General features: G+C 67.4%; 86 protein-coding genes (2 of these 86 cut by a window edge). 32 read left to right on the top strand and 54 right to left on the bottom strand.

Going from position 1 to position 115,343, the window contains the following annotated elements:
• A protein-coding gene (locus BMX85_RS27465) for a chemotaxis protein CheW (protein ID WP_090326665.1) crosses the window boundary here: on the top strand, nt 1-941 show its 3' portion. The gene continues 1,663 nt to the left of window position 1, outside the view; the window shows 941 of its 2,604 coding nt (coding positions 1,664-2,604); the start codon falls outside the window, past its left edge; its stop codon occupies nt 939-941.
• A 43-nt stretch (nt 942-984) separates the two neighbouring features.
• On the opposite strand, the gene BMX85_RS27460 is transcribed toward BMX85_RS27465, so the two are convergent.
• A complete protein-coding gene (locus BMX85_RS27460) occupies nt 985-2,298 on the bottom strand; it encodes an MFS transporter (protein WP_090327068.1) in 1,314 nt (437 codons plus the stop codon).
• Nucleotides 2,299-2,529: 231 nt separating this feature from the next.
• Here BMX85_RS27460 and BMX85_RS27455 point away from each other — a divergent pair, with 231 nt between their 5' ends.
• Both BMX85_RS27455 and BMX85_RS27450 read left to right on the top strand, forming a co-directional pair.
• The gene (locus BMX85_RS27455) at nt 2,530-3,186 is read left to right on the top strand and encodes a GIN domain-containing protein (RefSeq protein WP_090326661.1); all 657 of its coding nucleotides are present in this window, start codon (nt 2,530-2,532) and stop codon (nt 3,184-3,186) included.
• A 102-nt stretch (nt 3,187-3,288) separates the two neighbouring features.
• Nucleotides 3,289-5,190, top strand: a complete 1,902-nt coding sequence (locus BMX85_RS27450) for a putative bifunctional diguanylate cyclase/phosphodiesterase (protein ID WP_090326658.1) — start codon at nt 3,289-3,291, stop codon at nt 5,188-5,190.
• On the opposite strand, the gene BMX85_RS27445 is transcribed toward BMX85_RS27450, so the two are convergent.
• A complete protein-coding gene (locus BMX85_RS27445) occupies nt 5,159-6,049 on the bottom strand; it encodes a GIN domain-containing protein (RefSeq protein ID WP_090326655.1) in 891 nt (296 codons plus the stop codon). The genes BMX85_RS27450 and BMX85_RS27445 overlap by 32 nt on opposite strands.
• Before the next feature lie 129 nt (nt 6,050-6,178).
• On the opposite strand from BMX85_RS27445, the gene BMX85_RS27440 reads away from it, so the two are divergent.
• Entirely contained in the window at nt 6,179-6,553 is a 375-nt protein-coding gene (locus BMX85_RS27440) for a nucleotide pyrophosphohydrolase (protein ID WP_090326653.1), read from the top strand.
• On the opposite strand, the gene BMX85_RS27435 is transcribed toward BMX85_RS27440, so the two are convergent.
• From BMX85_RS27435 to BMX85_RS27405, 8 genes are all read right to left on the bottom strand, one after another.
• On the bottom strand, nt 6,550-7,464 hold the full coding sequence (locus BMX85_RS27435) for an alpha/beta hydrolase (protein WP_090326649.1): 915 nt from the start codon (nt 7,462-7,464) through the stop codon (nt 6,550-6,552). The two genes, BMX85_RS27440 and BMX85_RS27435, sit on opposite strands and share 4 nt — an antisense overlap.
• A gap of 87 nt (nt 7,465-7,551) precedes the next feature.
• Entirely contained in the window at nt 7,552-10,017 is a 2,466-nt protein-coding gene (locus BMX85_RS27430; protein WP_090326646.1) for a TonB-dependent receptor plug domain-containing protein, read from the bottom strand.
• Nucleotides 10,018-10,088: 71 nt separating this feature from the next.
• Complete coding sequence (locus BMX85_RS27425; protein WP_373924259.1) at nt 10,089-10,553, bottom strand: RidA family protein; 465 nt, start codon at nt 10,551-10,553, stop codon at nt 10,089-10,091.
• Between the two features lie 126 nt (nt 10,554-10,679).
• Nucleotides 10,680-11,099: a c-type cytochrome gene (locus BMX85_RS27420; protein ID WP_090326640.1), complete on the bottom strand. Its 420-nt coding sequence runs from the start codon at nt 11,097-11,099 to the stop codon at nt 10,680-10,682.
• Entirely contained in the window at nt 11,096-12,703 is a 1,608-nt protein-coding gene (locus BMX85_RS27415) for a flavin monoamine oxidase family protein (RefSeq protein ID WP_090326636.1), read from the bottom strand. Before BMX85_RS27415 ends, BMX85_RS27420 begins: the two co-directional genes overlap by 4 nt.
• A gap of 388 nt (nt 12,704-13,091) precedes the next feature.
• On the bottom strand, nt 13,092-14,960 hold the full coding sequence (locus BMX85_RS27410) for a Mu transposase C-terminal domain-containing protein (protein ID WP_090326633.1): 1,869 nt from the start codon (nt 14,958-14,960) through the stop codon (nt 13,092-13,094).
• Nucleotides 14,960-15,091, bottom strand: coding sequence for a hypothetical protein (locus BMX85_RS31385; RefSeq protein ID WP_255372402.1), 132 nt, complete (start codon nt 15,089-15,091; stop codon nt 14,960-14,962). Before BMX85_RS31385 ends, BMX85_RS27410 begins: the two co-directional genes overlap by 1 nt.
• 326 nt (nt 15,092-15,417) lie before the next feature.
• Nucleotides 15,418-17,664, bottom strand: a complete 2,247-nt coding sequence (locus tag BMX85_RS27405) for a DEAD/DEAH box helicase (protein ID WP_090326630.1) — start codon at nt 17,662-17,664, stop codon at nt 15,418-15,420.
• Between the two features lie 232 nt (nt 17,665-17,896).
• Here BMX85_RS27405 and BMX85_RS27400 point away from each other — a divergent pair, with 232 nt between their 5' ends.
• Nucleotides 17,897-18,904, top strand: coding sequence for an alpha/beta fold hydrolase (locus tag BMX85_RS27400; RefSeq protein WP_090326627.1), 1,008 nt, complete (start codon nt 17,897-17,899; stop codon nt 18,902-18,904).
• A 119-nt stretch (nt 18,905-19,023) separates the two neighbouring features.
• Here BMX85_RS27400 and BMX85_RS27395 read toward each other — a convergent pair whose 3' ends face one another.
• A complete protein-coding gene (locus tag BMX85_RS27395; RefSeq protein ID WP_090327063.1) occupies nt 19,024-19,293 on the bottom strand; it encodes a hypothetical protein in 270 nt (89 codons plus the stop codon).
• Between the two features lie 64 nt (nt 19,294-19,357).
• Nucleotides 19,358-19,636 carry a hypothetical protein gene (locus BMX85_RS27390; protein WP_090326624.1) on the bottom strand — a complete coding sequence of 93 codons (279 nt, stop codon included), beginning with the start codon at nt 19,634-19,636 and terminating at the stop codon, nt 19,358-19,360.
• 186 nt (nt 19,637-19,822) lie between these two features.
• On the opposite strand from BMX85_RS27390, the gene BMX85_RS27385 reads away from it, so the two are divergent.
• The 4 genes from BMX85_RS27385 (at nt 19,823) to BMX85_RS27370 (ending at nt 26,096) form a co-directional block, all read left to right on the top strand.
• Complete coding sequence (locus BMX85_RS27385) at nt 19,823-21,448, top strand: M28 family peptidase (protein ID WP_090326621.1); 1,626 nt, start codon at nt 19,823-19,825, stop codon at nt 21,446-21,448.
• A 105-nt stretch (nt 21,449-21,553) separates the two neighbouring features.
• Nucleotides 21,554-24,868, top strand: coding sequence for a DUF6701 domain-containing protein (locus tag BMX85_RS27380; RefSeq protein ID WP_177196896.1), 3,315 nt, complete (start codon nt 21,554-21,556; stop codon nt 24,866-24,868).
• 73 nt (nt 24,869-24,941) lie between these two features.
• The gene (locus BMX85_RS27375; protein WP_090326613.1) at nt 24,942-25,643 is read left to right on the top strand and encodes a dienelactone hydrolase family protein; all 702 of its coding nucleotides are present in this window, start codon (nt 24,942-24,944) and stop codon (nt 25,641-25,643) included.
• Nucleotides 25,644-25,652: 9 nt separating this feature from the next.
• On the top strand, nt 25,653-26,096 hold the full coding sequence (locus tag BMX85_RS27370) for an acyl-CoA thioesterase (RefSeq protein WP_090326610.1): 444 nt from the start codon (nt 25,653-25,655) through the stop codon (nt 26,094-26,096).
• Between the two features lie 52 nt (nt 26,097-26,148).
• On the opposite strand, the gene BMX85_RS27365 is transcribed toward BMX85_RS27370, so the two are convergent.
• Nucleotides 26,149-26,634 carry a DUF3016 domain-containing protein gene (locus BMX85_RS27365; RefSeq protein WP_307174361.1) on the bottom strand — a complete coding sequence of 162 codons (486 nt, stop codon included), beginning with the start codon at nt 26,632-26,634 and terminating at the stop codon, nt 26,149-26,151.
• A gap of 468 nt (nt 26,635-27,102) precedes the next feature.
• Here BMX85_RS27365 and BMX85_RS27360 point away from each other — a divergent pair, with 468 nt between their 5' ends.
• The 5 genes from BMX85_RS27360 to BMX85_RS27340 all read left to right on the top strand — a co-directional run bounded on the left by BMX85_RS27360 (nt 27,103) and on the right by BMX85_RS27340 (nt 34,345).
• A complete protein-coding gene (locus tag BMX85_RS27360; protein ID WP_090326606.1) occupies nt 27,103-28,608 on the top strand; it encodes a DUF3369 domain-containing protein in 1,506 nt (501 codons plus the stop codon).
• Nucleotides 28,609-28,706: 98 nt separating this feature from the next.
• Nucleotides 28,707-31,184, top strand: a complete 2,478-nt coding sequence (locus tag BMX85_RS27355; RefSeq protein ID WP_090326602.1) for a TonB-dependent receptor plug domain-containing protein — start codon at nt 28,707-28,709, stop codon at nt 31,182-31,184.
• A gap of 24 nt (nt 31,185-31,208) precedes the next feature.
• Entirely contained in the window at nt 31,209-32,144 is a 936-nt protein-coding gene (locus tag BMX85_RS27350) for an SAM hydrolase/SAM-dependent halogenase family protein (protein ID WP_090326598.1), read from the top strand.
• The gene (locus tag BMX85_RS27345) at nt 32,141-32,596 is read left to right on the top strand and encodes a nuclear transport factor 2 family protein (RefSeq protein ID WP_090326595.1); all 456 of its coding nucleotides are present in this window, start codon (nt 32,141-32,143) and stop codon (nt 32,594-32,596) included. The genes BMX85_RS27350 and BMX85_RS27345 overlap by 4 nt, the downstream gene beginning before the upstream one ends.
• Before the next feature lie 279 nt (nt 32,597-32,875).
• The gene (locus BMX85_RS27340) at nt 32,876-34,345 is read left to right on the top strand and encodes a S41 family peptidase (RefSeq protein ID WP_177196895.1); all 1,470 of its coding nucleotides are present in this window, start codon (nt 32,876-32,878) and stop codon (nt 34,343-34,345) included.
• A gap of 94 nt (nt 34,346-34,439) precedes the next feature.
• On the opposite strand, the gene BMX85_RS27335 is transcribed toward BMX85_RS27340, so the two are convergent.
• The 7 genes from BMX85_RS27335 to BMX85_RS27305 form a co-directional block, all read right to left on the bottom strand.
• Entirely contained in the window at nt 34,440-34,802 is a 363-nt protein-coding gene (locus BMX85_RS27335; protein ID WP_090326584.1) for an antibiotic biosynthesis monooxygenase family protein, read from the bottom strand.
• Nucleotides 34,799-35,989: a cytochrome P450 gene (locus BMX85_RS27330; protein WP_090326581.1), complete on the bottom strand. Its 1,191-nt coding sequence runs from the start codon at nt 35,987-35,989 to the stop codon at nt 34,799-34,801. The genes BMX85_RS27335 and BMX85_RS27330 overlap by 4 nt, the downstream gene beginning before the upstream one ends.
• Before the next feature lie 111 nt (nt 35,990-36,100).
• Nucleotides 36,101-36,601, bottom strand: a complete 501-nt coding sequence (locus BMX85_RS27325) for a nuclear transport factor 2 family protein (protein WP_090326578.1) — start codon at nt 36,599-36,601, stop codon at nt 36,101-36,103.
• Nucleotides 36,602-36,620: 19 nt separating this feature from the next.
• A complete protein-coding gene (locus BMX85_RS27320; RefSeq protein ID WP_090326573.1) occupies nt 36,621-38,828 on the bottom strand; it encodes a hybrid sensor histidine kinase/response regulator in 2,208 nt (735 codons plus the stop codon).
• A complete protein-coding gene (locus tag BMX85_RS27315) occupies nt 38,825-39,184 on the bottom strand; it encodes an Hpt domain-containing protein (protein WP_090326570.1) in 360 nt (119 codons plus the stop codon). Before BMX85_RS27315 ends, BMX85_RS27320 begins: the two co-directional genes overlap by 4 nt.
• The gene (locus tag BMX85_RS27310) at nt 39,181-40,842 is read right to left on the bottom strand and encodes a sensor histidine kinase (RefSeq protein ID WP_229210688.1); all 1,662 of its coding nucleotides are present in this window, start codon (nt 40,840-40,842) and stop codon (nt 39,181-39,183) included. The genes BMX85_RS27315 and BMX85_RS27310 overlap by 4 nt, the downstream gene beginning before the upstream one ends.
• An 82-nt stretch (nt 40,843-40,924) precedes the next feature.
• A complete protein-coding gene (locus tag BMX85_RS27305; RefSeq protein WP_090326567.1) occupies nt 40,925-41,548 on the bottom strand; it encodes a response regulator in 624 nt (207 codons plus the stop codon).
• 203 nt (nt 41,549-41,751) lie between these two features.
• Between BMX85_RS27305 and BMX85_RS27300 the strand changes: the two genes are divergently transcribed.
• Nucleotides 41,752-42,810: a response regulator gene (locus tag BMX85_RS27300; RefSeq protein WP_090326563.1), complete on the top strand. Its 1,059-nt coding sequence runs from the start codon at nt 41,752-41,754 to the stop codon at nt 42,808-42,810.
• Nucleotides 42,807-43,091: a helix-turn-helix domain-containing protein gene (locus tag BMX85_RS27295; protein WP_177196894.1), complete on the top strand. Its 285-nt coding sequence runs from the start codon at nt 42,807-42,809 to the stop codon at nt 43,089-43,091. The genes BMX85_RS27300 and BMX85_RS27295 overlap by 4 nt, the downstream gene beginning before the upstream one ends.
• Here the strand turns inward: BMX85_RS27295 and BMX85_RS27290 are convergent.
• Both BMX85_RS27290 and BMX85_RS27285 read right to left on the bottom strand, forming a co-directional pair.
• On the bottom strand, nt 43,055-44,998 hold the full coding sequence (locus BMX85_RS27290) for a GAF domain-containing sensor histidine kinase (RefSeq protein ID WP_090326558.1): 1,944 nt from the start codon (nt 44,996-44,998) through the stop codon (nt 43,055-43,057). The genes BMX85_RS27295 and BMX85_RS27290 overlap by 37 nt on opposite strands.
• A 109-nt stretch (nt 44,999-45,107) precedes the next feature.
• On the bottom strand, nt 45,108-45,608 hold the full coding sequence (locus tag BMX85_RS27285) for a hypothetical protein (RefSeq protein ID WP_090326555.1): 501 nt from the start codon (nt 45,606-45,608) through the stop codon (nt 45,108-45,110).
• 215 nt (nt 45,609-45,823) lie between these two features.
• Between BMX85_RS27285 and BMX85_RS27280 the strand changes: the two genes are divergently transcribed.
• Together BMX85_RS27280 and BMX85_RS27275 are read left to right on the top strand one after the other, a co-directional pair.
• Entirely contained in the window at nt 45,824-48,409 is a 2,586-nt protein-coding gene (locus BMX85_RS27280) for a BACON domain-containing protein (RefSeq protein WP_143068081.1), read from the top strand.
• 510 nt (nt 48,410-48,919) lie between these two features.
• Nucleotides 48,920-49,330, top strand: a complete 411-nt coding sequence (locus tag BMX85_RS27275; protein WP_090326546.1) for a hypothetical protein — start codon at nt 48,920-48,922, stop codon at nt 49,328-49,330.
• A 30-nt stretch (nt 49,331-49,360) separates the two neighbouring features.
• Here the strand turns inward: BMX85_RS27275 and BMX85_RS27270 are convergent, their stop codons facing one another.
• Together BMX85_RS27270 and queC are read right to left on the bottom strand one after the other, a co-directional pair.
• Nucleotides 49,361-52,408, bottom strand: a complete 3,048-nt coding sequence (locus tag BMX85_RS27270) for a CHASE domain-containing protein (protein WP_090326542.1) — start codon at nt 52,406-52,408, stop codon at nt 49,361-49,363.
• Between the two features lie 265 nt (nt 52,409-52,673).
• Nucleotides 52,674-53,381 carry a 7-cyano-7-deazaguanine synthase QueC gene (queC, locus tag BMX85_RS27265; RefSeq protein WP_090326538.1) on the bottom strand — a complete coding sequence of 236 codons (708 nt, stop codon included), beginning with the start codon at nt 53,379-53,381 and terminating at the stop codon, nt 52,674-52,676.
• 220 nt (nt 53,382-53,601) lie between these two features.
• Between queC and BMX85_RS27260 the strand changes: the two genes are divergently transcribed.
• Both BMX85_RS27260 and BMX85_RS27255 read left to right on the top strand, forming a co-directional pair.
• The gene (locus BMX85_RS27260; RefSeq protein WP_090326535.1) at nt 53,602-55,530 is read left to right on the top strand and encodes an autotransporter assembly complex protein TamA; all 1,929 of its coding nucleotides are present in this window, start codon (nt 53,602-53,604) and stop codon (nt 55,528-55,530) included.
• On the top strand, nt 55,530-60,125 hold the full coding sequence (locus BMX85_RS27255) for a translocation/assembly module TamB domain-containing protein (protein ID WP_090326530.1): 4,596 nt from the start codon (nt 55,530-55,532) through the stop codon (nt 60,123-60,125). Before BMX85_RS27260 ends, BMX85_RS27255 begins: the two co-directional genes overlap by 1 nt.
• Nucleotides 60,126-60,129: 4 nt before the next feature.
• On the opposite strand, the gene BMX85_RS31380 is transcribed toward BMX85_RS27255, so the two are convergent.
• Together BMX85_RS31380 and BMX85_RS27250 are read right to left on the bottom strand one after the other, a co-directional pair.
• Nucleotides 60,130-60,258 carry a hypothetical protein gene (locus BMX85_RS31380; protein WP_255372401.1) on the bottom strand — a complete coding sequence of 43 codons (129 nt, stop codon included), beginning with the start codon at nt 60,256-60,258 and terminating at the stop codon, nt 60,130-60,132.
• Between the two features lie 50 nt (nt 60,259-60,308).
• Nucleotides 60,309-62,768, bottom strand: a complete 2,460-nt coding sequence (locus tag BMX85_RS27250; RefSeq protein WP_090326525.1) for an alpha/beta hydrolase family protein — start codon at nt 62,766-62,768, stop codon at nt 60,309-60,311.
• Nucleotides 62,769-63,022: 254 nt separating this feature from the next.
• Here BMX85_RS27250 and BMX85_RS27245 point away from each other — a divergent pair, with 254 nt between their 5' ends.
• A complete protein-coding gene (locus BMX85_RS27245) occupies nt 63,023-63,556 on the top strand; it encodes a CcdC protein domain-containing protein (protein ID WP_090326521.1) in 534 nt (177 codons plus the stop codon).
• On the opposite strand, the gene BMX85_RS27240 is transcribed toward BMX85_RS27245, so the two are convergent.
• Nucleotides 63,549-64,400, bottom strand: a complete 852-nt coding sequence (locus BMX85_RS27240) for an alpha/beta hydrolase (RefSeq protein WP_090326515.1) — start codon at nt 64,398-64,400, stop codon at nt 63,549-63,551. The genes BMX85_RS27245 and BMX85_RS27240 overlap by 8 nt on opposite strands.
• Nucleotides 64,401-64,483: 83 nt before the next feature.
• On the opposite strand from BMX85_RS27240, the gene BMX85_RS27235 reads away from it, so the two are divergent.
• The 3 genes from BMX85_RS27235 to BMX85_RS27225 all read left to right on the top strand — a co-directional run bounded on the left by BMX85_RS27235 (nt 64,484) and on the right by BMX85_RS27225 (nt 65,889).
• On the top strand, nt 64,484-65,005 hold the full coding sequence (locus BMX85_RS27235; protein WP_090326511.1) for a DUF2975 domain-containing protein: 522 nt from the start codon (nt 64,484-64,486) through the stop codon (nt 65,003-65,005).
• The gene (locus BMX85_RS27230; RefSeq protein ID WP_090326508.1) at nt 65,005-65,247 is read left to right on the top strand and encodes a helix-turn-helix domain-containing protein; all 243 of its coding nucleotides are present in this window, start codon (nt 65,005-65,007) and stop codon (nt 65,245-65,247) included. Before BMX85_RS27235 ends, BMX85_RS27230 begins: the two co-directional genes overlap by 1 nt.
• A gap of 117 nt (nt 65,248-65,364) precedes the next feature.
• Complete coding sequence (locus tag BMX85_RS27225) at nt 65,365-65,889, top strand: hypothetical protein (RefSeq protein WP_090326503.1); 525 nt, start codon at nt 65,365-65,367, stop codon at nt 65,887-65,889.
• Here BMX85_RS27225 and BMX85_RS27220 read toward each other — a convergent pair.
• The 5 genes from BMX85_RS27220 to BMX85_RS27200 form a co-directional block, all read right to left on the bottom strand.
• Nucleotides 65,886-68,720, bottom strand: coding sequence for an ATP-binding protein (locus BMX85_RS27220; RefSeq protein WP_090326500.1), 2,835 nt, complete (start codon nt 68,718-68,720; stop codon nt 65,886-65,888). The genes BMX85_RS27225 and BMX85_RS27220 overlap by 4 nt on opposite strands.
• Nucleotides 68,721-68,723: 3 nt before the next feature.
• Nucleotides 68,724-69,545, bottom strand: coding sequence for a hypothetical protein (locus BMX85_RS27215; protein WP_090326497.1), 822 nt, complete (start codon nt 69,543-69,545; stop codon nt 68,724-68,726).
• Nucleotides 69,538-70,914: a hypothetical protein gene (locus BMX85_RS27210; protein ID WP_090326492.1), complete on the bottom strand. Its 1,377-nt coding sequence runs from the start codon at nt 70,912-70,914 to the stop codon at nt 69,538-69,540. The genes BMX85_RS27215 and BMX85_RS27210 overlap by 8 nt, the downstream gene beginning before the upstream one ends.
• A 208-nt stretch (nt 70,915-71,122) precedes the next feature.
• Nucleotides 71,123-71,896 (bottom strand): DUF3108 domain-containing protein, encoded by a 774-nt coding sequence (locus BMX85_RS27205; protein ID WP_090326488.1) that lies wholly within the window; start codon nt 71,894-71,896, stop codon nt 71,123-71,125.
• 1 nt (nt 71,897) lies between these two features.
• Nucleotides 71,898-73,088, bottom strand: a complete 1,191-nt coding sequence (locus BMX85_RS27200; protein ID WP_090326483.1) for a DUF3108 domain-containing protein — start codon at nt 73,086-73,088, stop codon at nt 71,898-71,900.
• Between the two features lie 131 nt (nt 73,089-73,219).
• Between BMX85_RS27200 and BMX85_RS27195 the strand changes: the two genes are divergently transcribed.
• The gene (locus BMX85_RS27195) at nt 73,220-74,023 is read left to right on the top strand and encodes a PhaM family polyhydroxyalkanoate granule multifunctional regulatory protein (protein WP_090326479.1); all 804 of its coding nucleotides are present in this window, start codon (nt 73,220-73,222) and stop codon (nt 74,021-74,023) included.
• A gap of 35 nt (nt 74,024-74,058) precedes the next feature.
• Here BMX85_RS27195 and BMX85_RS27190 read toward each other — a convergent pair whose 3' ends face one another.
• The 5 genes from BMX85_RS27190 to BMX85_RS27170 form a co-directional block, all read right to left on the bottom strand.
• On the bottom strand, nt 74,059-74,274 hold the full coding sequence (locus BMX85_RS27190; protein ID WP_090326473.1) for a hypothetical protein: 216 nt from the start codon (nt 74,272-74,274) through the stop codon (nt 74,059-74,061).
• A gap of 129 nt (nt 74,275-74,403) precedes the next feature.
• A complete protein-coding gene (locus BMX85_RS27185; RefSeq protein WP_090326470.1) occupies nt 74,404-76,101 on the bottom strand; it encodes a tetratricopeptide repeat-containing response regulator in 1,698 nt (565 codons plus the stop codon).
• Nucleotides 76,098-76,868 (bottom strand): sensor histidine kinase, encoded by a 771-nt coding sequence (locus BMX85_RS27180; protein ID WP_090326465.1) that lies wholly within the window; start codon nt 76,866-76,868, stop codon nt 76,098-76,100. Before BMX85_RS27180 ends, BMX85_RS27185 begins: the two co-directional genes overlap by 4 nt.
• 123 nt (nt 76,869-76,991) lie before the next feature.
• Nucleotides 76,992-78,719: an FAD-dependent 5-carboxymethylaminomethyl-2-thiouridine(34) oxidoreductase MnmC1 gene (gene mnmC / locus BMX85_RS27175; RefSeq protein ID WP_229210687.1), complete on the bottom strand. Its 1,728-nt coding sequence runs from the start codon at nt 78,717-78,719 to the stop codon at nt 76,992-76,994.
• Nucleotides 78,692-79,252 (bottom strand): DNA-3-methyladenine glycosylase I, encoded by a 561-nt coding sequence (locus BMX85_RS27170; RefSeq protein ID WP_090326458.1) that lies wholly within the window; start codon nt 79,250-79,252, stop codon nt 78,692-78,694. Before BMX85_RS27170 ends, mnmC begins: the two co-directional genes overlap by 28 nt.
• Nucleotides 79,253-79,394: 142 nt before the next feature.
• Here BMX85_RS27170 and BMX85_RS27165 point away from each other — a divergent pair, with 142 nt between their 5' ends.
• Nucleotides 79,395-79,859, top strand: coding sequence for an OsmC family protein (locus BMX85_RS27165; protein ID WP_090326454.1), 465 nt, complete (start codon nt 79,395-79,397; stop codon nt 79,857-79,859).
• A gap of 10 nt (nt 79,860-79,869) precedes the next feature.
• Here BMX85_RS27165 and BMX85_RS31375 read toward each other — a convergent pair whose 3' ends face one another.
• A complete protein-coding gene (locus BMX85_RS31375) occupies nt 79,870-82,824 on the bottom strand; it encodes a diguanylate cyclase (protein ID WP_090327054.1) in 2,955 nt (984 codons plus the stop codon).
• A gap of 244 nt (nt 82,825-83,068) precedes the next feature.
• Complete coding sequence (locus BMX85_RS27155) at nt 83,069-83,563, bottom strand: winged helix-turn-helix transcriptional regulator (RefSeq protein WP_090326449.1); 495 nt, start codon at nt 83,561-83,563, stop codon at nt 83,069-83,071.
• 379 nt (nt 83,564-83,942) lie between these two features.
• Between BMX85_RS27155 and BMX85_RS27150 the strand changes: the two genes are divergently transcribed.
• Nucleotides 83,943-84,290 carry a hypothetical protein gene (locus BMX85_RS27150; RefSeq protein ID WP_090326444.1) on the top strand — a complete coding sequence of 116 codons (348 nt, stop codon included), beginning with the start codon at nt 83,943-83,945 and terminating at the stop codon, nt 84,288-84,290.
• Between the two features lie 40 nt (nt 84,291-84,330).
• Here the strand turns inward: BMX85_RS27150 and BMX85_RS27145 are convergent, their stop codons facing one another.
• From BMX85_RS27145 to BMX85_RS27130, 4 genes are read right to left on the bottom strand one after another with little or no spacing between them, the layout of a single operon-like run.
• A complete protein-coding gene (locus BMX85_RS27145) occupies nt 84,331-85,341 on the bottom strand; it encodes a Csu type fimbrial protein (RefSeq protein ID WP_090326440.1) in 1,011 nt (336 codons plus the stop codon).
• Entirely contained in the window at nt 85,338-87,632 is a 2,295-nt protein-coding gene (locus BMX85_RS27140) for a fimbria/pilus outer membrane usher protein (RefSeq protein WP_229210686.1), read from the bottom strand. Before BMX85_RS27140 ends, BMX85_RS27145 begins: the two co-directional genes overlap by 4 nt.
• 36 nt (nt 87,633-87,668) lie before the next feature.
• Entirely contained in the window at nt 87,669-88,352 is a 684-nt protein-coding gene (locus tag BMX85_RS27135; protein ID WP_255372400.1) for a fimbrial biogenesis chaperone, read from the bottom strand.
• A 54-nt stretch (nt 88,353-88,406) separates the two neighbouring features.
• Nucleotides 88,407-88,937, bottom strand: coding sequence for a Csu type fimbrial protein (locus BMX85_RS27130; protein ID WP_090326427.1), 531 nt, complete (start codon nt 88,935-88,937; stop codon nt 88,407-88,409).
• A gap of 223 nt (nt 88,938-89,160) precedes the next feature.
• On the opposite strand from BMX85_RS27130, the gene BMX85_RS27125 reads away from it, so the two are divergent.
• Nucleotides 89,161-89,985: a response regulator transcription factor gene (locus tag BMX85_RS27125; RefSeq protein WP_090326424.1), complete on the top strand. Its 825-nt coding sequence runs from the start codon at nt 89,161-89,163 to the stop codon at nt 89,983-89,985.
• 36 nt (nt 89,986-90,021) lie between these two features.
• On the opposite strand, the gene BMX85_RS27120 is transcribed toward BMX85_RS27125, so the two are convergent.
• The 4 genes from BMX85_RS27120 to BMX85_RS27105 form a co-directional block, all read right to left on the bottom strand.
• Nucleotides 90,022-91,569: a methyl-accepting chemotaxis protein gene (locus BMX85_RS27120; protein WP_090327049.1), complete on the bottom strand. Its 1,548-nt coding sequence runs from the start codon at nt 91,567-91,569 to the stop codon at nt 90,022-90,024.
• Nucleotides 91,570-91,647: 78 nt separating this feature from the next.
• A complete protein-coding gene (gene pnuC / locus BMX85_RS27115) occupies nt 91,648-92,238 on the bottom strand; it encodes a nicotinamide riboside transporter PnuC (protein WP_090327045.1) in 591 nt (196 codons plus the stop codon).
• Between the two features lie 83 nt (nt 92,239-92,321).
• Complete coding sequence (locus BMX85_RS27110) at nt 92,322-93,530, bottom strand: M48 family metallopeptidase (protein WP_090326420.1); 1,209 nt, start codon at nt 93,528-93,530, stop codon at nt 92,322-92,324.
• A gap of 68 nt (nt 93,531-93,598) precedes the next feature.
• The gene (locus BMX85_RS27105; protein ID WP_090326417.1) at nt 93,599-95,635 is read right to left on the bottom strand and encodes a hybrid sensor histidine kinase/response regulator; all 2,037 of its coding nucleotides are present in this window, start codon (nt 95,633-95,635) and stop codon (nt 93,599-93,601) included.
• Nucleotides 95,636-95,894: 259 nt separating this feature from the next.
• Between BMX85_RS27105 and BMX85_RS27100 the strand changes: the two genes are divergently transcribed.
• Nucleotides 95,895-98,894: a TonB-dependent receptor gene (locus tag BMX85_RS27100; protein ID WP_090326412.1), complete on the top strand. Its 3,000-nt coding sequence runs from the start codon at nt 95,895-95,897 to the stop codon at nt 98,892-98,894.
• Nucleotides 98,895-99,057: 163 nt separating this feature from the next.
• On the opposite strand, the gene BMX85_RS27095 is transcribed toward BMX85_RS27100, so the two are convergent.
• Nucleotides 99,058-100,164, bottom strand: a complete 1,107-nt coding sequence (locus BMX85_RS27095) for a catalase family protein (protein ID WP_090326408.1) — start codon at nt 100,162-100,164, stop codon at nt 99,058-99,060.
• A 202-nt stretch (nt 100,165-100,366) separates the two neighbouring features.
• On the opposite strand from BMX85_RS27095, the gene BMX85_RS27090 reads away from it, so the two are divergent.
• From BMX85_RS27090 to BMX85_RS27080, 3 genes are all read left to right on the top strand, one after another.
• Nucleotides 100,367-101,731 (top strand): S41 family peptidase, encoded by a 1,365-nt coding sequence (locus BMX85_RS27090; RefSeq protein WP_143068080.1) that lies wholly within the window; start codon nt 100,367-100,369, stop codon nt 101,729-101,731.
• Between the two features lie 206 nt (nt 101,732-101,937).
• The gene (adhP, locus tag BMX85_RS27085) at nt 101,938-102,966 is read left to right on the top strand and encodes an alcohol dehydrogenase AdhP (protein WP_090326398.1); all 1,029 of its coding nucleotides are present in this window, start codon (nt 101,938-101,940) and stop codon (nt 102,964-102,966) included.
• Between the two features lie 207 nt (nt 102,967-103,173).
• Nucleotides 103,174-103,908 (top strand): substrate-binding periplasmic protein, encoded by a 735-nt coding sequence (locus tag BMX85_RS27080; RefSeq protein ID WP_090326394.1) that lies wholly within the window; start codon nt 103,174-103,176, stop codon nt 103,906-103,908.
• 21 nt (nt 103,909-103,929) lie between these two features.
• Here the strand turns inward: BMX85_RS27080 and BMX85_RS27075 are convergent, their stop codons facing one another.
• The 6 genes from BMX85_RS27075 to BMX85_RS27050 form a co-directional block, all read right to left on the bottom strand.
• Nucleotides 103,930-105,132: a zinc-binding metallopeptidase family protein gene (locus BMX85_RS27075; protein ID WP_090326390.1), complete on the bottom strand. Its 1,203-nt coding sequence runs from the start codon at nt 105,130-105,132 to the stop codon at nt 103,930-103,932.
• A gap of 275 nt (nt 105,133-105,407) precedes the next feature.
• Nucleotides 105,408-106,379, bottom strand: a complete 972-nt coding sequence (locus BMX85_RS27070; protein ID WP_090326386.1) for a transglutaminase family protein — start codon at nt 106,377-106,379, stop codon at nt 105,408-105,410.
• Nucleotides 106,376-109,096: a circularly permuted type 2 ATP-grasp protein gene (locus BMX85_RS27065; RefSeq protein ID WP_090326382.1), complete on the bottom strand. Its 2,721-nt coding sequence runs from the start codon at nt 109,094-109,096 to the stop codon at nt 106,376-106,378. The genes BMX85_RS27070 and BMX85_RS27065 overlap by 4 nt, the downstream gene beginning before the upstream one ends.
• Nucleotides 109,097-109,139: 43 nt before the next feature.
• Nucleotides 109,140-112,496, bottom strand: coding sequence for a transglutaminase family protein (locus tag BMX85_RS27060; RefSeq protein ID WP_090326379.1), 3,357 nt, complete (start codon nt 112,494-112,496; stop codon nt 109,140-109,142).
• Between the two features lie 380 nt (nt 112,497-112,876).
• Nucleotides 112,877-114,484, bottom strand: coding sequence for an alkaline phosphatase D family protein (locus BMX85_RS27055; RefSeq protein ID WP_090326375.1), 1,608 nt, complete (start codon nt 114,482-114,484; stop codon nt 112,877-112,879).
• 90 nt (nt 114,485-114,574) lie between these two features.
• Nucleotides 114,575-115,343, bottom strand: the 3' portion of a protein-coding gene (locus BMX85_RS27050) for an enoyl-CoA hydratase (RefSeq protein WP_090326372.1). Its footprint extends 5 nt past the window's final position; the window shows 769 of its 774 coding nt (coding positions 6-774); its start codon lies beyond the right edge, outside the window; its stop codon occupies nt 114,575-114,577.

The following is a 115,343-nucleotide window of genomic DNA, read 5'->3' as shown; positions in this document are numbered from 1 at the left end:
AGCCGTTCGCGCCATCGGCCCTGTACGGCGGCGAGCCGACCTTCATCTATCACGCGGCGATCCGCCATCCGGAGCAGACCTCCACGGTGGTCGGTGGCATCGGCATCGTGTTCGATTCGCGCCCGGAGCTGGTCAACATGCTGCACAGCGGCGTCGCCGGACGCCGCAACATGCATGCCTTCTTCATCACGCCGGAACGCCGCATCCTGTCGTCCACCGACCCGGCCTGCGCGCCCGGGGATACCCTGGCGCTGGACGCCGGCCTGCTGGCGGCGGCCGAAAACGGCGACGGCGCCAGCGTCGCGCGCATCATGCTGCATGGCGGCCAATATGTGATCGCGGCGTGCACGCGCGCCTCGGGATATCGCGAGTTCCGCGCCGGCGCGAATGCGGACATCGAGCAGCCGGTGCTGTCGGTGCTGATCGAGTCGTTCGGCCCCGAACGCGACAAATCGTCGATGCCGGCGCCGTCGGCGCAAATCGAGCGCCGCAGCGACACCGGCCCGGATTTCGCCATCTTCTACGCCGGCCGCACGCTGATGGCGCTGAAAGCGGCGCGCATACAGGAGGCGGTGCCGTACGCCAAAGTGCAAAAGGCGGCCGGCGCCAACCCGGCGCGCCTCGGCATGCTGGACGTGCCGCTGGCCGGGGGTAAAAAGCATTTTGTGTGGGTGTTCGACCTGGCGTTGCTGGCCACCGGCAAGGCCGGTGTCGTGACCGACAACAGCCAGGTGATGCTGGTGCGCCTGGGCGACAGCACCATCGGCCTGCTGGTAGACGATCTGCATTCGGTGCAGCAGTTCGACGCCGCCGACATGACCGAATCGCCCCTGGGGTCTGGCGAGTCGGCGCTGGCGCCACGCCTGATCAAGGCCAACCAGGGCAATCTGCTGATACAGGAGATCGATATCGAGCGCCTGTTCGCGCGCCTGCGCACCTGACGGCGGCAGGCCGCTTCCGCTGGCTTCCGCTGGCTCCCGCTTCCTACGCGGCCATGCCTTCGGCCGGGGTTTCGGCGCCCCGCAGGCGCTGGCGGCGGTACAGCACCAACGTGGCGCACAAGCCGCAGGCGGCGGCGAACGTCATCCACCAACCCGGCGCGCTTTTGTCGCCGGTGTATTCGATCAGGCCCGTGGCGATCGCCGGCGTGAAGCCGCCGAACACCGCCGTCGCCAGGCTGTAGGCCAGCGAGAAGCCGACCGTGCGCACTTCGACCGGCATCACTTCGGTCAGCGCCACCACCATGGCGCCGTTATAGCTGGCGTACAGGAACGACAGCCACAGCTCCACCTCCAGCATGTGGGCGAAGCTGGGGGAATTCACCAGCCAGTGCAGCGCCGGATAGGCGGTCAGTATCGCCAGCGCCGAAAAGCACAGCAACAGCGGACGGCGGCCGACGCGGTCGGACAAGGCGCCCATCACCGGCAGCCAGATGAAGTTGGACACGCCCACGCACAGCGTGACGATCAACGCCGCGCTGGTGGTCAGGTGCAGCACGCTCTTGCCGAAGGTCGGCGTGTAGACGGTGATCAGGTAGAACGACACGGTGGTCATCGCCACCAGCATCATGCCGGAGACCACCAGCGCCCAGTTGTTCAGCATCGAGCGGAAAATCTCCTTGACCTCGGGGCGGTGCTTGCGCGCCATGAACTCCTCGGTTTCCTGCAGCGAGCGGCGGATCACGAACAGCACCGGCACGATCATGCAGCCGACGAAGAACGGAATGCGCCAGCCCCACTCGCCCACCTGCGCAGGCGTGAGCCACTTGTTCAAACCGAAGCCCAGCGCGGCGGCGGCCACCACGGCGACCTGCTGGCTGGCCGACTGCCAGCTGACATAAAAGCCCTTGCGGCCCGGCGTCGCCATCTCGGCCAGATAGACCGACACGCCGCCCAGTTCCACGCCGGCCGAGAAGCCTTGCAGCAGGCGGCCGGTGAGCACCAGCAGCGGCGCCGCATAGCCGATGGTGGCGTAGCCGGGCACGCAGGCGATCAGCAAGGTGCCCATGGCCATCAGCGCCAGGGTGACGATCAATCCCTTGCGGCGGCCGACGCGGTCGACATAGGCGCCGAGGAAGATGGCGCCCAGTGGCCGCATCAGGAAGCCGGCGCCGAAGGTCATGAAGGTCATCATCAGCGACGCCAGCTCGTCGCCGGACGGGAAGAAGGCGCTGGCGATGGCGGTGGCGTAGAAGCCGAACAGGAAGAAGTCGAACATCTCCATGAAATTCCCGCTGACGACGCGGAAGACGGTGCCGGGGCGCGATTGCGCGTTGTTTGGTGAAGCGGTGGATGTCATGGGGTCCTCGATGCGGTGCGGTTTCTTCGGGATCATACGCGCTTTGCGGGTGACTTGCTCGACGCTAGCGAGCCCCGGCGGATGGCGTCGCCCGGCAAAAACGTAGCCGCAACGCAACACTTCGCCGCTTTTTTGCAGTTCGTCGGAAAGTTGTCGGCCCCGGTGGCCAAGTTCAGTAAAATCAACGTTATCAAAATAAGTAACCATTGAATAAACCATCAAGGATTCACCATGCGCCGCACCGCTTCCGCCGTCCTGACCACCACCGTCGCCACCGCCCTGGCCTCCACCCTGTACGCCGCCAGCGCTCCGGCGCTGGCGGCCGAATCGGTGCGCGCGCTGCCGCCGTTCATCGCCGTCAACGCCAAGGGCGCGTTCGCGATGACGGTGGAAGCGGGCAAGGCGCAGTCGGTGGTGGTGCGCGGCGACGACAAATTCGTCGCCGACCTCAAAACCACGGTGATCGACAACGAACTGCAGATCACCATGCCCGATAAAAGCTACGACGGCGCCAAGGGCGATCCGCGCATCGTCATCACCGTGCCGACCTTGAGCCGGGTGAAGGTGGAAGGCGCCGGCGAAACCGTCATCAGCAAGGTCAATACCGACCGCCTCGACATCGGCTACCTGGGCGCCGGCCAGCTGGTCGCCAGCGGCAAGGTCAAGTACCTGCGGCTGAACGCCAAGGGCGTGGGCGAGGTCGATGCCAAGGCGCTGCACGCGGATCGGGTCGACGTCAACTTCGAGGGCGTGGGCCACGTCAGCGTCTACGCCACCGATCTGCTCAACGCCGTGGCCAAGGGCATGGGTTCCCTGAACTATTACGGCAAGCCGAAAACCGTCAACAAATCGGTCTCGGGCATCGGCAGCGTCAACGCCAGGGACTGAGACGGCGCCGCCGGCCCGGTGACAGGCGTGGTGATTGCGCGTACCATCAGCACCACAATACACGGATCACAATAGATCCATCGCACCGGGGGGACGGCAAACGTGGCTGCGCCGAACGACATAGCACACTGGCGCGCGCGGATTTTCGCCAAGCTGCTGCTGATCGTCTTCCTGCTCGGATTGGCCACGGCCGTCCCCAGCATGCTGCTGGCGGCCGGCGAAGGCATGTGGTCCATCATCGTCATCGACGTCATCGCGCTGTCGTGGATCGGCGCCATCCTGCTGCTGCGCCGCGTCGCCTACACCGTCCGCGTGTTCAACTTCCTGGCGGTCGCCTTCGTGGTCGGCGTCGGCCTGCTGCTCAAGATCGGGCCGGTCAGCCAGATCTACCTGATGGCCATCCCGGTGCTCGCCGCGCTGCTGCTCGGGCTACGCCCGGCATTGTGGATGCTGCTGCTGGCCGGTCTGGCGGTGCTGGTGCTCGGGTTCGACGAAAACGCCAAACTGCAGATCGAGGGCATGCCGGACCACGCCTTCCTCAAGTCGGCCATCATCTCGATCAACTTCATGTTCATCACGGCGGTGCTGACGCTGTCGTGCGCGGTGCTGCTGCAGCAGCTGGCGCGCTCGTTCGACGAATTGCGCGCCGGCGCCGATTCGCTCGAGCGGCTGGCGTTCTTCGACGTGCTCACCGGCCTGCCCAACCGCCGCCTGCTGATGGACCGCGTCGACACGCTGCTGGCCAGCTCGGCGCGCAGCGCCACCTTCAGCGCGGTGATGTTCGTCGATCTCGACCGATTCAAAACCATCAACGACGCGCGCGGCCACGCGATCGGCGACGCGCTGCTGTGCAAGGCGGCCGGGCGCCTGAGCCAACTGGTACGCAAGGCCGACACCGTCGCGCGCATCGGCGGCGACGAGTTCGTGGTGGTGCTGGCGCACCTGGCCGACGATCTGGAGAGCGCCACCCACGCCGCGCGCGCGGTCGCCGAAAAGGTCCGCGTCACCATCGGCCAGGAGTTCGAGATCGACGGCCAGCTGTACACCTCGACCGCCAGCATCGGCGTGACGATGCTGCCCAAGCCGCGTGTGGGAGCGCAGCCGGAGCAGACCGCGCACGACCTGTTGCGCGAGGCCGATACGGCGATGTACCGCGCCAAGGCCGAGGGCCGCAACGGCATCGCCTTCTTCGAGATGGCGATGCAGACCGCGGTCGAACAGCGTCTGTCGATGGAGCGCGATTTGGCCTCGGCGCTGGCCGGGGGCGAGCTGCAAATGCACGTGCAGCCGCAGGTCGACCGCGACGGCCGCGCCATCGGCGGCGAGCTGCTGATGCGCTGGCCGCTGGCCGGCGGCGCGATGGTGCCGCCGTCGGTCTTTATTCCGGTGGCCGAGGAGTCGGGACTGATCCTGGCGCTGGGTGCATGGGCGCTGCGCCAGGCCTGCGAGGCGGTGCTGCTGCTGGAGCGCGCGGGGCTGGCGATGCCGCTGTCGGTCAACGTCAGTCCCAGCCAGTTCCGCCAACCCGATTTCGTCGTGCTGGTGCAGCGCACCCTGGCCGACACCGGCGCGCCCGCCGACCGGCTGATACTGGAGGTGACCGAGGGACTGCTGATCGACAAACTGGACGAAACCATCGCGCGCATGCATCAACTGACGGCGCTCGGGCTGCGCTTTTCGATCGACGATTTCGGCACCGGCTATTCGAGCCTGGCGTACCTGAAAAAAATGCCGCTGTATGAGCTCAAGATAGACCGCAGCTTCATCATCGACGCGCCGGACGACAGCAGCAGCGCGGCGCTGGTGCAGTCGATCCTGGCGATGGCCGGCCATCTGGGGCTGCACGTGGTGGCCGAGGGCGTGGAGACGCGCGCGCAGGCCGATTTCCTGATCGGCCATGGCTGCCCGTGTCTGCAGGGCTACCTGTACGGGCGGCCGATGCCGCTGGCGCTGTTGATCGGGCAGCTGGGTTCTACTGCAGCACGCTCACGCGCTTGCCGCTGACGCTGCGCTGCGCCGGGTTGCCATACACGGTGACCCTGCCGGAGCCGTTGGCGTCGGCCACCAGCGATTGGCTGACGGCGGCCGAGATGCTGCCCGAACCATGCGTGCTCAGTTCCGCGCTTTGGCTGGACAGGCCGGCCAGGTCGGCGCTGCCGGAGCCGTACAGCCGCACGATCATGCTGCGCACGCTGCCGCTGGCGTCGACGCCGCCGGAGCCGCGCAAGTCCAGGTTGAGCGTGTCGCCCCGCAGGTTGCCCAGGTTGAGCCGCCCGGAGCCGTTCAAGCTGGCCAGGGTGGAGCCGCTTTGCAGGGCGTTCGCGTCGACACTGCCGGAGCCGTTCAGGCGCGCCTCCAGCTGGCTGACATTGCCGGCCAGTTGCACCGCGCGCGAACCGTTCTGGCTCAGGTTCAGGGTGCCGCCATTGAGTCCGGTGACCGACAGGCGCCCGGAGCCGTTCGATTGGATGCGGCGCAGCTGGGGCGTGGTGTAGACCACCCGCAGCGGGTTGGCGGCGCGCACGCTGCCCTCGACCCAGACCCGCAGCGTGTCGCCGCCGGCGTCGGTGCGCAGCAGCGGCAGCAGATTGCTGTCGCCTTCGACCCGCAGCGAGGCCGCCTCGCCGACGCGCACCTCGACCTGCAAAGGCCCGTTGATATCGATGCCGTCGACATTGGCGGCCACCACGGCGTCGCGCCGCTCGACGGCGCCCTGGCCGTTGCCCTCGACCGCGTTGCCGCCGAAGGACGATTTGTACTGCATGTTGCCGTCTTCCGGGATGACGATGACGGCGCAGCCGGCGATGGTGGCCAGGGTGGAGAAGGCGGCGATGGTGGCGAAGGCGATGGCGGAGCGGCGCATGATCGGTTATCCATGAAGTTGTATAGTGTTGCCACTATAGCCAGCGGCCCCGCGCCGCGCCCGGGCCATGCGACAAACCGTCGAAAACGGGGCATGAAGCGCAAAACGGATGGTGCTACCATTGCGGCCATGGACAACCAACACGCCTCCCCTTGCCCCGATACCCTGACCGAGCTGCGCGAGCGGACCCGCGCCTTCGCCCGCGAGCGCGATTGGGAACAGTTCCACACCCCGAAAAACCTGGCGATGGCGCTGTCGGTCGAGGTGGCGGAACTGGCCGAGCATTTCCAGTGGCTGCGCACCGGCGCCGACGACGAACTCGATGACGCCAAACGCGCCGGCATCCGCCACGAGCTGGCCGACGTGCTGCTGTACCTGGTGCAGCTGGCCGACCGGACCGGCGTCGACCTGCGCGCCGCGGCGCTGGAGAAAATCGCCCTCAACGCCGCCAAGTACCCGGCCGACCGGGTGCGCGGCGACGCCCGCAAGTCGACGCAATACTAGCGCGCCGGCGGCGCGCCGATGCCGAGCGCCTTGCGGATCTGCGCCGAGACGATGGCCCACGACGGCGACGTCGCCGCCACCTCGTCGTAGTGGCTCCCTCCCGGCAGCGGCACCACCTCCGCCGCGTCGCCGGCGGCGCTGGCGCGGCGCGCGTAATCGTGTCCGGCCCGGATCGGCGAGACGGTGTCGAATTCGCCGTGGATCAGCACCGTGCGCACGCCGGACGGCAGCATCTCGGCCGGCGAGGTGTCGGCGAAGACGTCCGGCCGCTCGGCGCTCGGCGTGCCGGCCAGCTGCGCGGTGTCGCGCTCGCAGCTGGCCTTGATCAGGGCCGCCTCGTTGCGCAGGTCGGCCAGGCCGCCCAGGCTGATCACGGTGGGCACCGGCAGCGGATCGGCCACGTACAGGGGGCTGCTGCGCGGCAAGCGCGCGCGCGCGCCGGCCCATTGCGCCAGGTGGCCACCGGCCGAGTGCCCGACCAGCACGATGCGCGACAGGTCGAGCCGGTGCGCCGGCGCCAGCGCGCGCAGGCGGTCCACCGCCGTGGCGACGTCGAGGTACATGCCGGGGTAGCCGCCGCCCTCCTCGTCGAAGCGGCGGTATTCGACGTTCCACACCGCCACGCCCTGGCGCAGCAGGTCGCCGGCGATGTTGCGCATCTGCGTGATGCCGCCGAATTCCCGGGTCCAGCAGCCGCCGTGGATCACCACCGCGACCGGGAACGGGCCGTCGCCGCCGGGCGCGAACAGTTCGGCGAACTGCGACGGCGCGGCGCCGTAGGCCACGTGCAGGCTGGGGGCCGGGCCGGTCAGCGCCAGGTAGTCCTGCAAGGTCATCGGCGCGGCGGCCGCGCCGCCGGCGCCGCCGGCGATGGCGGCCGCCAGCAGGGTCCTGCCCATTGTTTTCAACATGCGAAGCTCCGTGGTGTGAAGCCGACATGCTACACCAAAAAAAAACCGCCCCGGAGGGCGGCCTTGGCCTGATGCGCCGTCAACGTCTTACCACTTGTAGTTGGCCCGCACGTAGTAGTAACCGCCATTGATGCCGAACGGCGAGAACGATGGCAGCACCGTCACCGCCGCGTTGTCCAACGCGGCGCGCTGGTCGGCCAGCAGCGCCGGATTGACGCCGTTCGGGTAGGTGTTGAACAGATTGTTGGCGCCGACGGCCACCGACCACGCCGGGTTGACCTTGTAGCCCACTTCCAGATCGGTGATCGCCTTGGCCTTGATCTCGGTCTTGTGATAGACCGAGCCGTCCTCGCTGCCGTAGTCGTTCGACTTGCCGTAGATCGCCTCGCGCAGGTTGATGGTCCAGTCGCCGATCTTCCACAGCGCGCCCAGGTTCACGCGCATCTTCGGCGAGGCCGTCTCCAGGTTCGAGATCGCGGTCTTGTCGAGCAAGGTTTGCGGCAGCAGCTGCGTCGGCGCCTGGTTGATCTTGGTGACTTCGACCTTGTTGTAGTTGGCCGCGATCGACCAGTCCACGCGGCCGTAGGCGCCGTAGTTCTCGTTCAAGGTGGTGACGAATTCCAGCCCGCGGCTGCGGGTGTTGACCGCGTTCGAGAAGATGTTGATGCCGGTCTGGCTGACGGTGCTATCGAGCACGTTGCCGTTGGCCAGGATCGCCGCCGTGACGGCCGGCGAGTTGACCGCGCCGCCGGAACCGTACAAGGCGCCCGAGCCGACGATGCGGTCGCGGATCTTGATCTGGTAGACGTCGAACGTGATATTCAGATTGCTGGCCGGGTTGAGCACCATGCCCACACTGAGGTTGGTGGACGCCTCCGGTTTGAGGCCGTCGACGCCGACCAGGCGCGCGCCCGGCGAATTGGGCGCCAGCTGCACGAAGGCGCTGGTCGGGCCGACGTTGGTGGCCGAGTAGTACGATTCGGCCAGCGTCGGCGCGCGGAAGCCGTTGCTGAAGGTGCCGCGCACGGCCGCCGTCGGCGTCAGTTCGTAGCGCGAGGTCAGCTTGCCGACGCGGGCCGCGCCGAAGTCGGAGAAGTGCTCGTAGCGCCCCGCCAGATCGACCGTCAGATCCTTGATCGGATTGCCGGCGATGTCGATGTAGGCGGCCTTGTTGGTGCGGCGGTGGCGGCCGGCGTCGGTCAGCGAGAAGCCGGGATACGACTGCGAGCCCTCCTTGTAGCGCGAGGCGGCGTCGCCGGCCTGGATCTCGTATTTGTCGATGCGGTGCTCGACGCCGGCGGCGAAGGTGAGCGGCTTGCTCCAGCCGACGTTGAATTCACGGCTCGACTCGAGCGTGGTGGTGAGCTGGCTGGCGATGAAGGCGCCGGCCTTGAAGGTGGTCGGCGAGTAGCCGGTGTCGGCGAACAGCGAGGCGTTGGCCGAGTCCTCGACGCCGATCTCGGACTTGTCGCGCCCATAGGTGGTGCTCAGGTCCAGGTTCCACTCGGCCAGCTTGCCCTTGACGCCGCCGGTCCAGCCGAAGTCCTTCTGGTTGATCTTTTCCTTCGGCGAGAAGCCCTGCGGGTACATTTTCGGAATGCGGGTCGGCAGGCGGTAGTTTTCGTACGCGCGCGCGACCTTCTCGCCGTAGGTGGCGATGCTGTAGATCTGCACGTCCTTGGTCACGTCCCAGCCGAAGTTGGCGGCCAACACCTGCAGGTGGTACTGGGCGTCGCCCTGGATCTTGTTCAGGTACGGGTAGCCGGGAATCGACGTCATGCCCGGCGCGGCGGCGAGGTTGCCGGCGTCGAGCAGGCGTGGGTCGATGCCGCCACGGTCGCTGAAGTCGTGGTATTTCGATTCGGCCGTCACGCTCAGGAAGGCGTCCTTGAACGGTTCGAAGCCGACGTTGGCCGAGCCGCCGACGGTCTTGCCGCCGCCGTCCCAGTAGCCGCCGCCGGTGGCCGAGGCGGTGCCGCCATGGTCGTTCGATTTGAGGATGATGTTGATCACGCCGGCGATGGCGTCCGAGCCGTATTGGGCGGCTGCGCCGTCCTGCAGCACCTCGATATGGTCGATGGCCGACACCGGAATGAAGTTCAGGTCGGCCGCCGCGCCGCCCTGGTACGGGCCGCCCAGCACGGCCAGGTTGGCGGTGCCGTGGCGGCGTTTGCCGTTGATCAGCACCAGCGTGTTGTTCGGGCTCAGGCCGCGCAGGCGGGCCGACAGCGTCAGGTTGGCGGTGTCGCCGCCGAACGCTTGCGCGGTGAACGACGGCAGGTTCTGCGCCAGCGCCTGGATCAGGTCCGGCTGGCCGGTGCGCATCAGCGAGGCCGAGTCGAGCACCTGGATCGGCGAGGCGCTGTTCTCGGCCTTCATGCCGCTCGAGCGGGTGCCGGTGACGATCACCGAGCCGGCCGACGCGGCGTCGGGGGCGGCGGCCGCTTCGGCCGCCTCGGCTTCGGCCGGGTTGGCCGGACTAGCATACGCGGCGCCAATCGCCAGGGTGGACAACACGGCTGCGACGCCGATCTTCAGTGTGGCCTTATGCATATTTTGAATCCCCAGTTGAATAATAAGAAAAGTAAGACCTGAACCCGAACCTGAATCTGAACCTGAATCGCTTATTTTTTGGCGGCGACCACCTCGATCTCGACCAGCCAGCCAGGGTTGCTCAAGCCGGCCACCTGCACCACGGCGCGCGCCGGCAGGTTGGGCTGGGCGCCGCCGAAGTATTGGGTGTAGGCTTCCATGAAGCCCTTGGTGTCGCCCTTGCCGCCCTTGGCCGGATCGCCGACCAGGAACACCTGCATCTTGACGACGTCGGACATCTCCAGCTTCATGCCCTCGAGGATCTCCTTGATCTTCTTGAGCACCGTCTCGGTCTGCGCCTTGGTGTCGCCGAAGGCGGCCAGCGAGTCCGGCGCGGCGGTCTTGTCGATCACCGCCGGCACCTGGCCGCTGATGAAGTGGATGGTGGCCGTGGGCGGAATCGTCACCGCCAGCGCGATCGGGAAGTCGGAGTTCGGAATCTTGTGGCGCACGATGTCGGCCTTCTCCTCCACCTTCGGCGCCTTGGCGGCGGCCATCGCCGACGATGCCGACAGCAGGCCGACGGCGGTGGAGATCAACAGTGCGGTTACGGATCGGGTCAATGCGTTGGTCAATGCGTTGGTCGATGCTTTGGTCATGGTCTCGTCTTCCTGTGGTTGTAATCAGTGTTTGTTCGACATTTCGGCGCTGCCGAAATGGGCCACGCCCAGCGCATCGCGCAGCTTGAGCACCTCGGCCTCGGTCAGCGCGTCGGCCTTGTTGCCCCAGCTGGCGCGCACGTAGGTCAGGATGGCGGCCATGTCGGCGTCGTTGATGTTCTCGCTGAAGTCGGGCATGCCGCCACGGCCCTTGAGCAGCACGGTGGCCACTTCGGCGTGGTCGCCGGTGACGAATTTGCTGCCGGCCAGCGGCGGGAACGCGCCCGGTATGCCCTTGCCGCTGGCCTGGTGGCAGGCCGCGCAGTTTTTCAGGAACAGCGCCTTGCCGTCCGGCGCCGTGGTCTGCGCCTGCGACGGCGCGCTGGCGGCGGCCGCGAACGCCGCCACGATCACCATCGCGGCCTTCAATAACGTGTCCCTCATGCGCTGGCCCTCGCGTGGATCTTGGCGATCTGCTGCCAGGCCGATTCGATGGCGCCGGCCTGCCAGCCGGTCAGGTAGCTCAGGTGCTCGCCGGCCAGCATGATCCTGCCCTCGCCTTCGAGCAGCGTCGGGTAGGCGGCGGCGCGGGTCTTCTCGGTCCACTCGGCCCAGCCGCCCAGGTTGTACTGCACGCGGTGCCAAGCCACCGAGAACGCGTTCTCGTATTCGTCGCGGTACTGCGGGAAGATCTTCTGGCCGGCGGCGACGGCGAATTCGGCGCGTTCGGCCGGCGTCAGCGCGCTGACCTCGATGGCGGCCGTCTGGTACTGGTAATAGCCGAGCAGCACGCCCTTCTTCTTCTGCCAGCCGTACGACGGCATCGAGATGGTGTTGATGCCTTTGAGGTCGGTGAGCACATGGCCGCCGTAGATGTTGTCGTCCTCCTCCCAGAAGCGGCGCTTCATCTGCAGGCCGATCTTGCCGACCGGCGCATAGGCCACCGTGGCGACGGCCTTCTTGAACGTGTCCGAGAAATCGGTGTCGATCTGGCGCAGCACCGACAGCGGAATGGTGCACAGGCAATAGTCGGCCGTCACGCTGGAAGCCTTGCCGGTGGCGGTGTCCTTGAAGGCGATGGTCACGCCCTGGTCGTTCTGGCGGATGGTCTGCACCTCGGAGCGGTAGCGGATCACCTTGCCGACGCGTTTTTCGAACGCCTTCGGAATCGCATCCATGCCGCCGACCGGCTGGAACATGGTCGCCTGCATCGGGAAGTCCTGCACCGCGCTATAGACGTTGCCCAGCTTGGACGCCAGCAGCTCCTTGAAGCCCAGCGGGTCGGACTGCTTGCCCGGTCCCGGCTCCATGCCGGCGCCCGGATAGACGGCGAAACCGCGCCCGGTGCGGCCCTTGTATTTGAGGTCGGCGCCGGCCAGCTGGCCCTCGTGCGCCAGGTAGTCGAGCAGCAGGCGCTTGTCGTCGGCCGTCAGTTCGGCGTCGAGCTGGTTGTTCTTGATCGACTTGGCCAGCATCTCGTCGACGTGGCCGCGCATGTCGGCCTTGACCTCCTTGATGCGCAGCCGCTTGCCGGCGAACGGGCCGGCGTTTTCGGAGTACACATAGGAGTGGTCGTTCTCGTTGACCATCACCTCCAGCGGCACCTCGAACAGGCGCGTGTAGTGCAAGGTCGACTGGTGGTGCAGCGGGATGCGCCACGGTCCGTGGTTGATGTACTGGCCTTCGTCGAAGGCGCAGGTCTGTTTGTCGCCGCCCAATTCGGTCAGGCTGAAGCCCTTGCGGGCGGTCTGGCAACGGCCGCCGGCGAAGGCGCGCGCCTCGAGGATCTGGCACTGGTAACCGAGCTTGCCCAGTTCGAAGGCGGCGGTCAGCCCGGCCAGGCCAGCGCCAAGGATCACCACCTTCTTGCCCTTGCCGCTGCCGCTCAGCGCGGGCGGCGCGGCGGACGTCGAGCCGATGCCCATGCCCCAGGCGTTCATGGTGTTTAACAGCAGGCCGGTGCCGCCGACGGCGGCGGCCCGGTACAGAAAGTCCCTACGGGTAAATGAACTAAACGGTTTAAACGGTTTTACTGTTTTGCTTTCCATCGGTTTCCTCACCAGTCTGCCTGAAATAACTTGGGTGACTTGCTTACCCATAGTTCCAATCTAGCAAGGCGCGTGCCACGCGGCGCAAGCAAAACAAACATGCTTCACAACCAGGAAAACCCTTATGGCACAAGGCCCGCTTTCATCGAACAATGTATTTACATGGCCTACGTGCGCGCTCGGGATACCCCGCATGCGATGCCGCGGGCGACAAACTTTATTCGCGGAAAACGGACTTTATTCGCGGCGCGGCGCGGCGTGCGCGCGCGGCCTACGAGGACCGCCGGCGGCGCGCGGCGGCGCGGCGCACCAGCAAGTGGCAGGCGCCAAAACAGGGAATGGGAGGATGCACGACGCTGGACCGCGCGCCGGCGGCTTCGCGGGAAGATCAGCCCGCGAAGCTGGCCAGGGCCGGCGCATTGCTGCGCGTCGTGGATACCGGTGCAGACATGGATGCGGCCTCGCGCGGCAGGCGGGCGATTTCCTCGGCCGACAGGTGGCGCTGGGCGGCGCACGCGTCGTCCAGGTGGCAGGCGTGGAACTGCATCGGCGCGGCCGGATCGAGCAGATAGACCATGTCCAGGTTGGACGGATCGTAGGCCACCTTGACGCTCCAGTGTCCGCGCAGGCGCGCGCGGTCGAACCAGCGTTCGTGGATGGCGCGCGCGCAGGTGTAAGTACTTTCGAACAGGCGGATGCCGTCGGCGCCGACCTGCGCCACCGCAACCGGCATCAGGCTGCAGCGGATCAGGTGTTCGGGATAGGTTTTAAGTCCGCCGCCCCGGTGCGCCACGCCCCAGTCCCACAGCTGGCGCGGGGTGGCGTTGCCGGCGTGGCGCAGCGGGTGGCGGTTGTTGTAATAGAGGATGCAGTCGATGACGATGCGGGTGAACTGCTCCAGATCGAGCACGCCGTCGAGCCGGCACGGCGCACCCTCGTCGTCCGGCGCCAGCAGGCGGAAGCGCTTTTCCAGCACCGCCTTCCAGTCGCCCGGGCCGTCGTCGACGGCCACGCAGCGCAGGTTGAAGTTATTCAGCAAGGCCGGGTCCATGCCGCCCTCGCCGCCGTCGCGGGCGGCCGCCAGCGCGGCGTTGGCGAACAGGGTTTCCGGCAGGTGGCGGCACGGCCACTGCGCCGCCTCGATGCGGCGGCCGAACTGCTGGCTGTAGCGCTGCTTGTCGGCGCCGCAGTTGGCCAGCGCCAGCATCGCCTGCGGCCAGCTGGCCGGTCCCAGGCCGATGTAGACGCCGGTGACCAGGCGGCTGAACGAATCGACCGCCAGATAGATGCGCGGTCGGCCGACCGATTGCCGGCGGTCGGCGCGCGAGACCAGCCGCACCTCGGCGCAGACGGCGTCGAGGTAGAAGCCGGCGCCGGGACGGCCCGGCGGCAGCGCCTGCGGCGTCAGCGCGGCCGGCTGGCCGGCCACGGAGGCCGGCGCGGGCGCCCACGGCGCGCCCGCGCCGTCGCCGCGGCGCGCCACCTCGGGCGGACGGTCGTCGTCGTGGTCGAGCCAGTAGTTGAACTGGCCGAAGGTCGGCAGCACGGCGCTGCGGCCGGCCGGCGTGGTCAGCACGCGGCCCGAAGGTTCGTCGATGCGGCGCTCGACGAAGAATTCGTCGAGCATCTGTTCATAGGCGCCCAGGCGCGAGAACTTGGCGTGGCCGGCGGCATAGCGCGCGATGGCGACGCGGAAGGTGCGGCGGATCTCCTCGTCGGCGTTCAGGCCCGGGCCGGCGTCGGCGCCGTTCTTGCGCGGGCGTCCGCGCTTGACGCCGGCCGAGGCCTGGCGCACCTTGCCCTTGCCGCCCGAGTTGCAGTAGTCCGGCAGCAGCGCGTTGGGGGTCTGGCCGCGCTGCCAGTAGCGGCGCAGGTAACGGTAGATGGTGGGATGCGAGACGCCGTGGGCGCCGGTGGCGCGTGCGATCAGCTGGCCGCGCTGGCGGGCCTCGTAGATGCCCGGCTCCAGCGCCACCAGCGGTTCGATGATCTCCCAGGCGCGCGCCCGCAGTTGCAGGTGCTTGGCCGGCAGCAGGTCCTGGCTGACGACCATCAAATAGGGGTCGGCCGGCAGCACGCTGGCGCGGCCGGCCCGGATGTCGGCGTGCAGCACCGACAGTTGGATGAGTTCTACATCGGCCGAGCGGGCCGCCACGTCGAAGACATAGGCGTGGCTCTGCTCGGGAGCGATCCACAAGATGCGGACGGTGCGCGGAGACGGATGCGTATAGTGCAGCAGATCGTTCCGCAGTAGCATTAGCGCCCCTTGACGGTGAATGGCCGGCTATCGACGATGATCGCGTACGGGCCGGCCTGATTGTGCTCGCGCAGTATCTGCGGCTTGAGCGAATCGATAAAGATGTTCCACAGCTTCCTGAATGATGTCATCTCAATGCTCCGATCTAAACGACTTGTCTCCAGGTTGAGGCGCCTCGGCGGGCGCGCCTTTTATGGGGATGTGCTATCACATATGCAATAAGCGGGCCAGCCTTGCCGGACGGCAGCTTCTCCTATGAGAGTGATTCATGCGGGGTTTTTGGACGGCCGTGTTTGCGGCGGATCAAGCTTTGTTTTGGTGCAACGCAACAGATGGGCGCACCTTGTCCGTGCAACAACACGCCGGGGGTGGCAGCGACGAAAAACGGGGCCCTGCGGCCCCGTTGACGATGCGGTGGAAGCGGCGGCGGGCATGGCGCCCGCGCCGTTCGTCTTCCCTAGTACTTCTTGCCGGCCGGCTTTTTCTTCGGCGGCGTCGACTTGCCCGATTCCGGCGGCATACGGTCGGCATGACTGATTTTCAGCTGAGCGCCGCCGACCCAGACCTTGCCCAGGTGCTTGAACAGCTCATCCGGCATGCCGTCAGGCAACTCGACCATGCTGTAGGTGTCGAAGATCTCGATGCGGCCGATGTGCTTGGCCTCCAGTCCCGCTTCGTTGGCGATGGCGCCGACGATGTTGGACGGGGTGGCGGCGTTGTTGCTGCCCACTTCGATGCGGAAGGCGCTCATCGGCAGGGTCACCTTGCCCGGCTTTTCCTTTTTCTTCTTCGGCGCGGCGTCGTCCAGTTCGGCGGCGTCGACGCGGGCGGCGCGCGCCAGCGGCGAGCCGGCCGGCTTGTCGGCGGCCGGCAATGTCGCCGGGGCGGCCGGCGCGGCGGCTTTGGCCGGCGCCGGACGGGCCGGTGCCGACGGCGCCGGTGCGGCGTCGCCGTTATCGCGGCTGATGCGCAGCTGCTGGCCTGCCACCTTGATGCCGGCCAGGTGGTCGAGCACGTCGCCGGTCAGGTTGTCGGGCATATCGAGCACGCTGTAGTCGTCGTAGATCTCGATGCGGCCGATGTGCTTGGAGTCGATGCCGCCCTCGTTGGCGATGGCGCCGACGATGTTGCCCGGCTTGACGCCGTGCTGGTAGCCCACTTCGATGCGGAAGGTCTGCATGCCCGGATCGGCGGCGCGCACCACGCGCTCCTTTTTCGGGAAGCGGTCGCTCCGGTCCGGACGCTCGGCGCGGTCGCCGCGCTCGAAACGATCACCGCGGTCGCCGCGATCGGGGCGGTCGCCGCGGTCATGGCGTTCGAAGCCGACCTGGCGGCCCGGCCGCTCGTCCCAGGTGGCGGCGGCAGTCTGCTGCTTCTTATCGAGCAGCAGCGGCACGTCGCCGCGCGCCATCTTGGCCAGCGCGGCGGCGATCTCGATCGCCGGGATGTTTTGTTCGCGCTCGAAGTCCTCGATCAGCGACTGGAACTGTTCCAGCTCGCCCTGGGCCAGCGTTTCGCTGATCTGCGACTTGAATTTGGCGATGCGCACGTCGTTGACCGCCTGGATGGTCGGCAGTTCGAGCATGCCGATCGGCTGGCGGGTGGCGCGCTCGATCGATTTGAGCAGGTTCTTCTCGCGCGGCGTGATGAACAGGATCGCCTCGCCGCTGCGGCCGGCGCGGCCGGTGCGGCCGATGCGGTGGGTGTAGCTTTCCGGATCGTGCGGCACGTCGTAGTTGACCACGTGGCTGATGCGCTCGACGTCCAGGCCGCGCGCGGCGACGTCGGTGGCGACCAGGATGTCGATCTTGCCGTCCTTGAGCTGCTGGATGGTGCGCTCGCGCTGCTGCTGCTGGACGTCGCCGTTGATGGCGGCGGCCGAGAAGCCGCGCGCCTGCAATTTGCTGGCCAGTTCCTCGGTACCGAGCTTGGTGCGCGAGAAGATGATCATGCCGTCGAAGTTCTCCGCCTCCAGGATGCGGGTCAGCGCGTCGAGCTTGTGCATGCCCGACACCAGCCAGTAGCGCTGGCGGATGTTCTCGGCGGTGCCGGTCTTGGCGGCGACGGTGATTTCCTTCGGGCTGCGCAGGTAGGTGTTGGCGATGCGGCGGATCGCCGACGGCATCGTCGCCGAGAACAGCGCGGTCTGGCGGCTGTCGGGCGTCTCCTGCAGGATGCGCTCGACGTCGTCGATAAAGCCCATGCGCAGCATCTCGTCGGCCTCGTCGAGCACGAGGGTTTTCAGCTTGGACAGGTCGAGCGAACCCTTGTCCAGGTGGTCGATGACGCGGCCCGGGGTGCCGACGACGACGTGCACGCCGCGGCGCAGCGCCGACAGCTGCGGGCCGTAGCTTTGGCCGCCGTAGATCGGCAGCACGTGGAAGCCGGGGATGTGCGCGGCGTAGGTCTGGAAGGCCTCGGCCACCTGGATCGCCAGCTCGCGGGTCGGCGCCAGCACCAGCGCCTGCGGCGTGGTTTGCTTGATGTCGATGCGCGACAGGATCGGCAGCGCGAAGGCGGCGGTTTTGCCGGTGCCGGTCTGCGCCTGGCCCAGCACGTCGAGGTTATCGAGCAGCAGCGGGATGGTCGCGGCCTGGATCGGCGACGGCGACTCGTAGCCGACGTCCTTGAGGGCCTTGATCAGCGGCGCGCTCAGATCCAGATCGGAGAAAAGGGTAATGGGGGAGGTTGGGGTGTCAGACATGGCGTCACTCACAAGTATGTTCGAATCGCCTAATTGCGAAAGAAATTTGGGCGTAGTTTACTCTGTCTCGCCGGATTCAGCCTTTTTTTGCGCGAAACCGGGTTGTTAACGACCCAATTAGCCGCCTATTAGGGGCCAATTAAGGACAAATTAAGGGTGATACCGGCGTTCCCGATTGCCGTCCTATCGTGCGGGCCCTATATTGGCCGCTCCCCCGACCCTGGAGAATGCCATGCCGTCCACCCGCTCCGTCCCCGCCCTGGCCGCGCTGGCCGCCGCCGCCGCCCTCTGCGCCCCCGCCCTCGCCGCCACCTACGGGCCGCAGCTCGAAGGCTTCGCCTATCCGCACAAGCTGCAGTACTACGCTTTCACGTCACAAGGTAAAAGCCTGCAAATGGCTTACATGGACGTGGCGCCCACGGCCAAGGCCAACGGCAAGACGGCGGTGCTCATGCACGGCAAGAACTTCTGCGGCGCGACCTGGGAGCAGACCATCACCGCCCTGGGCGCGGCCGGCTACCGCGTGGTGGCGCCCGACCAGATCGGATTTTGCGCCTCGACCAAGCCGGAACACTATCAATACAGCTTCCAGCAGCTGGCCGCCAACACCGCGGCGCTATTAAAGAGCATCGGCGTCACGCAGGCCGCCATCATCGGCCACTCGACCGGCGGCATGCTGGCCACGCGCTACGCGCTGATGTATCCGGAGGCCGTGTCGCGGCTGGTGATGGTCAATCCGATCGGGCTGGAAGACTGGAAGGCGCTGGGCGTGCCGGCGCGCAGCGTCGACCAGTGGTACCAGCGCGAATTGAAGATGACGGCCGACAGCGTGCGCGCCTACGAAAAATCGACCTATTACGTCGGCCGCTGGAAGCCCGAGTACGAGCGCTGGGTCGATATGCTGGCCGGGATGAACGGGGGGCCGGGCAAGAACATCGTGGCGTGGAATTCGGCGCTGATCTACGACATGATCTACACGCAGCCGGTGGTCTACGAATTCCCGCTGCTGAAGGTGCCGACCTCGCTGATCGTCGGCGACGCCGACACCACCGCCATCGGCAGCGACATCGCAGCGCCGGCCGTCAAGGCCAAAATCGGCAAGTACGAGATATTGGGAAAGCAGGTGATCAAGCAGATCCCGAACGGCCATCTGGTGGAATTCAAGGGCATGGGCCACGCGCCGCAAATGGAGGATCCGGCCGCGTTCCACCGCGCCCTGCTCGACGAGTTGAACCGATAAACGAAGCGGGAATAAAAAAAGAGAGCCGGGGCGTATCCCGTCTCTCTCTTTCTTGCGCCGCCCAGGCCTGAGGTCCGGGGCGGCACGTCGTGCGCCTGCTGGTGATGCCTACGACTTGATTATTTGACCGGGGTTGCCGGTGTCGCCGGGGTTGCCGGCGTTGCCGGCTCCGCGGCTGCCGGCTTGACGGCCTTTTCAGCCTTGACCTTCTTGTGATGCGTTTTCTTCGCGGCGGTGTGCTCATGCGGCGCCGCTGGCACGGCCGGGGTCGCGGCGGTCGCCGTCACCGGAGCAGCCGGGGCGGCCGGGGTGGCCGGCGTGGCGGGAGCCTGGGCGAACGCGGCGCCGGCCAACAGCGTGGCGATCAGGGTAGCGGTAATCTTCTTCATGACATACATCCTTTTAAACGGTATAAATTATTTAAATTATTTTTAGTAAAACTGACCCTTCTTTTTACTTCTTTACTGCCACTTCTTTCGTTTCCACCTTCGTCACCGTCTCGGTGGCGGGGGCTGCGACTTTGGATTCTTTGGTTTCCTTGACGGTCTTGACCTTGTGGGCGCCGTGCTTGTCGGTTTTGACTTCGCTCTTCACTTCGGTCGTGGTCGCGGTCTTCGCTTCGGCGGCGACGGCTGGTTTGGTCTCAGGCGTGGCGGGAGCGGCGGCTGGCGTTTGGGCGAATGCTGCGGTGGCGAACAGGCCGGCGATCAGGGAAGCGATAATTTTGGTCATGATGTGTTTCCTTTTTCTGGTGTGGGCAGCGGGACCATCCCGTGTCGCATGAGCAGAAAACGGCCCGCGCCACCGATGAGTTGACCGCCCTTACAACCTCTTACCGACTCTTACACTCGCTTACAAGCGGTTGAAAATCCAGTAAGATGCCTGGTCCACGTTCCAGCTACCACTTACGGAGTCACCATGCGTCTTCCAATGTTCGCCCTCGCCGCCGGCATCGCCCTGCAGGCCACAGCCCACGCCCAAGCCCAACCTGTCGTCGCCGAGGCGCCGCTGCGCGCCCACCTGTCCTTCCTGGCCGACGACTTGTTCGAAGGCCGCGGCACCGGCCAGCGCGGCGGCGACCTGACGGTGCGCTACCTGGAGACGCAGGCCGCCATCATCGGCCTCAAACCGCTGGCCGGCGGCGGCTATCGCCAGTCCGTCAAGATCGAGGGCACCAAGCTGCTGCCCGGGAGCCTGGTGCGCTTCGACGCCGGCGGCAAGACCATCGCGCCCAAGACCGGCACCGAGATCGTGTTCGGCACCATGAGCGGCAAGCAGGACGTCACCGTCGACGCCCCGCTGGTGTTCGTCGGCTACGGCGCCAGCGCGCCGGAGGAAAACTGGGACGACTACAAGGGCGTCGACATGCAGGGCAAGATCCTGGTCATGATGGTCAACGACCCGCAGCCGACCGCCGACGAACCCAACCGCTTCGCCGGCAAGGCCTACACCTATTACGGCCGCTGGCTGTACAAGTTCGAGGAGGCGGTGCGGCGCGGCGCCGCCGGCGCGCTGCTGATCCACACCACGCCGTCGGCCTCCTACCCGTGGAGCGTGCCGGCCAACGGCTTTAGCCACGAGCGCTTCCACCTGGCCGGCAAGGGCAACCCGGTCGAGGGCTGGCTGCAGGAGGACACCGCGCGCGCGCTGTTCGCCGCCGCCGGCTTCGATCTGGACGCGCTGCGCGCCAAGGCCGAGCGGCGCGACTTCACGCCGGTCGACCTCAACATCAAGGTCCACGCCGAGGTGCGCAGCGCCGTGCGCCAGATCGAGCAGTTCAACGTCGCCGGCATCGTGCCCGGCACCGACGCCAAGCTGAAGGAACAGGCGGTGATCTACTCGGCGCACTGGGACCACATGGGCATGGACGAGGGCGTGCGCCGCGACGACAAGAGCGACCACACCTACAATGGCGCCATCGACAACGCCTCCGGCACCGCCGCGCTGCTGGTGATGGCGGCCGAGGCGGTCAAGCAACCGGCCAAGCGCACCCAGATCTTCCTGTGGCCGGCGGCCGAGGAACAGGGCCTGCTGGGCAGCGCCGCCTACGTGCAAAACCCGGCCTGGCCGCTCGACAAGACCACGGCCGACCTCAACCTCGACAGCATGAACTTCGTCGGCAAGACCAGCGACATCGGCGTCGCCGGCGCCGAGCGCAGCAGCCTGTACGAGGCCGCCGGCGCGGTCGCCAAAAAAATGGGCCTGACGCTGGCGCCGGCCATCCCCGACCTGTCGGGCGCCTTCTTCCGCGCCGACCATTTCAATTTCGCCAAGGCCGGCGTGCCGGCGTTTAACGTCGGCTCGGCCGTGTTCTCCGGCGACGGCCACTTCACCTTCGTCAAGGACCTCGAGCCGTCGCGCGCCAAGCTGGTCGCTTTCAAGAAGGACTACCACCAGGTCACCGACGAGTACCGCCCGGAGTGGGATTTGTCGGGCATGGTGCAGCAGGCGCAATTCACCCTCAACCTCGGCTACGCGGTCGCCAACGCCCCGGCCATGCAGCGCTGGAAGGCCGGCGACGCCTTCGGCAAGGTCAAGCGCTAGCTTAGAGCGCGCGACCGCGCCGGCCAACCTGGCCGGCGTCTGATATATGCCACAGAGCAACACTTGAAACGGCCTATAATGCTGACAGGCATGTTCGGGTGGCGTATGACTTTCAATTTCTTCAGGCTTGTCGTTTTACTCACAACGCCGGCGCGCCGGCGCGCCGGCGGCGCCGCCGCCATGGCGCCGGCGCTGTTGGCGCCGCTACTGGCCATTGTGCTGTTGATGCATGCCGGCGCGGCCCACGCCGCCCAGGACCACTTCAACGGCAACAACGTGACCGGCTGCACGCGCGCGGGCAACCTCTACACCTGCCCCACCTTGTCGCAGGCAAACGACATCACCATCGCCAGCGGCTACACGGTGCAGGTCTCCGGCGCCGTCTCCTTCACGTATTTCCAGGTGCTCAAGATGAGCGGCAGCGCCGTGCTGCGCGCCGACGGCGACCTCGATCTGCGCGGCCTGCAAACCGCCAATACGCAGGTGGCCGGCGGCACCCTGGCGGCGGGCGGCACCTTCCGCCTCGGCGCGAACGACCAGACCGTCACCGCCAACGTCTCCGCCGCCGCCATCGCCACCGGCGGCCCGTCGACCCGCATCAACGGCAACGTCACCGTCAGCGGCCAGGCCGACCTCGGCTCAAGCACCACCATCACCGGCACGCTGACGGCGGCCACGGTGACGGCCGGCTCCAGCCTGCGCATCGACGGCGGCATCGCCGCCAGCGGCACCGTCAGCCTGGGCTCGAGCAGCACCGTCAAGGGCGGCATCGCCGGCATCGCCGGCGTCAACAACGGCCGCAGCGGCGCCGTCACCACCGGCGCCGGCTCCACCATCAGCGGCAATATCGTCGCCTCGGCGTTCACGCTGGCCTCCGGCAGCACCCTGGCCGGCGACATCAACGCCGCCACGGTCGAGCTGAGCGCGGCCAGCGCCGCCGTCACCGGCAACATCACCGCCACCACTTCGCTGGTGGTCGGCAGCGGCGGCAGCGTCACCGGCAAGATCGATTCGCCCAAGGTCGAGCTCAACGCCTCCGGCGTGACCGTCAAGGGCGATATCAACGCCGGCACCTCGCTCACCATCGGCAGCGGCAACACCGTCAACGGCAACATCACCGGCACCACGCTGACGATCGCCGCGGCCAGCGTGGTCGTCAACGGCAACGTCACGATGAAGGGCGACGTCGATATCGGCTCCAACACCACCATCAACGGCGACCTGTCCGCGCGCAACGTCACCACCCGCTCGTCGGGCGACTACCTCAACGGCAACGTCGCCGTCAACGCCATCTTCCTCGACTACGGCGCCACCGTCAGCAAGACCATCACCTGCACCGGCCCCGGCGCCTCCGGCTGCAGCTGCGTCACCAAGGCCGACGCCAACTACCAGCCCAGCTGCGGCGCGCCGCCGGCCAGCCAGGCCCACCACATCCAGATCACCCACGGCGGCAGCGCCCTCACTTGCCAGGCCGAGCCGGTCACGCTGACCGCCTGCGCCAACGCCGCCTGCGCCGCGCCCCATTACAACGGCGCCACCCAAGTCACCTTGCAACCGGGCGGCGGCGTGTTCACCATCAGCGGCGGCACCAACAACGCCGCCTCGGTGCGCCGGACCACGGCCGGCACGGCGATCCTGTCGGCCAGCGGCGGCGCCAACGCCGCCACCTGCGTCAACACCGGCAACCCGGCCGCACCGTGCGACATGGTGTTCAGCGACAACGGCCTGACCCTCTCGGCGCCCGACCATGTCGCCATGACCAACGCCAGCGTCGCCGTGCAGGCGTTCAAATCGGTCAACGGCGGCAAAACCTGCGTGCCGCTGGTGGCCAACCAGACGGTCAGCGTCAACTTCAGCTGCACGTACACCAATCCGTCCGCCGCCAGCGCCGCCAAGGTGCCGCTGTGGCTGCGCGACAAGAACGCCGCCAACGCGGTCGAAGTCGCCTGCGGCGGCGCCACCGCCGGCGTGCCGCTGGCCTTCGACGCCAACGGCGCCGCCGTCGCCAACCTGCAGTACGCCGAGGTCGGCACCGTCACGCTGAAGGCCGCGTACAGCGCCGCCGGCCTGGGCGCGAGCAGCGACAACGTCGCCTTCACCGCCGCCCCGGCCCGGTTCAAGCTGTCCGCCCAGCGCGTCGTCAACGCGCCGGCGCTGGCCGCCGGCGTGTTCGCCCGCGCCAGCGAACGGTTCACCTTGACGGTGGCGGCGGTCAACTCCAAGGGCGACGTCACCACCAACTTCGGCAAGGAGACCAAGGCCGAGAACATCAAGATCGTGCCGTCGGTGATCGAGCCGGCCAACGGCGTCGGCAAGCTGTCCGACCCGGTGCAGCCCATCGTCAACGGCGTGTCCAGCGACACCTATACCTTCGACGAGACCGGCACCGTCAAGCTGGCCGCGCGGCTCGAGCGCGACACCGGCAACTACATGAACAACCCGACCACCGGCTTCCAGACCACCGGCGAGCTGGAAAACAAGCGCTTCATTCCCGACCACTTCGACACCGTGCTGATGACCAAGGCCGAGATCGACGCGCTGCCGGCCAGCCGGGCCGACGCCCGCGTCATGAGCTGCGCCAACCTGGCGCCCGGCAACCGCCCCTGCCCCGACACGACGGGCAGTTTCATCAACTCCCGGCAACCGTTCTTTGTCAAAGTGCTGGCCTACAAAAGTCCCGGCCCGTCGGCCGCGCTCTCGATGAACTACACCGGCGCCTCGGCCCGGCCGATCACGCTGTCGACGGCGACCGCCGCCGGCGGCGCGGCGGCAACCCCCACCGTGGCCTGGAGCGGCGCCACCACCCCGCTGTACAACTTCACCGAGGGCGTCGGCATCCCGGCCAACCCGGCCGCGCAGGGCGCCCAGCCGGCCAATCTACCGGCGGTCGACCTGGGCGCGGCCTACCCCGCCAACGTCGCACCGGCCACCGTCTACCTGCGCGCGGTCGACAGCGAGGAGGCCACCTCCAACCGTGGCACGGCCTCGCTCGAAACGCAGCTCACCGTCGTCAGCGGCCGCCTGGCGCTGGGCAATAGCTACGGGCCGCCCACTGGCGCCCAGCCGGTCGGCGCGACCGCCGAGTATTACATGGGCAACAGCGCCGGCTACGTGTTCAACCCGCAGGTGACGGTGAGCGCCCCGCTGGGCGCCACCTCCGCCACCTTCAGCAAGTGCGAAAAGGGCCTCAATAGCGTCCAATGCGACTCGATGCGCGTGGCCACCCCGCCGGCCCGGCTGGACATCGCCAACGGCAAGGGCTCGTTCAGGGTGACGCCGCCCACGCCCGCGCCGACCGCGATCGGCACGGCCGAGGTGTCGCTGGGCACGCTGATCCCCTACCTGCCCAGCGGCCAGGGCCACCTCACCTTCGGCATCTACCGTTCCGGCCCGGTGATCTACCGGCGCGAGGTGTACTAGGGCGCGGCGCGCGCGCTGCAAGGGCGCGCGAAACAAGGTAGGATGGCCGCTTTCTGCCCCTACAAGGAACGCCATGGAAACCAATTCGAAGTGGATCGACGTCGACACCGCCGACGGCAAGTTTGAAGCCTACCTGTCGCTGCCGCGCTCGGGCAAAGGCCCGGGTATCGTGTTGCTGCAGGAAATTTTCGGCGTCAACCAGCACATCCGCAACGTCGCCGACCAGTACGCCGCCGACGGCTACGTGGTGCTGGCGCCGGACCTGTTCTGGCGCGAGGGCGCCCATATCGAACTGGGCTACGACGGCGACGGCTGGAAGCGCGCCGTCGAACTGATGAACGCCACCAATATCGACAAGGCGCAGGCCGACATCGCCGCCACCGTCAAGGCGCTGCGCGCGCTCGAGGCCGTCGCCGGCCACAAGGTCGCCTCGCTGGGCTTTTGCCTGGGCGGCAAGCTGTCCTACCTCACCGTCGCCAACGGCCTGGTCGACGCCGGCGTGTGCTACTACGGCGGCGGCATCCAGAATTCGCTCGAGCGCGCCGACCAGATCACCGTGCCGGTGCTGATGCACTTCGGCGGCGCCGACAGCCACATCCCGGCCGACGCCGTCAAGAGCATCGCCGAGCGCTTCGACAGCAACGACCAGGTCGAGATCCATGTCTACGAGGGCGCCGAGCACGGCTTCAACTGCAACCACCGCGACAGCTACCAGCAACGCGGCGCCGCCCAGGCGCACGGCCACACGCTGGTGTTCCTCGGCGAACAACTGTAAAGGGGCGCCATGGCACGCCTGACCCTGGACTTCCCCGGCGACCAGTATTATTTCGAGACCCGGATGACGGTGCGCAGCACCGACATCAACGCCGCCAACCATCTGGGCAACGATTCGATGGTCTCGATGCTGTCCGAGGCGCGCGCGCTGTTCCTGGCGCACTTCGGCGCGCCGGAGATCGACGCCGACGGCCTGGGCACGATCGTCACCGACCTGGCGACGATCTTCCGCGCCGAGGCGCACGCGCGCGACCTGCTGCTGTTCGAGGTGGGAGTGATGGACTTCAACCGCTACGGCGGCGACCTGATCTTCCGCGTCACGCGGCCGGCCGACGGCAAGCTGATCGCGCTGGCCAAGTACGGCTTCGTGTTCTTCAACTTCCAGAGCGGCCAGGTCGCGGCCATGCCGCAAGCCTTCCTGGCGCACTTCCCCAAGGCCGCCCAGCCCGGCTGACGGGCCGTGGCTCGGCCGCGGTTCGGCCGTGGTTCGGCCGTGGTTCGGCCGATCAGCGGCTGGCCACCTTCGGCACGATGGTCTTGCCGAACCACTCGTCGATCATCTGCTTCTCGTAGCGCAGCGTGTCGCTGTCCGAATGGCGACCCATGCGCTGCTGGTAATTCATGTTCGAGAGGCGCTCGTCGCCGCTGCGCAGCACCTGGCCGTTTTCCTCCAGCGTGTAGCGCAGATGCATTTGCGGCCAGTCGGCGCCGCCCCGCATGATGCGGATGTCCTCGCCGCCGCTGCGGCGCGGCCACAGCTGCCCCGCCAGGTCGATATCGACCACCTCGATGCTGAGGTTCTGGCCGGGCGGCAATTGCTTATCGAGCGAGGCGAAATACTGCGCGAAATCCTTTTGCAGCCGCTCGCGCTCGATCGGACTGCGCGGCATGTCGGTGAACTCCTCCGGCTTGACGAACGTGACGCTCACGTCCGCCCAGGCGGCGCCACTGGCCAGCAGCGCGAGGGCGGCGGCCACTAAGGGTTTGGTCATCAGGCGCATTGTGCTACTCCTCCACGGGGTACATTCATCCTAAATAATATAGCCCTTTTTGCGCGCCACCGCCCGGCCTGAATCGATTTGTTACCAATGGCCGCGCCGCGACCGCATGCCGGTGGCGTGCCGGCCAGTGGCCGGTCGCCGACATGTCACGCCCCGGTCACAAGCGGCCGACGTCCTCGCCGTCAAGACCACCGACCCGGCCGATGCCGGCCACACCGAAATCCCGTACTGCGGCAAGCGTGCGCCGCCCATCAAAATATTTCACTTCGGGATAGCAATCTTGCCCGAATCAAAGTATTGTTCAGCTTATACGTAGTGTTACGTAAAACTAACACTACGCCAGTCCAGCCCCGCAGTGTTGTGCAAAGCAGCAGGAAATTTTATTGCTTGTTGTTAATGGCGTTGGAGACGATTACAATCAAAAACTAATTCATACGTCATTTAGCGGAACGTTCCCTTATGTCCTTTTTGTCATCTGCTTCGCCCAAGTTAGCACCGTGGAAAGTTCTGTTGGTCGATGACGAACCGGACATCCACGACATCACCAAGCTCACCTTGAGCCGCTTCCGCCTCGACGGCCGCGCCCTGACCTTCGTGCACGCCTACAGCGGCGCCGAGGCCAAGGAAGTGCTGGCGCGCGAGACCGACATCGCGCTGGTGTTCCTCGACGTGGTGATGGAAAAGGAGGACAGCGGCCTGGAGGTGGCGCGCTGGATGCGCCAGGACCTCGACAACCAGTTCACCCGCATCGTGCTGCGCACCGGCCAGCCCGGCCAGGCGCCCGAGGAACGGGTGATCGTCAACTACGACATCAACGACTACAAAGAGAAGACCGAGCTCGACCGCACAAAGCTGTTCACCACCACCTTCGCCGCGCTGCGCGCCTACCGCGACATCATGAAGGTCGAGGAAGCCCGCCGCGCGCAGGCCAATTACCGCGAAGGCCTGGAGCGCGTGATCGCCGCCTCGGCCCACATCTTCCAGCAACGCAACCTCAAGGATTTCGCCAACGGCTTGCTGCAGCAAGTGGTCGCGCTGTTGCGCCTGGAACACAGCATGCTGCTGCGCCTGCGCGGCGCCACCGCCTTCGGCGGCGAGCAGGAGTACGAGGTGCTGGCCCAGATCGGCGACGACGAGGGCACCCTGCTCAACGACGCGGTGCTGGCCCAGCTCGACGCGGCCAAGAGCAACAAGATCTCGCGCGTCGAGGGCGACACCTACATCGGTTACTTCCCCAACAACAGCGGCAAGGCCTCGCTGCTGATCCTCAAGGGCGTCGAGGAAATTTCCGAGATCGACACCAAGCTGCTGGAAGTGTTCTGCTCCGGCGTCGCCATCGCCTTCGACAACATCCTGCTGACCCAGGAAATCACCGACACCCAGGCCGAGCTGATCCTGCGCCTGGGCGACGTCGTCGAGTCGCGCTCCAATGAGGCGGGCAACCACGTGCGCCGCATGGCCGAGGTGTGCCACCTGCTGGCCACCGCCGCCGGCATGCCGGAGGAAGAGACGGCGGTGCTGCGCCACGCCGCTCCGATGCACGACATCGGCAAGATCGCCACGCCGGACGCGGTGCTGCTCAAGCCGGGCAAGCTCGACGCCGCCGAATGGGAAATCATGAAGCAGCACCCGACGGTCGGCCTGTCGATCCTGGACGGCTCGCAGCGGCCTATCCTCAAGGCGGCGGCGGTCATCGCCCACCAGCACCACGAAAAATTCGACGGCAGCGGCTATCCGCAGGGCCTCAAGGGCCACGACATCCACCTGTACGCGCGCATCGTCGCCGTCGCCGACGTCTTCGACGCGCTGATGCACAAGCGCTGCTACAAGGACGCCTGGCCGATCGAAAAAGTGGTGGAACACCTGCGCGAGGTGGCCGGCCAGCACCTCGACCCGGTGTATGTCGACCTGCTGGTGGAAAACATCGACAAGGCCGTCGCCATCAACGAACGCTTCCCGGACTAGGCGGCGGCATCCCGCACATAAGCATATTTGCAATCGGTTGTTGTTGAAACGAATTCCTTGCTCGTAAGATACTGGTCCAGACCAAGCAAGGAATTCCCATGCCGCACCACCCCCTCCCCCTCCCCCGACTTCCCCTGCGCCGCAGCGTCATCGCCTGCGCGCTGTTGCTGTCCTCGTTGCCCGCCGCCCGCGCGCAGGAAGCCAGCGGTGAAACCGCCGCCATCGACCAGGTCACCGTGGTCGGCTCGCGCGCGCGCAACCGCACCGTGTTCGACAGCGCCGTGCCGATCGACCGCTTCGGCCAGCGCGAGGTGGAAAACGCCCTCGCCAGCGGCGACCTCGGCGCCGCGCTGCAGAACCTGTCGCCGTCGATCAACTTCCCGCGCATCGAATCGAGCGGCGCCTCCGACTCCGTGCGCGGCATCCAGCTGCGCGGGCTCGCGCCGGACCAGGTGCTGGTGCTGATCAACGGCAAACGCCGCCACGCCAGCGCCGTACTCGACACCGAAAGCAGCTTCGCCGGCACGGTGCCGGTCGACGTCAACGCCATTCCGCCCGGCGCCATCGACCACATCGAAATCCTGCGCGACGGCGCCGGCGCCCAGTACGGCAGCGACGCCGTCGCCGGCGTCATCAACATCGTGCTGAAAAAAGCGCGCAGCGGCGGCTCGGCCTCGGTCAGCTACGGCGCCAACCACACCGACTTCAAGCCGACCGACGACACCAAGACCGACGGCCAGACGAAAATCGTCAGCGCCGATTACGGCGTGCCGGTCGGCGACGCCGGCTTCGTGCGCTTCGGCGCCGAAACGCGCGACCGCAATCCGACCAACCGCGCCGGCCGCAGCGACGCCGGCTGGACCTCGTGGAATTCGACCCCGCAGGACCTGGCGCTCGACGGCCAGGTGGTGTTCAAATCCGGCGATTCGCAGCAAAAGAACCACTACCTGTTCTACAACGCGCTGGTGCCGCTGGGCGATGGGATCGACGCCTACTCGTTCGCCACCGTCAACAAACGCAAGTCCGACGGCAGCGCCTACTTCCGCTACCCGGGCGACCCGTCCAACGTGCCGGCCCTCTACCCCAACGGCTACCGCCCCAGCACCAACGGCGACATGACCGACACCAGCGTCGTCGCCGGCCTGCGCCTGGCCGGCGGCGCCTGGAACTGGGACCTGAGCGCGCGTCACGGCGGCAACAAGTTCGAGTACGATTTGTCGAACTCGGTCAACGCCTCGCTGGGCGCGGCCAGCCCGACCAGCTTCCACCTGGCCACCTTCGACTTCAAGCAAAACGCCGTCAACGCCGACGTCACGCGCGAACTCGATCTGGGCATCGGCGCCCCGGTCAACCTGGCGCTGGGCGCGGAGTACATGCGCGAGAGCTATCACAGCTCGCCGGGCGATCCGGCCTCGTACGCCGCCGGCAGCGCGCCGTTCGCGCCGCCGGGCGCCCAGGCCGGCCCCGGCCTGCGCCCGCAGGACGCGTTCGACGGCAGCCGCTCGATCCGCTCGGTCTACGCCGACATCGAAAGCGACGTCACCAGCCGCCTGCTGCTGGGCGCGGCCGCCCGCTACTCGGACTACAGCGACTTCGGCAGCGCCAGCACCGGCAAACTCTCGGCGCGCTACAAACTGAGCGACGGCTTCCTGCTGCGCGGCTCGCTGTCGAACAGCTTCCGCGCGCCGGCGCTGGTGCAGACCGGCTTCCGCTTCTCGACCCTGAACTTCAACGAGGACGGCAGCGCGCTGCAAACGGCCTCGCTGTTGCCGGCCGGCGATCCATTGGCGCGCGCCTTCGGCGCCAAGGCGCTCAAGCCGGAGAAATCGACCAACCTGTCGGTCGGCGCCGCCTGGCGTCCGCAGCGCAGCACCAGCGTCACCCTGGACGCCTACCGCATCAAGATCCGCGACCGTATCACCCGCACCAGCGACCTGCAAAGCGACGCCGCCAGCGCCTACCTGGCCGGCATCGGCCGCACCGACATCCAGTCGGTGGCCTACCTGGCCAACCTGCTCGACACCACCACCACCGGCTTGGACGCGGTCGTCAACCACGACCTGCCGTTCGCCGGCGGCAAGCTCGACCTGAACGCCGCGCTCAACCTGAACAAGACCCGCATCGACCAAGCGCGCCAAAGCTCCGCCGCGCTGTCGCAAATCGACCCGGACCTGACCTTGTTGACGGACATGAGCCTGTTCCGCATCCGCAACGCCTCGCCGAAGAACAAGCTGGTGCTCAGCGCCGACTGGCAGGCCGCGCAATGGAGCCTGCAAGCCAAGGCCACGCGTTTCGGCCCGCTCAAGGACTTCTCGTACGACCAGGACGCCGAGGTCATCGACGGCGTCAACGCCCAGCGCTTCGGCGCCGTCTGGACCCTGGACCTGGAGGCGCAATACAAGCTGACCAGACAGCTGACCGTGGCCGTCGGCGGCGACAACATCCTCGACCGCTACCCACAACGCGTGCGCCAGACCAACAACGCCACCTATGGCGGCGCGCTGCCGTACAATTTTATTAATCCGATCGGTCTCAACGGCGCCTATTTCTATGGCCGCCTGCGCTACACTTTCTAAGCTCAAAATTTCATCGGGAAAAACATGAAGCTCTCCAAACTGCTCGCCACCGCCTGCCTCGGCGCCTTACTCACGGCCCAGGCCTATGCAGTAAGTCCACAACCTGCCGACGCCAAAAACGCGCTGGTCCTGATGACCGACTTCGGCACCTCCGACGGCGCCGTGTCGGCGATGCACGGCGTCGCCTTCGGCGTCGACCCGACCCTGCATGTGTCCGACCTGACCCACAACATCCCCGACTACGACATCTGGCTCGGCGCCTACCGCCTGTACCAGACCGCCAACTACTGGCCCAAGGGCAGCGTGTTCGTTTCGGTGATCGATCCCGGCGTCGGCACCGCCCGCAAGTCGGTGGTGTTGAAAACCAGGGAAGGCCGCTACTTCGTCGGCCCCGACAACGGCCTGTTCACCCTCATCGCCGAGCGCGACGGCGTGGCCGAGTTGCGCGAGATCGACGAGAAGGTCAACCGCCTGGCCGGCTCGGCCGAGTCGTACACCTTCCACGGCCGCGACGTCTACGCCTTCGTCGGCGCGCGCCTGGCCTCGGGCGCGATCACCTACGAGCAGGTCGGCCCGGTGCTGCCGAGCGAATCGGTGGTCAAGATCGCGTACCAAAAGGCCGTCCGCAAGGGCAACACCATTCGCGGCATCATCCCGGTGCTCGACGTCAAATACGGCAATGTCTGGACCAACATCCCGAAATCGCTGTTCGACGAACTGAAGGTCGGCGTGCATGAACAGGTGCAAGTGCGCATCCTGCACAAAGGCAAACAGATCGACAAAGTCATCGCGCCGTTCGAACACACCTTCGGCGGCGTCGCCAAGGGCAAGCCGCTGGTCTACCTCAACAGCCTGCTGGACGTCGCCGTCGCCATCAGCCAGGGCAACTACGCCGCCAAGCACAACATCGAATCGGGCGTGGACTGGGAAGTGGAAATCACCAAGGTGCCGTCGAAATGAAACCGCTGTTGGCGGCACTGGGCTGGGCGCTGTCGCTGAGCGCGGCGGCCGCGCCCTGCCTGCCGAGCGCCGACCTGATCGCGCGCGACCGGCAGTACGAGGAAGCGCTGCGCGTCGGCGACGTCGCCTTCCTCGACCGCTGGCTGGCGGACGACTACGTCTGGGTGCACAACCTGGCGTCGCAAACGGAAGGCAAGGCGGCGGTGCTGGAACGGTCGAAGAAGCCCGCCGTGGTGCACAAGTCGCGCACCACCAGCGACGTCCACGCCCACGCCGGCGGCGACACTGTCGTGCTGCGCGGCCTCAGCACGGTCGAGCAATGGAACGCCGACGGCAAGACCTGGCGCAGCAACCGCTACCAGTTCATGCGCACCTACATCAATGTTGGCGGGCAGTGCAAGCTGCTGTCCGTGCAAACGATGAAGGTGTGGTCGAGCCCATCTTCAGGATGATCCCCACGCGAACACCTCAAGCCGCCCGTTGCGCCGTCGGTGGCGTCCCGACAGGCGCGATCTGATCGATCGCCCACCGCATAAGGCGGGGGTCAAGGCGGGGGTCAAGTCTGTCATTCGGACACAAACTCAACTAAGGCGGGGGTCAAGTCTGACATTCGGACACAGGCTCAACAGCCTATTACTTGGGCTCGTGTCCGAATGACAGACTTGACCCCGACGGAAGTGGCTGACCTAAGTTACTATCTTATCAACTCAACTTTGCCGATGCCGTCGTTCATGACCGCCAACAAAAAACCCCACCTCCGCATCCTTCCCCTGTTGGTTGCCGCGCTCGCGGCGCCGTGCTTCGCCGCCAGCGACTGGAGCGCCATCGCCCAGGTCGACATGAAGTTCGCCATCGACAAGGTGCGCGGCAGCCACGCGGGCAGCGTCAGCGGTCAGATCGATGTCACCGCGCCGCTCGAGGCCGGCGCCCGCACCGGCATGCTGGAGGCGGCCGACGCCAAAACCGAACAGGACTACAAGCGCGCGCTGGTGCGCTTCATCAACGGCTTCGGCGATCCGCACACCGGTATCCAGCTCGACCTGACGACCAAGGCCTGGACCGGCGTCGTGCTCGATCACGTCGACGGCCGATTCCGCGTCGTCTGGTCGGAACCGAACTGGCCGCAAACGCTGCCGCCGCGCGGCGCCGTGGTGCAAAGCTGCGACAATGTCTGGATCGGCACTTACCTCAAAAGCAGCGTCGCGCCGTTCAGCAATCACAGCCTCGAGTACGACACCACGCTGAGCGACCTGGCCCGGAAATCGATGTTCGACGTCGGCCTCGGCTGGACGCCGAAGCAATGCGTCTTCCAGCACGCCGACGGCAGCGCCCGCCAATACGACTTGCCGCTGCGCGCAGTGGACGACGGCATCGGCAAGGAGCGCCTCGACGCGGTGCGCAAAGACTACCAGGCCAAGGCGCGGCCGGTCGGCCTGTACCGGCTGGCGGCGGACAAGCAATGGGTCGGCATGCCCGACTTCAACGGCGGCACTTCCGGCGACGCCTACACCAAACTGTATCCGCAACTGTCCGCGCTCAAGAAAGACGGCTGGATCGTCTTCGACCTGCGCGGCAACGGCGGCGGCGATTCCAGCTGGGGCAACCGCGCGCTGCAAGCGTTGTACGGCGAGGCCTACGGCGAGCAGCTGGGCAACACGGCGTCCTACGTCAAATCGGTGATCGCCGACCAGGCCACCATCGACCTGTACCGGCGGTATGCCAGCCTCGAACAGTTCGCCGCCTCCAAGCCGGAGTTTGAACGGGTCGTCACGATACTGGAAGCGGCATTGTCCAGGCGTGAAGGGCTGGCGCGGGTCGAGCACACCAGCAAGGAAGACGCCGCCGCCCTCGCCGCCAAGGTCCGCCGGCGGCCGGGCGGCCCGCGCGTGGCCGCCGTCATCGACCGTGGCTGCTTCAGCTCCTGCATGAACTTCGTGCAGCAAATCTCATCGATGTCCGACACGGTGCTGTTGGGCGAAGCGACGATCGGCTACTCGCCGTACGGCGAAAACGGCCAATACAAGCTGCCCAGCGGCCACGGCGCGATCATCGTGCCGTCGGCGATCTACACCGCCTTCCAGGCCACGCGCGAACCGTTCGTCCCGGCGCTACGCTACGACGGCAACATGGCCGACGACGACAAGCTGATGAAATGGGTGGACGCCACGCTAACCCGCCTGCAACCCGGAAAATCGAACTAAGCAACCCGATCCGGGGAGCGACTGGCAACCTGCGACGCCCCCGCCGTGGCCTGGCGCCACGTAGGCCGGATTATTGCAGCGTGATCGGCCAGGCTCAGATCGGGTCGCCGACATGTCCGTGCGCGGCACGACTATCCTGCGGCGCCTGCGCACGCTGCACCAACCCATAATCGCGTATCACCCCCGCGATACGCAACCGATAATCGGCAAACACCCCGGCCCTGCCCTGCGCCTGCGCGGCGCGATGCTCCTCCGTATTACGCCACAGCCGCACCGCCTCCTCGTCGCGCCAGAACGACAACGACAGGATCTTCTCCGGCTGGCTCAAGCTCTGAAAGCGCTCGATGGACACAAAGCCATCGATCCCGGCCAGTAGCGGCGCCAGCTCCGCCGCCAGCGCCAGATAGCGCTGCCGCGCGTGACCGTGCGGAACCACTTCGAAAATAACGGCAATCACGACCGTCCCTCCGATCCGACGTTGAAAAACTCCGGCAACCGCCCGTTGGCCGACGGCCGATAGGCCCAGCCAAGTTCCGCCCGTCCCAGCGCGACGGGCCGCTCCAGCAAATGGCGGATGGCCGTCGCCGCGATAACAAATGCCAGACCGTGCCCCGGACACGCATGACGTCCGTGGCCAAAGCCAGGCAGTGGACGATCCTCCCGCTCCAACACCAGGCTATCCGGCTGCGCATGGACTCGCTCATCGCGTCCGGCGGCGGCCAACACCAGCAGGACGACGTCTCCAGGCTGTAGCGCCACGCCCGCCACGCTGGTCGCCCGCGCCACAAACCGGCGCGTGTTCTGCACCGGAGGATCGAAGCGCGCCACCTCCCTCACTAGCGCCGTCGCCAGTCCAGGTGCGGCGCGCAGCCGCTGTTGCAATCCCGGCTGGCCGAGCAAGGCCACGATGCAATTGCCGATCAGTCCGGCGGTAGCTTCGTGGGTCTGCGACAGCAGGCCGATCACGTTGGCGACCATCCCCTCCTGACCGGTCCAGCCGGTCTCGGCAGCCTGCCGCGCAACCTCGCCCAGCAGCGTGCCCGGCGCTGCCGAACCCGCCCGCACCAGCTCGGCGAAGCGTCGATTCAGCGACCGCGCGGCCGTATCCGCCTCGGCCAATTGCTGCGGCGTCGACAGCGGCGACAGGCAGCGCACGAATTCCGCCACCCGGCTTGCCACCCGCGGCAGGTCGGCATCGCCAACGCCGAGCAGATCGGCCACGACCCAAGTGGGCAAGTCGAACAGCCAGCGCGTGAGGGCGGCGCCATCGGCCAGGGAGTTGCGCCGCTCCAGCATGGTCGCCAGCCGGCCGGTTTTAGCGGCGACAGCGGCCAGCTCCAGACCGGCCAGCGCCTGCCCGATGGCGCGCCTGGGCCCGGCATGCGCGGCGCCCTCGTTCATACGAATCAGCCTGGCGAAGACGGCCCCGGCGTCGCCCCCGGCGATCGCCTTGGGAACCGGCTCGGCGACGGGCCGCACCAGGCAGTGCGGATTGTCGAATACTTGCCGGATGATTTCCGCACGGCTGGCGATCCAAAGCCGCAGCCCGGCGTCGAAATACAGCGCGGGACCGGCCAGCAACTGGCGGTAATAAGGATAGGGATCGGGATGACTGGCGGCGGCAACGGCGTTGGAGGGATGCATGGGCGTTTTCTAAAGACGAAGGCAGCGCGAGTGCCGCCCGGGAACGCCCATCTTAGGGATTGCCGGCGGCGGACACTTCGCCGCGCACCGAATCGTCGCCGCCGTGCCGCGCTACTTCGCGTCCGCGTCCGCGTGCTCGTAGCTGAAGATGCGCGAGAGTTTCCACTCCTTGCCCTGCAAGACCCACAGCTGCGTGAACAGCGCGCGCCCGGCCGGGAACTCAGGTTTATCCTTGGGCAGCACGATGAACTGGTGTTCGCCGGTCGACAAGTAGCCGTACAAAACATCGTCCTTGCGCATCGGGAAAAACTTCACGGTGCCGGGGATCGCTTCGCGCCGCAACGTGTGGTCGCCGGTGCCCATTTCGCTGTTGACGGCGGCCAGCGCCTTCTTGCCGATCAACGTGCCGCCACGGTCATGATAGAACTCGACATCGTCGGCCAGGAAGGCGTTCATGGCCACCGGGTCGGCGCGGTTGTAGGCGGCCCAATAGGCGTCGTCGGCCTGCCGGACGGCAGCCTCGCCGGCGGCGGGCAGTGGCGCGGCCGCGAGCGCGTGCGCCGGCGCCGCCAGCACCACCGCGGCCACCCAAATAAAACGCCAACCGATCATCGCTATCCTCGCCGTTGTGTCACAGATCGCTGGACGCGGCCGCCGGGGCGGGGCCGTCCGACCAACGCCGTATCATCGCGCGAAAATGCTCGGCGGTAAAGGGCTTGCTCAGATAATCGTCCATGCCGGCGTCCAGGCAGCGTTGGCGGTCGCCATCGACCGCGCTGGCCGTGAGCGCCACCACCGGCACCCGGGCCCAACCGTTTTCCGCTTCCACGCGCCGCAGCAGGCCGCACGCTTCGTAGCCATTCATCACCGGCATCATGCAGTCCATCAGCACCAGGTCGTGGCGCCGCCGCGCGAAGGCGTCGACCGCCCGCCGTCCGTCCTCGACCAGCTCGGCGTCCCACCCCATTTTGGCCAACAGCACGCACGCCAGCTGCCGGTTCATTTCGTTGTCGTCGGCCACCAGCGCGGTGCGCACGACGCCCGCCGGCGCCGCCGCCGGTTCGGCCGGCTTGGCCGCTTCGGCCGGTTCGGCCGGCGGCGCGGCCAGCGGCGCCGGCAACTCGACGGTGAAGCGGGTGCCGGCGCCGGGCGCGCTCACGCAGCCGATGCCGCCGCCCATCAGCCCGACCAGCTGTTTGCAGATGGCCAGCCCGAGACCGGTGCCGCCGTAACGGCCGCTGATCGTCTCGTCGGCTTGCGAAAACGGTTCGAACAAGCGCCTCTGCGCGGCCTCGTCCATGCCGATGCCCTCGTCGCTGACCGCGTAGCGCAGGCGCCACCGGCCCAGCACGCGGGGATCGACCTCGACCGAATAGTCGAGCGTGATCACGCCGGCGTCGGCGAACTTGATCGCGTTGCTGAGCAGATTGCCCAGGATCTGGCGCAGCCGCGCGGCGTCGCCGCACACCAGGCGCGGCCCCTCCGCGGCGCGCAGCGCGATGCGCAGGCCCTTGCGCGCCGCCGCGCTCTGGTGCAGCGCCGCCACTTGCGCCCACTGCGCCGCCGGATCGAACGGCAGGCGCTCGAGCGTCATATGGCCCGATTCGATCTTGGAAAAGTCCAGCACGTCGTTGATGATGTGCGTCAACTCCAGCACCGCGCCGTGGACACCGCGCGCGTAGCCCCGCTGCACCGGGTCGAGGCCGCTCTCGAGCAGCAGCTCGGCCATGCCGGCGATGCCGCCCATCGGCGTGCGGATCTCGTGGCTCATCATCGCCAGGAAGCGCGACTTGGCCTGGTTGGCCGTGTCCGCCTGCAGCTGCAGCCGCTGCGCCAGCGCGGCGTCGCGCTCGCGCCGGCCCACCAGCCGTCCCACCATCCAGAACGCGCTCAGCAGCCCGAGCAGGCCCACCAGCGCCACCGCGCCCAGCAGGCGCAGGCTGCGCCACCAGCCGGCCAGCCAGACGTCCTCGGTGATGGTGGCGTTGATGACGAGCGGATAGTCGCGCACCCGCCGCACCGCGCCCATGCGCGTCACCGGCCGCATGTCGTCGGCGGCGCGCGGGCCGCGCGTGATCCGCACGCCATGCTCGAGGCCGGCCGAGATGATGGCGCGGGTGTTGCCGCCAAGGACCTGCCTGCCCATCAGGTCGTCGACCTGCGGCCAGCGCGCCAGCAACGTGAAGTCGCTGCGGTAGAGCGCGATCGCGGCGTCCTCGCCCAGGCTGACGTTCTTGAAGTAGCGGGTCAGGAAGTCGGCCGACATGCCCACCAGCGCCACGCCGGCGAAGCTGCCGTCGGCGTGGTGCAGGCGGCGGCTCAGATAGAAGGTCCAGTTGCCGTTGCCCTTGTTGCGCACCGGCTTGCTCACGAAGGGGGCGTCGCCGGGGTGGTCGCGGTGGTGGATGAAGTAGTCGCGCTCGGCCAGGTTGATCGGCGGCGCCGGGTAGCGGCGCGTGAAGTTGAGCACCGTGCCGTCGGCGCCGACCACGCTGACCACGTCGATGTGCGGCAGCGCGCTGATCTGGTCCTTGAGCGACTGGAACAGCGCCGGGCCGCGCAACGCCGGCGTGCCGCCGGCGGCGGCCGCCTGCGCCGCCTCGGCCGCGCCGTCGAGCGCCTGGTAGCCCGAGGCGAAGCTTTGCGCGGTGCTCTCGGCCAGCACCAGCGACAGGCTGTCGAGCTGGCCGCGCCAATCGTCGACCTCGTGCTGGCGCAGCACCCAGCCGGCGCCGGCCGTCGTCAGCGCCAGCAACAGCGCCAGCGCCGCGGCGATGGCCGCCAGCGCGCGTCCGCGCCACAGCCGCGCCAGCGCCGCGCGCCACGCCGGCGCGCTCACGGCGCCGCCCCGGCGTAATGGACCAGGCTGTGCGCCACCTCGTCCATCACCAGCGCGAACTGCGCCGTCAACGGCGCCGCCGCCGGCAGCGCCGCGCCGTCGGCGGCGGCGCGCTCGCAGCGCTGCAGCGCCGCGCTCAGCGCGGCCGCGCCGACCAGCTGCGTCATGCCCTTGAGCGCGTGGCTGGCGGCGCCCGCCTCGTGCGCCCGGCCTTGCTCGAGCGCCCGCAGCAGCCGCTCGAGCAACGGCGGCGCGCTGGCCAGGAAGATGCGCGACAAGGCCTGGAAGGCGTCGCGGTCGGCGCCGCACGCGCACCACAGCACGTCCGGGTCGATGCCGCCGTAGCGCGCGCTCATGGCGCCGCCCGCGGCCGGCGCGGCGCCGGCAACTCCAGCACGAACACGGCGCCGCCGCCCGCATGGTCGTCCACGCGCAGGCGCGCTTGCATCGCCTCGGCCAGCTGGGCCGCGATGGCCAGCCCCAGGCCCGCGCCCTGCTTGCCGCGCGAGGCCGACTCGTCGGCCTGGGAGAATTTCTCGAAGATGCGGCGCCGCTGCGCCGCCGGTACGCCCGGACCGCCGTCGCTGACGGCGCAGCGCAGCCCGCCGCCGGGCGCCGGCGCCATGCTCAAGCGCACCACGCCGGCCGGCGTCGCCTCGACGGCGTTGCGCACCAGGATCTCCAGCACCCGCGCCAGCTTGGCGCGGTCGCACTCCCAGCTGGCCGGCGTGCCCGCCTCGCGCACCGCCTCCAGGGTCAGCCCCTTGGCCGCCGCCGCCGCGCGCTGCCCGCCCAGCGCCTGCGCGCACAGCTCGTCGGTCGGCGCGGCCGCGATCACCAGCGGCGCGCCCCCCGACTCGAGCGCGCTCAGTTCGAGCACGGCCTCCACCTGCGCCAGCAGACGCACGCCGCAGCCGTGGACGGCGCGCGCGAAGCCGCCGGCGCGCCCTTCGCCGAGCTCGTTTTGCAACAGTTCCGAATAGCCGAGGATGCCGTTGAGCGGCGTGCGCAGCTCGTGCGACATATTGGCCAGGAAGCGCGACTTGGCCTGGTTGGCCGCCACCGCGCGCGCGCGGCTGTCGATCAGGCGCCCGGCCAGCACCCACAGGCCGGCGCCGAACGCCAGCACCACCGCGGTGGCCGCCGCCGCCAGCGCCAGCGCGCGCGCGCGGTTGGCCGCGTGGCGCGCCATGCGCTCGCCGAGCTCGATGCCCACCAGCGCGTACAGCGGAAAGCGGTCGAGTTTTTGGAACGCGTACACGCGCGCCCGGCCGTCGACCGGGCCGGCGCGGGTGACCACGCCGGTGCCGCCGGCGCGCATGGCCGCGAACACGGCGCTGCCGCCGATGTCCTGGCCCAGGCTCTGGTCGTCGCCCACGCGGCGCGCGCGCATCACGCCGTCGGCGCCCACCAGCGCCACCGATCCGTGGCGGCCGACGTCGACGTCGTGGTACAGCCGGGTGAAGTATTGCGGGTCCATCGACGCCACCACCGCGCCGCCGAAGCGGCCGTCGGCCAGGCTGATGCGGCGCGTCAGTTGCAGCGACCACTTGCCCGAGACGCGCCCCAGCACCGGCTTGCTGATGTACAGCGGCGCGGCGTCGCCCTGCAGGTGGACCCGGATATGTTCGCGGTCGAGCAGGTTGACCGGCTTGAACGGCAGCGACGACAGCAACAGGTCGCCGCCGGCGCCGACGATGCTGAACTGGTGGAAGATGTCGGACGGGCCGAGCCCTTCGCGCAGCTCGCGCACGATGTCGAGGCCGGCGCCCTCGGCGTGGTAGCGGTGGCGCAGGAAGATGACGGCCTGGTCGGCGGACTCGAGCGTGCGGATGGCGTGCTCGCTGAACAGGCGCACCAGGCTGCGGGCGTCGCGCCGGGCGTCCTCCTCCAGCAGCCGCCTGCCCTCGCTCAGCTGGAGCAGGGTCAGCGTCCAGGTGCCGGCGATCAGCAGCAGCGCGAAACTGGCCAGCAGCCAGCGCACATCGAAACCCGAACCCGTCCAGCGCCGCATCGCCCCTCCCGTGGTGTTGCCGGTCCGCAAAATTCCAGCCCACGTCCATGCTGCATCAGCCACGGATATCTGTCAAATTTAATTAATTCAATGCGTCCTCGCTGCGCACCAATTGCGCGCAGCACGCCCGCATGTAGCCGCGCAGCTCGTCGTAGTTGACCGGCTTGGCGAAAAACACCACGCCCGGCGGCACCCCGCCGCGCCGCGCCAGGTCCTCCGGCGACAAGCCCGACAACATGGCGATGTGCATGCGCGCCAGTTGCGGATCGGCCAGGATGGTCTTGACCACCTCGTAGCCGTCGATGCCGTCCATGACGATGTCGGCCAGCAGGATGTGGGGCTGGCGGCGGGCGATCTCCATCAGCGCCTGGTAGCCGTTCTCGCAGAAGATCAAACTGAGCGGCAGTCCCCAGGCGGCGAACTGCCGCTCGTACAGCCCGCGCTGCATGGGGTTGTCCTCCACCACCAGCACCGTGGCCACGCCGCCGCGCGCGGCCGCGGCGGCCGGCGCCGGCGTCGGCGGCGCCGCCTTGTAGCGCAGCACCGCCTGCAGCGGGATGCGGCGGTGGCCGCCCTTGGTCTTCCACGCCTCCATCACGCCGGCCTCCACCAGCTGTTGCACCGAAGATACAGAAATACCCAGGATCTCGGCCGCCCGCTGGGTGGTGCACACCTCGTCCGCCGTGGCGTCGCCGCTTTTCGTCATGCCGCCCTCACGATAAACAAATAAATCGAATAAAACATATTTACCAAATTTAATAAAAATACGTATAATCAGCCCATACCCGGCGCAGATCGCCGCCATTATGCCCGCGATCCGGGTGGTGTGGCGCTAAAAACGCGATATTCGCGATTTCAATTCAACGCGGGCCACACGAACCGCCGGCCGCGCCGGCCACTGGAGACCATATGAACATCCTGATCATCGACGACAACGAGGCCAACCTGGCGCTGTTCGGCCACATGCTGGAAATGCTGGGCGACACCGCCCCGCACGCCGTGACGCACCCGCGCGAGGCGCTGGCGTGGTGCGCCGACCACGACCCCGACGTGGTGGTGGTCGACTACATGATGCCGGACATGGACGGCCTGGAATTTCTGCGCCAGTTCCGCATGCTGCCCGGCAAGGAGCAGACGCCGGTGGTGATGGTCACCGCCGACACCCATTGCAAGGTGCGGCACGAGGCGCTGCGCCTGGGCGCCAACGATTTCCTGACCAAGCCGGTCAACTTCGCCGAGCTCAACGCCCGGGTCGGCAACCTGATGGCGCTGCGGCGCGCGCAATTGCAGCTGGCCGGCCACGCCGCCCATCTGGCCGACGAGGTGCGCAAGGCCACCGCCGTCATCGCCGCGCGCGAGCGCGAGGCGATTTTCCGCCTGTCGCGCGCCGCCGAGTTCCGCAGTCCGGAAACCGGCGCCCACCTGCTGCGCATGGCGGCCTACGCCGAACTGGTGGCGCGCAACCTCGGCCTGGACGCCGAGCAGTGCGAGGTGATCCGCACCGCCGCGCCGCTGCACGACATCGGCAAGCTCGGCGTGCCCGACGCGATCCTGCAAAAGCCCGGCCCGCTCGACGCGCGCGAACGGGCCGTGATGCGCGAGCACGCCGGCATCGGCGCCGACATCCTGGCCGGCAGCGACTCGCCGCTGCTGCGCGCCGGCGCCGTCATCGCCCGCAGCCACCACGAGCGCTGGGACGGCGGCGGCTATCCGCTCGGCCTGGCCGGCGCGGCCATTCCCTTGCACGGGCGCATCGTCGCGGTGGCCGACGTGTTCGACGCGCTGACGTCGCGGCGGGCCTACAAGGAAGCCTGGGACGCCGGCGCGGCGCGCGCCGCCATGGAGGCCGAATCCGGCGGCCATTTCGACCCCGACTGCCTCGACGCGCTGTTCCGCGACACCGCCGCGCTGGCGGCGATCCACCAGCGCTACGCCACCGTCCTGCCCGACCAGCTGGAGGCCGCGTGAACGCCGCCGCGCGCTGCCCGCACCCGCTGCTCGACACGGTGCTGCGCCGCATGGGGCTGCGCAACGACGCCAGCCTGGCGCGGGTGCTGGAGGTGTCGGCGCCATGCCTGAGCAAGGTGCGCCGCGGCCGGGCGGCCGTCAGCGCCGAGCTGGTGTTGCGCATCCACGAGATCGGCGGACTGCCGCTGGCCGAGCTGCGCGCGCTGCTGGCGGCCGCCGACGCGCCGGCGCCGGCGCCGCGCCGCTACTTGCGCTTGACCTTGGGGAAGCGCAGCTTGTAGTGCAGCCCCATGCCCGGCGCGCTGGCGACCTTGACGGTGCCGCCCAGCGCGCCCGTGACCAGGTTGAACAGGATGTGCGCGCCCAGGCCGCTGCCGCCCGAGCCGCGCTTGGTGGTGAAGAACGGGTCGAACAACTGCGCCAGCGTTCCCGTGTCCATGCCGATGCCGTCGTCGCTGTACTCGAAGACGACGACATCGCCATCGAGCTTGCCGGTGATCTTGATCTTGCCCGACTGCCCCTCCTCGTAGCCATGCACCAGCGAGTTCATCACCATGTTGGTGACGATCTGCGACACCGCGCCGGGGAAGCTGGCCATCTCGATGCGCTCCTCGCAGTCGATCTCGATGGCGATCGGCTTGCCCTTGAGCTTGGGCTGCAGCGACAGCAGCACCTCGTCGAGATACTTGCGCAGATTAAAACTGCGGATATCGTCGGACGACTGGTCCACCGCCACCTGCTTGAAGCTGCGCACCAGCGCCGCCGCGCGCTGCGTGTTGGTGGTCATGATGCGCAGCGACTGGTCGATGATGTCGAAGAACTGGTTCAGGCCATCCTCGTCGAGCACGCCGGCGGCCATGTCCTCGCGCGTGAGCTTGAGCTCCTCCACCAGATGGCTGGTGGCCGTCACGCAAATGCCCAGCGGCGTGTTGATTTCGTGCGCCACGCCGGCCACCAGGCGGCCCAGCGAGGCCAGCTTCTCCTGGCGCACCAGCTCGCCCTGCGCGTCCTTGAGCGACGTCAGCGCGTTTTCCAGCGCCGCGTTCTGTTCCTCGAGCGCGTCCTTGGCGCGGCGGATCTCGCGCTCGGCCTGCATGCGCGCGATCGCCACGGCGACGTGGCTGGCCATGAAGGCCAGGATGTCGAGGTCGCCCTGGCTGTAGAGGACGGCCGCGTCGTAGCTCTGCACGATGATCACGCCATAGGCCTGGTCGCCCAGCAGCATCGGCGCGCCCATCCAGCTGGCGATATCGACATTGCCCAGCGGCTGGGCGATCTCGCCGGCGGCCACCAGCGCGTTCAAGCCGGCCTTGTCGAGCAGCGCCGCCTGCTTGCGCCCCAAGATATACGACGACATGCCGATGCCGAAATCGAAGCGCTTGACCGGCGCCTGGTCGTCCTTCTGGTCGACGAAGTACGGAATGCTCACTTCCTCGGTGTCCGGGTGGTAGATCGCGATCAGGAAGTTCTGCGCCGGCACCAGCTCGCTGATGATTTCATGCAGCCGCGTGTTGAGCACATTGCCGCCGGTGGTCGTCGCCGACAGGTTGGCCAGCTCGTACAGCGCGCGCTGGATGGTCTCGGCGCGGCGCCGCTCGGCCACCTCGTGCGCCAGCAGCGCGGTGCGCTCCTGCACCGCGCGTTCGAGCCGGTCCATGCTTTGCAGCCCGCGCAGCGCGCTCGAGACGTGGTTGGCGATCAGCGCGAACAGCGCCTGGTCCTCGTGGCTGAAGGTGTGCTGCTTGTCGTAGCTCTGGATGACGATCGCGCCCAGCACCTGGTTGTTCTGGTCCAGCAGCGGGCAGCCCATCCAGTGCTCGGCGATGGTGCCGATGCCGAAGCCGGCGTTGTCCTCGCGCTTGGAGACGTGTTCGGCCGCCGTCATGACCATCGGCTTGCCGCTGGTGATGACCGCCGCCGTCGGCGACTCGCCGGCCACCAGCTCGCACAATTCGCCCGGATCGGGCGGCTCGTCGACCTCGTCGACGAAGTAGACGAAGCGCACCTGGTTGGCCGGGCCTTCGTGGTCGCTCAGCGCGACGAAGAAGTTGGCCGCGTACATGATGCGGCCCAGCGCCGCGTGCACCGACTGCAAGAACTCGCTGATATCGGTGCAGGTGCTCGATTTCTGTCCGATTTCGAGCAACATTGTCTGAACGGCTTCAAGACGGGTAAGACGGCTTTCCATCGAATTTCCTAAGTGGGATTGATGCACATAGGAAATACTATCAGGTCAATGCGCCAACAGGCCAGCGCTTGTCGCAGAAAGCAACGTTCCGGCCGTCGTTTCGGTCCGTTCAGGGCTTTTTGTAGCCTTTTTCGATCCAGGCGGACGCGCTCGTCACGCTGAGCTTGAAAGTCGGCGGCACGCGCACTTGGGCGATCTGCTCGCCGTAGGGGTCGAACGCGGTCAGGGTGGCGTAGGCGTCGTCCTCGTCGGGCACGATGTCGAGCGCGACCTTGACCTGGCCGTCGTCGGTGCTGACGAACACGTTCTTGTGCAGCTGGGCGTGCAATTGCTGCTCGTGGCGGCGGATCACCTCGTTGGCGGTCTTGACCAGCGTGTTGAAGGCGTTGACGTCGAGCGGCTTGGGATTTTTCTTGTCGCGGCCCATGGTCCAGGGCCCGACCAGCGCCGGTTCCGGCTCGCCGTCCTTGATCATCGCCACGGCCCAGCCCTCGTCGTCGTCGTTCTTGATCACACGGGCGGTCCAGCCATTGCCCTGCCACACGCGCGCCTCCTGGATCGGGGCGTCGTCGTCGGGCTGTTCGTCTACGTCGGAGTAATCGTTGCTCATGCTTGGGGCTCGTGTTGGGGATGGGGGGGCAATGATAAGCGCCGGCGGGACGAACAACAATAGCAACCGGGCGCGCGCCCCATCTCCGTCACGCCGGAGCGACCGGCATGCCGCTGCCACTCGGCAACTTAGATAGACATTAAAACAACGGCATGGGATAATTGTTGATTTTATAAAATAAACTCGCCATCGAGCGAGGTCCACTAGGGGTTATCGTGAAAAATATTTTGTGCGTTTTGGCGCTCGCGGCGAGCTTGGCCGCGTGCGGCGGTGGTGGTGGCGGCGGCGGCGGCAGCGGCGGCACGCCGCCCCAGCAGACCGGCGGCGCCGCGCTGAGCTTCGCGCCGGCCACCGTGACCGCCTCGCTGAAAGCGGGCGAATCGAGCACCATCGCGGTCAACGCGACCGTCAACCGCCCGGCGGACTTCACCAGTCCGACGGTCTTCGCGTTTGTGACGGACAACCAGGGCGTGTTGCTGCCGCAACTGGAATTTACCGCGACGTCGCCGACCGCCTACACCGCCGTGCTGCACACCTCGCCGTCGCTCGCGGCCGGCGACTACAAGGGTAACTTCAACGTCAGCGTCTGCCGCGACGCCGGCTGCGCCAGCCACTATCCCGGCTCGCCGATGCAACTGCCGTACGCCATCACGGTCGGCGCGGCCGCCTTGCCGGCGTTTGCCGCCACCACGTGGCAATCGCTGGACAAGATCGTCAACCTGGGCGCGCCCGCCGCGGCCGAGGTGCAAATCTCGGTGCAAGGCGCGGGCCGCCAGTGGAGCGCCGCCAGCAGCACCCCGTGGATCAAGCTGAGCAACACAAGCGGCAGCGGCAACGGCGTGGTCAACGTCGGCTACGACCTGGCGTCGCTGACGCCGGGCACCTATGCCGGCGCCGTCACCATCACGACCACCGACGGCCAGAGCGCCACCCTGCCGGTGGCGCTGACCGTCATGGCGAGCGCGTTCTCGGTCACCCAGTCGGGGGTCGAGTTCAACGCCGTCAACGGCGCGCCGATCGCGCCGCAGGCGATCTCGTTCAATATCGACGGCCTTCCCGCCGGCAGCGCCTGGAGCGCCAGCGCCGCCAATACCTGGCTCGGCGTCACCCCGGCGGCCGGCACCACGCCGGGCGTGGCCACGTTGTCGGTGGACGCCTCCAAGGGCGCGCTGGCCAGCGGCACATACACCAGCAGCGTGCGTTTGACGTCGCCGTCGGCCGATCCGCGCCAGGTCTCCGTCACGCTCAACCTGACCGCGCCGACGCTGTCGCTGTCGGCCGCCACCGTCACGCTGGGCGGCCCGCAAGGGCGCGACTGGAGCGCCGGCCAACCGGTGAACCTGCGCCTGAACACCGGCGCCAACAACTGGCCGTGGACCATCGCCGGCATGCCGGCGTGGGCGCGCGCGAGCAGCCTGGCCGGAAAAACCGGCGACAGCGGCGCCCTCGTCACGCTCAACGCCGTGCAGGCGTCGGCGCCGACCGGCTCCACCAGCGTGCTGCTGACGGCCGAGGCCAAGGTCAACGGCGACACGGTGCGCCAGCCGCTGACGCTGACGATCAACAAGGACAAGCACCGCCTGCTTCCTTCGGCGACCGCCGTCGCGCTGGTCGCCACGCCGGACTGGTCGCGCCTGACGCGCACGCTCACCGTCGCCGACAACATGGCCCTGGCCGCGCCGTGGAGCGCCAGCTCGAACCAATCCTGGCTGAGCGTGGCCAAGTCGGGCAATACGCTCACGCTGCGCGCCGATCCGGCCGCGCTGGCCAAGGACGCGCTGCACGTCGCCACCGTGACGCTGGCGTCGACCGACACCACCGTGGCCCCGCCGGAGCCGATCCGCGTGGCGCTGTGGAACGGCGCGGCGACACCGGCGGCGGCGGTCAAGACCAGCGTCGACTACCGCAACCTGGTGGCCGACCCGATCCGCCCGTACGCCTATGTGCACAACGGCGGCAGCGGCATCGACGTCTACAACGTCTACACGGCGCAGCGCAGCGCCGTCATCACCGGCGTCGGCGCCGCGCTCGGCGAGATGGCGGTCGGCCCGAACGGCGACCGCCTGTACGTCTACGACACCGCCAACGCCACCATGGTGGTGGTCGACCTGGCCACGCAGCGCAAGGCGTCGAGCTGGGCGCTGGCAAGCGCGGTCGGCGCCGGCGCGCATCTGCAGGTGATCCGTCCGAACGGGGTCGAAGTGGTGCTGGCGGCCGACGGCACCGCCTACCTGAGCAGCGGCAAGGCGATCGGCGCCAGCCCGCTGGGCGGCGGCGCGGCGGCGGCGTCGGCCGATGGCAAGCGGTTGTACGTGCAGAACGAAGGCGTCAGCCCGGCGAGCGTCGACAGCTACGCCATCGACTACTCGGAAGTGGGCGGCGGTTCGCTGTCGTCGGCCCAAACCGCTTCCGGCTGGTCGATCGGCGGCGCCTCGAACGGCGCCGACATCGCCGTCGCCGCCAATGCCGAGCGGGTGTACGCGGCCAGCGGCGCGCCGTACGCGTGCCGCACCATCGGCGCGGTCAAGCTGGACTTCATCGGCTTCCTGCCGGGCGGCGACGCCTACCCCAACAACGTCGAAGTCGGCAGCGACGGCCGCATCTACTGCGGCATCTCGGGCTGGTATTCGACGGCCGACGTCTGGGTGTACGCGGCCGACGGCAGCCTGCTGCGCACCGCCAAGTTCGCCGGTTACGCGCGCGCGCTCAAACAGCGCCAGATGGCCGTGTCGGGCGACGGCATGATGCTGCTGGCCCTGACCGACGACCCGTTGCTGGTGTTCGTCCCGGTCGGCCCCTGAGTGCGCGCTAGCACGTCATGCCGGGGCGGCGCTGGATGATCGGCGGCTTTAGCGGGGTGACGCGCGGATCGATCGCCGGATCAGGCTTGTGATAGCTGAACGGCGTGATGATGATAGGCGGTATGGTCGGCGGCGCCGATGGCGGACCTTTCGGGCCTCCGCCGGAGCGTTGCCGTGCGCTGCGTTGGCGCGTGGTCCGTTTCAGTACCGAGGGTAGCGATTGACCCTCGCTTATTGCTAGCCATGCCATGGTAAAGCCCTCCCTGCGCAAGTCAGGTTATCAGTATAGGCAGGGATATCTTTAAATCAAGGAACAATCGGCATTTTGTTTCCTGATACGCCACGGTTTTCCCACTCCCCGCGCACCCCGCTCGTCGCCGTCCGGCGTCATTCCATCCCGCAAATCCGCCGGTCTGTCGCAATCCGGTGGCCGCCGGCGGCGCGCGCCGCTACAGTTCAACCATGCCAAGGCACAACGGCAAACGAACAACAACCACCAAGGGATCGATCATGGACAGCAAACTCGGCAAAACCAGCAACACCAAAAAAATCGTACTCGGCGTCTTCGTCCTGCTGCTGGCGGTGTCGGTGTGCCAGGCGGTGTTCGGCGACGGCATGACCGTCAACCTCGACGGCGACGAGCTGGGCGGGCCGTTCGGCGCCCTGCTCGGCATCGTGCTGGGCGCCGGCGGCCTGCTGCTCGCGGCGCTGGCGATGACCTGCGCGGCGGTGTTCGCCGGCCTGGTGTTCGCCGGCGTCGGCATCGTGCTGGTCAGCGCGCTGGTGCTGGCGGCGGTGCTGCTGGCGGCGGCGATCTCGCCCCTGCTGCTGCCGCTGCTGATCCCGATCTGCCTGTACTGGTACTTCAGCCGCCGCTCCAGCAAGCAGCGCCTGCGCGCCACGATGGAACACGCGGTTTGAACAACGAATAAACGCGCCGCCGCCCCCCTTTCAACCGGAAGCGGCCGGGACCTGAGCTCCCGGCCGATCCGCCTCGACATCGATCAGCACCACCCGGTTACGCCCGCCGCGCTTGGCCGTGTACAGCGCCTGGTCGGCCCGCACCAGCGCGGCGTCGCCGCCCGGCTGCTTGCCGCCCATCACCGCGATGCCGATGCTAACGGTCACCGTCAACCGCATGCCATCGTCCAGCACCATCGGCGTGTCGGCGATGCGCTGGCGCAGCCGGTCCGCGAACACCGCCGCCTTGCCCAACGTGGCGCCCGGCAGCAAGATCGCGAACTCCTCGCCGCCGATGCGCCCGCGCATATCGATCTTGCGCTGATCCTGCCGCATCAACTCGCTCAACTGGCGCAGCACGGCGTCGCCGGCCGCGTGGCCGTATTCATCGTTGATGCGCTTGAAATGGTCCAGGTCGAGCAGCAGCACCGCCGTGCAGGCGCCGATGTCGCGCTGCAGCCGCTCCTGTTCCTCGGCCAGCCGGTTCATGAACTCGCGCCGGTTCGGCAGCCCGGTCAGGAAATCGGTGGTCGCCAGCACCCGCAGCTCGTCGTGCATGCGGCGCTTTTCGGTGGTGTCGAGGGTCGAGACGATGACGAAGTCCAGGCTGTCGGTGTGGCCCGGCATCACCAGCAACGTCAGCTCGTTGAGGCGGCTGACGCCGTCGAGCCGCTCGAAGCTGCCCTCGCAGGAGTAGAAACGCTCGCCACGCACCAGCGCCGTGACCGCGCTGGCGAAACTGGACATGGCCTCGGCGTTGAAATTTTGCGCCAGGCCGATCACCGACAGGTCTTTGCCGCCGGGCTCGGCGCCGATCTGGCGCAGCGCCGCCGCGTTGACGTCGAGGATGCGCACCAGCGACGCCAGCCGCCGCACCTGGCTGGGATTGGCGCTCAGGTAGCGCTCCATGTCGTCGACGCCGGACTGCGCCAGCTCGGCCAGCGCGGCGCGCACCGCCGACCAGTCCTGCTCCCACAGCGCCACCGGCGCGTGGTCGTACAGGCTGCGGAAGCGCGCCTCGCCGGCGCGCACCGCCTCGGCCGCCTGCGCCTGCTCGACGGCGATGCCGGCCAGCCGCGCGGCCTGCTCGATCAGCGCGATGTTGGCGATGCTGGGCAGGCGCGCCTGCGCATGGAACACGGCGAAGCTGCCCAGCACGTTGCCGCCGGCGCCGAAGATCGGATCGGACCAGCACGATCCAAGGCGCGCCTGCACGGCCAGGTCGCGGTGCGCCATCCACGCCGGCGCGTTGCGGATGTCCTCGACGATCACGCGCGCGCGCGTGCGCACCGCCTCGCCGCAGGCGCTGTGCGGCGCGTGCACCGACATGCCGTGCACGGCGGCGCTGAAGAAGGCCGGCAGGCTGGGCGCGGCCGTCACCAGCAGGTGCTCGCCCGGCTCGTCGAGCAGCAGCACGCAGCACAGCAAATCCTCGTTGTCGGCCTCGACGCCCTTGACCACGCTCTCGAGGATGGCGTGCAGCGGCGCCCCGGTGGCCAGCAGTTCGAGCACGTGGCGCCGGGTCTGTTCGCGCCGCTCGGTGTGGGTGCGCTCGGTGATGTCGCGGAACGACCAGATGCGCGCCGGTTCGCTGCCCAGCCGCAGGCCGCGCGTGTGCTGTTCGATCACGCGGCCGTCCTTCAGCCGCAGCAGCTCCTGCTGGGTCGCGACCGGCATGCCGCGCTGCACGCCCGGCAACAGCATCTGCTGCGCGTCGTCGAGCCGCACGCCGCTGTCGGACTGGTACAGCTGCTCGCGCATGTGCCGCATCAGCACGGCGCCGTCGCTTTGCCAGTCGAGGCACTCGGGCACGTTCCACAGTTCGCGGAAGCGCCGGTTCGAATTGAGCACCGCGCCTTTCAGGTTGTCGACCAGGATGCCGTCGATGGTCGAATCGAGAATGCTGCGCAACATCGCCTGGCTGCTCTGGGCGCTGTCGGCCAGCACCATCAGCACCGCCTGGCCTTCCTTGAGCTCCCCGGCCAGGATGCGGCTGCGGGCCAGCGCCCGGTGCGCGCGCACCCGCGCCCGCGTCAGCATCCACGCCACCCACGCGGCCAGGGCGCTGAGCGGCACGCCGAAGCCGGCGATCATCAGCGCGCGGTCGGCGCGCGCCGACTGCCCCTGCAGCAGCGCGATGCGCAAGGTCCAGCGGTGGCCGGCGATGGCGATCTGCTGCACGCTCGCGCGCAGGGTGGCGCCGGCCGCCGGCGCGCTGTCGTACGTGCGCGCCTCCGGCGTGACGCGGTCGCCGTCGTAGATCTCCACATCCAGCGCATTGGTGCGGGCGCCGCCCAGCCCCGCCATCAGATCGCCGACCCGGAACGGCGCGAACACCCAGCCCTTGATGGCCGCGCGGCGCTCGCTCCAGCTGCGCACCGGCAGGCCGGGGGTATACAACGGCAGCATGATCAGAAAGCCGGCCTGCGGCGCCGCGCCCTCGTCCTGCACCAGGGCGATGCTGCCGGTCATCGCCGGCTGGCCGGAATCGCGCGCCTGCTCGAGCGCGGCGCGGCGCACCGGATCGGACGCGGAGTCGAAGCCGATCGCGCGCCGGTTGCTGTCGTTGAAGGGTTCCATGTACAAGGTCGGCGCGTACCACGGCCGCTGGCCCGGCGGCGCCATGCGATAGTGCGGATAGTCGGTGCGCCGCACCAGCGCTTCATGCGCCTCGCGCTGCTCGGCGCCGACCAGGCGGATGTAGCCGATCGCCTGCACGCCGGGGAAATGGCGGCCGAGCTCCTGGCCGGCCAGATAGGTGCGGAACTCGTCGCGGTCGACTTCTAGCGAACTGTAGAATAATCCCTGCACGCCATACAGCACCTGCACGTAGGTCTGCATGCGCTGGTCGAGCTGGTTGACCAGTTCGCGCACGCGGCCGTCGAAGTCGGCCTGCGCCTCCTGCTCGGCGTCGGTGCTGGCGCCATGCCACAGCAACGCGGTGACGCCCAGACTGCCGGCCAGCACCAGCGCCGGCAACACGCGCTGCGACAGCAGCGCCTGCACCATCCGGCGCAGCTGTGCCTGGATATCGGCCATCTCCGGCTAACCCGTGACCTGCAACTGGTATACGTGCGACATCAAGGATTTTTCCCTGGCTAAGTTGCATCCGCTAACGAACTCATCCTTATCCTAACAGGGTCCAGTCCAAATTGACAACAAAGCGCTGTGTCAATTCGGCACATGTGGCGCGCGGTGAAAAACCCTCGAAATTATTTATATCAAGATGGCTTTTCACTCAATAATGGCGTGGCGACAAGCGGGCCGCGCGGTGCCGGTGGGGTAACCGGCGCGGACGCCGGGATTAGCCCTCGGCGCCGACGAACTGCCGATATCCGCGCGCGCGCAGTTCGCACGCCGGGCAGGTGCCGCAGCCATAGCCCCAGTCGTGCAGCGCGCCGCGCTCGCCGAGATAGCAGGTGTGGGTGCCGTCGCGGATCAGGTCGACCAGCGGCTGGCCGCCCAGCTCCTGCGCCAGTTCCCAGGTCTGGCGTTTGTCGCGCCACATCAGCGGCGTCTCCAGCTTGATGCGGGTGTCCATGCCCAGGTTGAGCGCCACCTGCAGCGCCTTCATGGTGTCGTCGCGGCAGTCCGGATAGCCGGAGAAATCGGTCTCGCACATGCCGCCGACCAGCACCGTCAGGCCGCGCCGATAGGCCACGGTGGCGGCCACCGTCATGAACAGCAGGTTGCGGCCCGGGACGAAGGTGTTCGGCAGGCCGTTGGCCTGGGTTTCGATGGCGATGTCGTGGGTCATCGCCGTTTGCGATATCTCCGAGATCAGCGACAGGTCGATCATGTGGTCCTCGCCCAGTTTGGCGTCCCACTCGGGGTTCCGGGCGCGCAGGCGGGCGATGACGTCGGGACGCACGGTGAGCTCGACGGCGTGGCGCTGGCCGTAGTCGAAGCCGATGGTTTCGACGCGCGCATAATGTTTCAACGCCCAGGCCAGGCAGGTGGTGGAATCTTGTCCACCGCTAAAAAGCACCAGAGCGGAATCGGTAGGCAACATGACAGTTTCTTTCAGGGGGTGACGCGATGTTATATGTACGCCATCTTTAAAGGCAATCCGGTAACATGGGGCATAGCGCACACCCTGATGGAGTCTCATGTTACCGGCATCGCCAGCAAAAAAAATGGCAAGATCACGAATTTTGGCACAAGTCGCGCCAAAAGTATCTTGCCGCCATGCAGCATTTACACTGTTACTGGCCTTCGCGACGGGCGCCGTGATGACTGCCGGCCCCGTTTTTGGACAAACCACGGACCAACCGGAAGGGCAAACGCCGGCCCCGTCCATCGACCCGGCGGCGGCCCAGGCCGCCCCGCAAGCGGACCCGGCACCCGCCGCCGCCGCGCCGGTGGTGTCGACCGGTATCAAGTACACGGTCAACATCGACGCGCCCGACGAGCTTGAAGAGCTGCTGGAGAAAAACCTCGACCTGATGCGTTTCCGCGGCAACGCCCGCATGACGCGCGAGCAACTGTTCAGGCTGGTACGCACGACGCCGGAACAGATCCGCACCCTGGTCGCCACCGCCGGCTATTACTCGCCCGAGGTCAGCGTCAAGCTCGACCGTGATGCGGCGCCGCTGGCGGTGCAGGTCACGGTCGCGCCGGGCGAGCCGGTGCGCGTGGGCGAGGTCGAGATCGTGCTGCAAGGTTTCCCGCCCAATCCGGACCAGCGCGCCAGCAACCAGTTCGACCCGGACGCCCTGCGCGGCACCTGGCCGCTCAAACGCGGCGCCGTCTTCCGCCAGGACGACTGGGAAGCCTCCAAGCGCGCCCTGCTGCGCCAGGTGGTGCAGACCCGCTATCCGCGCGCCCAGCTGCTCGAGAGCCAGGCCACCGTCGATCCGGAAAGCCGCCAGGCCAACCTGCGCGTGGTGCTCGACAGCGGTCCCGAGCTGCGCTTCGGCGAGCTGCGCATCGAAGGCTTGAAGCGCTACCCGGAATCGGTGATCACCAATCTGAACCCGATCGACCCGGGCGACTATTACAGCGAGGCGGCGTTGCAGTCGTATCAATCGCGCCTGCAGGACACCGGCTACTTCAGCAGCGTGGAGGTGAGCGCCGACATGAGCGCCATCCTCAACGAGCAGCTCGAGGCGGCCGCCGCGACCGCCCCGCCGCCGGGCGCCGACCCGGCCGCCGTCGCCGCCGCCGCCGTTCCCATGCCGCGCTCGGACAACGCGGCGACCATGGCGCCGCTGCCGCTGCTGGTGCGCGTGACGGAAAACAAGCGCAAGAACGTCAGCGCCGGTCTCGGTTACAGCACCAACACCGGCAACCGCGCGTCGCTGACCTATGACGACCTGGCCATCTTCGGCCTGCGCCTGAAAAGCGCGCTGACCCTGGAAACCAAGCGCCAGACCGCGCGCGGCGACTTTTACTTCCCCGTCACGTCGGACGGCTACAACCACAGCATCGGCGCCTCGTACGAGCGCAGCGACATCGAGGGCGAAGTCACCGCCGTCACCAGCATCGCCGCCAAGCGCGCATGGGGCACGCCGCTGCTCGAACGCAGCATCTCGCTCGAGCTGCTGTCCGAGACCAAGACCGTGCAGGGCCAGGAATCGGTGACCAGCAAAAGCTTGCCGCTGACGTACGCCACCACCTGGCGCAAGGTCGACAACCTGCTGATGCCGACCAAGGGCTACGCCCTCAACGCCCAGGTGGGCGGCGCGCTGCTGCCGATCCTGACCGACGAGGCCTTCGTGCGCGCCTACACGCGCGGCATCTACTACCTGCCGTTGAACACCACCTCCAACATCATCCTGCGCGCGGAAGTCGGCGCGCTCGGTTCGCGCAGCAAGGTCGGCGTGCCGGCCGTGTACCTGTTCCGCGCCGGCGGCGACCAGTCGGTGCGCGGCTACGCCTACCAGGAACTGGGCGTCAAGCAGGGCGACGCCACCGTCGGCGGCCGCTATCTGGCCACCGCCAGCGCCGAATACCAGTACTGGTTCAAACCGCAGTACGGCGCGGCGGTGTTCTACGACGCCGGTAACGCCGGCGACAGCTTCAGCGCCCTGCATCCGAAATCCGGCTACGGCATCGGCGCGCGCTGGAAAAGTCCTGTGGGTCCGATCAACGTCGATGTCGCGTACGGACACGCGGTTCAAAAATATCGTTTGCACTTCTCGCTGGGATTCACCTTCTAATGGCCGACCATAACAACACCGAGCAGCCCGGCGGTCCCGATTCCGCAGTCGCTCCCGCCAGTCCCCGCCCGCGCCGCTGGCCGCGCCGCGTCCTCATTTCACTGGTGGTGCTGGTCGCGCTGCTGGCCGGCGCCTTCTGGCTGCTGGGCCGCGAATCGACGTTGCAGCAGATCGTCGCGCGCGTTTCCAAGGCCAGCGGCGGCAGCATCGCCGTCACCGACGTCAGCGGGTCGCTGTACCACCGCATGCATATCGGTAAGCTGGTCTACCGCGGCAAGGACAGCGTCATCACCGCGCAGAACATCGACATCAACTGGTCGCCTTTGCAGTACTTCTCGGAAGGCCTGGCCATCAGCGAGCTGCATGTCGCCGCCCTGACGGTGCAAAGCCTGGGGCCGTCCGAACCGGCCAAGATGCCCGAATCGCTGGCCGCGCCGTTCCGCCTCAGTCTTTCCGACGCCCGCCTCGACAAACTGACCCTGGTCAGCGCAACCGGCACCAACGTCATCGAGAATGTGCGCTTCGAGCTGTATGGCGACAAAACCAGCTGGCACCTGCAGCAGGCGTCGGCCAAAACACCGTTCGGCAACGCCAAGGCCGACCTGACCATCGCCGCCGCCAAGCCGTTCGCGCTGCAAGGCAAGGCCTCGCTGACGCAGTCCATCGCCGCCGCCGCCAAGCCGCAGGCGTCCGCCAACGGCGCCAAAGCTGCCCCCTCCACCCTTCCCGCCGATAGCGCTACCGCCGCCATTCCCGCCCAGTTGAACGTGACCGCCGGCGGCAGCCTGGCGCTGCTGAACCTCAAGGCCCAGGGCGAAGCCGGACAGGCCAGCGGCGACGCCACGCTGTCGCTGGCGCCGTTCGACCCGATCATCCTGCGCGCCATCGACCTGACCGCGCGCGACGTCAATCCGGCCGGCTTCGAGGCCGGCCTGCCGCCGGCCAAGTTCAACCTCAAGGTGACGGCGGCCATCACGCCGGACCAGAAGCTGTCGGGCCAGTTCGCGCTGGTGAACCAGGACAAGGCCGGCCCGATCGACCGCGAAGCGCTGCCGCTGCAAATCTTCAGCGGCCGCCTGGGCGGCACCCTGACCGCCTCGCTGCTGGAAAACGTGCTGCTCGACTTGGGCGCGGCCGGCCACTTCACCGGCGGCGGCGACGTCCAGCGAAAAGGACCGGAAGCGGGCATCGACGCCGCCAACTTCAAGCTGCATACCGACCGCCTCGATCTGAGCCACCTGCACACCAGCGCCAACAAGACCACGGTGGCAGGCGACATCGCGCTTTCCAGCACGCCGACCAAGCAGACACTGAACGCCAACCTGGCGCAGGCCGGCCTGAAGCTCGATGTGCAAGCCACCCTGGCCGACGCGCTGCTGCAACTGCAGCAGGCGCGCCTGCAGGCGAAAAAGGGCACGATCAGCGCCACCGGCCAAATGAGCCTGAAGGACAAGCAAGCCTTCAGCGCCAAACTGCGCGCCGACCATTTCGATCCGTCCGCGCTCGGTACCGGCTTGCCGGTCGCCGATCTGAACGCCGACGTCAACGCCAGCGGCGCCATCGCGCCGGCATGGCGGGTGGCGGCCGACTTCCAGATCAAGCCTAGCAAACTGTTCGGCCAGCCGCTCACCGGCAACGGCAAACTGAACGCCGACGCCCAACATATCAGCGGCGTCAACGCCAAGGTGACGATGGCGCAGAATAACGCCGAGGTCACCGGCAGCTTCGGGGCGCCGGGCGAAAAACTGGTGTGGAAAGTCGACGCGCGCCAACTGTCGGCCGTCAGCAGCGACCTGCTGGGCGCCATCAACGCCAGCGGCGTCGTCACCGGCACCATGCAGGCGCCGCGCAGCAGTTTCGAGGCCGACGCCAAGGGCCTGGGACTGGCCTCGGCCAAGCGCCCCGCGCCCGATAGCCTGATCCACGCCAGCGGCAACGTGGCGCTGGCCGGGGCCAAGAAAACCCCGGAAGTCAAAATGACCGGCACCGTGCAGCGCCTCAATCCGGCCGCCTTCGGCACCGCGCAAAGTGGCGCCATCAACGCCACCTTCACCGCCGACGCGCAACTGTCGGCCGACTGGCGCGCGGGCCTGAACCTGACCTTGCAGCCGTCCACCTTGGCCAGCGCGCCGCTGAGCGGTTACGCCAGGCTGACGGCCAGCAAGGACGAAATCCGCGACGCCGACATCGACCTGCGCCTGGCCACCAATCGCTTGCTGGCCAAGGGCAGCTTCGGCAGCGCGCTCGATAAGCTGGAGTGGAAGCTCGAAGCGCCGCAACTGGCCGCGCTCGGGCCGCCGTTCGGCGGCGCGCTGCGCGCCAGCGGCACGCTGTCCGGCACCAGTGCCCGTCCGGCGGTCGCGCTCACGCTCGACGGCAGCGCCCTGCGCCTGCCCGGCCAGCAGCAGATCGGCGCCATCCGGGGCAGCGCCACCCTCGGCAACACGGTGGCGATGGCGTCGTCGGCGCCGGCCGCCGCCCCCGCCGGCGCCCGGCGCGCCGCCAACCGGGCAGTCGGCAGAGACGTCACCGCCGACGTGCCGCTGGTGAGCAACATTGAAATCACGCTCTACGAATCGCCATCGATCAAGATCGACAAGGCCCGCCTGCAAACCAGCGGCACCCGCAGCGGCCACACGATCGACGTCAGCGCCAGCAATCCGCGCTTCGACGCCTCGCTGCGCGTCAAGGGAAGCTGGGCGGACGACGCCTGGACCGGCACCATCGACTCGCTGCAAAACAAGGGCCGCTTCGCGCTCAACCTCGTCGCGCCGGCGCAACTGCGCCTGGTGGCGCCCGACGGCAGCGGCGTCGCCGGCTTGACGCGTCCCGATAAAATTTCGCTGACCAACGCCACCATCAAGATCCGCGATGGCGCCATCCGCATCGACAGCGTCGAGAAAAACGGCGGCGCCTGGCGCAGCAAGGGCCAGGCCAACGCCGTGCCGGTCAACTATCTGGGCCAGCTGTCCGACGCCTGGCGCGAGAACGTGCGCGGCAACCTGACCATCGGCGCCGATTGGGGCCTCAACCTGCAAGCGGGTACCAAAACCACCGCCCCGGTGCTGGGCGGCTCGTTCCACGTGTTCCGCGAACAGGGCGACCTGACCATCATCGGCGCCGACCTGTCGCAAGCGCTGGGACTGACCAAGCTCGATGCGCGCGTCGACGTCAACAACGGCACGCTGCGCACCCGGCTCGATGTGGACGGCACCCGCGTGGGCCAGGCCCGCGTCGACGGCAGCGCGCAGCTGCGCGAAGGCCGGCTGGCCGACGACAGCCCGTTCACGCTGGAGGGCAACGCCAATATGGGTTCGCTGGCCTGGCTCGCGCCGCTGGCCGGCCAGCCGGGGCTGGAAATCGACGGCACCCTGAAGCTGGCCATTGCCGGCAGCGGCACCCTGGGCGCGCCGCAACTGAACGGCGACATCAACGGCGACAAGCTGGTGGTCAACCTGCCCGACGAGGGCATCAAGCTGCGCAACGGCGTGCTGCAGGCGCGCCTGGCCGGCGACCAGCTGCAGCTGCAAAAGCTCAGCTTCGACGGCGCCCAGGGCCGCGCGCTGGCCGACGGCTGGATACGTTACGCCGGCAACGAGGCGACGATGGCGCTCAAGCTGACCGCCGACAAGCTGGAAATCCTGTCGCGGCCCGACCGCATCCTGGTCGTCAGCGGCCAAAGCTCGCTGACGCGCGACGCCAAGCGCTTCCAGCTCGATGGCAAATTCCGCGCCGACCGCGCCAACATCGAGCTGGCCGGCGAAGGCGGACCGACCATCAGCAACGACGTGGTCATCGTCGGCAAGAGCGCGCCGCAGGCCAAGCCCGCGCAAGGCATGCCGCTCAATGTCGACGTCGAAGCCGATCTTGGCGACTCGTTCAAGCTGCAAGGCAAAGGGCTGGACGCCCGGCTGGCCGGCGCGGTGCGCATCCGCATCGCCGACCGCCGGCCGCCACGCGTCAACGGCAGCATCCGCGTGGTCGACGGGACGTACGCGGCGTACGGCCAGAAGCTGGCGATCGAGCGCGGCGTGATCAACTTCACCGGCGCCTACGACAACCCGGGCCTGAACATCCTGGCCGTGCGCCGCCGCCCCGAGGGCGAGCAGCTCAGCGAGACCAATGTGGAAGCGGGCGTGGAAGTGCGCGGCACGGCGCTGGCGCCGGCGGCCAAGCTGGTGTCGACGCCGACGGTGCCCGACAGCGACAAGCTGTCATGGCTGGTGCTGGGACACGGCATCGAGAACACCGCCGGCAACGACATGGCGCTGCTCAGCACCGCCGCCGGCGCGCTGTTCGGCGGCAGCGGCGGCGGCGGCACGGGCAAGCTGGCGGGCAAGCTGGGATTGGACGAACTGGGCGTGGGACAGGCGTCGGGCACGTCGTCGGCCGGCGCGGCGACCGGGTTGCAGAACACCGTGGTCACGATCGGCAAACGCATCTCGTCGCGCGCCTACCTCAGTTTCGAGCAGGGCGCCGGAACGGCCACCAGTCTGGTCAAGCTGCGCTACAAGCTCAATCCGCGCATCACCTTGCAGTTCCAGACCGGCACCAACAACGCGCTGGACGTGCTGTACACCTGGGCGTTCGATTAAGCCGTCAACTCGGGTTGTGGTCCGGCACCGGGTCGTCCTGCGGCACCGGCTGCGGCACATGCGGTGGCGATGGCGGCGCGGTGTCATCGTCCGGCAAGGGGTCGGGCGCGCGGTGCGAGGTGACGAATTCCATGATCTTCACTCCAGTAAAAGGGCGGGCGTCCATTCTACGACGCCCGCCGATTACACCGGTTTCGCCTGGCGCACGTATTTATCCAGCCAGGCGTTGGTCTCATATAGCATGTGCAGGATCGATTCGCGCGCGCGGTAGGCGTGCGATTCCTTCGGCAGCATCACCAGCCGCGCCGTCCCGCCCAGGCCCTTGATGGCCTGGAACATGCGCTCGCTCTGCAACGGGAAGGTGCCGGAATTGCTGTCCTCCTCGCCGTGGATCAGCAGCATCGCATCCTTGATCTTGTCGGCGTTATTAAACGGCGACATCGCCTGGTACACGGCCTGCGCCTGCCAGAACGGCCGCTCCTCCGACTGGAAGCCGAACGGCGTCAACGTGCGGTTGTAGGCGCCGCTGCGCGCGATCCCGGCCCGGAACAGGCGCGTATGCGCCAGCAGATTGCCGGTCATGAAGGCGCCATACGAATGCCCGCCGATGGCGATGCGATGGCGGTCGGCCACGCCGCGCCGCACCACCTCGTCCACCGCCGCCTGCGCGTCCGCCACCAGCTGCGGCAGATAGGTGTCGTTGGGTTCCTCCTCGCCGCTGCCGATGATCGGGAACGACGGGTTGTCCAGCACCGCGTACCCCATCGCCAGAAACGCCGCCGGCCCCCAGTAGCTGACCGAGTTGAAACGGTACGGCGAACCGGTGGTCTGGCTGGCCGCGCCGGCCGATTTGAACTCCTGCGGGTAGGCCCACATCAGCAGCGGCAGCGGGCCGTCGCGCTGCTGCTCATAACCCGGCGGCAGCATCAAGGTCGCCGTCAGCTCGACGCCGTCGTTGCGCGGATAGCGGATCTGCTCCTTGTGCACGTCCTTCAACTGCGGCGTCGGATGCGGATAGTCGGTCAGCGCGCGCAGCTGCCTGGCGGCCGGCTTGGTCAGGTCGCGCAAATAGTAGTTGGGCCGCTCGGTGGGCGACTCGCGCGTCGTCATCAACAAGGTGCCCTCGTCGTTGAGCACCGCCGCCACGTTCTCGAAGTACGGCGCCTCGCTCTGGAACAGCCGTGTTTTCTGCTTCGTCGTCAGGCTAAGGCGGTCGATGAACGGACGGTCGCCCTCCGGCGTGGCGCCGGCGCCGTCGAGCAGGATGGAGGTGTCCGGCCCGATCAGCAGGCGCGGGAAACCGGTGGCGTCGGCGCGCATCACCGGCGAACCCGGGCTGCTGTAGCGGTCCTCGTACGAGCCGGCGTAGATCAGCTCCGGCGGCGTCGACAAATGGCCGGGCGCGATCATCCACTGCTTGTAGTCGCGCGTCTTGTGCCAACGCTCGTTGATCAGCGCGACATCCTCCCGGCCCCAGGCGATGCCGGCGTAGCGCATCGTCAGCCGCGCCAGCACCCTGGGCGGTTCGGCGAACGGCGCCGCGTGCAGGTATACCAGGTCGCGGATGCCGTCGACCACCGGGCGCGCCGGATCGCCGCCGTCCTGCGCCTCGGCCCACACCAGCGAGGCCGGCGCATCGGCGCGCCACGATACGTGGCGCACGCCGTCGGACACGGCGTCGTTCCCCGGCGGCAGGCCCTCCTCCAGCGGCAAATTCGCCACCGTGTGCAGCAGTTCGCCATCGAGGTTGCGCACGTCGACGCGCTCGCCGAAGCTGTTGGCCGGCACGATGTACGAATACGGCCGCGTGATGCTTTGCGTGAGCAGATATTCGCCGCCCGGCGCGATCGAGGTGCGCGAATACTGGCCGGGCGCGCCGATCATGCGCCCCTTGCCGTGCAGGTCGAGCAGCACCATCTGCACCGTGACGTAGTGCTCGAACAGGCGCGCGTCGTCCTCGTTCTTGAGCAAATCCTGGTAGGTGCGCAGCTGCCGCATGGCGCCATCGGCCTCGCTGTCCTGCTGGATCGGGCCGGACGGAATGCCGGTCGATTGCGGCGCCTTGCCCATGCCGGTCGGACGCCAGTGCACCAGCAGGCCGCTGCTGTCGGGCAGCCAGTTGAAGCCGCGCGTGAGCACCGCCGACAGCGGCTGCGCCGACAGCCGGCCGGCCTTGCGGGCGGCGATATCGACCAGCCACAATTCGACCGCGCCGCGTTCGCCCTTGAAGGCCATGTGGGTGAAGGCCAGGTAGCGCTGGTCCGGCGACCAGGCCAGGTCGGACAGGCGCAGGCCGCGCGGCAGGCCGCGTATCCGGCTTTCCTTCTGCGTGGCGATATCGAGCAGCGCCAGATCGGTGCCGAACGAGAAGCGCGACGACGAGCAGGTGCGGGGGTTGATGCGCAGGCCGGCCAGCTTGAGTTCGGGCTGCGCGACTTCGGCGATGCCCGGCAGCGGCGGCGTTTGCACCACGGCGGCCAGGTCGCGTTGGGGACTGAGACTGAGCGCCGGGGCGCGCGGCGCGTCGACGATGGCCTGCAGGGCGGCCGGCGGCAAACGGTAGCCGCCTTCCTGCGCGCCGGCCTGCGGCGAGGCGGCCATCAAACCTAAATTCAGGGGCAGCATGGGAATCTGCTTGTTCATGGATATCCTTTCGGTCCAGAATCGCGGGGCTGCTGCGGGGCTGCTGCGGTATTGCTGTGGTTCAGTGTGCTTATGCTAAACGCGAATGTCAATGCGCGCGGCACCGTGACCGCAATCAGTCGTGACAATCTGTAACGCCATGCTGCATCGCCGCACGGGCCTTGAAGTGCGGCGTTACGGCGGCACCTGCTCCGCTCCCCCTCGCCACTCTCGCGTACAATCGCAGTTCTTCGAACGACGCGGTTGGATAGACTATGGAAATGACAACGCTCACGTTGCTACTGCTGGTTCCACTGGCGGTGTGGCGTATTTACTCCCGGCTGAAAAAAATGATCGTGCGCACCAGGTCGGAACTGTGGCGCCACTACGCGATGGCGAGCGTGATGTCCGTGGTCATCCTGGTAATGTTGGGACTGCTGATCGGTAAATGGATCGCCCTGGGCGCGCTGGTCGCCGGCGCCGCCGCCGGCGCGCTGCTGGGCCAGCGCAATTTCCGCATGAGCCGCCTGGAGAACAAACCGGACGGCTTTTTCTACACGCCGGACCGCCGCATCCCGCTGCTGGTGACGATGCTGTTCGTCAGCCGCCTGATCTACCGCCTGTTCGAAGCGTACCTGCACATGCACGACGGCCTGCCGCTGGACCCGGACTTCCTCGGCAACCCGCTGACGGCGGTGCTGTCCGGTCTTCTGGCCGGCTACTACGCGACCTACAGCCTGCTGCTGGTGCGCTGGCACAAAAGCCAGAAGCCGCTGCCACGCCCGATCGACATCTTCGACATCAAATAGACGCCACCTGCCGGATAAACGCGCAATACGCCGGCTGCGTGGCGGGATTCGACAGCACGTCGTTATGCCCCGCCCCCGGCACCACCAGCATCCGCTTGACGGGCGAGGGCATCGCCTCGTAGACCTTGGCCACCAACCGCGGCGGCGTGACGTTGTCGTCGGCGCCCTCCAACACCAGCGCCGGCCCGGCGTACCCGGCCACCGCCTCGACGTTGTCGATGCCCCGCAACGGCCCGCTCAACTCCAGGCGCACGAACGGCCACACATACCACGGCAGCATCGCATTGGCCCAGTCGCGCGCGTTGGTGGTGGTCGACTCCAGCACCAGCGCGCGCGCGGCCGGCCGCTGTCGCGCCACATACGCGGCGATGAAGCTGCCCAGCGACTGCCCGTGCAGCACCACCCTGCCCGGATGCCGCGCGTTGACGAAATCGAAAGCCTGCAAGGCGTCGGCCCGCATCGCGGCGATGGTCGGCACGCCGGTGCTGCGGCCGTAGCCCCGGTAGTCCACCATCACCACGTCGACGCCGCAGGGCGCGACCGCGTCCAGCACCCCGCGGCCGTGCTGGTCCAGATGGAAGGCGTTACCGCCGAAATACAGCACCGTCGTCGCGGCGGCTTGCGCGCCGGAAGCGCGGCTGGCCGCCACGCCCCCCAACTCGCCCTCGGCCACCGGCAATGTCAGCGCCGACAGCCGCCACGCCGGCGCGGCGGCCGCGTCCAGCACCGCCTCCGGCTTCGGGTCGCCCGGACGGTCGGGACGGATCACATTGCGCTCGGTGATCTGCACCGCGCACCCCGTCGACAATGCCAGCACCAGGCCGGCGATCACCACATTTTTCATGTTCAACTTTCGTTTTAGAGATAGAATTAAATATACAACAATAAGTATTTACTGTAAAACGATAAGTTTTAAAGGGGTGATAGATGAATACCAGTGTTATCCGGTCGCTGTTGTGGGGGTTTCTGTGCATACAGACGATCTTTTTTTTCCTGGCGTGGACGACCATCGAACCCGCCGTGGGTCCGATGGTCGTGAAAATGAGCGCCACCGGGGTCGCGCCCGCCGCCAAGCTGGCGATGACACCGGGCCAGCGGACGCTGTGCGCGGCGATCGCGCTGCCCGCGCTGCTGGCCCTGGGCTATGGCCTGTGGCGGCTCGACCGGCTGTTGCTGAACTTCCGCCGGCAGCACCTGTTCACGTCGGAGTCGATCGGCCACCTGCGCATGTTCGCCGGCGCCACGTTGCTTTCAACTATACTGTCGATCATCGAGCCCCCGACCCGCACCCTGGCGTTGTGGGCCGGCCGCAAGGGCGATCTCGAATTCACCGTGGGCGTCAATTCGGAACAGTTGATGCTGATGCTGGTGTGCGCGCTGTTCTACCTGATCACGCGCTTGATGCAGGAGGGCCGCCGCCTGGCGGAGGAAAACGAAAGCTTCATCTGATGGCAATACTGATCAATCTCGACCTGATGCTGGCGCGGCGCAAGATCAAATCGCGCGAGCTGGCGGCCTATGTCGGCATCACGGAACAGAACCTGTCGCTGCTCAAATCGGGCAAGGTCAAGGGCATCCGTTTCGCGACGCTGGAGAAGATCTGCGAACGGCTCGATTGCCAGCCCGGCGACATCCTCGAATGGACGCCGGACGGCGGCGCCGGCGACGATGGCGGCGGCGACAGCGTATGACAATATGCATGCAAATAATGCCACGTCATTAAAACGACAGTGCTATCGTTAATGCCGCGGAGCGGGATACAAACGGTGATATCCTGAAGTATCCTGACAGCAATAATTTGCACGGCCATGAACACGTCCATCTACGACAAGACCGCCAAGGGCAAGGAGGAGATCGCGACACGCAAGTATCAGCTTGCGCCGCGTCTGCGCGCCCTGCTGGTCCTGATCGATGGCCGCCGCGCGCAGGAGGAACTGCTGCGCAATGTGGCGGGGCTGGGCCTGGGCGCGAGCGCGCTGGCCGAGTTGGTGGAACACGGCTACGTCGTGCTGGCGACCAGCTACTCGTCGCTGGCCGACCAGCCCGCGCCGGCCGAACCGCCATCGGCCGAAGCGGCGGTGCAAATACCGGAACCGGCGCAGATCGCGCAGTTCCAGTCGATTTATGACTTCTACAACAAGACCATCAAGAGCACCATCGGCCTGCGCGGCTTCACCTTGCAGCTGAAGGTGGAGAAGGCCAGCAGCGTGGCCGAGCTGCGCGACCTGCGCCACCCCTACATCGAGGCGGTGCAGAAGGCGCGCGGCAGCGAAACCGCCGCCGCCCTGGCCCGCCAGCTCGATCAGCTGCTGGGCATCACGCCACCCGCCTAAGCCGTCTTGGCGGCGGCGCCGTCGGTCCGGCGCTGCAGCACGAAGATCGGCTGCGCCCACTCGGTATCCTTCTTCTTTTTACTCGTGATGAGCGTCAGTTCGGAAGGATCGTAGACGTCCGTGTTGTGCGTCAGCGGGGTGGTCATCAGGTACTGGGCGTCGGTGTTTTTCAGGAACTCGCCGACCAGCTGGATGTTACGGATATCCAGGTGGGCGAACGGTTCGTCGATGAACACGAAGCCGCCGGAGCCGTCTTCCGACTTGAGCAAACCAATCAGCAGCACCAATGATTTCATCACCTGCTGGCCGCCGGACGCTTCGCCGTCGTTCATGCCGATGATGCCCTTGCCGTCGAACTTGAAGCGCACGTGCAGGCCGGCCTGCGCCAGCTGCGTGTCGTCGTTCTCCAGGCGCACCGGATCGGAGTGCACCTCGATGCCGGCCAGCTCGCCCAGCTCCTTGATGTTCTTGGAGTAGGTCTTGATGGTGTAGCGCAGCCGCTCCATGTAGGCGCCGCGGGCGTTGCCGGTGGCCTCGATGGCGCGGTTGTTCTGGTAGCGGCGCTCCTCGGTCTCCGACTGGCGGCCGCTGAGCTGATCGTTCAGGCGCTGGTACTGGTCGATGACCGTCGCATCGAGTTCCCAGTCGCTGCGCGCCAGGCTGGCCTCCAGGCTGTGGATGCGCAGGTTGACCTGGTGCGCGTTCTGGTGGTCTTTGACCAGGCGCAGGCGGCGCTCCGGACGGCGCCAGCTTTTCGGCAGATGGCGCCACGCCTTGCGCAACGCCAGCAGGGCGCGCGCGTGGTCGGCGCGCTGCTCGATCTGGCGCTTGTTATTGAGGCGCATGCCCGCTTCCGCTTCCGACAGGGCGAAGCGCGCGTTCTGCCACGTCGTATCGGCGCGGGTGCGCGTGACGACGGCGTTCTTGATCAGGTTTTGCAGTTCGCCCAGGCGGGTGCCGACTTCGGTGCGTTCTTCCTTCAACGGCACGGCGTTGCGCGCCGCCTCGTCGAATTCCTCCTGGCGCGCGGCCAGCTCCTTGGCGGCGTCGACGCCGGCCAGGCGGGTTTTCAGCGCGCTGATTTCCGATGCCAGCTTCGAGACGATCAACGTCAGCGCGTCCTCCTGCGCCTCCAGCGCCGGCAGCGAGCGCTGGATCGCTTCCATGCGCTGCGTGCGGCCGGCGGAACCGAAGCGGTAGCGCGACACTTCCACGAACAGCGAGCGGCCGCCGCGGCGTTCGCGGTGGTAGGCGTCCGGCGTGATCCACTCTTCGTGGTTGCCCAACTTGGCGCCGGCATCGACGGTGTCCACGCGCGTGATGCGCGACAGCTGTTCCACCAGCCAGGCCGGAACCTTGGCCGAGAACTTCACCACCGACATCAGGCTGTCGTCCTTGACGGTCGGCGCGTGCACCAGGTCCGGCACGATGAAGTGGCGATAGCGTTCCTTCTCCGCCAGGCGGTAGGCCGCCGAGGCGTCGCTGGATTTATCCAGCAGCACCACCGAGGCGTAGCCGCCGAGGACACCCTCGATCGCGCCCTGCCAGCGCGCATCCGTCACCTCGACGATGTCGGACAGCATGGCGTGGCCGATGCCGGCGTCGTTCAGCGCGCGGCGCATGGTGCGCTGGGCTTCCGGCTCCGGCATCGCGGTCTTGCCCTGCAACGCCGAGATGGTCGACAGTTCGCCGGCGATCTTGGCGGCGATGGCGTCGCGCGCGTTGCGCTGGCGCGCCAGCTCGATTTCCTTTTCCTGCAGCTGCTGCGCCACTTCGGCCAGGTCGGCGCCGGAATCGGCGGCCAGCTTTTGCAGGCGCACCTTCTGTTCCAGCAGGCTGTCGAGCGGTTTCAGTTTGCCGTTGATGTGCGTCAGGCGCGTTTGCAGCGACGTCGATTCCTGCTCCAGCACCGTCTCGTGCTGCTGCGCGTCGGTCAGCGCTTTCGCCTGCGCGGCCAGCTGGTTGCGCTTGTCGGTGATCTGCTGGTCGGCCTGCATCAGCGGCTTGCGCGCCTCGCGCAGCTGGCGGCTCACGTTGCCGTGCTTTTCGCGCGCCTCGTGGTATTCCAGCGTGGGCAGCACTTCCTCCTGCAGGTTGCGGCGTTCCTTGTTCAGGTCTTCCCACTGGTGGTAATTGGCCACGCGCAGGCGCAGGCCTTCCAGGTTGGTCTTGGAAGCTTCCAGTTCGGTTTCGAAGCGTTTCAGTTCGACTTCGGTGTCGCGCTGATGGCGCTTGGCCTCGTCGTACGCGTCCAGCACCTCCTTGTCGCCGAAGACCTGGAACACCAGGTCGAGCAACTGGCGCGGCGCGTATTCGCACAGCTTGTCGGTCTCGCCCTGCTCGAGCGCAAGCACTTTGGCCATCGCCGGCGACAGGCCGGCGTTGGCCAGGCGCTTGCGGTAGTTCTCGACGCCGAGCCAGTCGTTGCCGGCCTCGCCGATGTCCTCGATCTGCACGTTACCGGGACGCATAAGGTACTGGCGCTTCCAGTCGCCGCCGTTTTTCTGGATCTGGCAGAACAGCGTGACCTCGTCGTCGCTGAAGAAGCCGGAGCTGCGGAACGGACGGTTCGACAGCTGCTTGCCGACGTTCTTGTTGTCGACCACGGCGCGCAGCCATGCGGTCTGCTGGCCGCTGTGGCGCGCGTAGTGCTTGTAGGTGCGGCCCATCGAGCAATCGAGGCCGAACAGGGTGCGCAGCGCGTCGAGCAAGGTGGTCTTGCCGGAGCCGTTCTGGCCGGCGATGGTGATGATCTTGGCGTCCAGCGGGATGTTCTTGATGCGCTGCCAGTAATCCCAGTGGACCAGTTCTAACGATTTGATATGAAACATGGCTTAGTCCTTGGTGGGCAGGTCGGTGTCGTCGGCTGGCGCGTCGGAAGGCGCGGCGTCGGGCAGGCTGTCGGCCGGGATGTCGAACGCCGGCACGATGTCGTCTTCCACGTGGGCGTCGTCGGCCACCTGCTCCGGCGCCGGTTCGTCGTCGTTGGCGGCGATCGGCGGCGTGCGGCGCGGCACCGGGATGACCTGAGCCGGCGAACGCTTGAAGACGTCGGCCAGCGCGCCGTTGATGATGCGCTCTTTCAGCTGGTCGGTGTCCATCATCAGGTCCAGCAGCGGGCCTTCGACGATGACGTCGCCGCGCCGCTCGATGAAGCCGAGTTTGGCCAGGATGCCGAGGTTCATATCGAGGCGGGTCTTCTTGCCCAACTTGTCGCCGAAGTCGGCCAGCAGCGCCTTGTAGGCGATGCCGATCGAGGTGTCCTCGGCGCGCGGCAGCGGCTTCTCGATGCCGAACATGTCGTTCTGTTCATCGTCCGCGTGCTGGTGGGTTTCCTGGCGTTCGCGCTTGGGCAGGATGATCTGCGCCCACAGCACGACCAGCAGGGCCACGCCGTCGCGCGACAGGCCGAAGTTATTGTTTTGCCAGACGTCGCGCGCGCCGAAGATCTTCGGTTCGATGGCGCGGTGCAGCGCCAGGGTCACGTGGTCGGCGTAGACGTTGTCGAGCAGTTTGAGGCCGGTGGCCAGCAGGCGCGCGTCCACTTCGGCGCGGAACAACTCGTCCGACAGCACGCGCTTGACCAGTTTGTCGTCGCGGCGCAGGTGTTGATGCGTCAGCAGGCGCGCGATCAGGATTTGGGAATCGTCATTCATCGGACTTGTCGCCTTCCGGTTTCAAAGAAAGTGAGAGGGAGGCCAGGGACATCGCCGCCACGTGCAAATCGGGCAGCTGCACCATTTCGTCGCAGGGGTTGAAGGTGACCGGCAGGCGCGCCAGGTCGCCGGTGGCGCCCTGCAGGCGCGCCTCGTCGGCGTCGCCCAAGAGCGGCAGCAGCGAGGCGCGGTAGGACGCCACCGCGAAAGTCGCCGGCAGCAGCGAATCCTGCACCGGGATCGACGGCGGCGCATCTCCCGCCTTGGGCGCCGGCAGCTTGGCCAGCGTGGCGAAGTCCGACAGGCGCGAGAGCCATTCGTCGAGCTCCTGCTGCATCGCCGGGCCGTCGCTGATGGTGGTCGGCGCGTCCTCGCCGGACGGCAGGCCGCCGGAGACGGCGCTGACGGCGCGGTCGGCCAGCAGCTCGGTCTCGGCGACGTCGATCATCTCGGCCGGCGTGATAAACAGCGGCACCACCGGCTGGTCGATGGCGCCTTCGGCCAGCGACGCCAGGTCCTCGTGCAGCAGCAGCCAGCGCTTGATGTCGGTGGTCGACAGGCCGGACTGGCCCAGGTGCACGCGCTGGCGCTCGATCTGGTTGAGCGCGCGCGAGAACATGCCCTGCATGTTGAGCAGCGCCGATTGCGCGCGGCCGATGGCCTGCGCCGCGCGGTGGGTGGCGCTGTCGGCGTTTTCGTCGGCCAGGATGGCGCGCAGGATCTCCGAGCCCTTCTCGACCCAGTCGCAGGCCATGTGCCACTTGGCCTGCGAGGCGCGCAGGCGGAACTCGGAGCCGGAGGCGATGGCGTCGGAGAATTCCTCGGTCAGTTCGACCAGGCGGCCGAGCAAATGCTGCAGCTGGTCGACGGTGACGCCGCCCATCACCTGCGCGCCGGCCACCTGCGACAGCAGATAGCCCATGTCGGCCGGGTCTTCCTCCTTGCCCATCGCCAGCAGCGCGTCGATCGCCGACAGCACGTTGCGGGCCATCGGCGTGACGCGGTAGACGGCGTGCTGCGCGTCCCAGGCCAGCAGCTGGTTGGTGCGCAGGCGCATCAGCACCGTCTCCAGGCTCTCGGGGAGCAGATAGGCCAGGCGGGTGTTGATGTCGGCGCGGCTGAAGCTGGCCGAGGCGGTGTCGGAGGCCAGCTCGCGCAACACCAGCAGGCGCACCAGCACGCCGTCGAAACCGCCGTGGAACAGCGCCGTGAACACTTGCAGCAGCGGCTGCGCGCGTTTCAGGTGGTAGACCTGCTCGATTTCGTCGGCCGAGATGTTCGGCTTGAAGTGCGCCTGGAGGCTGTTTTGCGTGTCTTGCTGGTCCAGCGCCGGATCGGACGCGGACTCACTTGTTATAGGTTCAATCATTCTCTGCCATTCTGGTCGCAACGCGATTGCAAATCGTGCAACAAAGCATCATCATCGCGGGGGCGTCAGTATAGCAGGTGGGCGGGGCCAGGGGCGTGGTCAGGTCTGCCATTGCTACACGGCCCGGACACTATGGGGTGGACGCGCGGCATCGGTGGGCGCATATACGGCCGAGGCCGTGTCGTAATGACAGACTTGACCCCGGGGTTTATTTTTTGGTAACTTTGTCGAGGGTTTGGTCGACGAAGTCGCCGTCGGCGTCCTTGAACACCACCCGCACCGGGTACCAGTCCAGCGACGGCGCCAGCCACAGGTCGACCTGCGAGCCCTTATCGTCGTCGAGCGGCTGGCGCACCAGGTGCACGGCAGCGACCTCGCCGCTGCCGGTCTGCACCGGCTCGACGTTGGCGACCTTGAAGCTCCATTGCTCGGCGTTGCGGCGGCCGGCGACGAAGTAGGCCCACTCGCTGCCCGGCTTGAACTTGTCCGCCGCCGCCCGCGCCTGCGAGGCGATCTGCCACTGGATGCTGGCGCGATCCTGCTCGCCGCCCTTGATCGGGTAGGTCTCGTCGCCGACGCTGAAGCTGATGGTTTTGGTGTCGCGCTTGAAGCTGGTGGTGTTGGCCTCCTTGCGGAAGCGCTTTTCATAGAACGCCACCGGCGCCAGGCCGTAGTCGTCGATCATCCCCTCGCTGCGCGTTTCGAGGATCTTGCCGAAAATGGCGGCGCGGCTTTCCACCGCCAGCGAGTACTTGCCGTCGCCGGCGCGCCATTGCACGGTGGCCGTGCCGTTGATCGTCAGCCCGTGCTGCTTGGCCGTGATGTTGTATTGGAGGTCGGCCGACGGCGGTTCGCTGTGCGCCCGCTTGGCGCTCGGATGGGGGCCGGGGGCGTCGCCGGCCGCGCGCGCCGTCATGGCGCTCGCGGACAGCGCCAGCAGCACGGCGGCGCCCAGCAGGCGGAGGGTTGGAGTTTTTTGCATGTTATTTTCCGGATTCTGTGATCGTAATGTTGGAGACGGTCTGCGTGGTCAGCGCGCCGCTCGCTTCGGTGTTGCGCATCTGGACCGGGTACCAGTTCATCCCCGGCGCCAGCCAAATGTCCAGCCGCGACGAATAGGTGCCCGGCTTGGGCGGGCGCGTCAGGTGCCAGGCGACCACCTTGCCCATCTTCGTGTCCAGCTCTTCCTCGCCGACCAGCTGGAAGCGGAAAATCGTCGCCTCCTTTTCATCGCCGACCTGCAGGTCGATGTCGCCGCCGAACTGGTTGACGTCGGCGCGGCCGATGCCGCCCAACTGGAACGGCACCGTCGCCTTGTCCTGCGCGCCCGTCAGCAGCGGATAGCTGCGCTCGGACGCCGAGAACGTGATCGTGCCCTGGTCGCGGTTGAAGTGGGTCGCGGTCTCCGCCCGGCGCGTGCGCTTTTCGGTGACACGGACCGGTGCGATGCCGAAGTCGTCGATGACGCCCTCGCTGCGCAGCACCAACAAGTTGACGCGCGTCACCAACAAGCTGACGCCGGCTTCGAGCGAGGCGTCGTAACGGCTGCCGTCAGTATGCCACGTCATCGACGCCGAGCCCGTCCATTTGGTGCCGTCGGCGTCCACCCGCGCCACCGCCATGTCGAACCTGGCCGACGGCGGCAGATGCACCTTATAGCGCCGCGCGCCCTGCGGCGGCGCCGCGGCCGGCACCGCCGGCGCCGGCGTCGGCGCGTCGGCGGGCGCCGGCGGCGTCCCGGTTTGCGCCTGCGCCGCCCCGGCCTGGGCCGTCCCATCCTTGCCGCCGGCCGGCGCGCCCTCACCGCCGCCTTCGGCCGACGCGGCCTCGGCCAGCGCCGGGCTGGCGGCGATGGCGGCCAGCGCGCCGTTGCCCGGCGCCGATTCCGGCGGCGGCGGCAGCGCACGGGGCGGCGGCGGTCGTTTGGCGCGGGGACGCGGCGCGTCCTGCGGCGCCAGCGGCTTGACGTCCACCAGCGGCGTGCTCTCGACGCGCTTGGGCAAGGTCAGGCGCAATTGCGCCGTCATCACCGACGGCGGATGGGGCGACGTGCGCGGCGCCGAGGAGCCGAGGTGATTGCCCGCCCAGTCGATCGCCGCCAAATGCAGCGCCAGCGTGGCCACGCATACGACCAGCAGGCGGCGGCGTTGAAAGAGGTAGGAAACAATCGTCATGCCGCTAGTTTAACGTGTTCGGACGAAGCCATCGGTCCGCCGCCGCGCGACGATGGAAATGTTGTCAAAATCTTTTTGAATGCGGCACGGATATCTGCTACGCTGAAAGCTAAAATCCACAGGAGACAGATATGGCCAATACGCAAATGCCGCACATCCCCGGCGCCGCCGTGATGACGGATACTTTAGATTTCGTCAAAAACCTGTGGGGCAGCATGAGCGTGCCGGGTTTGACGGCGCCCACGTTGTCGGTCGAGGAACTGGATAAGAAGATCAACGACCTGAAGGCCGTCGAGGCGTGGCTGAACCTCAATATGAGTATGCTGCGCGGCAGTATCCAGGCGCTCGAAGTGCAGCGCGGGACCATCGCCACGCTCAAATCCGTCGGCGCCAGCCTGGCCGCCGCCGTCAACACGGGCGCCAACGACAAGTCGATCTTCGACGCCAATCCATACGCGTCGGCCTTCTTCCACCACGCCCGCGAAGCCGACAAGGCGCCCGCCAGCAAGCCGTCATGGCCGCCGGCGCCAACGCCCGCACCGGCGCAGCAAGCCGCGCCCAAGGCGCCTGAAGCCGCGCCGACGCCCAAGCCGGCCGCCGACGCCGCCGCCCAGATGCCCAATCCGGCCGTGTGGTGGAATATGCTGCAGGATCAATTCAAACAGGCGGTATCGACGGCGATGGCGTCCGAATCGATGATGGCCGACGCCGCGGCGCGCGCCACCGACACGGCGGTCAAATTCGCCACCGCCGCCACGGCGACGGGCAAGGCCGCCGCTGCCGACACCGGCGCCGACGCGGCCAGCGCGGCCAACGCCAATGCCGCCGGCGCCGCCCCTGCCGCCGACAAGCCGGATCTCAAACCTGCGCCGAAAAAGGCCGCCGCCAAAACCGCGCCGCCAAAAACCGGCAAGCCCGGCGCCGAAAAGCCCTGATTAGTGCTTGATCGCCGCGCCACCGGCGTCCGGCCTCAGGCCAGGCGCTGGATGCGGATGGCGTCGATCATGCCGTCTTGCTGGCGCTGCACTTTTTCGATATCGATCAAGCCCTCCTGCTCCAGCAGCTTGGCGCTGTCGTGGGCGGACTGGAAACTGTCGAGGGTGTCTCCCTTGGCTGCGACCGGCCGTATCCAGGCCACGCTGCCCACTTTCATCTTCGTGTACACTTCTTTTGCGATATCACGCATATTGTTTTGCCCTTTATTTCAAGGCGCAGACAGGGCTGCGCCGCGATTCAGTGTAATCATTTGGTGACGGTGAAACAAGTTGCTGTTGCGCCCATCCGTCACCCCGGGAGCGGTCGGTGCCAGCCGGCGTCACTCCGGAACCGCGCCGTTGGCGGCCTCGTACTCGACCGCGGCGGCCGCCGCCGCCACGCCCGACACCGGCGCCAGCATCGCCAGCTGTTCCATCAACTGCGCGAAACGCAGCTGGCCCGGCGCGATCGCGTCGACATGCATCAACACGCCGATCGCCTCCTCGGCCAGCTCGCGCACATAGCCAGTTTGGTGCAGTTGCGAGATCAGGATCTGCGCCGAATTAAACAGGATGCGCATATTGTGCGGCAGCGCCTTGCGCGCCACGCGCATCCATTCGACCGCCTCGATCAACTTGCCGGTCTTCCATAGCAGCACGCCCTTGTTCATCATGTCGGCCGCCTCCTGGCGCGAGGCCTTGATCAACTCGATGCCCTCGTCGCCCATGCGCGCCTTGTCGAAGATTTTCTGCACATCCTCGAGCAGCGGCGCGTTGTCATGGTTGTTGCGCGCCACGTAGCACAGCAGGGTCACCGGCGCGTCCTTGACGCCGACCGCGAACAGCAGCGTCGCCATGTCGAGGCAGGTGGTGCTGTCCGGACGCTGCTTGGTTTCGTCGGCCAGCATCGCCTCCAGTTCGTCGCCGGATTTGCGCGCGCGCCGGTAGTCGCCGCTCTCGTGGTAGACCAGGCCCTCGGTGATCTTGGCGCGCAAGGTAACCTGGTCGCCGCCGAACTGGTGGACCGCCGCGTTCAGCAGGCGTATCGCTTCCTTGGTGTCGTTCTTCAAGCCGCACACGCGCGCCAGGCCGAAATAGGCGTCGACTGTCTTGGCCACCGAGTACTCGCCCATCTCTATGCATTTGCGGAAGGCTTTTTCGGCCACCGGGATATTCCCCAGCTTGAGCGCCGTCTGGCCGAACGCGCGCTGGCGCGGCACCGAATTGGGCGACAGCTTGGCGGCTTTTTCCAGCACGCCGAAGGCTTCCTCGTGCTTGCCCTGCTGCTGGAACGACAGCGCCAGCTGGTCGAAGGCGTCGATGTAAAAGCGGTTGTCCGCGATCACCGCCTGGAACATCTGCTGCGCCGCTTCCAGCTCGCCGGCGCTCATGCGGATCTTCGCCAGGCCGCAGCGCGCCCAGTTGTATTCACGCTCCTCGAGCACCTTCTCGTAGACCGCGCGCGCCTGTTCCGGCACGCCGCTTTTCAGCAGCAAGGTGGCCTTCATCCGCTGCAGGTCGATCTCGTGCAGCGGATAGAGCGGGATCTGTTCCTCGCACAGGCGCGCCGCGCGCAGGTAGTCCTTGTCGGCGAAGGCCTGGTCGATCTCGCGGAAGATCTGTTTCTTGTTCCACACGCGGTTCAGGCGCGTCAGCAGCACGCCCTCGGTGATCGGCTTGATGATGTAGGCGTCCGGCTGGTGCTCGGCCGCGCCCATCACCGACTCCACGCTTTTCTCGGCCGACACCATCAGCCACACGCTGCTGGGCAGCATCAGGTTGCGCAGGCGCGCCTCCTCCAGCACCTGCTGGCCGTTCTTGCCGTCGCCGAGGTTGTAGTCGCACATGACGACGTCGTAGCGCGTCTTCGACAGCAGCACGATGGCCTCGCCGCCGCTGGCCGCCTGGTCGATGTGCTTGGCGCCGAGGTTGCGCAGCGATTCGCGCAGCAGCTGGCGGATGCCGACGAAATCGTCGACCAGCAGATAGCGCTTCTCGGCCCAATCGATGTCGCCGCTGGTCGGGGTTTCCGCGTTCATGGAAGCCGCAAAATGAAACAGCCGCCGCCCAGGGCGCCGCTGTTTTCCAGCGCGATGCCGCCGTGGCGCTGCCGATGCTTGTGCATCTTCGCCACTTCGCTGGAAAAGTACAGACCGAGGCCGCTGCTGTTGCTGAGGAAGTTGACCTTGCTGGCGCCGCTCTTCATGGCGTCGGCGCCGGCCTCCAGGATGGCCGGCGGGAAGCCGTCGCCGTTGTCTTCCACGCGCAATTCCAGATAGTCGCCGTCTACCTTGATATTCAACCGGATACGGTCGCGCGTGTAGCGGATGGCGTTGTTGATGGCGTGGACCAGCACTCCGATGATCAAGTCCTCGTCGAAGGTCCAGATGGCGTCCGCCGGAAAATCGACGTCGAGCGTGACGCCGCGCGATTGCAGCAGGATGCGGGCCTGGCCCTTGACCTGGTCGACCAACTCGCTGACGCGATGGGCGGCGGGATCGAACGGGTAACCGGGCTTGCCGACCTCCTTGTACAACGCTAGCAACTGGATCAAATTGTCGTTGAGGCGGCGCGTCTGGTACAGCATCTGGCCCAGTTGCCCGTAACGAGGTTGCTCATGTCCGGATTGCTCATGTCCGGGCTGGCCGGCGGCGGCCGGCGCGGACGGCGGCGCGGAGGCGGCGATCAGGTTCTCCAGCGTGCCGCTGAGGACGCTGATCGAATTCTTCATGTCGTGCACCGTCGAGGCCAGGAACATCAACAACTCTGGCGATCCCTCGTAGTGCTGCGCTTGGTATTCGTCCATAGTGCGGTGCTCGCGCCCGGTTCAAAGGGTGATTATATCCTGCGCGATATAGCCAAGCCAACGCCGGCATGGCTGGCGTGCGCAGCGTATTTGCGCCAACGCAACGCCGGTGTGGCGTCCGGTTCACTGGCCGCGGCGGCGCTCCTTGAGCAGGAACCGGCCCGGGTCGAGCGCCGCCACCAGGCTCGCCTCCAGCGGCGGCGGCGTGTTCTCCAGTTGACTGACCAGCAACTCGGCCATCAGCGGGGCCCAAATCAGGCCGCGCGACGCGTAGCCCAGCAAACCGTACAACCCGGGATGGCGCGGCACGTCGCGCAGGCGCTCCAGGCGTCCGGCGGCGCCGTGGTCGGGCAAGGCGCCGCACAGCGGCAGGCGGTCCGGCGCGGCGCAGCGGAAGCCGACGCGCCCGGCCAGCGGCGCGCTCGCCGCCAGCGCCGCCACGTCGGCGCCCGGGACGATCTCCGCCAGCCGCGTGAGGTTTTCCAGCTGGCTGGCGGCGCGCAGGTGCGGATCGTCGTCGTTGTCGTAGGTCGCGCCGGCGCAGACGATGCCGTTGGCGGCCGGCGTCACGTAGGCCTCGCGGCAGACCACCAGCGGCAGCCTGGGGGCGCCTTGCGACCCCGGTGCGTCGAGCGCCAGATGCGTGACCTGTCCGCGCAGCGCCGACAGCGGCAGCAGCGCCGCCTGCGCGATGTCGGCGGCGCCGGTGCCGTTGGCCAGGATCAGCGTCGGCGCCTGGGCGATCAACACGCCGTCGGCGCCGATCACGTGCCACGCGCCGTCGATCCTGCGCAATGCGAGCGCACGCGTGTGGAACAGGCGGCGCAAGCGTTCGCCGCAAGCGTCGAGCATGGCCTCGCACAGCGACGCCGGCCGCGCCCAGCCGCCCTGCTCGAACAGCCAGCCGCCGTGCGGCGTGTCGCCGCCCAGCAAGCGGCCGGCGTCTTCGGCCGCCAGCCAGCGCGCGTACGCCGGCGGATAATCCCACGCCGCCAGCACGTCGCGCTGCACCTTCGCGTGCGCGGCGTCGCGCGCCAGCTGCAGCACGCCGCAATCGGCGCCGTCGAACGCTTCGCCGACGCCGCCCAGGCGGCGCCACTCGCGCAGCGCGAACAGATAGGCGGCGCGGCTCAAACGGGTCGGGATATTGTCGTCCTTCGACAGCAGCGGCATGAAGATGCCGGCCAGGTTGCCGGACGCCTCCTGCGCCGGCCGCGCGTGCCGCTCGATCAGCGTGACCTCCCAACCGTGGGCGCACAGCCGATGGCAGGCGGAGGAGCCGGCCAGGCCGGCGCCGATGACGATCGCGCGCCGCTGCGGTTGCGGCGGCGCCGGCGGCTGCGGTTTGCGGCTTCGGTAGACCGCGCCGACATCGGGCGAACCGGCGATGGCGTGGCAGGCGAAACCGGCCGCCGTCAGCGCCCACACCAGCGGCTCGTCCGGCGCGTGCGCGTGCAGCGTCGCGCCCGGCGCGGCCAGCTTGGCCAGGCCGCGCGCCAGGCCCGGGACCAGAGCCGGCGCGCAACAGGACACCTGGAAATCGTCGACCCGCGCCTCGATCTGCGGCAGCACGGCGTCGAGCGCGCCGACCAGCAGATCGAGCGTCACGCGGCCGCCGTCGAGCACGATGCGGTGGAAGCCCGGCACGTTCAGCGGCCAGCGGGCGCGCAGCCTGTCGTCGGTGATGCGGGCCGCCTCCGGCAGGTCCGGCGCGACGGCCAGATAGTGCAGCGGCGCGCTCCCCGGCGTGGCGGCCCGCGCCCATGCGGCCGCGAAGCGCGCGCCATCGGCGAAATCCGTATCGAGTACGACGCGCGCCGTCGTCACTTGCGCCGCTTCCGGCAGAAGCACGCCGGATCATGGTCGTCGACCAGGCCGATGCCCTGCATGTAGGCGTAGACGATGGTCGAGCCGACGAACTTGAACCCCAGCTTGGCCAGATCCTTGGAGATGCGGTCCGACAGCTCCGTCTTGCTGGCGCGCGGGCCGTCGCCGGAGACAATCGGCTTACCGCCGACATAAGCCCACAGCAGTTGATCGAGGCTGCCGCCGCCGGCGCGCAGGCGCAGGTACGCTTGCGCGTTGGTGATCGCCGCCGCCACCTTCAACTTGTTGCGCACGATGCCGGGATCGGCCAGCAACGAGGCCACCTTGCCGGCATCGTAGGCGGCGATCTTTTCGGCGTCCCACTGGTCGAAGGCGGCGCGGTAGGTCTCGCGTTTATTCAGGATGGTCTCCCAGCTCAGCCCCGCCTGCGCGCCCTCCAGATTGAGCATCTCGAACAGGCGCGTCTCGTCGTGGCAAGGCACGCCCCATTCGGTGTCGTGGTAGTGCAGGTAAAGGGGATTGGCCGGGTTGGCCCAGCCGCAGCGGATTTTGGTCATCGCATCGGGATCGAAGGTCGTCGGGAGGGCAAGTATAGCAACCGGAAGGCGCCGCCGGCGGGCGGGTTAGAATGGGAGCCTTGATCGACCCTTGATCAACCCTTGATCGACCCTTGATCGACCATCACGACAGGAGCTTTGCATGCAATTCGAGGCAACACTGGAATGGAAACGCGACGGACAGGATTTCCCCGGGCAGCGCTACAGCCGCGCGCACACCTGGCGCTTCGACGGCGGCGCGGTCGTGCCGGCATCGTCGTCGCCGCTGTCGGTGCCGCTGCCGATGTCCGACGCCGCCGCCGTCGATCCGGAGGAGGCGCTGGTGGCCGCCGCGTCGAGCTGCCATATGCTGTTCTTCCTGTCGATCGCCGCCAAACGGGGACACACCGTCGACAGCTACACCGACCACGCCATCGGAACGCTCGGCAAGAACGCGCAGGGGAAAATGGCGATGACGCGCATCGCGCTGCGCCCGGCCATCGTGTTCGCCGGCACCGCGCCGCCGGGCGACGACGAGCTGCACGCCATCCACCACGAGGCGCACGACAAGTGCTACATCGCCAATACGCTCAACTGCGAGGTGGTGGTCGAGGCGCCGGCCGCCTGATCGAGCCGCATCAGGTTTCCAGGTCGCTCGACAGCCCGACGCGGCGACGCTCGCCGCCCAGCGACAGCGGTCCCGCCAGATTGCTGACCAGGCGTACCTCGCCCCCCGCCACGGCGTCGTCGAGTTGGTGCATCAAGCGCGGGAACAGGCCGTCGGCGCGGGCGTGCTCGGTGCCGTACAACGCCGCCCAGGCGTTGCGGCCGGAGCGCTTGGCGATGTACAGGCCCTGGTCGGCCAGCTCCACCACCTGCGACCATGACAGCAGGCGCGGTTGCGCCGGCAGGAAGGGGAAACAGGCGAAGCCGATCGAGCAGGTCTTCGACAAGGCCACGCCGTCCGGCAGCACGAACTCGCGTTCGGCGACCACTCGGCGCATGCGCTCGGCCACCACGCGCGCGTCGTCGCGGTGGGTGGCGCGCGCCAGCACCAGGAACTCCTCGCCGCCCCAGCGGATCACATAGTCCGATTCGCGGAACACTTCGTGCAGCCGCGCGGTCATCTGCACCAGGATGGCGTCGCCGGCGGCGTGGCCGTAACGGTCGTTGACTTCCTTGAAGTGGTCGATGTCGACCATGAAGAACACCAGGTCGTTGGCCGCCTGCAGTTCCAACGCCGTCAGCTGCTGGCCGCGATGCTGGCCGCCGTCGTAGCCGCGCAAACTCATCGCCACGTCGGCGTCGACGTTGCGCAGGAAGAAGCGGCGGTTGCGCAGGCCGGTCAGCTGGTCGGTCAGGCTGACCTCCTCGAGCGCCTGGTAGGCGCGTTCGAGCTCGAGGTTCTTTTCCACCAGCTGCTCCTGGGTGGCGCTCAAGGTCTTCAGCGTCGCCGCCACCTGGCGGTAGGCGCTGGCGTTGTCGAGCGCGATCGCGCCGTAGGCGCACAGGGTGCGGAAGATCAGCCGTTCGCGCTCGCCGTAGGCGTTGGCGTGCAGCGACTGCACCGTCATCGCCCCCAGCACGCGCTCGCCCACGCGCAGCGGCGCGAACAACAGCGTCAGGGTCGGCAGGGTGCCCGGGATCAGGTTCGGCGTCACCTCGGCCGCGCCCAGTTCGATCAGGATCTCGCGCCGCTCGCGCACGCAGCGCGCGGTGTTGGCGCGCGGGTCCGCCAGCGAATAGCGCACCTCCGGCAGCGGATTGCCGGCCTCGACGCCGAACGCGCACGACAGCCACACGCCGCTCGGCTCCAGCAGGAAGATCGAAAAATGCGTGGCGTCGAGCAGGCCGTGCACGTGGCGGTCCAGCGCGCGGAACACCGCCGCCGCGTCCAGGTGGGCGGTGATCTCCTGGCCGACCGCGCTCAGGTGCGCCAACGTGGCGCTGGTTTGCTGCAGCACCTCGGCGCGCTGCGCCTCGGCCGCCGCCAGCTGGCGATGGTGCTCGGCCTCGGTCTGCGCGCGCTCGGTCTGGTATTGCACCTGCATGGCGATGGCGCGGTTGGTGGCCTGCTGGCTGTGGGTCTGGTCGCGCGCGGCGGAGGCCTGCAGCGCGATCGCGTAGGCGCGCGCGTGGTCGCCGATGGCGGCGTACCCGCTCGCGGTGGCGTCGAGCAGCGCGCCGGGCACGATGTAGCCGTCGATGGTGGCGGCGATCTCCAGCGCCAGCAGCAGGTAGTGCAGCACCGGGTTGGGCGCCATCATCAGGTCTGGCTCGGGCAGCGCGTGGTGCGCGTGGAGATCGGCCAGCACGTTGAGGGCGGCGATCTGGCCCAGCGCGTCGCCATGCTCGCGCGCCAGCGCCAGCGCGCCGCGCACGGCCGCCAGCGCCTCGTCCGGCCGGTCCAGGTGCGACAGCGCGTGCGCCTGGCCGCGCCGGGCGCTGCTCTGGAAATCGTTCTGCGCCAGCGCGTCGCCGCGGGCGGCGAGCCGGGTGAAGCTGTCGAGCGCGGCCGTGTAGTTGCCCAGGTCCAGCGCCAGGTCGCCCTGGTATTCCAGCGCCACCGCGTAGGCGCGCGAACCGGACAACGGCGCCAGCACGGCCAGCGCCTCGCGCAGCAGCGTTTGCGCGGCCTCGCGCTGGCCCAGCTGGCGCAAGGTTTCGGCGGTCTGCATCAGGCACATGCCGATCGACAGCGGCCAGCCGGCCGGGCGCGCCAGGTCGAGGCCGCGCTGCATCCATTCCAGCGCCGCCTCGTGCGCGTTGAGGCTGGTGAAGCCGTTGCCGATGTTGGTGGCGATGATGATGGCGCGTCGGACCTGGCCGGTCACCAGCGCCATCTCGAAGCTGAGCATCAGGTGGCCGATGGCGCGGCCGTATTCGCTGCGCTGGAAGGCGCAGGTGCCCAAGTAATCGCTGACCCAGCCGGCGGCGATCGGCGCCAAGCCGCCCGGATCGGCGTCGAAGCGGCCTTCCCATTGCCGCTGCGCGGCCTGCCAGTCGCCGAACGCGGCGCAAATGCCGGCGGCGGCGTCGGCCACGTCCACCCGCACCGGGTCGCCGCCGGCCCGGGCGGCCGCGCCGGCCCGGGCCAGCCAGCGGTCGCCGGCGGCGCTGTCGCCGCGGTCGTTGGCGACCCAGGCCAGCAGCCAGCAGGCGTCGGCGCGGGCGCATGCGGCGGCGGCGGCCGGGATGGCGTCCGTGATGGCCGAGGTCGCCATGTCGGCGTCCGTGGAGGTGGAGGTGGAGGTGGAGGCGCAGGTGGAGCTGGAGTCGCCGGCAGCCTCGGCCGCCGCCCGCTCAAACAGCGACAATGCCTGTTCGGCCTGGTATTCGGCGGTGTCGAGCTGGCCGTCGAGCCATTCGGCCTCGGCGGCGATCAGCAGCAGGCGGCCGCGCGCCACCAGCGCGTCGGCCGGCGGCAACGGGCCCAGCAGGGGAACGATGTCGGCCGACAAGGCGCGCGCGCGCGCGGGCGCGCGCTGGCGCAAATGCCAGGCGAGCGCCATGAGCAACGGCAAGCGGGCGCCGCCGGATATCTCCGGCAACACCGCCTCCCACCGCGCCAGCTCCCCATCGAGGGCAAACATGTCCACCAAGTGACGTCCTTTGACTGTGTGTCGTGCGCCGGGCATAGTTGCCCGAACGTATTAAACGCTGTGACAGCATTATTCCACAGTTTTCAGGGTCCTTCGCCGGCCCGCTCCAAGTGCCTGAATGCAAAGCGATTTCAGTTCCCATGGGAAATTCCACGCGGATGCCGGGTCCGCCGGCCGACCTGGCTGACGAAAAAAAACGCCGGCAAGCCGGCGTCTTGTAGGGATGCAACAACGCTTACGAAGCGTGCTTGCTGATCTCGATCAAGCGGGTCCGCATGGTGTCGCTGGCGGCCGGGCCGGGTGCGAACATATAGTCTTCGTCGTTGATGGCCAGGCCGCTGTTGGCGTCGACCAGCACCTGGTCGGCCGGTTTGCCGGTTTCGCGGCTCACCACCAGCAGGCTGGCGCCTTCCGGTGCCAGATGGTCGTTGCCCCAGGCGATGAAGGCCAGCAGCACGGGTTTGAAGTCGCGGCCGGCCTTGGTCAGCAGGTACTCATAGCGCGGTGGACGGGCGCTGTACTGGCGCCGCTCCATCAGGCCGCCCTCGACCAGCCCGGCCAGGCGGCGGGTCAGCATGTTGGGGGCGATCTTGAGGCTCTTTTCAAATTCGTCGAAACGCGACAGGCCGTAGAACGCGTCGCGCAGGATCAAAATGCTCCACCATTCGCCAACTTTACCCAGGCTGCGGGCGATGGGGCAAGGCATGCGGCCGAAATCGGTATGTTTCATGTGTAACTCCTTGGTTCAAGTGAACAGGAAAATCGGTTGAAAACGCAGCGTGATGCGACTTACTTGCATGACTGCTGTAACAATGTGTGACTTTTTTGCGAGCAAACCTTTGCGACTATGTGTGATTTTTCTGGTGTCAATTTCGCCTCCTTTTTTGCCCTGCGGTTTAAGTACTTTCCCAGTGAAAAACAATATTTTTCAGCCCTTTTCCAGTTGCCAAAATAGGCCAAAAAACGACCTTGAAAACTCTCCAAATTCCACCGATTTGTAAGGGTGGATTTCGTCGTGAAATGTGAACATTGGATAGAATGTTTATTCACGGTAAAATTCGTTTTGTTAGAGCAACCCATAAACCCGCTTGCCGCCTACTACGCCATTTATGAAAACCCTCGCCCAAACCTTCGCCCCGTCGTTCGCCCTGTTCGCCCTGCTCGTCGCCGGCCTGCCGCTGACTGCCAGCGCCGGCAACAAAACCGCCACCAGCGCCATGCAAGTAAGCTTCGTGGTCAAGGAAGCCTGCACCGTGCAAACCGCCACCGGCCCTGCCAGCGTCCAGCAACGCGGCGCCACCACCGCGACCGCCCCCGCCCCGGTGGTCGCCTGCGAACTGAAAACGCCCTACCTGCTTACCCGCGGCGCCGATCAGCCAGCCGCTGCCGCCATCGACCGCGCCGCCGCGCCCATCCGCACCGAATCGGGCGCGCAGAACTGGGTCGTCTACTTCTGATGCCGCCGGCCGCCACCCGCGCGCGCCGGCCCCTCCCCCGTTAAAACACCACCGTCGCCGTGACGGTATCCTTGTAATCGCCCGGAGACGGCGTGCTCTGTAGCGGCACCAGTCCGTACACGGTCTGGGTTTGCGTGCCGCCGTTGCCGGTGCCCGACACGATCGTGGTGCCGCCGCTGCCATCGCCCCAGCTGGCGCCGTCGAGCGTGTTCGATATCTGATAACTCAACAATTCCGTGGTAGCAACGTTGCGCATCCGGCGCGCCGTGCTGGTGGCGCCATTGGCGCCGGCCGACAGCGCCACCCGGTACGGCGTGCTCTTGCTGCACTGGACCGACATCGTCGATGTCGTGCGGACATTGCTGTTGAGGAGCGAGCTGTTCGGGAACGCCAGGTTGCCGACATTGATGTTGCAGTCGTTGATGACGGCGGCGCGGACCTGGAACACGATCGGCAACGTCGGTCCGAGCGCGCACGCGGCGGTGCCGGTCAGGAAGAAGATGTACTGCATCAGGCCGCTGCCGGCGCCGAAATCCGAGGTGAACGCCAGGTCGTTCGGCCCCACCGCCAGCCCGGCCAGGGTGGCGTCGGCCGACAGCTTGCCGAACAAGGTGACGTTCTGCACCAGCGAACCGACGCCGCCGCCCTTGGTCAGCGTGAAGGTGATCGGCGTCGGCGTGTCGGTGCCGACCCAGCCGCCCCAAATCTTGGCCGGCGCGTACGTGGCATCGGTGTAAATATTGTAGTTGGCGCGCAGCGCGCCATTGCCGACCTGGCGCGTGCTGGTCACCGTCGACGACGAATTGCTGCCGGCGCCCAGATACAGGCACACGGTCACGCTCGGCGTCAGCAGGTTGCCGAGGAAATTGGTCCAGGTGCAGGTGATCTGGAGCGTCGCGGACGCGTAGACGTCGACGCTGGAAATCGAGCTGACGCTGGGGAAGACGAGGTTTTGCGGCGCGATGGCGCAGCTGTCGGCGCGCGCCGGGCCGGCCAGCAGCGCCAGCCCCAGCCCCAGCCCCGACAGGAGCGCCAGCCGCCGCGCCGTCATTGCACACCCCGGCAGATAAACGGTCCGAGCGTCGGCAGCGCCGGGCCCTTGGCCGCCTCGTAGGCGAACTCGACGACGCACGGCACGCCGTCCACGGTCAGCCGCAGATGGTTCTGCGGCGCCAGGTTGTCGATGAAGGCGACGCCGTCGAAGCCGACCAGCGTCGACGCGCCGCTCTCGACGTGCAGCACCCGCGCGCCGGCCGCGACCGGCTTGCCGTCGGCGCCGTGCACGATCACGCTGGCCGCCGCGTAGGTCTCGACCGGGAAGCGCGCCAGCACGCCGGACTGGCGCGCCGGCACCACCTCGCGCCGCGTGGCCGCGATGCGGGCGTCGAGCGGCAGCGCGCTGGTGTCGATGCCGACCTGGTTGATCAGGTACGGATTGAGGTTGGGCACTAGCAGGTAGCCGCCGGCGCCGGTGCGGCCGATCACGCGGTTCTCCTGCAGCACCGGCACGCCGCCGACGCCGTCGGTCGACACCAGCGCGAAGCCGGCGCCGACCTGGCGCGCCGCGTGCACGCCGCCGTCCATCACCACCAGCGAGCCGGCCGCGCTGAGCGAGGTGCTGCGGTTGTCGCCGTTTTGCTGCACCAGCGCGCCGACCTGGCCGTAGCCGCCCAGATACGTCAATTGTCCCTGGCGCAGCGGCGCGCCGTTGCTCTCGAGCGACTGCAGACCCCAGCCGAAGCCGCCGGCGTAGTCGGCCGAGCGGCCCACCGTGACGATGCGGCTGCGCACGCCGTTCTGGCGGCCGGCGCTGGCGTTGGCGGCGATGCGGTCGCCGAACGAGGCGCTCAGGCTGAAGAACAGGCCGCGCGCGGCGGCGTCGCGCAGGTCGCGGAAGGCGCTCACGCTCAGGTAGAAGCCGGCGCCCAGCGTGGCGGCGTACGACAGCGCGGCGATGCGCGCCGGCGGCAGCGACGGCGCGCGCAGGCTCACCAGGCTGGCGCCGAGGCTGTGGCCCGGCCACAGCGCCAGATTCACGTTGATGCGGTCGTTGGCGCGGGCGCCGGCGCCGCTGTCGGCGGTGGCCAGGTCGCTGTAGCCGCCGCTGGCGCGCAAGGTCTCGGCGTCGATGCTGAAGCGCCCGCTCAGATACTGGTAACCGAGGCCGGCCTGGACGCCGCGCCCGCTGCCGCTGGCGTTGCGCCGCCCGCCGCTGGCGGCCAGCGAGGCGCGCACCACGCCGGCCTGGCCGAGCCGCAGCATGGCGCCGGCGCCGCCGTTGACGACCTCGCGCCCGACCTCGCCGTGGCCCTCGACGGTCAGGCTGTCGCTGACGCCGTGGCGCAGCGAGGCGCTGGCCGCCGGCGCGCGCGCGTAGCCGAACGAGCGCGTGGTGTAGTCGCGCCGCAGCACGCCGAGCTCGATCGAATAGTCGGTCAGGCCGGCCGCCAGCAGGCGCGTGTCGACATACAGCGGCACCGTGGTGGTGACCGCGCGCCCGGCCGTGTCGCGCGTGACCAGCGTGGCCTGGCCGGCGCCGTTGATGCCGGCCACCTGGTTGATCACGAACGGTCCCGACGGCACGGCCGTCTCGACCTGGCGCACGCCGTTGACATACAGGCTGACGGCGCTGGGCACCACGGCCGAGCCGGACAAGGTGGCGACCGGGAAGGTCAGCAGGTCCGGGCGCAGGTCGAAGCTCTTGCGCCATTGCACGCCGCCCATGCGCAGCGAGCGGCTCCACGGCAGCGACGACGAGATCAGGTCGCCCACCTGCCAGGTCTCCAAGGTCACCGGATCGGAACGCACCCAGGCGGTGTCGAGGCGGATGAAGCGCGGGCCGGTGCCGGTGGCGCCGGCGTTGTAGACGCCGGTGCTGTTGAAGACGCCGCTGTCGTTGAAGTAGCGCAGCTCGTGGGCCACCGACACGCCGCGTTCGCGGTCGAGCCGGCCGAACGCGTCATAGGTCAGCACCAGCCCCGGCGTGACGGCGGCCGGGCCGGCCACGCGCACGCTGCGCCCGGACAGCGCCACCGGCGCGCGCAGCGTATCGGCCACGCGCAGCGCGATCGACTGGCGCGTCGCGTCGTAGCTGTAGCTCAGGCCGCGGATGTCGTCGAGGTCGAACTGATCCCGGCCCTCGACCCCGAACAGGCGCGGGTCGAGCTCCAGGTCGCGCAAATTCTGCACGCTGCTGCGCAAGCCGGTGGTGGTGCCACGGGTAAAGCGCAGTATCAGTCCGGTCGGTTCACCGTTCAATTCCACCTCCAAAAAAAGTTCCTCTTCCACCGGCGGCGCGGGCGGCGCTTGCGCCAGCGCCGCCGTCGCCAGGTTCAGGGCCATCAGTGACAGGCAGAGCAGCCGCCCCCACATGCCCGCTCAGTCCAGCCGTCCGGTGGCGCTGTCGCTCACGGGCCGGGCGTTGATATTGGCCTTGACGGCCAGCGCGCCGCGCAGGTCCGCATCGGCCGGCGTCGGCAGGCGCCACTCGCGCTCGCGCCCGGCCAGCACATAGCCGAACAGGCCGGGGGCGATGACGAACTGGCCGCCGGCGGCGTTGCGCAGCTCCAGCGCGCCGATCTGCGCGCGCTGGTTGCCGCTGTTTTTCACCCGCAGCATCCAGTTGCCGTCCTTCTTGAACACGCTCCACGCCAGCGACGGCGCGGCGCGCTCGTCGGCCGGCAGCACGAACATCGGCACCGAGTAGCGCAGGCGGATATCCACGCCGGCCGCCGGGGCGCCGTCTTCGGGCGGTATTTCATCGATCAAAATCCGGTAGCACAACTCGCTGCTTGGGAGTTGCTGGCTACGCCGCACGAGGCGAATGATCTGGCTGCTCTTGGGCCCGATCTGTAGAATTGGGGGACTCGCTACCACTTCCTGGGTCGGCGTCAGGAGGTCGTCGCCGTCCTTCTGCTCCCACTGATACACCCTGACTTGGCCATACACCGGGCTCTCGCCGAGGTTTTGCATCGAAATGCCGGTGGCACCCTGGCCCGCGCGCAAAACGATCATCACGGGGGAAATCTGCAAATTCGCAGCGCCCGCCTGTACTCCCAGCATCGCAAGGACGCCGCACATCACCCAGCACACTAGTCGCGCCGGTAGGTTCATCGTTTAGAAATACACCGTGGCGGTGATCGTCGATTTATAGGTGTCCGGCTGCGGCGTCGCCTGGGCCGGCACCACGCCGTACACGGTGAGCGTCTGCGACGCGCCGGTGCCGGTGCCCGAGCGGGTGTCGGTGCCCTGCGTGTTGCCCCAGTTGGTGGCGCCGGCGGCCTGGTACAGGTTGAAGGCGACGGTGCTGGTGTTGGCGCCGGTGCCGCTCATCACGCGCGCGGCGGTGGTCGAGCCGGTGCCGGTGCCGGCGTTCAGGCCGACGTTGTACAAGGTGGTGTTGGTGCAGGTGACGCTGAGCGTGGTGTTGACCGACACCGACGTCGCCAGCACGCCCTGCGACTGGCCGAAATCGAGCGCGTTGGCGGCGATGGTGCAATCGGCGATGATTCTCATCGTCACGTCGAAGTTGCTGGTCTTGGAGCCGTTGACGTAGACGGCCGCGTCGGCGACGGGCGCGGTGGCGGCCAGGGCGGCCGCCAGCACGGCCGCGAGGCCCGCCGAACGGGATGTGCGCTTGCTTTTCATTGAAACCCCCATAATTAACAATTGAATGACGGTGTCGAGGGGCGTTATTCAGGACAATTGCCATCGCTCAACACTTGGGCCAATTATTGATGATCTAAAAAAACCGCGCTTTTGCTGCAAGTGACTACGGTTTTGGGAGCGTAGAAAACTATTAAAAATTTTTAAAAGATAGGCATAATACGCAACAGGGCGTGAAGATTTTATCAACCAAGCAAGGTGAACCATGCCGACGGCCAGCGACAGCACACAGCGCAAGATCCTCATCGTGGACGACTCCGCGTTCGAGCAGCGCGTGCTGGTCGACTTGCTCAGCGAACTGCCCTACAAGGTGTCGGTGGCCTTCAACGGGCTGCAGGGCTACCAGCTGGCGCTGGCCAATCTGCCGGACCTGATCCTGCTCGACGTGCGCATGCCCAATATGGACGGCTACACGGCGTGCAGGTTGCTCAAAGCCAACCCTGTGACGCAGGACATCCCGGTCATCTTCCTCAGCGGCGCCGACGCCGACGAGGAGCGCATCATGGGGCTGTCGATCGGCGGCGTCGACTATGTTTCCAAACCGTTTTCGCCGGGCGAGCTGGCGGCCCGCATCCAGGTGCACCTGAACCTGGCGCGCCGCGTCAGCGACCGCGGCCTGCACGCCTCCAACGACCCCGAGGCCGCCGCGGCGGCCGCCTCGGGCGGTCCCGACAGCGATCCGGACGCGGTCATCGTGGCCGCCGTCAAGCGCCTGATCGACGACAACCTGGCCACCTTGCCGGGGCTGGCCGAGATCGCCCGCAGCGTCGGCACCTACCGTGAAAAACTGTCGCAGATCTTCCGCGAGCAAACCGGCATGACGGTGTTCGCCTTCATCCGCGAGGCCCGCATCCGGCGCGGCGAGGAGTTGCTGCGCGACACCGACATGGACGTGCAGGACATCGCGCTGCTGATCGGATTTAACAATGCTGGCAATTTCGCCACGGCCTTCCGCGAGCGCATCGGCATCACGCCGAGCGCCTTCCGCAGCTCCAACCACCACCACCAAAGAAAAACGCCGCAGGCCTGACGGCGCGCGGCGTGCGGCGGCGGCGTGGCGGCCGGTTTAGCGCAGCCGGAACACGCTGACGACGGCCGCCAGGTTGGCGGCCTGCTCCTGCAGCGACCCGGCGGCCGCCGCCGCCTGTTCCACCAGCGCGGCATTTTGCTGTGTCACCTCGTCCATCTGCGTGATCGCGCGGTTGACTTCCTCGATGCCGGTGCTCTGCTCGTGGCTGGCGGCCGAAATCTCGGCCACCACGTCGCTGACGCGGCGCACGCTCGACACCACCTCGCTCATCGTGGTGCCGGCGCGCTGCACCAGCGCCGTGCCGCTGTCGACCTGGGTCACCGAATCGTCGATCAGCTGCTTGATCTCCTTGGCCGCCGCCGCGCTGCGCTGGGCCAGGTTGCGCACCTCGGACGCCACCACCGCGAAGCCGCGCCCCTGCTCGCCGGCGCGCGCCGCTTCGACGGCGGCGTTGAGCGCCAGGATGTTGGTCTGGAAGGCGATGCCGTCGATCACGCTGATGATGTCGACGATCTTGCGCGAGGCGGCGCTGATCGCCTCCATCGTCGCGATCACCTCGCCCACCACCTGGCCGCCGTCGGTGGCGGTGCCGGACGCCGATTGCGCCAGCTGGTTGGCCTGGCGGGCGTTGTCGGCGTTCTGCTTGACGGTCGAGGTCAACTCCTCCATCGCCGAGGCGGTCTCCTCCAGCGAGCTGGCCTGCTCCTCGGTGCGGCTCGACAGGTCGAGGTTGCCGCTGGCGATCTCGGCCGACGCGGTGGCGATGGTGTCGGTGCCGCCGCGCACCTCGCCCACCACCCGCAGCAGGCTGTCGTTCATCGCCTTGAGCGAGAGCATCAGCTGCCCGGTCTCGTCCTTGCTGGTGCTGACGATGTGGCCGGTCAGGTCGCCCTCGGCCACGCGGCGGGCGATCACCACCGCCTCCTGCAGCGGCGCGGCGACGGCGCGCGACACCGTTGTCGCCAGCAGCAGGCTGATGACGATCAGCGCGCCCAGCGTCCCCAGGATCAGCTTGCGGGCCAGCGCGAACGTCTCGGCGGCCGAGGTGTCGGCCGCCGTGCTGCCGTCGTCGTTGATCTTGACCAGCGCGTCCAGCTGCTCGTTGACCTGGCGGAACACCTTGTTCGAGGCGCCACGGAACAGCACCCGCGCCTCGTCCTTCTGGCCGGCGCGCGACAGCGCCGTCAGCTTCTTGCTTTCGGCCTGGTAGGCCTCCATGGTTTTCTGCAACTCGGCATAGATGCGTTTTTCCTCCGGCTCCGACACCAGCGCCGCGTACGAGGCCTGCTGCTTGGCCAGGGTTTCGAGGCGGGTCGCCATCGATTTCTCGGTGGCCGCCATGTCGGCCTCCTCGGACAACAGGATGTGGGTCGATTCGGAGATGCGGTAGCGCGACATCGAGGTCTGCATCTGGCCCAGGTAGCGCACCGCCGGCATCCAGTTGGTGGCGATGTCGGTGGAGGCCTGGTTCACCTTGACCAGCTGGGTGATCGAGAACAGGCCCAGGAAGCAGGTCAGCGCAATGACCACCGCGAACGCCAGAATTAACTTCTTGCCTATCTTGAGGTCGTAGAACCATTGCATTTTGCGCTCCATATTTTTTCCACTTGGAAATGAATGATAGAGCGTGCCCAAGACAAAGTCGATTTTTGTCGGTGTTTTCTACGCGTTTAGTTGCGCCGTTGCCTCTAGGCCACGCATTTGGCGGCGCCAGAACAGCCATGACGCCAGCGCGTTGAGCCAGTAGGCCGCGTACAGCGCGGCCGTCAGGTACAGGCCGCGGCTGGCGTACAGCGGAATCGAGACGGTGTTGACCAGCAGCCAGAACGGCCAGGTCTGCAAGCGCCGCCCCATCAGCAGCAATTGCGCGATGATGCTGAACATCAGCACGGCCGAGTCGATGAACGGCGCGTAGGCGTCGGTCCACGCCTGCAGCATCACGCCGTAGGCGGCGGTGGCCGCCAGGCCGGCCAGCGCCATCGAGCCCACCAGCAGCGGCCGCGCCTTCGAAATCGGCAGCGCCCCGCCGCCGTTGCCGCCGCCACCGGCCCAGCGGCGCCAGCCGATCAGGCAGGTGACGATGAAGAAAATTTGCAGCGCGACGTCGGCATACAGCCTGGAGCTATAAAACAGCACCGCGAACATCGAACAGCCGATCACGCCCAGCCACCACGAATGCACATTGTTGCGGCCGGCGAGCACGATGGACAGCGCCATGACGGCATTGGCGGCGACTTCCAGCGATGTGGTCAAAACGGCGTCCTTCATGGGGTGGCGCCGGGGGCGGCGCGGGGGTGGCGCCGGGATCGGCGCGGGGACGGCGGCGGGCCGGCCGGCTACTCGCGGCAATCGGCCGGCAACAGCCGGGCCGGGATGGCGTCGCTGCCGCAGCGCCAGGCCACGCGCTTATTCTCGTCCAGGCTCGGCGTGAACGCAATAGCCTTGCCGCGATAATTGAGGTCGGCCGGGAACACGTGCACCGCGCCGTTGGCGGCGTCGACCGTGATGTTTTGCACCACGTGGTTCGGATCGGCCATCGCGTAGCCGGCCTGCTCCAGGGTGGCCGGAGCGCTGCCGTGGGCGTAGAAATAGCGCTCCACCGCCGCCGTCGCGTCGTGGCCGACGCCGACCACCTGCGCCATGCGCGCGCGCGCGCTGTAGTCGTGGTAGGCGGGCACCGCCACCGCCGCCAGCGCGCCGATCAGCGCCAGCACCGCCAGCAGCGAACCGGCGCCGCCGACGCCCAGGCGCGGCACGAACAGCGCCATCACATAGGCCAGGCCGTGGCGGCCGGGCTGCTCGACCTCGTTGCCGCCGGCCAGTGCGCGCATCACCGCCATGCGCTTGACCAGCCACGGATAGTCGCCCACCAGTTCATGGAACGACATCCAGAAGCCGGACGACTGGCGCGCCTGCGCGGCGTAACCGGCGGTGCTGAGCTGGCGCCAGCGCCTGGCGCCGGCCGCCAGCGCCGCCAGGCCCGCCTGTGCGCTGTCGAGGTCGTCGCAGGCGTGGAAGCCGTGGCGGTCGCACGTGTATTCGCGCGCGCGGGCGTAGGCCGCGCCCAGCAGCGGCACGAACGACGCCGGCGCCAGCAGCGCCGACCAGCGCAGGTGCTGGCGTTTGAGGTGGCCGAGCTCGTGGCCGATGTAGAAGTTGATCGCGTCCGGGCGCTCCTCCAGCGCGTCGACGATGTCCGAATACAGCACGATGAAGTCGTTGCCGAGAAAGCGCGTGGCGAAGGCGTTGAAGCTGCCGCCCATTTGCAGCAGATAGGCCTCCGGCGGCTTGTCGATGGCGAGGCGCCGGCAGCAGGCGTCGATGCGCTCGCGCAGGTCGGGGAACTGCTCCGCGGTGATGCGCACGCCGGTGCCCCTGAGCCACGACACCAGCGCCGATTGCGCGAAGCAGTAGGTGACGAAGAACAGCAGCAGATACACCAGCGCCATGCCCATGGTCGTCGCCAGCAGGCCGGCCCAGACCGCCAGCGAGACGGCCAGCATGATGCCGAACAGCGCCTTTTCGTTCTTGTACACCAATTCCATATGGCTCCCGGCCTGATAAAGTTTCCCGGGAGCTATTCTAGCGGCTTATTTAAGAAAAATACAACTATTTATGATAACGTTGTCTGCAGGTCAGCGATATTGATCGGCTTGACCAGGTGGGCCGCGAAACCGGCCTCGCGGCTGCGGTGCTTGTCGTTCTCCTGGCCGTAGCCGGACAGCGCGATCAGTTTCAGGGTGTCGCCGCGCGGCAGGCGGCGCAGGTGGGCGGCCAGCTCGAAGCCGTCCATGCCGGGCAGGCCGATGTCGAGGATGGCCACCTGCGGCATCGCGTCGCCGGCCGCGGCGATGGCATGGGCCGGGTCGTAGGCCACGGTGGCGCTGTAGCCGAGCGCGCCGAGCAGGTCGGCCAGCGAATCGGCGGCGTCCTGGTTGTCGTCGACCACCAGCACGCGGGTGCCGCCGCCCCGGGCCGGCGCGGCGCCGCCGGCGGAGGCGCTCTCCGCCGTATCGGCGGACGCGGCGTCGTCCACCACCGAATCGGGCAGGGTCAGCGTGAAGGTGCTGCCGCGCCCTTCCCCGGCGCTGTAAGCGGCCACCTCGCCGCCGTGCATCTGCACCAGGTTGCGCACCAGCGCCAGGCCGATGCCCAGCCCGCCCTTGGCGCGGTCGACCAGGCGGTTGCCCTGCACGAACAGGTCGAAGATGTGCGGCAGCAGCGTCGGCGAAATGCCCGAACCGTCGTCGGTGACCTGGATCGTCAGCGCGCGCTCCCGGACCCGGGTGGCCAGGGTCACGTGGCCGCCGGCCGGCGTGTAGCGCGCCGCATTGCTCAGCAGGTTGGACACCACCTGCGCCAGCCGCGCCGGGTCGCCGTGCCAGCGCACCGGCGCCACGTCGACCAGCAGCCGGTGCTGCTTGTGCTCGAGCAGCGGACTGGCCATTTCGATCGCCTTGTTGAGCACATCGGCCAGCGGCACCGTCTCCTTGCGCAGCTCGACCTTGCCGCTGGCGATGCGCGAGACGTCGAGCAAGTCGTCCACCAGCCGCACCAGATGGTCGACCTGGCGCTGGATCACCTCCTGCTCGTGGATGGTCTCGCTGTGCGCGCCGCCGCGCAGCTTCATCAGCTTGAGCGCGGTGACGATGGGCGCCAGCGGGTTGCGCAGCTCGTGGCCCAGCATGGCCAGGAATTCATCCTTGGTGCGCGACGACGCATTCAGGTCGGCGTTGAGGCGCTCGCTCTCGGCCATCGCCTGCGCCAGCGCGCGGTCGCTGTCGAGGCGGCTCAGGGTGGCGCACACGGTGGCGGTGTACTGCTCCAGGAAGCGGCGGAACGGCGCGTCCATCGGCAACCGCTGCGAGACGCGGAACGCCAGCGCCAGCTCGTCGCACAGATGCAGTTCGGCGCCGCTGACAACCACCACCGCCGGGTCGGCGCCGGCCCGACGGCCGATCGCGGCGCCGTCGGCGGCATCCGCGCCCGGCGCCCGCAGCAGTTCCACCGACAGCAGGTCGCCCGGATCGTCGCCGGCGCTCAGGGCGATGCCGGCGCGCACGTCGTCTTCGCTGCGGCAGGCCAGCAGGCGGCGCGCCAGCAGGTCGAGCGCGTGGCGGCGGCGCTCGGCCAACACCTGCGGCGTGGTCTCGGTGCACACCACCAGCACGCCGGCGATGCCGTCGTCCTCGCCGAACACGGGGGTGTAGGTGTAGCTCCAGTAAACATCCTCGATGCGGCCGTTGCGCCAGATCGGCACCAGGTTGTCGGCGTACCAGCGCGATTCGCCGCCGTTGCGCACCGCCTCGATCTGCGGGCCGATGATGGGCCAGATCTCGGCCCAGCATTCGCGCCCGCCCTGCCCGAGCGCGGCCGGATGCTTGCCGTCGCCGAAGCACGGCACGTAGGCGTCGTTGTAGACCTGCGTCAGCCCGTCGCCCCACCACAGGAACATCGGATGCGCCGAGTGCATGACGATGCCGACGCTGGTGCGCAGCGCGACGGGCCAGTCGTCGATGGCGCCGAGCACCGTTTCTTGCCACGGGAAATCGCGCACCATGTCGCGCATGGGCGTGCCGCCGCCGATGAAGCGGGCGCGTGCGCCGACGGCGGCGGGAAACGATAGCGTGGTAACGGAGAGGGCCGCCATGATGACTCTTTATGCCGAAAGCCAAAGTGTATCAAGAGTAGTGTACGGCGGCGCACAATAGACGCAGCCGCCGGCCGGCGCCATCGGCGCTGCGCATTGTAGTTAGCAAGCAACGCCGGCGTCCCCAAAATCCCCCAATAAATCAACTCACTGATCGTTTCCGCGACGCCGATTTTTCGCGCGTTGAAGTCGCATATGATCGATTTTCCCGCGCAGGGAGAGACATCCACACAGCAACAAAAAATACAAAAGGATACGCATGAAGAACCGGAACGCAAGTCCGCTCAAACCGTCCGTGCTCGCCGTCAGCGGCGTGCTGGCCGCGATGGCCGCGATGGCCACCTCCTCGCACGCGCAAACCGCGCCCGCCGACGCCGCGCCGGCGGCCGCGCAGTCGGCGGATTCAGTGGTGGTGGTCACCGGCTTCCGCGCCAGCCTGAACAGCGCGCTGAACACCAAGCGCGCCAGCGACGGCATCATCGACGTCATCAAGGCCGAGGACATCGCCAAGTTCCCCGACGCCAACCTGGCCGAATCGCTGCAACGGGTGCCGGGCGTGTCGCTCACGCGCGGCGACGGCGGCGAGGGCAAGCAGATCACCGTGCGCGGCCTCAACGCCGGCTTTACGCGGGTGCGCATCAACGGCATCGAAGGCGTGACGGCCACCGGCGCCTCCGACATCAACGGCAGCACCAACCGCGGACGCGGCTTCGATTTCTCCGTCTTCGCCTCCGAACTGTTCAACAGCCTCGAGGTGCGCAAGACGTCCGAGGCCAGCGTCGAGGAAGGCTCGCTCGGCGCCACCGTCGACCTGCGCACCGCGCGCCCGTTCGACTTCAAGGGCCGCACCTTCAGCCTGGGGGCGCAGGAGATGCACAATTCGCTGTCGAAGAAATACAGCCCGCGCGTGACGGCGCTGCTGTCGGAGCGCTGGAAGACGCCGTACGGGCAATTCGGCGCGCTGATCTCGGCCGCCTATTCGAAGCGCACGGTGCAGGAGGAGGGTTACGAGGCGGTCGAGCTGCTCAGCGCCAGCAACGACGGCGGCTTTTGCGCGCCGGCCGGCTACGCGCCGCAAAATCCCGCCAACAACGCCGTCAAGGGCATCGACGCCGCCAACTGCGGCTTCGGCGTGCCGCGCACGTCCAACCCGGCCGCCTACAACGACGTCATGTCGCGCACCGACAACTACGGCGGCACCGTCGCCAACCCGCTGCCCGGCTCGGGCGCGTTCGCGCCGCGCATTCCACGCTACCGCCGCTCGATGACGCAGTACGAGCGCTCCGGCGTGACCGGCTCGCTGCAATGGCGCCCGAGCAGCGGCACCGAGCTCAATCTCGATCTGCTGGGCGGCAAGTTCAACAACAAGCGCTACGACAATTACATCTCCGCCATCTCGTTCGGCCGCAGCCTCGGGCAATCGAACGGCAAGCCGCAAACGTCGATCCTGGAGAGCCACTTCAACGACGCCGGCAGCTGGGACTACGGCAAGTTCAACGCGGTCGACATCCGCAGCGAGGGGCTGCTCGACGTCTACTCGACCCTGTTCCGCCAGCACGTGTTGTCGGGCCGCCACGATGTCACCGACCGCCTGAAGATCGACTTCCTGACCGGCCAGTCGCGCTCGGACCTGGACGAACCGCAGCGCACGACGGTGCAGTTCGACTCGCCGAACGCCAACGGCTACGCCTTCGACTTCCGCAACAACCGCAACGTGCCGACGATGAACTTCGGCATCGACGTCACCAATCCGAACAGCTTCAGCTTCGCGCCGCAGGAGGCGGACGGCACCTTCCACGGCCAGTTCGTCGGCCGCTACCTGCACACCCGTAACACGCTCAAGACCAACCAGGTCAACGCCAGCTACGAGCTCAACGACAACCTGACGCTGCGCACCGGCTTTTCCAAGCGCGACAACACGTGGACCAACGTCGAGATCGGTTCCGGCGGCAACGGCCTGACCCTGCCGGCCGGCGTCGGCATGGGCGACATCACGCGCCAGATCGGCGGCTTCGGCAAGGGCCTGGGCGGCGGCGGCGTGCCGAGCTCGTGGGCCGCCGTCGACCTCGACAAGTTCCTCAAGGTCTACAACATCGAGTGCCACTGCGCCGAGGTGCCGGGGTCGAGCTACAACTATCTGAACCAGGCCAACCGGGGCGTCGACGAATCGATCAAGGCGCTGTTCCTGGCGGCCGACTTCAAGTACGACCTGTTCTCGATTCCGCTGCGCGGCAATGTCGGCGTGCGCCACGCGCGCACCGACGTCGACAGCTTCGCCATGCTCAACGCCAACGGCGTGCTGGAGCCGGCGCGCTTTAAAAACAACTACCGCGACACCCTGCCCGCGCTCAACGTCTCGGCCACCCTGCCGCACGACGTGATGCTGCGCTTCTCGGCCGGCAAGACGCTGGCGCGCCCGGAGTACACCGACCTGGCGCCGTCGACCACGCTCAGCACGCAGGTGCAGACGGTCACCATCGGCAACCCCAACCTGGCGCCGATCCGCGCCAAGACCTACGACGTGCAGGCCGAGTGGTATTACGCCAAGAACGCGATGGTGTCGGTGGGCGCCTTCCACAAGGACATCGGCACCTTCATCCAGGGCGTATCGGAGCGCGCGGTGTTCTCGTCGCTGGGCTTGCCGGAATCGATCCTGCTGGGCGGCGGTTGCAGCATCACCGGCGGCACGCCGGCCTGCGCCACCCTGCCCAACACCACGGTGGTGGTCAACCGCCAGGTCAACACGCCGGGCGGTCCACTGACGGGGTACGAGTTCAACCTGCAGGCGCCGTTCAGCTTCCTGCCGGGGATCTGGGCCAATTTCGGCCTGCTGGCCAACTATACGCATGTCGATTCAAAGATCACCTACATCACGCGGGTCGACAATCCGAACACCGCCGCCAACGAGCTGTTGACGCGGCGCGCCAACTTCACCGGGCTGTCGCCGAAGGCGCACAACCTGACGTTGTTCTACGAGGACAAAACCTTCAGCGCCAGGGTGTCGGCTGCGCACCGGTCGTCGTACCTGCTCAACGTGCTGGGCGACGTGCAGGGCCACGACTTCACCGTGGTCGATGGTTCGACCAACATCGACTTCAGCATGTCGTACAACATCACGCCGCAGCTGCGCGTCAGCCTGGAGGGGCAGAACCTGAACGACACGCCGCTGCGCTACGGGCGCGACAGCCAGCGCAACGACACGCTGCTGTACGTGCATTCGGGCCGCACGTTCGTGGTGGGGTTGAATTACAAGTATTGACGTCATGGATGCGCCGTCGGCGGCGCATGGATGGCGGATTACCCACGCTCTTCCGCCATGTGTCTCCTGGGATACACACGTCGAATGACCTCGGCAACACGTAGGGCGGATCAGGCGGCACGCCGTAATCCGCCATCGCCGAGCCGCCAGCGGCATCAACCGGTCAATGCTCCCGCCAATGATCCAGATTGGCCGGTTCGGCGATCGGCGTGCCGTTGCGCTCGGCGCGGAAGCGCGCCGACGCCGCGTACACGGCGCGCCGCACGCGCATGATCGACCCGAGCGGACGGTGGGCGGCGATGCAATGCCACGGACTGAATTGCATGCCGTCGTCCACCAGCACCGACAGCCCATGCGTCCAGCCCGCCTGCGGAGCGGCGCTGATGCGCGCCACCGCCACCCACGGGCTGGTCCACTCGACCGTGGGATCCTCGATCGGCATCGTCGCCAGATCGTTGCACAGCTGCACGCGCAACTCCCATTCGGCCGCGTGTCCGGTCATGAAATCGACCACCGCGCCGCGCAGGCCGTTGGGCTTGTTGTCGAGGTCGACCGGCTGGTCCTTCAGCGCGAGCAGTTCGGGCGAGACCGGCACCAGCGACAGCTTGGCCATGTAACGGCCGAACAGCACCGGCACCTGCGTGAAAAAGGTCTCGCCGAGGATGTGGGTTTCCGGATGGCCGCCCAGCCCCTTGAGCGCGGCGCTCTCGCCGCCGACCGCCTCGATCGCCTTCTCCGCGCCCTGCAGCGCCGCCGAAAACGCCTTCTTCAACGCCGGCGCCTTGTCGGTGGTGGCGGCCAGCAGCCTGGCGCTGTTCAGGAATTGCTTGGCCGTCGGCGACTGGAACACCGGACCGTTGACCATGATGAAGTCCTGCGTGGTGTCGCCGCCGCCGTCCGCCAGCCGTTCGCCGGGCACGCCGATGATCTTGATCGCCACGCCGCGCGGCGTCGACACCTTGTCGTCGAGCAGGTCGCCGGGCGTGGTCGACAGCCGCATCACCACCGGATACTCGCCGGCGGTGGCGAACAGGCCTTGCGCGTAGTCGGGCGGGATGCGGTCCAGCACCCGCAACTGGCCGCGCAACAAGCCATGGCTCTTGGCGTGCACGCCACGCGGCGCGTGGCCGCTATCCTTATGGACGGTCTCGGCGACGCTGTGCATGGCCTCCTGCAGGCCGGCGATGGTCTTGGCCTCGTCCTCTTCCTCGATTTCGTAGGAAGGGTCGTAAGGCAACGGTTGGTTCAGATGGCGGGTGGGGAAATCCATTATGTATCCTGCGGGCTAGTTGGCTGACTGGACGATGATGCCGCCCTCGCGCGCCGGTGTCTGTGGCGTGCCACACCTAAAAACCTGCCAAGGCGGCAATAATGCATTCCATTCCGTTAAACCGGCAGTTCGTCGCCCGCCGCTGGCCGACGCCACCGGCAAGCACTACAGTTACCCCATGATTTTTCACCGATGGACAACGATGACGCCCTCCCCCCGCTTCGGCCGACCGGCCTGGCTCGCCCTGATCGCCGCCGCCGCGCTGCTGGCCGCGCACCGCGCCGGCGCGCAAACGGCGCCCGTCTTCACGCCTGAACAACTGCGCGCGGACTTGCGCTACGTCCGGGACACCATCGCCGGCACCCACCCCGATCCAGGATTCTCGGCCGACGCCGAGCAGTTACAGCAAGCGTACCGGCGCATCGACGCCCAGCTCGACCAACCGATGACGCGCGACCAGGCCTGGCGGCTGATGGCCACGCTCAACCCCGTGTTCGCGGACGCCCACATGCTCGTCACGCAGCCCGACGCCGGCGGCCAAAGCGAGGCATTGGTCGCCGGCGGCGGCGGATTCTTCCCCTACGAGGTGGTGGTGGACGCGCAGGGCGGCTTGACCATCCGCGCCGAACTGGGCGGGGCGGCCTCGCCGCTGGCCGGCGCGCGCATCGAGCGGATCAACGGCGTGCCCGCGCGGCGCCTGGTCGCCGGGCTGCTGGAACGCTGCCATGGCGACACGCCCGCCTTCCGCGCCGACCTGCTGTCGACCCGCTGGCCCTTCCTGTACTGGAAGATGTATGGCGACGCGGCCAGTTTCGATGTGCTGACCGCCGACGGCCGGCAACTGCGCGCGCCAGCCGGTCGCCGGCTGCCAGCCTATCTGGACGGACGTGCGCAGTTCGACCGGCAGTTCCGTTTCGAGCTGCTGCCCGGCGACGCCGCCCTGATGACGGTCAACACGTTTTACTGGCCCGACAAGAAGCAGTTCACCGACTTCACCGCGCGCGCCTTCACCCAGCTGCGCGACGCCAAGGTCAAGACGCTGCTGATCGACGTGCGCGCCAACGGCGGCGGCAACGACGACATGTGGATGGACGGCATCTTGCGCTACATCGCCGACAAGCCGTATCGCTGGGCGTCGACATACAAGAAAAAGGTAATCAAGGGCCGCGAGAGCGCCACCGAGAAACTGGGCGACGTCATCGACGGCACGATAGACAAATGGCTGCCGCCGCAGCCGGACGAACCGCTGCGCTTCGGCGGCGCGACCTATGTGCTGGTCGGGCGCAACACTTATTCGTCGGCCATCCTGTTCAGCAACGTGGTGCAGGACTTCGGCTTCGCCAAGCTGGCCGGCGCGCCCGGGTCGGCGCGCGTGCGCCAAAGCGGCGGCACGCAGAACTTCGTGCTGCCCGCCAGCGGCCTGGCGCTCAGCGTGCCGCGCCTGATCTTCGAGCGGCCGTCCGGCGCGGCCGGGCCGGCGCTGGTGCGGCCTGACCTGTTGCTGCCGGACAGCCCGTACGACAGCCGGCAGTTGATCGACGCGGTGCTGGACGCCGCGCGCCGCTGAAGCGGACCGCGCGGCCCCGGCGCGGAGACTAAACGAATCGCTGCGTGGCGCGTCATCAAGCGGATGGCCGGCATTCCGCCGCCGCCAGCCGAGGCGCGGTTCTGAAGTATTTTGATCTACATCATGGTTTTTACAGTGGGCGAAGGGGAGACTGGTCCGTGCCGGCGTCGACGCGTCGATCCATTTCCCCATTAAGGAGCAGCACCATGCAAAAAACCATGAAGGCGGCGGTCGTCCGCCAATTCGGCCAACCACTGGTGATTGAAGAAGTCGCCGTGCCCCAGGTCGGCCCCGGCCAGATCCTGGTCAAGGTGGCCGCCACCGGCGTCTGCCACACCGACCTGCACGCGGCGCAGGGCGACTGGCCGGTCAAGCCGAATCCGCCGTTCATCCCCGGCCACGAAGGCGTCGGCTACGTGGTCGCGGCCGGCGCCGGCGTGCGCCACGTCCGGGAGGGCGACCGCGTCGGCGTGCCGTGGCTGTACACGGCCTGCGGGCACTGCCCGCATTGCCTGGGCGGCTGGGAGACCTTGTGCGGCGAGCAGCAAAACACCGGCTACTCGGTCAACGGCAGCTTCGCCGAATACGTGCTGGCCGATCCCAACTACGTCGGCCACCTGCCGGCCAATGTCGGTTTCGTCGACATCTCGCCGGTGCTGTGCGCCGGCGTCACCGTCTACAAGGGCTTGAAGGTCACCGACACCAAACCGGGCGATTGGGTGACGATCTCCGGCATCGGCGGGCTGGGCCACATGGCGGTGCAGTACGCCACGGCGATGGGCTTGAACGTGGTGGCGGTCGACATCGACGACGGCAAACTGGCGCTGGCCAAGCGGCTGGGCGCGGCGGTGACGGTCAACGCGCTCACCACCGATCCGGCCGCCTTCATCCAGAAGGAACTGGGCGGCACGCAAGGGGTGCTGGTCACCGCCGTCTCGCCCAAGGCGTTCCAGCAGGCGCTGGGCATGGTGCGGCGCGGCGGCACCGTCTCGCTCAACGGCCTGCCGCCGGGCGACTTCCCGCTGTCGATCTTCGACACCGTCCTCAACGGCATCACGGTGCGCGGTTCGATCGTCGGCACCCGGCTCGACCTGCAGGAGTCGCTCGATTTCGCCGCCCTCGGCAAGGTGCGCGCGACCGTCCAGACCGACCGGCTGGAGAACATCAACAACGTGTTCGACCGCATGCGCCGGGGCGATATCGAGGGCCGCGTCGTGCTCGACTTCGAACACTGACGGCCATCGCCGCGCCGGCGCCGGCGCGCACCACTTGCATGATGCATGCCGAGCTTGCCGAAGGAAATCGCCTCCCGGCAATATAGTTTTGCGGCGACCGATAATCTGTGGGAGCATAGGCGACACGATCACCGCCGTCGCGGTGCAATTGGGGGCTGCTTGAAGCTGTCACGGCTGTTGAAATTCTGCGCAGGTTTATCGCTATGCATGCCGGCTTTTGCCGCCGAGCCGCACGCGCTGCGTTTCGCCACCGAGGAGTGGCCGCCGTTTTTCAGCAGTTCGCTGCCGGGCAATGGGCTGACCGGCACGCTGATCGGCGCGGTGGCCACACGCATGGGCCTTGCCACGCGCATCGACTATTTCCCATGGAAGCGCGCGATGGAAGTGGGTCTGCACGACGTCGGCTACGCCGGCGTGGTGGCGCTGATCCGCAATCCCGAGCGGGAGAAGATCTGCTATTTCTCCAGCGCCGTCGGCAGCCGGCAGACCGTGCTCGCCTATCTGAAGGACAAGCCGGTCACGCCGGCCGCGCTGACGGAGCTGCAAGCGGTGCGCATCGGCACCGTCGGTGGATACTCGTACGGCGAACCGTTCGACGCGCTCGCGCGCGGCGGGACGTTGACGATCGAAGCGGCCATCAGCGACGAGATCAACCTGCGCAAGCTGTTCGCGCGCCGCTTCGGCGCCATCGTCATCGAAAAACGCATGCTGCGCTACCTGCTGGCCGCCGAACGCTATACGCCGGCCGATCGCGCACGGGTCGGCATCGCCGACCACTTGTTCCCCACGCGCAGCGTGCACGTGTGCTTCCAGCACACGCGTCAGGGACTCGAGCAGCAGCAAGCGTTCGACCAGGCCGCCCGGGCCGTGGACTTGTCCAGAATCGAGCGCGACTACTGGCGCGGCCTCCGGGTCGCCAGCGGGGAGCCGACCACGCCGTGAGCCGGGCCGCCGGCGCCTGCGTTACGCGGCCGCCGGGGCCTGCGTCGGTGCCGGGGCCTGCGTCGATGCCGGCGCCTGCGTCGGTACCGGCGCCGCCGGGGCCGGCGCTTTCGTTTTTTCCACCTTGGCGGCCGCCTTGGCAACCGGCTTGGCCTTGTTCTTTTCCACCTGCGCCAGCACCACCTTGTGGATGAAGTGCAGCTTCTCCTGCACCGGCGTCGGCAGCTTGAACGGATACGAATCCGGCGTGCCGACGCTGCGGTTCAAGCTGTTGAGCACATAGGTCAGCGCGAACCAATCGGCGACGATTTCGTCGAAGGAATCGATCTTCAACGGCGGCGCGGTGATCACCATTTCCGGCTCCTCCTTCTTGCGCGGTTTGAGCGACAGGCCGCAGGCGTGCGCCGTCTCCAGCGTATCGATCATGTGCAGGTAGTGCGCCCAGGTCTCGGCCCAATCTTCCCACGGGTGCGAACTGGCGTAGGTGCTGATGAAGTGCTGTTCCCAGTCGACCGGCGCACCGTTCTCGTAGTGTTTTTTCAGGCTTTCGCTGTAATCCTGGCGTTCGTCGCCGAACAGTTCGCGGTAGCCGTCGATCCACTCGCTGTCGGCGATCAGGCGGTCGAAATAGTAATGGCCGCTCTCGTGGCGGAAATGGCCCAGCAAGGTGCGGTAGTGTTCATGCATCTGCTCGCGGGTGCGCTCGCGCTGGGCGGGGTCGGCCTCGGCGATGTTGAGCGTGATCAGCCCGTTGTCGTGGCCGGTCATGACCCGCTCGTCCTCCCCCGGGCCGTCCTCCAGGAACTGGAAGGCCAGGCCGGTTTCCTCGTCCGTCTCCTTGGAAACCGGCGTCAGGTGCAGCGAATACAGCGAATACAGCAGACGACGCTTGGCCGATTCCAGGCGCTGCCAAAACAGGTGGTTCTTATCGGTGCTGAGGGTCGGGATGACGACGGTCAGCTGGCACGACGCGCACAGCTCGTTGGGATCGTTGGCGTCCAGCATCCAATTGCAGACTTGATGGTTGACGTAGTTGCTGCATTGCTTATAGAGGCGGCCCGCATCGTTCTTGTTCAGGCTACGCCAAGTTCCCTCCTCGGCAGCCTCGAAGCTGCTGACGACGCGCTGGTTGGGTTGATAGCCGAGCATGCTGTCGCAATTGAAGCACAGCGTGTTTTCGAAGAAGACTTGTTGGGCACACTTGTCGCAGTGAAAGGTTTTCATTTTGTCTGGAGATGGGTTGGTGTGGTCGCCGGAGCGGGACGTTGGCCACCATCATAGCCACGCGGCGCGTCTAGTTCAGTTAGGCAGCGCGCATAGGGCCGGAAGCCGGCGTATTGACAACACCGCGGGGTCAAGTCTGTCATTCGGACACGGCCCCGGCTGTTGATCAGGCGTAACGGATGGGTTTGTGTCCGAATGCCAGACTTGACCCCGGCGTTGGCAGGCGTAACGGATGGGTTTGTGTCCGAATGACAGACTTGACCCCGCGTTGGCACTTATCCCAGTTCCAACGGCGTGACGGTGACGTTGACCTGCAATGCCTGCTCGCCGCCGCCGAGGACGATGCCGCGCATCGGCGTGACGTCGCTGAAGTCGCGCCCCCATCCGGTGACGATGTGCTCGTGCTGCACCAGGCAGCGGTTGGTCGGGTCGAAGTCGATCCAGCCCAGCGCCGGGTCGTACACCGATACCCAGGCGTGCGAGGCGTCGGCGCCGATCATGCGCGGCTGCCCCGCCGGCGGGTGCGTCAGCAAATAGCCGCTCATGTAGCGCGCCGGCAGACCCAAGCCGCGCAGGCCGCCGATCATCAGCTGCGCGAAGTCCTGGCACACGCCGCGCCTTCCACTGAGCACCTGCTCGAGCGGCGTCGAGATGTCGGTGGCGGTGCTGTCGAACTCGAAATCGTCGAAGATCCGCTGCGTCAGGTGTAGCGCGGCATCGAGCAGCGGCCGGCCGGCGCTGAAACTGGCGCGCGCGTAGTCCGCCAGCTCCGCGCTCAGGCTCACGTGCGGCGACGCGTACAGGTATTGGCACGCCTCCAGGGTGGCGTCGCTGCGGTCGGTCAGCATCAGGTCGCGCACCAGCTCCCACGGCGCGCTGCCGGCGATCTGCTCCAGGGTGCGGCGCGGGTACAGCGCCAGGGTGGATTCGACGTGCGCCAGCAGCGCGCTGTGCGGCGCGGTGATGCTGAAATGGCGCGTGAGGTTGCCGAAGTAATCGGCGCCGTCGGTGATGTCCTCCGCCGGCGGGTCGGTCACGATCCGGTGCGACTCGGTGCGCTGGTAGTCGAACGAGCGTGGCGTCATGTGCAGGTACTGCTGCGACAGCGACACCGCGCTTTGATAGCTGTAACGGGTCTGGTGCACCACCAGATAGCGCGCGCACGCGGTCGGCGTGCGCGGTGGCGGCGTGTCGCTGGCGGTGTTCGGCAGCGGGCTGGCGGTTTGCTGGGTTTGGGATTGCGTCATCGCGCATACCCCCGCGCGCACGGCGTTTCGAACTTGTTATGCACACTGCCCGTGTAGCTGAAGAACTGCAATCCGATTTGCTCGGCCATCACTTCGCTGGCGTTTTGCACGCGCGACAGCAGGTCGATCAGCCGTGGATTGGCGCCGTACAGGTCCGCCTCCGGCGACAACGACAGCAACTCGGCGTGCAAGGGGGCCAGATTGTGCTCGCCGCACGGGCCGTACACGGTGCCGATTTTGCGCAAGCCGGCGAGCACCCCGTGCAACTGGTGGCTGATCGAGCGCGGATTGCTGTCGTCGAGGATCAGCAGGTCGAGCACCGGCAGCCATTCGGGCTGGGCGCGGTAGCGCGCGCGGTAGGTGACGATGCTGTCGGACAGCTCCAGCACCCAGTCCAGGTTGCCCTCGGGGTCCATGCCCAGCGCCGCGCGCAGCACCATGCTCTGGAATTGCAGACGCTCCAGGCGCCGCCCCAGCGACAGGAAGCGCCAGCCCATGTCGCGCGTCATGCCATCCAGGCCGAAACCGGTCAGTGTCATCAGGGATGCGGCGGCGTCGTCGAGGATGGTCATGGCCTCCGATTGCGACGGCAGCGCGGCGCCGCCGGCGCGTTCGACCAGCCGGTTCAACGCGCGCCAATTATCGACCGACAGGCGTTCGCGCAACTGGCTGGCGGTGTTGTAGAGCTGTTGCTGTTGACGCGCCAAACCCGGCACGTCCGGCGAGACCACCGCCAGCAGCAGCGCCGCCTCGATCTGGGCGTCGTGCGCGATGCGGGCCGGCGCCGGCGGCTCGGGCTCTGGCTCCGGCGCCCCGCCCTGGCTTTGGCTTTGGCTTTGGCTCTGGCCTTGGGTTTGGCTTTGGCCCTGGCCTTGGCTTTGATCCTGGCTTTGGGTCTGGGTCTGCTGGTCCTGGCTCTGGGCCTGCTGATCCTGACTTTGGCTTTGCTGGCTCTGTCGCTGCGCCGGTTCCGGCTCAAGCATGGGGGTCAGCTGGAACCACGCGCACAATGCCTCCACCGTCGGCCATTCGGCGCCCGGATAGCCCGCGCGCACGTTGAACACGATGTTGAGCGCCACCCGCAGCAGACGCGCGATGTCGTCGCAGCGCTCCGTGTGGCGGCCCAGCCAGAACAGGTTCTCGGCCATGCGGCTCGACAGCTGCGTGTCGTCGCGCACCAGGTCTTGCGCCGTCATGCTGCGCGGGACGGGTTGCTGGTGGCGCGCCTGCGAACTGGCCTGCACCCACGTATCCTTGCTGCCGCCGCCGTGCTGCATGGTGATCACGCGCGCGTCCGGCCCCGTGGCCACGCGGGTCAACCCGCCCGGCATGACGACGTAGCCGTCCGGCGTGGCGCAGGCGAACACGCGCAGGCCGATCGAGTGCGCGCTCAGGCGCCCGCTCTCGGGCTGATACACGGGCCCCTGCGACAGCCGCACCAGCTCGTGCGCGACGTAGTTATTCGGGTTGGCGCGCATCTGCGCGATCAACGCGGCGCGCGCGGCGTCCTTCAGATCGCGCCCGTACACCGGCGCCTGGCGCAGCTGCGGGAAGGCCGGCATGATCACCAACTGGTCCAGCTTTTCGATCGCCTCCTCCAGCGCGGCCGCCTCGCCGCACCACCAGGTGGCCACCGACGGCATGCGCAGCGGCTGGCCTAACAGGCGCTCGCTGAGCGCCGGCAGGAAGCCGAGCAAGGCGCCCGATTCGAGCAGGTTCGATCCCAGGCTGTTGGTGACCAGGACGTTGCCACGGCGCGCCGCCTCGGTCAGGCCGGCCACGCCCAGCGCCGAGTCGGAGCGCAGCTCCAGCGGGTCGCAGAAATCATCGTCGACGCGGCGCATGATGACGTGCACCCGGCGCAGCCCGGACAGGGTCTTCATGAACACGATGCCGCCGCGAACCGTCAGGTCGCCCGCTTCCACCAGTGGCAGGCCGAGATAACGCGACAAATACGCTTGTTCGTAATAGGTTTCGTTATACGGGCCGGGCGTGAGCAGCACGATCAGCGGCGCCTCGCCGGCGCGCAGCGGATGGGCATCGCCGTTGGCGGCGCAGCGGCGGCCCCAGTGCGCCAGGCTGTCGCGCATGGTGCCGAAGAAGCCTTCGAGCGGGCGCACCTTCATGTCGCGCAGCAGCGCCGGGAAACTGCGCCCGATGATGGCGCGGTTCTCCAGCGCGTAGCCGGCGCCCGACGGCGATTGCGTGCGGTCGGCCGTGACCCACCAGCGACCATTGGGCGCGCGCGCCAGGTCGACCGCGTAGAAATGCAGGGCGATGTCGTCGGGGTGGCGCATGCCGTGGGCGGCGCGCAGGAAGCCGGCGTGGCCGTGGATCAGCGCCGGCGGCAGCAGGCCTTCCTTGAGCATGTTCTGCGGGCCGTAGACGTCGCCCAGCAGGCGATTCAGCAAGGTGGCGCGCTGGATCACGGCCGCCTCGATGCCCTCCCATTCCTGGCGCGGCAGGATCAGCGGCAGCAGGTTCAGGTCCCACGGCCGGTGCGTGCCCTTGGTGTCGCCGTAGACGGTGTAGGTGACGCCGTTCTGGCGCACCTCGCGCTGCACCGTTTCGAGGCGCTGACGCATCAATTCGGGCGATTCGGTGCGCAGGCCGTCCAACATGGCGCGCCAATGCGGACGCGGCTCTTTCGAGGCGTCCAGCATTTCGTCGAAACTATCCGGTGCGGCCAGATATTTGGATAGCAGTTGCTTAGGCATCGCGGTCGATCGGTTTTTCTTCTAATTTTTCTCTATAGTGCGCTCAATCGGGCTGCCAGCGCAAATCGAGCGTCATCGGCAGGCTCGGATTCAGTGCTTCCTTGTACACATACATCTGCCCCGGGGTGTGGCCGTGCGCCCAAAAACGGGCGAAGCGGCGCGCCTCGGCGGCGTTGGCGTTGATCGGCGAGCTATCCTCGCTGCGGCCACCCGGGTGCACCACATGGTAGGTGCAGCCGCCGATGGCGCGTCCGCTCCACGTGTCGACCAGGTCGAACACCAGCGGCGCCTGGATCTTGATGCTCGGGTGCAGCGCCGACCACGGGCTCCACGCGCGGAAGCGCACGCCGGCCACGTATTCGCCCGGCACGCCGGTCGGATGCAGCGGCAGCATGCGGCCGTTGCAGGCGACCACGTGGCGGCCGTCGGTCAGGCCGCGCACCAGCAGCTGCATGCGCTCGACCGACGAATCGACGTAGCGCGCGGTGCCGCCGCCGGTCATTTCCTCGCCCAGGACGTTCCATGGCTCGATCGCCTGGCGCAGCTCCATCTCCACGCCCTCGTACACCACGGTGCCGAAGCGCGGGAAGCGGAACTCGATGAACGGATCGAACCAGTGCTCCTCGAACTGGTAGCCGGCGGCGCGCAGATCGCGCGCGACGTCGCGGATATCCTGCGCCACGAAGTGCGGCAGCATCCAGCGGTCGTGCAGCGCCGTGCCCCAGTGAACCAGCTTGGCCTGGTAGGGCTGGCGCCAGAAACGCGCGACCAAGGCCCGCAGCAACAGCATCTGCAGAAGGCTCATACGCTCGTGCGGCGGCATCTCGAAGGCACGGAATTCTACCAGACCGAGACGGCCGGTCGGCCCGTCGGGGGAATACAGCTTGTCGATCGAGAACTCGGAACGGTGCGTGTTGCCGGTCAAATCGACCAGCAGATTGCGCAGCAGGCGGTCGACCATCCACGGCTTGTCGCCTTCGTGGAGGGTCGGCAGCACCTTGTCCATTTGCTGGAAGGCGATCGCCAGTTCGTACAGGTTGTCGTCACGCGCCTCGTCCACGCGCGGCGCCTGGCTGGTCGGGCCGATGAAGGTGCCGGAGAACAGGTACGACAGCGCCGGGTGGTTCTGCCAGTAGGTGATCAGGCTTTTGAGCAGGTCCGGACGGCGCAGCATCGGGCTGTCGGCGACCGTGGCGCCGCCCAGGGTGGCGTGGTTGCCGCCGCCGGTGCCGGTGTGGCGGCCGTCGTTCATGAATTTCTCGGTGCCGAGGCGGGTCTTGCGCGCCTCTTCGTACAAGGTGGTCATGTTATGCACCAGCTCTTTCCAGCTGGCCGCCGGCTGCACGTTGACTTCGATGACGCCGGGGTCCGGCGTTACGCTCAGGAGCTTGACGCGTGGATCGCGCGGCGGCTGGTAGCCTTCGAGCCACAGCTTCATGTTCAGATGGGCGGCGGTGGTTTCGATCGCCGTCACCAGCGCCAGGTAGTCCTCGATGCGTTTGAGCGGCGGCATGAACACGTGCAGGCGGCCGCCGCGCACTTCGACGCACAGCGCGGTGTGGATCACCTCGCGCGGAGCGGGCGCCGGATCGACTTTTTTGGCGGCCGATTTGCGGGCGGCCAGGTCAACCTCGGCGTGGGACGGCACGCCGTCGCCTTTCGCCGCCGGCGCCAGCGGACCGCGCGGCTCGAACGGATCGCGGTCGAATTCCGGCTCCTCGTCCTCCGGCTGGACCCACGGCAACGCGTTGAGCGGCAGGCGCAGGCCGAGCGGCGATTCGCCCTCGATCAGGTACAGGTGCTCGCGCTTGAGCGGCCAGGCCGACGTGCGCCAGGTGGTCGGCACGGCGATCGACAGGCGCGCCTTGGCGTCCTCGGTCAGTTCCTCGGGTTTGAGCGGCAGCACGTAGCCGGCCACCGCGCCCAGGCCGTTTTCCAGAAGGCGCGCGAGGCGGCGGCGCTCCTCCGAAGACTTCAGGTCTGCCTTGAGCGGATCGAGGTTGAGCGGCAGGTTTTCCTCGCGGCGCGCTTGCAGCAGCACGTCCTCGTAGGCGGGAATCGGGCTGTCTGCCGGCAGGCCGAGGGTGCTGACCAGCGCCTCGGTGAAGCGTTTGGCGTGGTCGGCGCCATAGCCGTCGGCCTTCTTCTCGTCGGAGAACAGCGCCTTGTTGCGCCAGATCGGCTGGCCGTCGGTGCGCCAGAAGATGTTCAGCGCCCAGCGTGGCAACGGCTCGCCCGGATACCATTTGCCCTGGCCGTAATGCAGCATGCCGCCGGGGGCGAAGTGGTTCTTCAGGCGCAGCATCAATTCGCCGGCCAGCTCGCGCTTCTTGTCGCCGTGCGCGAGGGTGTTCCATTCGGCGCCGTCCATGTCGTCGATCGAGACGAAGGTCGGCTCGCCGCCCTGGGTCAGGCGCACGTCCATCGCTTGCAGGTCGTGGTCGACCTGCTGGCCGAGGGCGTCGATCTTGTGCCAGTCGGCGTCGGCGTAGGGTTTGGTCACGCGCGGGTCTTCGTGGATGCGCGTCACGGTCATCACGTGGTGGAATTCCACTTCGGCGACGTCGGTGAAGCCGCTGACCGGCGCGGCCGACGACGGGATCGCGGTACACGCCAGCGGGATGTGGCCCTCGCCGGCCAGCATGCCGGAGGTCGGATCGAGACCGATCCATCCGGCGCCCGGGATGTACACCTCGGCCCAGGCGTGCAGGTCGGTGAAGTCGACGTCGGTGCCGCTCGGGCCGTCGAGCGCCTGCTGGTCGGCCTTCAATTGAATCAGGTAGCCGGAAACGAAACGCGCCGCCAGCCCCATGCCGCGCAGGATCTGCACCAGCAGCCAGCCGCTGTCGCGGCACGAGCCGGAGCGCATTTCCAACGTCTCGGCGGGGGTCTGCACGCCGGGCTCCATGCGCACCAGATAGCCGATATCGCCCTGCAGGCGCTGATTGATGGCGACCAGGAAGTCGTTCGTCATCAAGTCTTTTTTGAGGATCTCGCGGCGCGCCATGGCGATCCACTCGACCACCTCGGGATCTTCCTCGAAGTGCAGATAGGAACCCAATTCGAGCTTGAGCGCCTCCGGATAGGCGAACGGGAAGTGCTGTGCGTAGTCCTCAAGGAAGAAGTCGAACGGGTTGATGACCGTCATGTCGGCAATCAGGTCGACGGTGAAGTCGAGCTCCTTGGTCGCCTCCGGGAACACGGCGCGGCCGATGTAGTTGCCGTATGGATCTTGCTGCCAGTTCAAGAAGTGCTGCGCCGGGGTGATGCTCAGCGAATACGACAGGATCGGCGTGCGGGCGTGCGGCGCCGGGCGCAGGCGCACCTCGTGCGGTGAAAGCGTGACCAAACGGTCGAATTTGTAGCTGGTTTTATGGTGCAGGGCGACACGGATGGCCATTCGGTAGTGCCTTTCGGTAAGTATTGCACGGGACGAAGGCAGCAATACTGCCGAGGCGCCGGAGATATTCTATTGTCTTGATGATAAAGCAGGATCCGTACCCGCCGCGTAGGTATTCAACGGATCGTTCCGGAAGATGTTGGCAATGCGTTCACTTGCGTTAGGTCAGTCATAGTAGCTGAAAACGCGTGAAATCCCGGTACCCGACATGAAACGGGCCATTATCGATCTTTATCCCGTTTGGGATAACGTTATCGAAGCCGGGATAAGGGGGATAAAAGGGGATAAAAGGGAATAAAGCAGGATAAAGATAGTGGAAGGCGCCAGACCACACCATAGTCCGACGCCCACTGATGGAATGAACGTTACCCGGCTACGCCCTACGCACCCGCCGCCGGCAGCGTCTGTGCGAACTGCGAAACGCCGTCGAGGTTGAACAGTTCGACCTTCATCGCCTTGGTCTGCGGGTCGATATTGACTTCACCAAAGAACTGGTAGCCGGCAAACGGCGAGGAATTCTGGATCAGCGGGCTTTTCGAGAATACCGCAGTGGGGCCGAAGGTTTTGTCGAGCACGCCCGGGCCGAAGGTGCCGGCGTTCATCGGTCCGGCGACGAATTCCCAGAATGGGGAAAAGTTGGTGAACTTGGCCTGGGCGGGATCGTAATAGTGGGCGGCGCAATAGTGGACGTCGGTGGTGATCCAGACCACGTTGCGGACCGCCTTGATACTGCTGAGCAGGCGGGCCATTTCCAGTTCGCGGCCCAGTGGCAGGCCGTCGTTGCCGTTGGCGAGCGCTTCCCACAACGCGTCGCCCTGGGCGTTCTTGCCGTCGCCGACGTTCAGGCCGATGGGCATGTCGGCGGAGATGACTTTCCATGTCGCGGTCGACGCTTTCAGGCCGGCGATCAGCCATTCCACCTGCTCGCGCCCCATGAATGCCGAACTGGCGTCCTCGGCGGTTTGCAGGTTGGTGCTGTTCGGACCACGGTAGCTGCGCATGTCCACGACGAACACGTCCAGCAGCGGGCCGTGCGAGATGGTGCGGTAAATGCGCTGCGGTTCGCTTTGCTTGTAATAGCGCATGGGCGCATATTCGAGGAAGGCGCGGCGGCCGCGCGCGGTGAGGGTCGCGATGCTTTTTTCGGTATAGCGCGCATCGGCCGACAAATCCTTGGAGGCGCTGTAGTTGTTCGTCACTTCGTGATCGTCCCACTGCCAGACCTGCGGCACCTGGGCGGCGAACTTGCGGAAGTTCGCGTCCATCATATTGTAGGCATGGCGGCCACGGTACTCCTTCAGCGTTTCCGCGACCTTGCTGACTTCTTCCGTGACCAGGTTGCGCCAGACCTTGCCGTTTTCGGCCGTCACCTGGGCCAGGATCGGGCCGTCGGCATAAATCGTGTCGCCGTTATGGACGAAGAAGTCCGGGTCGCGCAGCCGCATCGCTTCATAGATTTTCATGCCGCCGAATTCGGTGTTGATGCCCCAGCCCTGGCCGCACTGATCGCCGCTCCAGTGAAAGCGCACCGCCCGTGTGCCATCGGCGGCCGGCGTGGTCCTGAATTGGCCGGTGACGGTTTCGCTTTCGATTTTCGAATTGTTGGGATCCACATAGCGCACGCGCACGAAGACCGTTTGTCCGGCGGGCAAGCCGCTCATGTCGACGCGGGTGGTGAAATCGGTGGCGTCGCTGGCAGTTGGGCCGACGATGCGGCTGGCGTTGCTGAAACGGTCGTTGGTGTCGTATTCGACGATCATCTGCGCGTTGCGGTCGCTCCGGCTCCAGATGATCGCCCGGTTGTCCGTAATGTCGCCGAACTGTATCCCCGACGGCATCTTGGGCCGCTCGTTCTCGCTGACACCGATGGCGATGGCGGTGCCGCTGCCGCCGCAGCCGCCAAGCAGCAGCGGGCCGCCCAATGCCGAACTGCCGACCAATGCCCCACCCTGGGCCAGGAAACTGCGACGCGAAATCGATGAAGTCATGCTTGCTCCGATCATTTAAGAGCGGACAAGCTTAGTTTTCTAATATGACACGACGATGAAATCGTCAACAGAACGGCCCTGGGTGCGGAATCAGGCGAACTGGCTGAAATCCGGCTTGCGCTTCTGGAAGAACGCCGTGAACGCCTCCTTGGCTTCCGGCGCCGTCAGCATCGCGCTGAACAGCTTGTTCTCGGCGGTGATGGTTTCGCTGACCAGGGCATTGCGGCTGGCTTTCATCAGCTGCTTGGTGGCGCGGATCGAGCTGGCCGGCAAGGCCACCAGCTTGGCCGCCTGGCCTTGCGCGAACGCCAGCAACTCGGCGGCCGGCAGCACGCGCGAGACCAGCCCCATTTCCAACGCCTCTTGGGCGAGGAACGCTTCGCCCAGCATCAGCTTTTCGGCCGCGCGCGGGTAGCCGGCGATTTGCGTCAGCAGCACGCTGGAGGCGAACTCCGGGCACAGGCCCAGCTGCGAGAACGGCATCGAGAACTTGGCGGTGTCGGCGGCGTACACCAGGTCGCAGTGCATCAGCAACGTGGTGCCGATGCCGACGGCGGCGCCGGCCACGGCGGCCACCACCGGCTTGGTCGCGCCGGTCAACGCCATCATGAACTTGTACACCGAACGGTCTTCGATGGCGCCGGTCGATGGCGCGGTTTTCATGAAGTCTTCCAGATCGTTGCCGGCGGTAAAGATCTCCGGCTTGCCGACGATCAGGATGGCGCGCACGGCGGTGTCTTGCTCCGCTTCGTTGATCGCATCGGCCATTGTCTGGTACATCGCGGCGGTAATCGCGTTCTTGCGTTCCGGACGGTTGAATTCCAGCGTCAATACGCCGTTTTCCTTGCTGCTCAAAATA

It is taken from the genome of Duganella sp. CF517, assembly GCF_900110275.1.
In the GTDB taxonomy this organism is placed as follows: Bacteria; Pseudomonadota; Gammaproteobacteria; order Burkholderiales; family Burkholderiaceae_D; genus Rugamonas.
This window is presented reverse-complemented; position numbering and strand designations above follow the sequence as displayed.

Excerpts from the sequence above, each read along its gene's own strand:
- BMX85_RS27355 (WP_090326602.1), top strand. The coding sequence starts at position 28,707 with ATGCCGCACCACCCCCTCCCCCTCCCCCGACTTCCCCTGCGCCGCAGC.
- BMX85_RS27260 (WP_090326535.1), top strand. The coding sequence starts at position 53,602 with ATGACTGCCGGCCCCGTTTTTGGACAAACCACGGACCAACCGGAAGGG.
- BMX85_RS27100 (WP_090326412.1), top strand. The coding sequence starts at position 95,895 with ATGAAGAACCGGAACGCAAGTCCGCTCAAACCGTCCGTGCTCGCCGTC.
- BMX85_RS27315 (WP_090326570.1), bottom strand. The coding sequence starts at position 39,184 with ATGAGCGCGCGCTACGGCGGCATCGACCCGGACGTGCTGTGGTGCGCG.
- BMX85_RS27435 (WP_090326649.1), bottom strand. The coding sequence starts at position 7,464 with ATGTTGAAAACAATGGGCAGGACCCTGCTGGCGGCCGCCATCGCCGGC.
- BMX85_RS27145 (WP_090326440.1), bottom strand. The coding sequence starts at position 85,341 with ATGACGGCGCGGCGGCTGGCGCTCCTGTCGGGGCTGGGGCTGGGGCTG.
- BMX85_RS27075 (WP_090326390.1), bottom strand. The coding sequence starts at position 105,132 with ATGAAAACCTTTCACTGCGACAAGTGTGCCCAACAAGTCTTCTTCGAA.
- BMX85_RS27380 (WP_177196896.1), top strand. The coding sequence starts at position 21,554 with ATGACTTTCAATTTCTTCAGGCTTGTCGTTTTACTCACAACGCCGGCG.
- BMX85_RS27205 (WP_090326488.1), bottom strand. The coding sequence starts at position 71,896 with ATGCAAAAAACTCCAACCCTCCGCCTGCTGGGCGCCGCCGTGCTGCTG.
- BMX85_RS27140 (WP_229210686.1), bottom strand. The coding sequence starts at position 87,632 with ATGGCCCTGAACCTGGCGACGGCGGCGCTGGCGCAAGCGCCGCCCGCG.
- BMX85_RS27275 (WP_090326546.1), top strand. The coding sequence starts at position 48,920 with ATGGACAGCAAACTCGGCAAAACCAGCAACACCAAAAAAATCGTACTC.
- BMX85_RS27410 (WP_090326633.1), bottom strand. The coding sequence starts at position 14,960 with ATGCTACTGCGGAACGATCTGCTGCACTATACGCATCCGTCTCCGCGC.
- BMX85_RS27430 (WP_090326646.1), bottom strand. The coding sequence starts at position 10,017 with ATGCATAAGGCCACACTGAAGATCGGCGTCGCAGCCGTGTTGTCCACC.
- BMX85_RS27155 (WP_090326449.1), bottom strand. The coding sequence starts at position 83,563 with ATGAAACATACCGATTTCGGCCGCATGCCTTGCCCCATCGCCCGCAGC.
- BMX85_RS27455 (WP_090326661.1), top strand. The coding sequence starts at position 2,530 with ATGCGCCGCACCGCTTCCGCCGTCCTGACCACCACCGTCGCCACCGCC.
- BMX85_RS27340 (WP_177196895.1), top strand. The coding sequence starts at position 32,876 with ATGACCGCCAACAAAAAACCCCACCTCCGCATCCTTCCCCTGTTGGTT.
- BMX85_RS27170 (WP_090326458.1), bottom strand. The coding sequence starts at position 79,252 with ATGACCAAAATCCGCTGCGGCTGGGCCAACCCGGCCAATCCCCTTTAC.
- BMX85_RS27405 (WP_090326630.1), bottom strand. The coding sequence starts at position 17,664 with ATGTCTGACACCCCAACCTCCCCCATTACCCTTTTCTCCGATCTGGAT.
- BMX85_RS27385 (WP_090326621.1), top strand. The coding sequence starts at position 19,823 with ATGCGTCTTCCAATGTTCGCCCTCGCCGCCGGCATCGCCCTGCAGGCC.
- queC (WP_090326538.1), bottom strand. The coding sequence starts at position 53,381 with ATGTTGCCTACCGATTCCGCTCTGGTGCTTTTTAGCGGTGGACAAGAT.
- BMX85_RS27090 (WP_143068080.1), top strand. The coding sequence starts at position 100,367 with ATGACGCCCTCCCCCCGCTTCGGCCGACCGGCCTGGCTCGCCCTGATC.
- BMX85_RS27070 (WP_090326386.1), bottom strand. The coding sequence starts at position 106,379 with ATGACGCAATCCCAAACCCAGCAAACCGCCAGCCCGCTGCCGAACACC.
- BMX85_RS27095 (WP_090326408.1), bottom strand. The coding sequence starts at position 100,164 with ATGGATTTCCCCACCCGCCATCTGAACCAACCGTTGCCTTACGACCCT.
- BMX85_RS27270 (WP_090326542.1), bottom strand. The coding sequence starts at position 52,408 with ATGGCCGATATCCAGGCACAGCTGCGCCGGATGGTGCAGGCGCTGCTG.
- BMX85_RS27190 (WP_090326473.1), bottom strand. The coding sequence starts at position 74,274 with ATGCGTGATATCGCAAAAGAAGTGTACACGAAGATGAAAGTGGGCAGC.
- BMX85_RS27400 (WP_090326627.1), top strand. The coding sequence starts at position 17,897 with ATGCCGTCCACCCGCTCCGTCCCCGCCCTGGCCGCGCTGGCCGCCGCC.
- BMX85_RS27245 (WP_090326521.1), top strand. The coding sequence starts at position 63,023 with ATGGAAATGACAACGCTCACGTTGCTACTGCTGGTTCCACTGGCGGTG.
- BMX85_RS27390 (WP_090326624.1), bottom strand. The coding sequence starts at position 19,636 with ATGACCAAAATTATCGCTTCCCTGATCGCCGGCCTGTTCGCCACCGCA.
- BMX85_RS27345 (WP_090326595.1), top strand. The coding sequence starts at position 32,141 with ATGAAACCGCTGTTGGCGGCACTGGGCTGGGCGCTGTCGCTGAGCGCG.
- BMX85_RS27225 (WP_090326503.1), top strand. The coding sequence starts at position 65,365 with ATGAACACGTCCATCTACGACAAGACCGCCAAGGGCAAGGAGGAGATC.
- BMX85_RS27330 (WP_090326581.1), bottom strand. The coding sequence starts at position 35,989 with ATGCATCCCTCCAACGCCGTTGCCGCCGCCAGTCATCCCGATCCCTAT.
- BMX85_RS27375 (WP_090326613.1), top strand. The coding sequence starts at position 24,942 with ATGGAAACCAATTCGAAGTGGATCGACGTCGACACCGCCGACGGCAAG.
- BMX85_RS27350 (WP_090326598.1), top strand. The coding sequence starts at position 31,209 with ATGAAGCTCTCCAAACTGCTCGCCACCGCCTGCCTCGGCGCCTTACTC.
- BMX85_RS27460 (WP_090327068.1), bottom strand. The coding sequence starts at position 2,298 with ATGACATCCACCGCTTCACCAAACAACGCGCAATCGCGCCCCGGCACC.
- BMX85_RS27230 (WP_090326508.1), top strand. The coding sequence starts at position 65,005 with ATGGCAATACTGATCAATCTCGACCTGATGCTGGCGCGGCGCAAGATC.
- BMX85_RS27110 (WP_090326420.1), bottom strand. The coding sequence starts at position 93,530 with ATGGAATTGGTGTACAAGAACGAAAAGGCGCTGTTCGGCATCATGCTG.
- BMX85_RS27220 (WP_090326500.1), bottom strand. The coding sequence starts at position 68,720 with ATGTTTCATATCAAATCGTTAGAACTGGTCCACTGGGATTACTGGCAG.
- BMX85_RS27290 (WP_090326558.1), bottom strand. The coding sequence starts at position 44,998 with ATGGAAAGCCGTCTTACCCGTCTTGAAGCCGTTCAGACAATGTTGCTC.
- BMX85_RS27065 (WP_090326382.1), bottom strand. The coding sequence starts at position 109,096 with ATGCCTAAGCAACTGCTATCCAAATATCTGGCCGCACCGGATAGTTTC.
- BMX85_RS27135 (WP_255372400.1), bottom strand. The coding sequence starts at position 88,352 with ATGCTGGGAGTACAGGCGGGCGCTGCGAATTTGCAGATTTCCCCCGTG.
- BMX85_RS27200 (WP_090326483.1), bottom strand. The coding sequence starts at position 73,088 with ATGACGATTGTTTCCTACCTCTTTCAACGCCGCCGCCTGCTGGTCGTA.
- BMX85_RS27080 (WP_090326394.1), top strand. The coding sequence starts at position 103,174 with ATGCCGGCTTTTGCCGCCGAGCCGCACGCGCTGCGTTTCGCCACCGAG.
- BMX85_RS27185 (WP_090326470.1), bottom strand. The coding sequence starts at position 76,101 with ATGAACGCGGAAACCCCGACCAGCGGCGACATCGATTGGGCCGAGAAG.
- BMX85_RS27060 (WP_090326379.1), bottom strand. The coding sequence starts at position 112,496 with ATGGCCATCCGTGTCGCCCTGCACCATAAAACCAGCTACAAATTCGAC.
- BMX85_RS27255 (WP_090326530.1), top strand. The coding sequence starts at position 55,530 with ATGGCCGACCATAACAACACCGAGCAGCCCGGCGGTCCCGATTCCGCA.
- BMX85_RS27240 (WP_090326515.1), bottom strand. The coding sequence starts at position 64,400 with ATGAAAAATGTGGTGATCGCCGGCCTGGTGCTGGCATTGTCGACGGGG.
- BMX85_RS27180 (WP_090326465.1), bottom strand. The coding sequence starts at position 76,868 with ATGGACGAATACCAAGCGCAGCACTACGAGGGATCGCCAGAGTTGTTG.
- BMX85_RS27250 (WP_090326525.1), bottom strand. The coding sequence starts at position 62,768 with ATGAACAAGCAGATTCCCATGCTGCCCCTGAATTTAGGTTTGATGGCC.
- BMX85_RS27150 (WP_090326444.1), top strand. The coding sequence starts at position 83,943 with ATGAAAACCCTCGCCCAAACCTTCGCCCCGTCGTTCGCCCTGTTCGCC.
- BMX85_RS27055 (WP_090326375.1), bottom strand. The coding sequence starts at position 114,484 with ATGACTTCATCGATTTCGCGTCGCAGTTTCCTGGCCCAGGGTGGGGCA.
- BMX85_RS27360 (WP_090326606.1), top strand. The coding sequence starts at position 27,103 with ATGTCCTTTTTGTCATCTGCTTCGCCCAAGTTAGCACCGTGGAAAGTT.
- BMX85_RS27425 (WP_373924259.1), bottom strand. The coding sequence starts at position 10,553 with ATGGCCGCCGCCAAGGCGCCGAAGGTGGAGGAGAAGGCCGACATCGTG.
- adhP (WP_090326398.1), top strand. The coding sequence starts at position 101,938 with ATGCAAAAAACCATGAAGGCGGCGGTCGTCCGCCAATTCGGCCAACCA.
- BMX85_RS27415 (WP_090326636.1), bottom strand. The coding sequence starts at position 12,703 with ATGGAAAGCAAAACAGTAAAACCGTTTAAACCGTTTAGTTCATTTACC.
- BMX85_RS27165 (WP_090326454.1), top strand. The coding sequence starts at position 79,395 with ATGCAATTCGAGGCAACACTGGAATGGAAACGCGACGGACAGGATTTC.
- BMX85_RS27310 (WP_229210688.1), bottom strand. The coding sequence starts at position 40,842 with ATGCGGCGCTGGACGGGTTCGGGTTTCGATGTGCGCTGGCTGCTGGCC.
- BMX85_RS27420 (WP_090326640.1), bottom strand. The coding sequence starts at position 11,099 with ATGAGGGACACGTTATTGAAGGCCGCGATGGTGATCGTGGCGGCGTTC.
- BMX85_RS27195 (WP_090326479.1), top strand. The coding sequence starts at position 73,220 with ATGGCCAATACGCAAATGCCGCACATCCCCGGCGCCGCCGTGATGACG.
- BMX85_RS27440 (WP_090326653.1), top strand. The coding sequence starts at position 6,179 with ATGGACAACCAACACGCCTCCCCTTGCCCCGATACCCTGACCGAGCTG.
- BMX85_RS27285 (WP_090326555.1), bottom strand. The coding sequence starts at position 45,608 with ATGAGCAACGATTACTCCGACGTAGACGAACAGCCCGACGACGACGCC.
- BMX85_RS27300 (WP_090326563.1), top strand. The coding sequence starts at position 41,752 with ATGAACATCCTGATCATCGACGACAACGAGGCCAACCTGGCGCTGTTC.
- BMX85_RS27215 (WP_090326497.1), bottom strand. The coding sequence starts at position 69,545 with ATGAATGACGATTCCCAAATCCTGATCGCGCGCCTGCTGACGCATCAA.
- BMX85_RS27395 (WP_090327063.1), bottom strand. The coding sequence starts at position 19,293 with ATGAAGAAGATTACCGCTACCCTGATCGCCACGCTGTTGGCCGGCGCC.
- BMX85_RS27125 (WP_090326424.1), top strand. The coding sequence starts at position 89,161 with ATGCCGACGGCCAGCGACAGCACACAGCGCAAGATCCTCATCGTGGAC.
- BMX85_RS31375 (WP_090327054.1), bottom strand. The coding sequence starts at position 82,824 with ATGTTTGCCCTCGATGGGGAGCTGGCGCGGTGGGAGGCGGTGTTGCCG.
- BMX85_RS27325 (WP_090326578.1), bottom strand. The coding sequence starts at position 36,601 with ATGATCGGTTGGCGTTTTATTTGGGTGGCCGCGGTGGTGCTGGCGGCG.
- BMX85_RS27105 (WP_090326417.1), bottom strand. The coding sequence starts at position 95,635 with ATGGCGGCCCTCTCCGTTACCACGCTATCGTTTCCCGCCGCCGTCGGC.
- BMX85_RS27210 (WP_090326492.1), bottom strand. The coding sequence starts at position 70,914 with ATGATTGAACCTATAACAAGTGAGTCCGCGTCCGATCCGGCGCTGGAC.
- BMX85_RS31380 (WP_255372401.1), bottom strand. The coding sequence starts at position 60,258 with ATGGAATTCGTCACCTCGCACCGCGCGCCCGACCCCTTGCCGGACGAT.
- BMX85_RS27445 (WP_090326655.1), bottom strand. The coding sequence starts at position 6,049 with ATGCGCCGCTCCGCCATCGCCTTCGCCACCATCGCCGCCTTCTCCACC.
- BMX85_RS27365 (WP_307174361.1), bottom strand. The coding sequence starts at position 26,634 with ATGACCAAACCCTTAGTGGCCGCCGCCCTCGCGCTGCTGGCCAGTGGC.
- BMX85_RS27120 (WP_090327049.1), bottom strand. The coding sequence starts at position 91,569 with ATGCAATGGTTCTACGACCTCAAGATAGGCAAGAAGTTAATTCTGGCG.
- BMX85_RS27235 (WP_090326511.1), top strand. The coding sequence starts at position 64,484 with ATGAATACCAGTGTTATCCGGTCGCTGTTGTGGGGGTTTCTGTGCATA.
- BMX85_RS27370 (WP_090326610.1), top strand. The coding sequence starts at position 25,653 with ATGGCACGCCTGACCCTGGACTTCCCCGGCGACCAGTATTATTTCGAG.
- BMX85_RS27130 (WP_090326427.1), bottom strand. The coding sequence starts at position 88,937 with ATGAAAAGCAAGCGCACATCCCGTTCGGCGGGCCTCGCGGCCGTGCTG.
- BMX85_RS27305 (WP_090326567.1), bottom strand. The coding sequence starts at position 41,548 with ATGACGAAAAGCGGCGACGCCACGGCGGACGAGGTGTGCACCACCCAG.
- BMX85_RS31385 (WP_255372402.1), bottom strand. The coding sequence starts at position 15,091 with ATGACATCATTCAGGAAGCTGTGGAACATCTTTATCGATTCGCTCAAG.